The organism is Bradyrhizobium niftali, from assembly GCF_004571025.1.
Lineage (GTDB): Bacteria > Pseudomonadota > Alphaproteobacteria > Rhizobiales > Xanthobacteraceae > Bradyrhizobium > Bradyrhizobium niftali.
This window is the reverse complement of the sequence record NZ_SPQT01000028.1, coordinates 1-110506: the sequence shown is the minus strand read 5'-3', so window position 1 is coordinate 110506 and position 110506 is coordinate 1. Positions and strand designations below refer to the sequence as shown.

General features: G+C 64.1%; 120 protein-coding genes, 1 tRNA gene and 3 pseudogenes (1 of these 124 cut by a window edge). 40 read left to right on the top strand and 84 right to left on the bottom strand.

Going from position 1 to position 110506, the window contains the following annotated elements; genetic code table 11:
• From E4K65_RS35880 to E4K65_RS35870, 3 genes are all read right to left on the bottom strand, one after another.
• Positions 1 to 309 carry the 5' end (the start) of an isocitrate lyase/PEP mutase family protein gene (locus tag E4K65_RS35880; protein ID WP_135178119.1) on the bottom strand. 501 nt of this gene lie to the left of the window's left edge, so 309 of the gene's 810 nt are visible here — the first part of the coding sequence; its start codon is at positions 307 to 309; its stop codon lies off the left edge, out of view.
• A 72-nt stretch (positions 310 to 381) separates the two neighbouring features.
• A complete protein-coding gene (locus tag E4K65_RS35875) occupies positions 382 to 732 on the bottom strand; it encodes an antibiotic biosynthesis monooxygenase family protein (protein WP_092192740.1) in 351 nt (116 codons plus the stop codon).
• A gap of 28 nt (positions 733 to 760) precedes the next feature.
• Positions 761 to 1069, bottom strand: coding sequence for an NIPSNAP family protein (locus tag E4K65_RS35870; protein ID WP_167771419.1), 309 nt, complete (start codon positions 1067 to 1069; stop codon positions 761 to 763).
• 263 nt (positions 1070 to 1332) lie between these two features.
• On the opposite strand from E4K65_RS35870, the gene E4K65_RS35865 reads away from it, so the two are divergent.
• The 3 genes from E4K65_RS35865 (at position 1333) to E4K65_RS35855 (ending at position 3674) form a co-directional block, all read left to right on the top strand.
• Positions 1333 to 2031: an ArsR family transcriptional regulator gene (locus tag E4K65_RS35865; protein WP_167771418.1), complete on the top strand. Its 699-nt coding sequence runs from the start codon at positions 1333 to 1335 to the stop codon at positions 2029 to 2031.
• Positions 2032 to 2225: 194 nt separating this feature from the next.
• Positions 2226 to 3233 (top strand): alpha/beta fold hydrolase, encoded by a 1008-nt coding sequence (locus E4K65_RS35860; RefSeq protein WP_167771417.1) that lies wholly within the window; start codon positions 2226 to 2228, stop codon positions 3231 to 3233.
• Between the two features lie 198 nt (positions 3234 to 3431).
• The gene (locus E4K65_RS35855; protein WP_027549234.1) at positions 3432 to 3674 is read left to right on the top strand and encodes a GCG_CRPN prefix-to-repeats domain-containing protein; all 243 of its coding nucleotides are present in this window, start codon (positions 3432 to 3434) and stop codon (positions 3672 to 3674) included.
• A gap of 153 nt (positions 3675 to 3827) precedes the next feature.
• On the opposite strand, the gene E4K65_RS35850 is transcribed toward E4K65_RS35855, so the two are convergent.
• Positions 3828 to 4106, bottom strand: a complete 279-nt coding sequence (locus tag E4K65_RS35850; RefSeq protein ID WP_135178145.1) for a twin-arginine translocation signal domain-containing protein — start codon at positions 4104 to 4106, stop codon at positions 3828 to 3830.
• Positions 4107 to 4224: 118 nt separating this feature from the next.
• Complete coding sequence (locus E4K65_RS35845; protein ID WP_167771416.1) at positions 4225 to 4539, bottom strand: hypothetical protein; 315 nt, start codon at positions 4537 to 4539, stop codon at positions 4225 to 4227.
• A gap of 104 nt (positions 4540 to 4643) precedes the next feature.
• On the opposite strand from E4K65_RS35845, the gene E4K65_RS35840 reads away from it, so the two are divergent.
• Both E4K65_RS35840 and E4K65_RS35835 read left to right on the top strand, forming a co-directional pair.
• Complete coding sequence (locus E4K65_RS35840; RefSeq protein WP_135178115.1) at positions 4644 to 6602, top strand: alpha/beta hydrolase domain-containing protein; 1959 nt, start codon at positions 4644 to 4646, stop codon at positions 6600 to 6602.
• Between the two features lie 219 nt (positions 6603 to 6821).
• The gene (locus E4K65_RS35835; RefSeq protein ID WP_135178114.1) at positions 6822 to 7469 is read left to right on the top strand and encodes a glutathione S-transferase family protein; all 648 of its coding nucleotides are present in this window, start codon (positions 6822 to 6824) and stop codon (positions 7467 to 7469) included.
• A 134-nt stretch (positions 7470 to 7603) separates the two neighbouring features.
• Here the strand turns inward: E4K65_RS35835 and E4K65_RS35830 are convergent, their stop codons facing one another.
• The 5 genes from E4K65_RS35830 to E4K65_RS35810 form a co-directional block, all read right to left on the bottom strand.
• A complete protein-coding gene (locus E4K65_RS35830) occupies positions 7604 to 8335 on the bottom strand; it encodes a protein-L-isoaspartate(D-aspartate) O-methyltransferase (RefSeq protein ID WP_167771415.1) in 732 nt (243 codons plus the stop codon).
• Between the two features lie 107 nt (positions 8336 to 8442).
• Positions 8443 to 8658, bottom strand: a complete 216-nt coding sequence (locus E4K65_RS35825; protein WP_135178112.1) for a dodecin family protein — start codon at positions 8656 to 8658, stop codon at positions 8443 to 8445.
• Between the two features lie 188 nt (positions 8659 to 8846).
• Positions 8847 to 9173 (bottom strand): GcrA family cell cycle regulator, encoded by a 327-nt coding sequence (locus E4K65_RS35820; protein ID WP_038967071.1) that lies wholly within the window; start codon positions 9171 to 9173, stop codon positions 8847 to 8849.
• A gap of 34 nt (positions 9174 to 9207) precedes the next feature.
• On the bottom strand, positions 9208 to 9396 hold the full coding sequence (locus E4K65_RS35815; protein WP_135178111.1) for a hypothetical protein: 189 nt from the start codon (positions 9394 to 9396) through the stop codon (positions 9208 to 9210).
• A 112-nt stretch (positions 9397 to 9508) separates the two neighbouring features.
• Positions 9509 to 9994, bottom strand: coding sequence for an adenosine-specific kinase (locus E4K65_RS35810; protein WP_135178110.1), 486 nt, complete (start codon positions 9992 to 9994; stop codon positions 9509 to 9511).
• A gap of 138 nt (positions 9995 to 10132) precedes the next feature.
• Between E4K65_RS35810 and E4K65_RS35805 the strand changes: the two are divergent.
• Both E4K65_RS35805 and E4K65_RS47810 read left to right on the top strand, forming a co-directional pair.
• Positions 10133 to 10299, top strand: a pseudogene (locus tag E4K65_RS35805) (glutathione S-transferase family protein); the annotation flags it as partial.
• A gap of 93 nt (positions 10300 to 10392) precedes the next feature.
• Positions 10393 to 10545, top strand: coding sequence for a hypothetical protein (locus E4K65_RS47810; RefSeq protein ID WP_167771414.1), 153 nt, complete (start codon positions 10393 to 10395; stop codon positions 10543 to 10545).
• A 28-nt stretch (positions 10546 to 10573) separates the two neighbouring features.
• Here E4K65_RS47810 and E4K65_RS35800 read toward each other — a convergent pair whose 3' ends face one another.
• Complete coding sequence (locus E4K65_RS35800; RefSeq protein ID WP_135178109.1) at positions 10574 to 10921, bottom strand: hypothetical protein; 348 nt, start codon at positions 10919 to 10921, stop codon at positions 10574 to 10576.
• Between the two features lie 121 nt (positions 10922 to 11042).
• Positions 11043 to 12575, bottom strand: coding sequence for an acyl-CoA carboxylase subunit beta (locus E4K65_RS35795; protein ID WP_135178108.1), 1533 nt, complete (start codon positions 12573 to 12575; stop codon positions 11043 to 11045).
• 149 nt (positions 12576 to 12724) lie between these two features.
• On the opposite strand from E4K65_RS35795, the gene E4K65_RS35790 reads away from it, so the two are divergent.
• From E4K65_RS35790 to E4K65_RS35780, 3 genes and pseudogenes are all read left to right on the top strand, one after another.
• Positions 12725 to 13135: a DUF4260 domain-containing protein gene (locus tag E4K65_RS35790; protein WP_135178107.1), complete on the top strand. Its 411-nt coding sequence runs from the start codon at positions 12725 to 12727 to the stop codon at positions 13133 to 13135.
• A 254-nt stretch (positions 13136 to 13389) separates the two neighbouring features.
• Complete coding sequence (locus E4K65_RS35785; protein WP_167771413.1) at positions 13390 to 13986, top strand: hypothetical protein; 597 nt, start codon at positions 13390 to 13392, stop codon at positions 13984 to 13986.
• 71 nt (positions 13987 to 14057) lie between these two features.
• Positions 14058 to 15051 (top strand): annotated as a pseudogene (locus E4K65_RS35780) (dienelactone hydrolase family protein).
• Positions 15052 to 15309: 258 nt separating this feature from the next.
• Here the strand turns inward: E4K65_RS35780 and E4K65_RS35775 are convergent.
• From E4K65_RS35775 to E4K65_RS35755, 4 genes are all read right to left on the bottom strand, one after another.
• Positions 15310 to 16128 carry a class D beta-lactamase gene (locus tag E4K65_RS35775; protein WP_135178105.1) on the bottom strand — a complete coding sequence of 273 codons (819 nt, stop codon included), beginning with the start codon at positions 16126 to 16128 and terminating at the stop codon, positions 15310 to 15312.
• Positions 16129 to 16196: 68 nt separating this feature from the next.
• Positions 16197 to 16460: an EscU/YscU/HrcU family type III secretion system export apparatus switch protein gene (locus E4K65_RS35770; RefSeq protein WP_135178104.1), complete on the bottom strand. Its 264-nt coding sequence runs from the start codon at positions 16458 to 16460 to the stop codon at positions 16197 to 16199.
• Positions 16457 to 18094: a flagellar hook-length control protein FliK gene (fliK, locus tag E4K65_RS35765; RefSeq protein WP_167771412.1), complete on the bottom strand. Its 1638-nt coding sequence runs from the start codon at positions 18092 to 18094 to the stop codon at positions 16457 to 16459. Before fliK ends, E4K65_RS35770 begins: the two co-directional genes overlap by 4 nt.
• Positions 18095 to 18147: 53 nt before the next feature.
• Positions 18148 to 18942 carry an ATP12 family chaperone protein gene (locus E4K65_RS35755; RefSeq protein ID WP_135178103.1) on the bottom strand — a complete coding sequence of 265 codons (795 nt, stop codon included), beginning with the start codon at positions 18940 to 18942 and terminating at the stop codon, positions 18148 to 18150.
• A 75-nt stretch (positions 18943 to 19017) separates the two neighbouring features.
• Between E4K65_RS35755 and E4K65_RS35750 the strand changes: the two genes are divergently transcribed.
• Positions 19018 to 19464: a hypothetical protein gene (locus tag E4K65_RS35750; RefSeq protein ID WP_135178102.1), complete on the top strand. Its 447-nt coding sequence runs from the start codon at positions 19018 to 19020 to the stop codon at positions 19462 to 19464.
• A gap of 187 nt (positions 19465 to 19651) precedes the next feature.
• Here E4K65_RS35750 and E4K65_RS35745 read toward each other — a convergent pair whose 3' ends face one another.
• Genes E4K65_RS35745 through E4K65_RS35735 form a run of 3 tightly spaced genes read right to left on the bottom strand, consistent with a single transcriptional unit; the run spans position 19652 to position 23674 of the window.
• Complete coding sequence (locus E4K65_RS35745) at positions 19652 to 20881, bottom strand: RluA family pseudouridine synthase (protein WP_135178101.1); 1230 nt, start codon at positions 20879 to 20881, stop codon at positions 19652 to 19654.
• A gap of 52 nt (positions 20882 to 20933) precedes the next feature.
• Entirely contained in the window at positions 20934 to 22271 is a 1338-nt protein-coding gene (locus E4K65_RS35740) for a replication-associated recombination protein A (protein ID WP_135178100.1), read from the bottom strand.
• On the bottom strand, positions 22268 to 23674 hold the full coding sequence (locus E4K65_RS35735; RefSeq protein WP_167771411.1) for a DegQ family serine endoprotease: 1407 nt from the start codon (positions 23672 to 23674) through the stop codon (positions 22268 to 22270). Before E4K65_RS35735 ends, E4K65_RS35740 begins: the two co-directional genes overlap by 4 nt.
• 313 nt (positions 23675 to 23987) lie before the next feature.
• On the opposite strand from E4K65_RS35735, the gene E4K65_RS35730 reads away from it, so the two are divergent.
• On the top strand, positions 23988 to 25619 hold the full coding sequence (locus E4K65_RS35730) for an OprO/OprP family phosphate-selective porin (RefSeq protein ID WP_135178099.1): 1632 nt from the start codon (positions 23988 to 23990) through the stop codon (positions 25617 to 25619).
• Between the two features lie 165 nt (positions 25620 to 25784).
• Here the strand turns inward: E4K65_RS35730 and E4K65_RS35725 are convergent, their stop codons facing one another.
• Positions 25785 to 26168 (bottom strand): winged helix-turn-helix transcriptional regulator, encoded by a 384-nt coding sequence (locus E4K65_RS35725; protein WP_135178098.1) that lies wholly within the window; start codon positions 26166 to 26168, stop codon positions 25785 to 25787.
• Between the two features lie 125 nt (positions 26169 to 26293).
• Between E4K65_RS35725 and E4K65_RS35720 the strand changes: the two genes are divergently transcribed.
• Positions 26294 to 27307: a zinc-binding alcohol dehydrogenase family protein gene (locus tag E4K65_RS35720; RefSeq protein ID WP_135178097.1), complete on the top strand. Its 1014-nt coding sequence runs from the start codon at positions 26294 to 26296 to the stop codon at positions 27305 to 27307.
• A 123-nt stretch (positions 27308 to 27430) separates the two neighbouring features.
• On the opposite strand, the gene E4K65_RS35715 is transcribed toward E4K65_RS35720, so the two are convergent.
• Complete coding sequence (locus tag E4K65_RS35715) at positions 27431 to 27727, bottom strand: DUF1330 domain-containing protein (RefSeq protein ID WP_135178096.1); 297 nt, start codon at positions 27725 to 27727, stop codon at positions 27431 to 27433.
• Positions 27728 to 27737: 10 nt separating this feature from the next.
• The gene (locus E4K65_RS35710) at positions 27738 to 28526 is read right to left on the bottom strand and encodes an SDR family NAD(P)-dependent oxidoreductase (RefSeq protein WP_135178095.1); all 789 of its coding nucleotides are present in this window, start codon (positions 28524 to 28526) and stop codon (positions 27738 to 27740) included.
• 186 nt (positions 28527 to 28712) lie between these two features.
• On the opposite strand from E4K65_RS35710, the gene E4K65_RS35705 reads away from it, so the two are divergent.
• Positions 28713 to 29690, top strand: coding sequence for a Bug family tripartite tricarboxylate transporter substrate binding protein (locus tag E4K65_RS35705; RefSeq protein ID WP_135178094.1), 978 nt, complete (start codon positions 28713 to 28715; stop codon positions 29688 to 29690).
• Positions 29691 to 29770: 80 nt separating this feature from the next.
• Here the strand turns inward: E4K65_RS35705 and rplQ are convergent, their stop codons facing one another.
• The 33 genes from rplQ to rpsL all read right to left on the bottom strand — a co-directional run bounded on the left by rplQ (position 29771) and on the right by rpsL (position 50070).
• A complete protein-coding gene (gene rplQ, locus E4K65_RS35700; RefSeq protein WP_027549207.1) occupies positions 29771 to 30187 on the bottom strand; it encodes a 50S ribosomal protein L17 in 417 nt (138 codons plus the stop codon).
• 184 nt (positions 30188 to 30371) lie between these two features.
• Positions 30372 to 31403, bottom strand: a complete 1032-nt coding sequence (locus tag E4K65_RS35695) for a DNA-directed RNA polymerase subunit alpha (RefSeq protein ID WP_135178093.1) — start codon at positions 31401 to 31403, stop codon at positions 30372 to 30374.
• Between the two features lie 110 nt (positions 31404 to 31513).
• On the bottom strand, positions 31514 to 31903 hold the full coding sequence (gene rpsK / locus E4K65_RS35690) for a 30S ribosomal protein S11 (protein ID WP_007603045.1): 390 nt from the start codon (positions 31901 to 31903) through the stop codon (positions 31514 to 31516).
• 123 nt (positions 31904 to 32026) lie between these two features.
• Positions 32027 to 32395 (bottom strand): 30S ribosomal protein S13, encoded by a 369-nt coding sequence (gene rpsM, locus E4K65_RS35685; protein WP_008549231.1) that lies wholly within the window; start codon positions 32393 to 32395, stop codon positions 32027 to 32029.
• 185 nt (positions 32396 to 32580) lie between these two features.
• Positions 32581 to 33474, bottom strand: coding sequence for an adenylate kinase (locus E4K65_RS35680; protein ID WP_135178092.1), 894 nt, complete (start codon positions 33472 to 33474; stop codon positions 32581 to 32583).
• On the bottom strand, positions 33471 to 33944 hold the full coding sequence (locus E4K65_RS49575) for a hypothetical protein (RefSeq protein WP_283813915.1): 474 nt from the start codon (positions 33942 to 33944) through the stop codon (positions 33471 to 33473). The genes E4K65_RS35680 and E4K65_RS49575 overlap by 4 nt, the downstream gene beginning before the upstream one ends.
• Before the next feature lie 11 nt (positions 33945 to 33955).
• The gene (locus E4K65_RS49570) at positions 33956 to 34681 is read right to left on the bottom strand and encodes a preprotein translocase subunit SecY (protein ID WP_283813914.1); all 726 of its coding nucleotides are present in this window, start codon (positions 34679 to 34681) and stop codon (positions 33956 to 33958) included.
• 13 nt (positions 34682 to 34694) lie between these two features.
• Positions 34695 to 36026: a preprotein translocase subunit SecY gene (gene secY / locus E4K65_RS35670; RefSeq protein ID WP_027549203.1), complete on the bottom strand. Its 1332-nt coding sequence runs from the start codon at positions 36024 to 36026 to the stop codon at positions 34695 to 34697.
• 148 nt (positions 36027 to 36174) lie between these two features.
• Positions 36175 to 36660 (bottom strand): 50S ribosomal protein L15, encoded by a 486-nt coding sequence (gene rplO, locus E4K65_RS35665; protein WP_018322273.1) that lies wholly within the window; start codon positions 36658 to 36660, stop codon positions 36175 to 36177.
• A 73-nt stretch (positions 36661 to 36733) separates the two neighbouring features.
• Positions 36734 to 36928, bottom strand: coding sequence for a 50S ribosomal protein L30 (gene rpmD, locus E4K65_RS35660; RefSeq protein ID WP_011088137.1), 195 nt, complete (start codon positions 36926 to 36928; stop codon positions 36734 to 36736).
• A gap of 25 nt (positions 36929 to 36953) precedes the next feature.
• A complete protein-coding gene (rpsE, locus tag E4K65_RS35655) occupies positions 36954 to 37547 on the bottom strand; it encodes a 30S ribosomal protein S5 (protein ID WP_027549202.1) in 594 nt (197 codons plus the stop codon).
• A gap of 44 nt (positions 37548 to 37591) precedes the next feature.
• Entirely contained in the window at positions 37592 to 37954 is a 363-nt protein-coding gene (gene rplR, locus E4K65_RS35650; protein WP_007603036.1) for a 50S ribosomal protein L18, read from the bottom strand.
• Positions 37955 to 37965: 11 nt separating this feature from the next.
• Positions 37966 to 38499 carry a 50S ribosomal protein L6 gene (gene rplF, locus E4K65_RS35645; protein WP_027549201.1) on the bottom strand — a complete coding sequence of 178 codons (534 nt, stop codon included), beginning with the start codon at positions 38497 to 38499 and terminating at the stop codon, positions 37966 to 37968.
• 16 nt (positions 38500 to 38515) lie between these two features.
• Positions 38516 to 38914, bottom strand: a complete 399-nt coding sequence (gene rpsH / locus E4K65_RS35640) for a 30S ribosomal protein S8 (protein ID WP_011088139.1) — start codon at positions 38912 to 38914, stop codon at positions 38516 to 38518.
• Between the two features lie 14 nt (positions 38915 to 38928).
• The gene (gene rpsN, locus E4K65_RS35635; protein ID WP_011088140.1) at positions 38929 to 39234 is read right to left on the bottom strand and encodes a 30S ribosomal protein S14; all 306 of its coding nucleotides are present in this window, start codon (positions 39232 to 39234) and stop codon (positions 38929 to 38931) included.
• A 46-nt stretch (positions 39235 to 39280) separates the two neighbouring features.
• Positions 39281 to 39838 (bottom strand): 50S ribosomal protein L5, encoded by a 558-nt coding sequence (gene rplE, locus E4K65_RS35630; protein ID WP_135178091.1) that lies wholly within the window; start codon positions 39836 to 39838, stop codon positions 39281 to 39283.
• The gene (gene rplX, locus E4K65_RS35625) at positions 39831 to 40145 is read right to left on the bottom strand and encodes a 50S ribosomal protein L24 (protein WP_018647249.1); all 315 of its coding nucleotides are present in this window, start codon (positions 40143 to 40145) and stop codon (positions 39831 to 39833) included. The genes rplE and rplX overlap by 8 nt, the downstream gene beginning before the upstream one ends.
• On the bottom strand, positions 40145 to 40513 hold the full coding sequence (rplN, locus tag E4K65_RS35620; RefSeq protein ID WP_007603030.1) for a 50S ribosomal protein L14: 369 nt from the start codon (positions 40511 to 40513) through the stop codon (positions 40145 to 40147). Before rplN ends, rplX begins: the two co-directional genes overlap by 1 nt.
• A gap of 84 nt (positions 40514 to 40597) precedes the next feature.
• Complete coding sequence (gene rpsQ / locus E4K65_RS35615) at positions 40598 to 40846, bottom strand: 30S ribosomal protein S17 (protein ID WP_011088143.1); 249 nt, start codon at positions 40844 to 40846, stop codon at positions 40598 to 40600.
• A gap of 13 nt (positions 40847 to 40859) precedes the next feature.
• Positions 40860 to 41066, bottom strand: a complete 207-nt coding sequence (gene rpmC / locus E4K65_RS35610) for a 50S ribosomal protein L29 (RefSeq protein ID WP_011088144.1) — start codon at positions 41064 to 41066, stop codon at positions 40860 to 40862.
• 5 nt (positions 41067 to 41071) lie between these two features.
• Positions 41072 to 41485 carry a 50S ribosomal protein L16 gene (gene rplP / locus E4K65_RS35605; protein WP_008549252.1) on the bottom strand — a complete coding sequence of 138 codons (414 nt, stop codon included), beginning with the start codon at positions 41483 to 41485 and terminating at the stop codon, positions 41072 to 41074.
• A gap of 31 nt (positions 41486 to 41516) precedes the next feature.
• A complete protein-coding gene (rpsC, locus tag E4K65_RS35600) occupies positions 41517 to 42239 on the bottom strand; it encodes a 30S ribosomal protein S3 (RefSeq protein WP_092192679.1) in 723 nt (240 codons plus the stop codon).
• An 18-nt stretch (positions 42240 to 42257) separates the two neighbouring features.
• Complete coding sequence (gene rplV / locus E4K65_RS35595; protein ID WP_135178090.1) at positions 42258 to 42647, bottom strand: 50S ribosomal protein L22; 390 nt, start codon at positions 42645 to 42647, stop codon at positions 42258 to 42260.
• Positions 42648 to 42657: 10 nt separating this feature from the next.
• Positions 42658 to 42936, bottom strand: a complete 279-nt coding sequence (gene rpsS / locus E4K65_RS35590; protein ID WP_008136357.1) for a 30S ribosomal protein S19 — start codon at positions 42934 to 42936, stop codon at positions 42658 to 42660.
• Positions 42937 to 42948: 12 nt separating this feature from the next.
• Positions 42949 to 43782, bottom strand: a complete 834-nt coding sequence (rplB, locus tag E4K65_RS35585) for a 50S ribosomal protein L2 (RefSeq protein WP_011088148.1) — start codon at positions 43780 to 43782, stop codon at positions 42949 to 42951.
• Between the two features lie 12 nt (positions 43783 to 43794).
• Positions 43795 to 44097: a 50S ribosomal protein L23 gene (locus tag E4K65_RS35580; RefSeq protein WP_011088149.1), complete on the bottom strand. Its 303-nt coding sequence runs from the start codon at positions 44095 to 44097 to the stop codon at positions 43795 to 43797.
• A complete protein-coding gene (gene rplD / locus E4K65_RS35575; protein WP_057745497.1) occupies positions 44094 to 44714 on the bottom strand; it encodes a 50S ribosomal protein L4 in 621 nt (206 codons plus the stop codon). The genes E4K65_RS35580 and rplD overlap by 4 nt, the downstream gene beginning before the upstream one ends.
• A gap of 1 nt (position 44715) precedes the next feature.
• Complete coding sequence (gene rplC, locus E4K65_RS35570; RefSeq protein WP_011088151.1) at positions 44716 to 45432, bottom strand: 50S ribosomal protein L3; 717 nt, start codon at positions 45430 to 45432, stop codon at positions 44716 to 44718.
• Between the two features lie 52 nt (positions 45433 to 45484).
• Positions 45485 to 45793, bottom strand: coding sequence for a 30S ribosomal protein S10 (rpsJ, locus tag E4K65_RS35565; protein ID WP_002712302.1), 309 nt, complete (start codon positions 45791 to 45793; stop codon positions 45485 to 45487).
• An 82-nt stretch (positions 45794 to 45875) separates the two neighbouring features.
• A complete protein-coding gene (gene tuf, locus E4K65_RS35560; protein ID WP_011088152.1) occupies positions 45876 to 47066 on the bottom strand; it encodes an elongation factor Tu in 1191 nt (396 codons plus the stop codon).
• 40 nt (positions 47067 to 47106) lie between these two features.
• Positions 47107 to 49179, bottom strand: a complete 2073-nt coding sequence (gene fusA, locus E4K65_RS35555; protein ID WP_135178089.1) for an elongation factor G — start codon at positions 49177 to 49179, stop codon at positions 47107 to 47109.
• Between the two features lie 33 nt (positions 49180 to 49212).
• Positions 49213 to 49683, bottom strand: a complete 471-nt coding sequence (gene rpsG, locus E4K65_RS35550) for a 30S ribosomal protein S7 (RefSeq protein WP_027520967.1) — start codon at positions 49681 to 49683, stop codon at positions 49213 to 49215.
• 15 nt (positions 49684 to 49698) lie between these two features.
• On the bottom strand, positions 49699 to 50070 hold the full coding sequence (rpsL, locus tag E4K65_RS35545; RefSeq protein WP_007603006.1) for a 30S ribosomal protein S12: 372 nt from the start codon (positions 50068 to 50070) through the stop codon (positions 49699 to 49701).
• A 671-nt stretch (positions 50071 to 50741) separates the two neighbouring features.
• On the opposite strand from rpsL, the gene E4K65_RS35540 reads away from it, so the two are divergent.
• Complete coding sequence (locus E4K65_RS35540; RefSeq protein WP_135178088.1) at positions 50742 to 51986, top strand: FAD-dependent oxidoreductase; 1245 nt, start codon at positions 50742 to 50744, stop codon at positions 51984 to 51986.
• Here E4K65_RS35540 and E4K65_RS35535 read toward each other — a convergent pair.
• From E4K65_RS35535 to E4K65_RS35470, 14 genes are all read right to left on the bottom strand, one after another.
• Entirely contained in the window at positions 51908 to 53932 is a 2025-nt protein-coding gene (locus E4K65_RS35535; protein WP_135178087.1) for an ABC transporter ATP-binding protein, read from the bottom strand. The two genes, E4K65_RS35540 and E4K65_RS35535, sit on opposite strands and share 79 nt — an antisense overlap.
• A gap of 133 nt (positions 53933 to 54065) precedes the next feature.
• On the bottom strand, positions 54066 to 56126 hold the full coding sequence (locus E4K65_RS35530) for an FAD-dependent oxidoreductase (RefSeq protein WP_027549192.1): 2061 nt from the start codon (positions 56124 to 56126) through the stop codon (positions 54066 to 54068).
• A 192-nt stretch (positions 56127 to 56318) separates the two neighbouring features.
• Positions 56319 to 60515 carry a DNA-directed RNA polymerase subunit beta' gene (gene rpoC / locus E4K65_RS35525; RefSeq protein ID WP_092192670.1) on the bottom strand — a complete coding sequence of 1399 codons (4197 nt, stop codon included), beginning with the start codon at positions 60513 to 60515 and terminating at the stop codon, positions 56319 to 56321.
• A gap of 129 nt (positions 60516 to 60644) precedes the next feature.
• A complete protein-coding gene (rpoB, locus tag E4K65_RS35520; protein WP_011088159.1) occupies positions 60645 to 64763 on the bottom strand; it encodes a DNA-directed RNA polymerase subunit beta in 4119 nt (1372 codons plus the stop codon).
• Between the two features lie 485 nt (positions 64764 to 65248).
• Positions 65249 to 65626 carry a 50S ribosomal protein L7/L12 gene (rplL, locus tag E4K65_RS35515; protein WP_135178086.1) on the bottom strand — a complete coding sequence of 126 codons (378 nt, stop codon included), beginning with the start codon at positions 65624 to 65626 and terminating at the stop codon, positions 65249 to 65251.
• A gap of 54 nt (positions 65627 to 65680) precedes the next feature.
• Positions 65681 to 66199 carry a 50S ribosomal protein L10 gene (rplJ, locus tag E4K65_RS35510; RefSeq protein WP_092192758.1) on the bottom strand — a complete coding sequence of 173 codons (519 nt, stop codon included), beginning with the start codon at positions 66197 to 66199 and terminating at the stop codon, positions 65681 to 65683.
• A gap of 579 nt (positions 66200 to 66778) precedes the next feature.
• The gene (locus tag E4K65_RS35505; protein WP_135178085.1) at positions 66779 to 67732 is read right to left on the bottom strand and encodes a 2-hydroxyacid dehydrogenase; all 954 of its coding nucleotides are present in this window, start codon (positions 67730 to 67732) and stop codon (positions 66779 to 66781) included.
• A gap of 107 nt (positions 67733 to 67839) precedes the next feature.
• Positions 67840 to 68532 (bottom strand): 50S ribosomal protein L1, encoded by a 693-nt coding sequence (gene rplA, locus E4K65_RS35500; RefSeq protein WP_011088163.1) that lies wholly within the window; start codon positions 68530 to 68532, stop codon positions 67840 to 67842.
• A 6-nt stretch (positions 68533 to 68538) separates the two neighbouring features.
• Positions 68539 to 68967, bottom strand: a complete 429-nt coding sequence (rplK, locus tag E4K65_RS35495; RefSeq protein WP_011088164.1) for a 50S ribosomal protein L11 — start codon at positions 68965 to 68967, stop codon at positions 68539 to 68541.
• Between the two features lie 132 nt (positions 68968 to 69099).
• Positions 69100 to 69654, bottom strand: a complete 555-nt coding sequence (gene nusG / locus E4K65_RS35490) for a transcription termination/antitermination protein NusG (RefSeq protein WP_007602985.1) — start codon at positions 69652 to 69654, stop codon at positions 69100 to 69102.
• A complete protein-coding gene (gene secE, locus E4K65_RS35485; protein WP_007611620.1) occupies positions 69654 to 69845 on the bottom strand; it encodes a preprotein translocase subunit SecE in 192 nt (63 codons plus the stop codon). Before secE ends, nusG begins: the two co-directional genes overlap by 1 nt.
• A gap of 356 nt (positions 69846 to 70201) precedes the next feature.
• Positions 70202 to 71470: a class I SAM-dependent methyltransferase gene (locus tag E4K65_RS35480; RefSeq protein ID WP_135178084.1), complete on the bottom strand. Its 1269-nt coding sequence runs from the start codon at positions 71468 to 71470 to the stop codon at positions 70202 to 70204.
• Positions 71467 to 71814, bottom strand: a complete 348-nt coding sequence (locus E4K65_RS49000; RefSeq protein ID WP_235885871.1) for a hypothetical protein — start codon at positions 71812 to 71814, stop codon at positions 71467 to 71469. Before E4K65_RS49000 ends, E4K65_RS35480 begins: the two co-directional genes overlap by 4 nt.
• Positions 71815 to 71826: 12 nt before the next feature.
• Positions 71827 to 72414 carry an SIS domain-containing protein gene (locus E4K65_RS35470; RefSeq protein WP_235885870.1) on the bottom strand — a complete coding sequence of 196 codons (588 nt, stop codon included), beginning with the start codon at positions 72412 to 72414 and terminating at the stop codon, positions 71827 to 71829.
• A 165-nt stretch (positions 72415 to 72579) separates the two neighbouring features.
• On the opposite strand from E4K65_RS35470, the gene E4K65_RS35465 reads away from it, so the two are divergent.
• The 16 genes from E4K65_RS35465 (at position 72580) to E4K65_RS35390 (ending at position 88253) form a co-directional block, all read left to right on the top strand.
• Complete coding sequence (locus tag E4K65_RS35465) at positions 72580 to 73608, top strand: SDR family oxidoreductase (protein ID WP_135178082.1); 1029 nt, start codon at positions 72580 to 72582, stop codon at positions 73606 to 73608.
• 83 nt (positions 73609 to 73691) lie between these two features.
• Positions 73692 to 75257, top strand: a complete 1566-nt coding sequence (locus E4K65_RS35460; RefSeq protein WP_135178081.1) for a PfkB family carbohydrate kinase — start codon at positions 73692 to 73694, stop codon at positions 75255 to 75257.
• Between the two features lie 28 nt (positions 75258 to 75285).
• On the top strand, positions 75286 to 76287 hold the full coding sequence (locus E4K65_RS35455) for an NAD-dependent epimerase/dehydratase family protein (RefSeq protein ID WP_135178080.1): 1002 nt from the start codon (positions 75286 to 75288) through the stop codon (positions 76285 to 76287).
• A 5-nt stretch (positions 76288 to 76292) separates the two neighbouring features.
• The gene (locus tag E4K65_RS35450; protein ID WP_235885869.1) at positions 76293 to 76904 is read left to right on the top strand and encodes a hypothetical protein; all 612 of its coding nucleotides are present in this window, start codon (positions 76293 to 76295) and stop codon (positions 76902 to 76904) included.
• A complete protein-coding gene (locus tag E4K65_RS35445) occupies positions 76901 to 77938 on the top strand; it encodes a phosphotransferase (protein WP_135178078.1) in 1038 nt (345 codons plus the stop codon). Before E4K65_RS35450 ends, E4K65_RS35445 begins: the two co-directional genes overlap by 4 nt.
• Positions 77913 to 78761 (top strand): transketolase, encoded by an 849-nt coding sequence (locus E4K65_RS35440; RefSeq protein WP_084302989.1) that lies wholly within the window; start codon positions 77913 to 77915, stop codon positions 78759 to 78761. The genes E4K65_RS35445 and E4K65_RS35440 overlap by 26 nt, the downstream gene beginning before the upstream one ends.
• 10 nt (positions 78762 to 78771) lie before the next feature.
• Positions 78772 to 79731 carry a transketolase family protein gene (locus E4K65_RS35435; protein WP_135178077.1) on the top strand — a complete coding sequence of 320 codons (960 nt, stop codon included), beginning with the start codon at positions 78772 to 78774 and terminating at the stop codon, positions 79729 to 79731.
• Between the two features lie 8 nt (positions 79732 to 79739).
• The gene (locus tag E4K65_RS35430; RefSeq protein ID WP_135178076.1) at positions 79740 to 80846 is read left to right on the top strand and encodes a DegT/DnrJ/EryC1/StrS family aminotransferase; all 1107 of its coding nucleotides are present in this window, start codon (positions 79740 to 79742) and stop codon (positions 80844 to 80846) included.
• Positions 80836 to 81954 carry a DegT/DnrJ/EryC1/StrS family aminotransferase gene (locus E4K65_RS35425; protein WP_135178075.1) on the top strand — a complete coding sequence of 373 codons (1119 nt, stop codon included), beginning with the start codon at positions 80836 to 80838 and terminating at the stop codon, positions 81952 to 81954. Before E4K65_RS35430 ends, E4K65_RS35425 begins: the two co-directional genes overlap by 11 nt.
• The gene (locus tag E4K65_RS35420; protein WP_027549174.1) at positions 81951 to 82757 is read left to right on the top strand and encodes a sporadic carbohydrate cluster 2OG-Fe(II) oxygenase; all 807 of its coding nucleotides are present in this window, start codon (positions 81951 to 81953) and stop codon (positions 82755 to 82757) included. The genes E4K65_RS35425 and E4K65_RS35420 overlap by 4 nt, the downstream gene beginning before the upstream one ends.
• Positions 82750 to 83142, top strand: a complete 393-nt coding sequence (locus E4K65_RS35415; protein WP_135178074.1) for an LIC12192 family sporadic carbohydrate cluster protein — start codon at positions 82750 to 82752, stop codon at positions 83140 to 83142. The genes E4K65_RS35420 and E4K65_RS35415 overlap by 8 nt, the downstream gene beginning before the upstream one ends.
• 25 nt (positions 83143 to 83167) lie before the next feature.
• Entirely contained in the window at positions 83168 to 83833 is a 666-nt protein-coding gene (locus E4K65_RS35410) for a class I SAM-dependent methyltransferase (protein WP_135178073.1), read from the top strand.
• Positions 83811 to 84389 carry a WbuC family cupin fold metalloprotein gene (locus E4K65_RS35405; protein WP_135178072.1) on the top strand — a complete coding sequence of 193 codons (579 nt, stop codon included), beginning with the start codon at positions 83811 to 83813 and terminating at the stop codon, positions 84387 to 84389. The genes E4K65_RS35410 and E4K65_RS35405 overlap by 23 nt, the downstream gene beginning before the upstream one ends.
• Before the next feature lie 410 nt (positions 84390 to 84799).
• On the top strand, positions 84800 to 86017 hold the full coding sequence (locus E4K65_RS35400) for a class I SAM-dependent methyltransferase (RefSeq protein WP_135178071.1): 1218 nt from the start codon (positions 84800 to 84802) through the stop codon (positions 86015 to 86017).
• Positions 86010 to 87215: a class I SAM-dependent methyltransferase gene (locus E4K65_RS35395; RefSeq protein ID WP_135178070.1), complete on the top strand. Its 1206-nt coding sequence runs from the start codon at positions 86010 to 86012 to the stop codon at positions 87213 to 87215. Before E4K65_RS35400 ends, E4K65_RS35395 begins: the two co-directional genes overlap by 8 nt.
• A 3-nt stretch (positions 87216 to 87218) precedes the next feature.
• Entirely contained in the window at positions 87219 to 88253 is a 1035-nt protein-coding gene (locus E4K65_RS35390; protein WP_135178069.1) for a Gfo/Idh/MocA family protein, read from the top strand.
• Positions 88254 to 88476: 223 nt separating this feature from the next.
• On the opposite strand, the gene E4K65_RS35385 is transcribed toward E4K65_RS35390, so the two are convergent.
• A tRNA-Trp gene (locus E4K65_RS35385) sits at positions 88477 to 88552 on the bottom strand.
• Positions 88553 to 88701: 149 nt separating this feature from the next.
• Here E4K65_RS35385 and E4K65_RS35380 point away from each other — a divergent pair.
• Positions 88702 to 89925 carry a serine hydrolase domain-containing protein gene (locus tag E4K65_RS35380; RefSeq protein ID WP_167771410.1) on the top strand — a complete coding sequence of 408 codons (1224 nt, stop codon included), beginning with the start codon at positions 88702 to 88704 and terminating at the stop codon, positions 89923 to 89925.
• Positions 89926 to 90121: 196 nt separating this feature from the next.
• On the opposite strand, the gene E4K65_RS35375 is transcribed toward E4K65_RS35380, so the two are convergent.
• On the bottom strand, positions 90122 to 90889 hold the full coding sequence (locus E4K65_RS35375; protein WP_135178068.1) for an SDR family NAD(P)-dependent oxidoreductase: 768 nt from the start codon (positions 90887 to 90889) through the stop codon (positions 90122 to 90124).
• Between the two features lie 124 nt (positions 90890 to 91013).
• Positions 91014 to 91712, bottom strand: coding sequence for a histidine phosphatase family protein (locus tag E4K65_RS35370; RefSeq protein ID WP_167771409.1), 699 nt, complete (start codon positions 91710 to 91712; stop codon positions 91014 to 91016).
• A gap of 133 nt (positions 91713 to 91845) precedes the next feature.
• Here E4K65_RS35370 and E4K65_RS35365 point away from each other — a divergent pair, with 133 nt between their 5' ends.
• Positions 91846 to 92631 (top strand): SDR family NAD(P)-dependent oxidoreductase, encoded by a 786-nt coding sequence (locus E4K65_RS35365; RefSeq protein ID WP_027549159.1) that lies wholly within the window; start codon positions 91846 to 91848, stop codon positions 92629 to 92631.
• Positions 92632 to 93745: 1114 nt separating this feature from the next.
• Here E4K65_RS35365 and E4K65_RS35355 read toward each other — a convergent pair.
• Positions 93746 to 94237, bottom strand: coding sequence for an anthrone oxygenase family protein (locus E4K65_RS35355; RefSeq protein WP_135178066.1), 492 nt, complete (start codon positions 94235 to 94237; stop codon positions 93746 to 93748).
• Between the two features lie 94 nt (positions 94238 to 94331).
• Here E4K65_RS35355 and E4K65_RS35350 point away from each other — a divergent pair, with 94 nt between their 5' ends.
• Complete coding sequence (locus tag E4K65_RS35350; protein WP_135178065.1) at positions 94332 to 94985, top strand: TetR/AcrR family transcriptional regulator; 654 nt, start codon at positions 94332 to 94334, stop codon at positions 94983 to 94985.
• 105 nt (positions 94986 to 95090) lie between these two features.
• The gene (gene argE / locus E4K65_RS35345; protein WP_135178064.1) at positions 95091 to 96278 is read left to right on the top strand and encodes an acetylornithine deacetylase; all 1188 of its coding nucleotides are present in this window, start codon (positions 95091 to 95093) and stop codon (positions 96276 to 96278) included.
• A gap of 253 nt (positions 96279 to 96531) precedes the next feature.
• Here the strand turns inward: argE and E4K65_RS35340 are convergent, their stop codons facing one another.
• From E4K65_RS35340 to E4K65_RS35320, 4 genes are all read right to left on the bottom strand, one after another.
• Positions 96532 to 97158: a LysE family translocator gene (locus tag E4K65_RS35340; protein ID WP_135178063.1), complete on the bottom strand. Its 627-nt coding sequence runs from the start codon at positions 97156 to 97158 to the stop codon at positions 96532 to 96534.
• Positions 97159 to 97178: 20 nt separating this feature from the next.
• Positions 97179 to 97520: an NIPSNAP family protein gene (locus E4K65_RS35335; RefSeq protein ID WP_135178062.1), complete on the bottom strand. Its 342-nt coding sequence runs from the start codon at positions 97518 to 97520 to the stop codon at positions 97179 to 97181.
• A gap of 380 nt (positions 97521 to 97900) precedes the next feature.
• Positions 97901 to 98959, bottom strand: a complete 1059-nt coding sequence (locus tag E4K65_RS35325; protein WP_135178060.1) for a phosphotransferase family protein — start codon at positions 98957 to 98959, stop codon at positions 97901 to 97903.
• 140 nt (positions 98960 to 99099) lie between these two features.
• Positions 99100 to 100335 carry an acyl-CoA dehydrogenase family protein gene (locus E4K65_RS35320; protein WP_135178059.1) on the bottom strand — a complete coding sequence of 412 codons (1236 nt, stop codon included), beginning with the start codon at positions 100333 to 100335 and terminating at the stop codon, positions 99100 to 99102.
• Positions 100336 to 100659: 324 nt separating this feature from the next.
• Between E4K65_RS35320 and E4K65_RS35315 the strand changes: the two genes are divergently transcribed.
• Positions 100660 to 101349: a TetR/AcrR family transcriptional regulator gene (locus tag E4K65_RS35315; RefSeq protein ID WP_135178058.1), complete on the top strand. Its 690-nt coding sequence runs from the start codon at positions 100660 to 100662 to the stop codon at positions 101347 to 101349.
• 93 nt (positions 101350 to 101442) lie between these two features.
• Here E4K65_RS35315 and E4K65_RS35310 read toward each other — a convergent pair whose 3' ends face one another.
• A complete protein-coding gene (locus E4K65_RS35310; protein WP_135178057.1) occupies positions 101443 to 103971 on the bottom strand; it encodes an autotransporter outer membrane beta-barrel domain-containing protein in 2529 nt (842 codons plus the stop codon).
• 69 nt (positions 103972 to 104040) lie between these two features.
• Between E4K65_RS35310 and E4K65_RS35305 the strand changes: the two genes are divergently transcribed.
• The gene (locus E4K65_RS35305; protein WP_135178056.1) at positions 104041 to 105267 is read left to right on the top strand and encodes an AraC family transcriptional regulator; all 1227 of its coding nucleotides are present in this window, start codon (positions 104041 to 104043) and stop codon (positions 105265 to 105267) included.
• A gap of 32 nt (positions 105268 to 105299) precedes the next feature.
• Here E4K65_RS35305 and E4K65_RS35300 read toward each other — a convergent pair whose 3' ends face one another.
• From E4K65_RS35300 to E4K65_RS35280, 5 genes are all read right to left on the bottom strand, one after another.
• Positions 105300 to 105692, bottom strand: a complete 393-nt coding sequence (locus E4K65_RS35300) for a RidA family protein (RefSeq protein ID WP_167771408.1) — start codon at positions 105690 to 105692, stop codon at positions 105300 to 105302.
• Between the two features lie 95 nt (positions 105693 to 105787).
• Positions 105788 to 106003 (bottom strand): hypothetical protein, encoded by a 216-nt coding sequence (locus E4K65_RS35295; RefSeq protein WP_027549147.1) that lies wholly within the window; start codon positions 106001 to 106003, stop codon positions 105788 to 105790.
• 104 nt (positions 106004 to 106107) lie between these two features.
• Complete coding sequence (locus E4K65_RS35290) at positions 106108 to 106221, bottom strand: 3-keto-5-aminohexanoate cleavage protein (protein WP_235885868.1); 114 nt, start codon at positions 106219 to 106221, stop codon at positions 106108 to 106110.
• A gap of 78 nt (positions 106222 to 106299) precedes the next feature.
• The gene (locus tag E4K65_RS35285) at positions 106300 to 107529 is read right to left on the bottom strand and encodes a CaiB/BaiF CoA transferase family protein (protein WP_135178054.1); all 1230 of its coding nucleotides are present in this window, start codon (positions 107527 to 107529) and stop codon (positions 106300 to 106302) included.
• 204 nt (positions 107530 to 107733) lie between these two features.
• Positions 107734 to 108432, bottom strand: a complete 699-nt coding sequence (locus tag E4K65_RS35280; RefSeq protein ID WP_135178053.1) for an outer membrane protein — start codon at positions 108430 to 108432, stop codon at positions 107734 to 107736.
• Positions 108433 to 108601: 169 nt separating this feature from the next.
• Between E4K65_RS35280 and E4K65_RS47805 the strand changes: the two genes are divergently transcribed.
• Positions 108602 to 108775, top strand: coding sequence for a hypothetical protein (locus E4K65_RS47805; protein ID WP_167771407.1), 174 nt, complete (start codon positions 108602 to 108604; stop codon positions 108773 to 108775).
• The gene (locus E4K65_RS35275) at positions 108775 to 109155 is read left to right on the top strand and encodes a hypothetical protein (protein ID WP_135178052.1); all 381 of its coding nucleotides are present in this window, start codon (positions 108775 to 108777) and stop codon (positions 109153 to 109155) included. The genes E4K65_RS47805 and E4K65_RS35275 overlap by 1 nt, the downstream gene beginning before the upstream one ends.
• Here E4K65_RS35275 and E4K65_RS35270 read toward each other — a convergent pair.
• Positions 109139 to 110140, bottom strand: coding sequence for a PAS domain S-box protein (locus E4K65_RS35270; RefSeq protein ID WP_135178051.1), 1002 nt, complete (start codon positions 110138 to 110140; stop codon positions 109139 to 109141). The genes E4K65_RS35275 and E4K65_RS35270 overlap by 17 nt on opposite strands.
• 143 nt (positions 110141 to 110283) lie before the next feature.
• On the opposite strand from E4K65_RS35270, the pseudogene E4K65_RS35265 reads away from it, so the two are divergent.
• Positions 110284 to 110506, top strand: a pseudogene (locus tag E4K65_RS35265) (IS110 family transposase); the annotation flags it as partial.

Here is a 110506-nt window from a genome sequence, read left to right as displayed (position 1 = left end):
ACCGCGCTCGACATTGTCGGCGACCTTGTCGGGCTCGACCGCAAAGCCGCCCTCGAAATCCGCATTCACGGGAATGTCGACCGCCGAGCTCAATGCTGCCAGATGCTGACAGACGTCCTCGACGGTGACGTGGTTGTCGGCCTTGCCGATGGTCCATGCAAAGCCCGCGCTCGATGACGCTATCGCCTTGAAACCGAGATGCTGCAACGCCTTGGCGCTGCCGACATCGACCGGATTGGGCAGAATGAAGCAGCCGCTCTCATGCATCTTCCTGAAAGTTGCGCGCTTGTCCGCGGTCGTCACGTGCATGTTTCTCTCCCTTGTTGGCCGCGCAGACATAGGCACGCATTCGGGGCAGCGCCAGTGCGCGCCCGGAGCGCGCTAGTGTGCGTCGTGCACTGCGCGGCTGTCTTTCGGCGCCTCGTCGCGATCATTCATGCCGTAGTCCCTGACGACGCTGGCGATGCGCAGGCGATAGTCGGCGAAGATCTGTGCCCTGCCCCTGGCCTGGGTGCGGCGGTGCTCCATCGTGTTGCGCCAGGCCTGCACGGCCGCCTCATCCCGCCAGAATGACACCGACAGGATCTTGCCCTTCTCGGTCAGGCTCTCGAAGCGCTCGACCGAGATGAAGCCGTCGATGGTTTGCAGGATCGGCTTCAGATCGGCTGCAAGGTCGAAATAGGTCTGGCGATGCTCGGGCTTGGGCCAGACCTCGAAGATCACGGCGATCATGGGCGTCTCCTGCTGACAGTGTCGTGGCCTACAATACCACCTTGCGCAGGAAGGTGCGCTCTTCCGCGAGGATGAACCTGTGTTCCTCGGCGAAATGGAAGTTCGCCATGCCCTCTGCATCCTCGCGCAGCCGGGCCCGATAGGCCTCATAGGCGGCCAGGCTCTCGAAGGTGATCAGCGCGAAGGCGATGCTGTTGGTGCCCTCGTGCGGCATGAAATAGCCGATCAGGTCGCCGCCGCATTTCGGGATGATGGTGAGCCAGCGTTTTGAATATTCCTCGAACTGCGCGCGCTTGAACGGATCGAGCTGGTAGCGGATGAAGACGGTGACGGACATGTGAGGCTCCTGTGTTTCCATATCGTCATTGCGAGCGCAGCGAAGCAATCCAGGTTGTCAGCTCCTCATCCTGAGGAGCGCGGAACGCGCGTCTCGAAGGATGAAGGCCCCGCCGGTGGCCTCGCCCTTCGAGACGCGCGCAAGGGCGCGCTCCTCAGGGTGAGGATCGGGCTTCCGATGTTGCTTCGTCATTCGTTCGCAACGACGATGTGGCAACACGCTACGCGCTTGCCCGACCGCAATGCTTCGGCTACCATCGAAGCATGAAATCAGGACCCGACATCGCCATGGTCGCCGCGCTGGTCGGCGACCCCGCCCGCGCCAACATGCTCACGGCGCTGATGAACGGACGCGCGCTGACCGCGAGCGAGCTGGCGCAGGAGGCCGGCATCACGCCGCAGACCGCAAGCTCGCACCTGTCGAAGCTCGAGGCCGGCGGGCTGGTCGAGCCGGAGAAGCAGGGCCGCCACCGCTACTACCGCCTCACCGACGACGACGTTGCCGGCGTGCTCGAAGGCCTCGCGGGGCTCGCCGCGCGCACCGGCCACATGCGCGTGCGCACCGGGCCGAAGGATCCGGCACTGCGGCGCGCGCGCATCTGCTACGATCACCTCGCCGGCGATCTCGGCGTGCAGATGCTCGACACCATGCGCGAGAGAAACCTGGTCAAGCAGAAGAAGCAGGACATCGAGCTGACCGCCGAGGGCGAGCGCTTCCTCGCCAGACATTTGCAGATCTCGCCCGACATGCTCGCCCATCCGCGGCGGCCGGTGTGCAAGGCCTGCCTCGACTGGAGCGAGCGGCGCCACCATCTCGCCGGCACGCTGGGCGCCACCATGATGCAGCGCTTCACCGAGCTGAAATGGGCCGCGCGCGACGCCACGCCCGGCAGCCGCGTGGTGAATTTCACCCGCACCGGCGAGAAGCAGTTTGCGGCGCTGTTCGGAAATGGGAAGGACTGATCACGCCGGGCGCATGAGATCGCACGTTTGCGTGTGAATTCGTGTGCTCGTCATGGCCGGGCTTGACCCGGCCATCCATCGCTTTAAGCGCAGTGTCGTTCCGGGCGATGCGAAGCATCGAACCTGGAACCTCGAGATTCCGGGTTCGCGTCTTCGGCGCGCCCCGGAATGACGGCTCCAATTACGAGATCTTCATGAACCGCTTCCTCCCGGCCGCGCTTGCCGCCGCCCTTCTCGCCGCTCCTCTCGCCTCTCACGCCGCCGACACCACTCCGCGCGAACCCTACGGCATCGCGCTCGAAGGCTTTGCCTATCCCTATCCCGTGCACCTGCTGCCTGTTGTGAACGACGGCGAGCAGCTCGCCATGGCCTATATGGACGTCGCGCCTCAGCAGCCGAACGGCCGCACCGTGGTGCTGCTGCACGGGCGCAATTTCCCGTCGAGCTACTGGGCGCCTGTGATCAGGATGCTGAGCGAAGCCGGTTTCCGCGTCGTGGTGCCCGACCAGATCGGTTTCGGCAAATCCTCCAAGCCGGCGGGCGAACTGCATTTCGACACGCTGGCGCGCAACACCATCGCGCTGCTCGACCATCTCAAGATCGACAAGGCCGAGATCGTCGCCCATTCGCTCGGCGGCATGCTGGGCGTGCGCATCGCCCGCGCCTCTCCCGATAGAGTCGCCCATCTCGTGCTGACCGCGCCGATCGGGCTGGAAGACTATCGCCTCTACGTGCCGCCGACGCCGACCGAGAAGATTATCGAGAGCGAAGACAAGCTCACGGCCGAGGGCTATCGCAAGCAGCTCCAGACCAATTACGCGATCAAGCTGCCGCCGGATCAGATCACGCCCTTCATCGACGCCCGCTTCAACATCAAGGGCAGCCCCGACTATCCGCGCTGGCTGCGCGCCTTCGTCAGCTCCGGCCAGATGATCTATCGCGAGCCGATCGCGCACGAGGTCGCGCTCGTTTCCGAGCCGACGCTGTTCATCATGGGCGCCGACGACCACAACGCACCGGGCCGTCCGAACGCACCGGAGGCGCTGCGCGCGAAGATGGGGCAGAACGCCGAGCTCGCGAAGGAGCTCGCCGCGAAGATGCCGAATGCGCGGGCCGAAGTGATCCCCGACACCGGCCATCTCGTCTTCCTGGAAGCGCCGGAGAAGTACCGGGAGCTGGTGCTCGGCTTTCTCGGCCGCTAGCGACGCCGGCGTGTCGCCTGGAGCAGGATGCGGGCGATGTTCATGCCGCATTCAGGTCATGATTGACAGATTTGGATCGCGACGTGCCGGCACGTATCTCCCCAAATTTTAACGTGTCGAATCGTGTCTTTTGATTCATTGTGCGCCGCAAGCGCGCTGTCCCAAGAATCTCCCCCTAAGGACGAGAAGGAAGATCAGATGAAATATCTCTTCGCCGCCGTGATGCTCGCCAGCGCGGTCGTTGGTTTCAGCGAGGCGGCCAGCGCCGCGGAGGGCTGTGGTCCCGGCTGGTATCGTGGCCGCTATGGCAACTGCCGTCCGATGGGCGGGCGTCCGCCGGTCGTGGTCGTGGCGCCCCGCCCCGCGCCGGTCGTCGTCGTGCGTCCGCGCGGGTGCCCCTATGGCCTGCGCTGGTACGCCGGCCGCTGCCGTCCGTTCTGATCCCGTATTTTCGCATGGCGAAATGGCCGCGCGGCGAAAGCCTGCGCGGCCTTTTTCTTTTGAGCGCCCTCCAGCACATTGGCTGGCAGGAGCGCCGAATCAAAACGGGGACCGCGAACCGCGATCCCCGTCCGGATTTCGATTGCCGAGCACTTACCAGTGGCGGCGATGCCAGTGCCGGTGGCGCCAGCCCCAGTGCCTGTGGCGCCAACCCCAGTGATGGCCACGACCGTGCCAGTGCACCTGTTCGGGCTTGAGCTGTGCGGCTTCATCGCTGGTGGTGACGGCGGGACGAGCGTCCGGATTGCCTTGCGGCATGCGGGGATCACCGAGCGGCTGCGGCGCCAGCGGCGCGGCCTGTGCGGCGGCGGTGAACGCGGCGGCTCCCGCCGCGGCACCGAATGCGAGTTTCAGAAAATTGCGGCGTTCCATGACATCTTCCTCTCGGGCAAGCGTTGATGATGCCGAGCGAGTGTCGGGCCCGCGATATGAACTGCGGCTGAATCGCGCGTTCAGATTCGTTGCAAAGGTGACAGGAGAGCCTGTGGCCCTACTTCTCAAACTCCTGCGCCAGCACTAGCGTCTCGCGCGTGCGCATCACCTCGGGCCAGTCGCGGTTGAAATCGGCGACGAGCCTTTTCAGCGCGTCACCTTTCAGCATCGCCGCGAGCTTGGCCTCGTCGTCGAACTGATACATCGCCTGGTGCAGCGAGGGATCGTCGAGGCTCCAGAAGCGCCAGGCTTTGCTCACGCCGAACGCCTTCACCGCATCGGGCACATGCTCGGTCTCATACCATTTGTCGAAGGCGGCACGCTTGCTCGCGTCGGTGACGGTGGCACGGACAACGAAGTACGCTGCGGGCATGTGTTTCCTCCTGTTGTTTGACCGCAGCATAGACGGTTATAGTGGCGGCAACAAAAAGCCCGCGCGACGGACAATGCCGTCGCGCCGATAAGGGAGGAACGGCCATGCGCAGGATCATCACGGGGCTCGCTGCGATCGCCTGCCTGTGGCCCACGGCCTCGCCGGCCGAAATCGTCCGCTTCGACATCCTGGAACGCGTGCCCGCCTTCGCCGGCCGCAGTTTTGGTAACGTCGGTACCTATGAACGCATCACCGCGCGCGCGACCTTCGCGCTCAACCCGTCCGACGACCGCAACGCCGTCATCACCGATCTGTCGCTCGCGCCGCGCAACCCCGACGGCAAGGTCGAGGCCACCGCCGACGTCGTGATCCTGCGGCCCAGCGATGCCAGCCACGGCAACGGCACGCTGCTGCTGGAAGTCCCCAATCGCGGCCGCAAGCTGGCGCCGCAGCTGTTCGACGATTCCGCCCAGCCCGGCGCCAACATTGCCGACAAGGCCGAGGACGCCGGCATCGGCTTCCTGCATCGCCAAGGCTACACAATGGTCTGGGTGGGCTGGCAGGGCGACATTCCGTCGAAGCCGGGACAGCTCGCGATGACCGCACCGGTGCTCAAGGGCGTCACCGGTCCTGCGCGGGAAGAGGTGATCTTCGACACCACGACCAATCCCGCGCGCGCAACGCTGACCTGGCCGGCGGCTGAGGCCGCCGATCTCAACGTCACCGTACGCGCGGCCTGGGCCGACGCGCGGCAGACGCCGCTGGGCCTCTCCGCAAAACCGGTCGATCCCGTGACGGTGGAGATCGCCCGCCCCGACGGCTTTGACGCCGGCGCGCTCTATGAGATCACCTACACCGCGCGCGATCCCGTCCCGCTCGGCATGGGCTATGCGGCCGTGCGCGATGTCGTCAGCTTCCTCCGCCACGACGAGACGCAAGCGAACCCGCTGCTCAACGGCCTGCATCCATCAGTGAGCCGCGCCATCGGCTTCGGCGTCTCGCAATCCGGCCGCTTCCTGCGAGACTTCCTCTATCTCGGCTTTAACCAGGATCTCTCCGGCCGCACCGTGTTCGACGGATTGATGCCGCATGTCGCGGGCACGCGGCGGATGGCGACCAACGTCCGCTTCGGCCAGCCCGGCCGCAACCCGCGCCATCTGCAGGATCCGGCGTGGCAGGCCGACCTGTTCCCTTTCACCTATGCGAGCCTGAGCGATCCCTATTCCGGCAAGACCGACGGCCTGCTCCGCCGCTGCTCGCTCTCCGCCACCTGTCCGCGCGTGATGCAGACCGACAGCGAGCACGAATGGTGGGCCTCGCACGCTTCGCTGCTGGTCACCGATCTCGCCGGCAATCATCTCGACCTTCCCGACAACGTCCGCGCCTACATGATCGCGGGCACGCCGCATTTCGCGGAAGCCGCCGACGTGATGCGCAAGGGCTTGCCCGCAATGTCGCTGCCGCAGAATCCGATGCATGCGGGCATGCCGATGCGCGCGCTGCTCACCGACCTCAACGCCTGGATCAGCGATGGCACCAAACCGCCCGCAAGCCGCGTCCCCATGCGCGCCCACGGCACGCTGGTGGCTGCGAAAGGCGCGGTGCCGGCGGATATCCCCGGCCTGCCCTACGCCGGCATCCATACGCTGGCCGCCTTCTCGGATCAGAGCGTGTTGCCGCCCAAGGAGATCGGCCGCTATCCCGTGTTCGTGCCGAAGGCCGACGATGATGGCATGGCGATATCAGGTATCCGCCAACTCGCCCTCGTCGTCCCTCGCGCGACCTACACGGCGTGGAATCCGCGCGCGCAGGGCTTTGGGCCGACGGCGCTCTATCCGCTGCAAGGCGCGGTGGTACCGTTTGCACCGACGGAAGCCGCACGGAAGGAAGTGCACGATCCCAGGCTGTCGATTGCGGAGCGATACGCGGACGACGGGGCGTATGTGGCCGCGGTGCGCCGCGAGGCGGCAAGGCAGGTGGCGGAGCGGATATTGCTGCCGGAAGATGCGGAGCGTGCGGTTGAGGCGGCGAAGCAAGGGAAGCTGGCGAAGCTTGGGCCGTGAAGGCGATAGCATCTTCGGCTTCAATGTCGCGACGCGGTTCGGCCTTTCCACAAACTCGTCATGCGCGGCCTTGTGCCGCCACGTCCTCGGTTCCAGCGCAACGATAGGCGTGGATGGCCGGGACAAGCCCGGCCATGACAAGGTGGAAAAATCTCGCACGCCTGTCGGAACACCCGCTCCTCATCCGTCCTATGCCTGGACAGCACACGGAGACACCGCATGGCCGCCCTCACCCTCACCACCTTCGACTGGGTTCCCGAGATGCCCAGGGGTTTCGTCCGCGATCTTCGTGTGCGCTGGGCCCTCGAAGAGGCCGCGTTGCCGTACCGCGTCGCGAGCGTGCCGTTCGGCGATCGCGGCGCTGCGCATTTCGCGCACCAGCCCTTCGGCCAGGTGCCGTGGCTGACCGACGGCGACCTCTCGATCTTCGAGAGCGGCGCGATCCTGCTGCATCTGGGTGAGCGCAGCGCGAAGCTGATGCCGACCGACCCGCACGGCCGCACCAAGGCGATGGAGTGGGTGCTCGCTGCGCTCAATTCGGTGGAGATGCCGGCCCTGCCCTGGACGATGTTCAAGTTCACCGGCAGTGACGATGGCTCACCTGCCGTAAAGTTCGTCGACGACTTCCTCAAGCTCCGCCTCAAGCACATGGAGACGGTGCTGGCCGGCCGCGAATGGCTGGCGGGGCCCTTTTCCGTCGCCGACATCCTGATGTCGGACGTGCTGCGCGTCGTCGATCGCTTCGATGGGTTGGCGGCACATCCAGCCTGCCGCGCCTACGTCGCGCGCGCCACGGCCCGCCCGGCCTTCGCCAAGGCGCACGCCGACCAGATGGCGCATTTCGCAGCGGCAGATGGGGCACGCTAACGCAGACGGATTAGCAAAGCGCAATCCACCAATCTCCGCCTCAACAAAATTGGTGGGTTACGCCCAGCGAACTGCGCTTCGCGCAGTCGCAAGGCTCACCCACCCTGCGCGCTCAACCTGTTCCACCCTGGCTTCTAGTTTTGCGAACGCGTAAAGGGGACAAAACGCACGAGAACGACGCCGCGCGTCGTCGTCTTGCCGGGGGCGATTTTTTCGACGACAGTGAGCTGCTGAGTGGTGTAACCGGGTCCCAACGGCATGACGAGACGGCCCCCCACTTTGAGCTGCTCAATCAGCGGCGACGGTGGCTGCCCGAGCGCGGCAGTCACGACGATGGCGTCAAAAGGACCGCATTCGGGCCAGCCGTCGTAGCCGTCGCCAAGCCTGACGCTCACGTTGTCATACGCGAGGTCTCTTAGTCTTTTCGCGGCGGTCTCGGCCAATTGCGGGATGATCTCGATGCTGCAGACCGTTCGCGCGAGCTGCGCAAGGATGGCGGCCTGGTAGCCCGAACCGGTACCGACTTCGAGCACAACGTGATCGGGCGCGACCTCGGCCAACTGGGTCATCAAGGCCACAATGTACGGCTGCGATATGGTCTGGCCGAGGCCGATTGGTATCGGTCTATCGGCGTATGCGATAGAGCAAGATTGCTCAGGGATGAACAGGTGGCGTTTCGTTTGCGCCATGGCCTCAAGGACCCTCTCCGACAGGCCTTGCTGTCCCAAAACACCGGCAGCGGACCGGGCGTAGGCCCGGATGGCCTCGACCATGGCGGCGCGTTCGCGGACGCATTGTGCGTCCTGTGCGGTCGCTTCCCACGCGACGACACCCATGGCGAACACGAGCAGTGGCAAGACCTTCATGATCGTGCGCTCTCCAAGAGGGACACAATTCACGTCGACCGCTTGAGCGCTAACCCTGCGCGTAAGATCCGACCTCGCCCCGCAAGCGAGGCGAGGTTTGCTTAAGCTCAGGTGCCCTCGAACTTGAACGACACGTTGAGTTTAGCGCGATAGGCCTCTACTTTTCCTTTGGCGTCCAGCTGAATATCGAGCTTGACGACCTCTGCGACACGAAGGTCACGAAGAGATTTTGCAGCCTGCTCGACCGCGTTGGCGGCGGCCTTTTCCCAGGAATCGTTGCTGGTGCCGATCAGTTCTATGACCTTGTAGACGCTCTCAGGCATGTCGTCCTCCCGTTCGGTATGAAGCAGGAAGCAGGTGCTCCCTGCCACAGTCGAGCCTAGCACGATATCGGCGCTGAAAGGACGGTGCCAAGACCAGGTAACCAGCGGGTCCAATGATCCAATGCCCCTCCCAACCCGGTCGGACTCGGCTCATTGCGCCCGCGCCGCAACAACGTCGCGGTAGCCCGTTAGCCCGTATTCCTGACCGCTTCAGCTAGCATGGCGTAAAGCTGGTGCTTGCTGAATTCCTTGGGCTGCTTGTTTGTTGTCTTCCGCGACACCTTCTTGGCTGCCGGCTGGGCACAGGCAACCAACAACGCCGGCTCTCGCTTCCGGACCGACCTTATCTTGGGTTTTGCTGTTGGCGGCTTGTGGCCACGCGTCAGGCCCAAGCGAGTTAGCCTGCCGCAGACAGCGTTACGGCTACACCCGAGACGGCGCGCGATCTGCGCGGCACTCTGTCCTTGGACCCAGAGTTTCTTGAGCAGCGCTACGTCTTTCGCATCCCAACTCATGGGAGACATTGTACGCCAACTGCCATCCACTTTTCTAGTCTTCGTCCGGCTCGCGTACGACCGCCGGTTCGTCGTCGTCCCCCTCCTCTTCTTCCTCGTCTTCTCCCTCCTCGTTCTCTTCATCGTCATCAGGATCCCGGGGCGGCATCTTGCTGCCCTTGATCACAAAGCGACTCCAATCCATCAAGCCGGTGGAAAATTCTTCGGGGATGTTTTGCTTCATGGTGTTGCTCCTCGGGTCTGGAGCTTGAGGGCGCCGGTGTGCCGGGCATCTTGCGGTCGTGAGTTCGACGGTCTTGTCGATGCAGGCCCGTCGCTTCGGCTGCATCCAGCCGCTACAGCTTGTAGCCGATCTTTCGCAGCAGGTCTTTCCGCCACGCAATGTCCTCGTCGGTTTCGACACCCAGCGGTGAGGCGCCATCCACCACCCCGAGCACGCCGCAGCCCTGCTCCGTTTGCGCGACGATCACTTGTGTGGGGTTGGCCGTCGCACAGTAGATGCGGCAGACCTCCGGCACTGCGCGCACCGCAGCCAGCACGTTGACTGGAAAGAATCCGTCGCCCAGGAAGATCAGGAATGTATGGCCGGCGCCGATGGCCATTGCATTGTCGCGTGCAAGCGCGATCGCGGCTTCGTCGTTCCCCGACCAGCGCACCAGCCGCTTGCCGGAGGCCTCGCAGAAGGCCAGCCCGAAGCGGATGCCCGGAACTGCGCCCACCAGCGCCTCGTGGAGGTCTTCCACGGTCTTGATGAAATGCGACTGGCCGAAGATGAAGTTGGTTGCGTCCGGCTTGACGATCGGCACCACGGTGAGTTCCATGGCTGCGCTCCTTCAAGGTCCCAACGCTGTTCATGGTAGGCCACCAGAAGGCAATTGCAAGCGGCCAGAGACAGCCGATTTCGCGCCGGAAGCCACTGGCAGCGAAGCAAGGGACGGGCGAAGCTGGGGCAGTGAACGATGTCGGACGTGCTGCGCCTCGTCGATCACTTCGACGGGTTGACGGACCATCCGGCCTGTCGCGACTACGTCGCCCGCGCCACGGCCCGCCCGGCCTTCGCCAAGGCCCGCGCCGACCAGATGGCGCGCATTTCGCTGCGGCGGATAAGGCGCGCGCTGGAGCGTGACGAACCTCACATAATTGATCCGGTGTTCGGCCTAGGCTCACCTCCATTGGAACGAAGCAATTTGCATCAAACTATTGCCGCGGAAGGTGGCACATGGCCCGCATCGAATTTCTGAAAGAGCAGCTTGCCCGCGCAGAGAGGCTGGCAAAGGCCATCCTCGACCAGCACACCGTGGAGCGGCTTCAGGCGTTTGCAGCCGAATGCCGCGAGGAGTTGCAGACCCTGACGCGCAGGGCTGCGGCGTGATGCGAGTGAGCGCCCACCAAGGGGCGCGTCACACCAGCTTCATCGGCGCATCGGCAACCACGCGCAGGTCGATCCTGCCGATCAGCTGAGATCGAAGCGCCTCCGCATCACCGATTGCGCTCTCCGTCTGCCGCAACGTGCTGACATTCGAGCCAAGTGACACGATCCCGCCCAGCACCAGAGCGATCGATCCGAGCGCGGCGGTCTGCCCTGTCCCGAACAGGCCGAGGATCGCGAACAACAGCAGCGCGCCCCCGCCGCCGATGGCGATCTTGGACGCCAGAATGTACTTCCGGCAGCGCTCGGCGATCTCGGCGAGCCGCTCGATCCGATCTTCGATCTGTGAAATCTCGTCGGTCTGATCGTCTTCGGTCATCGGATTTTGATCGAGGATGCCAAATCAGAAGCGTAGCCAGTAGCCCGCATGAGCGAAGCGACATGCGGGACTCTTGCCTGGAAACCCGGATGTCGCTTCGCTCATCCGGGCTACTCATCCCTCACAACGGCAAATTGTCGTGCTTCTTCGCCGGCATTTCCACCTTCTTGTCCTTGAGCATCGCCAGCGCCCTTGCGATCCGCTTGCGGGTCGAGTGCGGCATGATCACGTCGTCGATGTAGCCGCGCTCCGCGGCGATGAAGGGCGACAGGAAGCGGTCTTCGTATTCCTTGGTTCGGGCAGCGATCTTGTCGGGGTCGCCGATGTCACTGCGGAAGATGATCTCGACCGCGCCCTTGGCGCCCATCACCGCGATCTGGGCGGTCGGCCAGGCGTAGTTCATGTCGGCGCCGATCTCCTTGGAGGCCATGACGTCGAAGGCGCCGCCATAGGCCTTGCGGGTGATGATGGTCACCAGCGGCACGGTGCACTGCGAATAGGCGAACAGCAGCTTGGCGCCGTGCTTGATCAGGCCGCCATATTCCTGCGCGGTGCCGGGCAGGAAGCCCGGCACGTCGACGAAGGTGACGATCGGGATGTTGAAGGCATCGCAGAAGCGGACGAAGCGCGCCGCTTTCCGCGAGGCGTCGCTGTCGAGCACGCCCGCCAGCACCATCGGCTGGTTGGCGACGAAACCGACGGTGCGGCCCGCGATGCGGCCGAAGCCGGTGACGATGTTCTTGGCAAAGGACTCCGCGATCTCGAAGAAGTCACCCTCGTCCACGACCTTCAGGATCAACTCCTTCATGTCGTAGGGCTTGTTCGGATTGTCGGGGATCAGCGTGTCCAGGGACATGTCGACGCGGCCGATGTCGTCGAAGCTCGGCCATTCCGGCACGCCGTCGGTGTTGTTGGATGGCAGGAAGTCGATCAGGCGCCGCATCTGCAGCAGCGTCTCGACATCGTTCTCGAAGGCGCCGTCGGCGATCGAGGAGCGCGTCGCGTGCACGGAAGCGCCGCCCAGTTCCTCGGCGGTGACGACCTCGTTGGTGACGGTCTTAACCACGTCGGGGCCGGTGACGAACATGTAGCTGGTGTTCTTCACCATGAAGATGAAGTCGGTCATCGCAGGCGAATAGACGTCGCCGCCGGCGCAGGGGCCCATGATGACGGAGATCTGCGGGATCACGCCGGAGGCGAGCACGTTGCGACGGAACACATAGGAATAGCCGGCGAGCGCGGCGACGCCTTCCTGGATGCGGGCGCCGCCCGCGTCATAGAGGCCGATGATGGGCGCCCTCGCCTTCATCGCCATATCCTGGAGTTTTGTAATTTTCAGCGCGTGTGTTTCCGAGAGCGACCCGCCGAACACCGTGAAATCCTTGGCAAAGACAAAAGTCTTGCGGCCGTTGACGGTACCCCAGCCGGTGACGACGCCGTCGCCCGGGATCTTGTTCTTCTCCATGCCGAATTCGGTGGAGCGGTGCTCGACGAACATGTCGAACTCCTCGAACGATCCCTTGTCGAGCAAGAGCTCGATACGCTCGCGCGCGGTCAGCTTGCCGCGGGCGTGCTGCGCCTCGATGCGCTTCTCCCCGCCGCCGAGCTTTGCGCCGGCACGACGATCTTCAAGGGCGTCCAGGATATGTTTCATTTGCTCCCGCCAGTTCTTAGCCTAAATGCGATTGCCGGGGGTTCTAACACGGCATTTTGCGGGCCGGGAAGCCGCTTTCGGGCTCGCAGGGCTGCCTTGCCGCAGCGGGAAAGCGCAAGGAATTACAAAGTTTTGCCTGGGAGACGACGATGGACCAAGAACAAGAAACGGCCGAGACCGGCTCTGTGACAGGCGGCGTCAACATCGTGCTGCGGCTGGAGGGCCTGACCCTGTTCGCAGGGATGGTGATGCTTTACTGGGCCTGGGATGGGTCCTGGCTGGTCTTCGCCCTGCTCTTCTTCGTGCCCGATCTGAGCTTCCTGGCCTACCTTTCGGACGCCAGGTTCGGCGCGCTGGTCTACAACGCCGCCCACAGCTACATGGCGCCGGTGGCGCTGCTGACGCTGGGCTTCGGCCTCGCCTCGCCGCTCACCTTGTCCATCGCCTTGATCTGGCTGGCCCATATCGGCATCGACCGGGCGCTGGGCTATGGCCTGAAATACTCGGCCGGGTTCGGCTTTACCCATCTCGGGCGGATTGGCCGGCAGAAGGACGCCTGACGTTAAGTTTGGCGGCCGCTTCGGCGACTGCGTAGCCCGGATGGAGCGGAGCGTAATCCGGGGTCGTCCCCCACGCTGCTCCGTCCCGGATTTCGCTCCGCTCCATCCGGGCTACGAGATCGTATTTGCCGCACCAGCCGGTTGACCCGGCGCGCCGATTCAGGCTTGCTTCGGGCTTACGATCAGGCGCCGAATGTTGCGTGAGCCCAGTCGGTACGGCGGCGGTCCTCACGTCTGACTGCAAGCATCACCTCATGTCCGCGACGGTCGTCCCCCTGCCGCCGAACTCGTCGTCCGAAACCGTCGACTTCCTGCGGCGCATGGCCAGCATGGTGTCTGGGCGGAACGGCGAGATGCTGCTGCGTGCCGCAAGCCTGATCGAGTCGCTGACGCAGCGGGCGATGTCAGCCGAGAGGCTCTATCATCAGCAGCATGAAGAGAACACACGCCACGTCGAGCTGCGCGAGGCCGCCGAGCTTGCCTCCGATGCCATGGTCGCCCAGATCGAGGCGCTGCGGGCGCAGCTTACCGAGGTGACGGCGGCTGCGGCGGCCGAGCGCGCGGCGTTCGATGCCGAGCGCGGCAAGCTGCTCGGCCTGATGCAGGATGCGGAAAGCCACATCGGCAAGCTCAGCACCGAGCTGGAGACGCTGCGCGCCTCCGTCGACAGCTTCAACGAGACCTTGGTCTCTGTGCCGATCGAGGTGCTGCGGCTGGCGCGGACGCAGTTCGACTATCTCTCCAGCGGCTTTGCCAGACGCGGCGACGTGATCTCGCAGGCCATGAGCGAGATCGGCGGCTTTGCCATCGACCAGGCGCTGACGACCAAGAAGACGGCCGACAAGGCCTGAGGCCGCCGCGCGCCAAATTGACAGCGCGCGGGCCTGTTGTTCTACTGCAAAAAAATATCAGGGAGAATCCGATGCCGAGGGCATTCCGCGCCGCTGCCGCGCTCATCGCGCTTTGTGTCTCAACTACGCTCGCCAGCGCGCAATCTCTTCCCAAGGAAGTCGCTACCCGCGCCGAGATCTACCCGATCCCCTCGCTCACCCTCTCCGACCAGCAATTCCTCAGCGGCGATGCGGCCGCCGGCAAGCCGGTGACGGTCGCGGGCGAATTCCGCGTCGCGCAGGGCAGTGGAAAACTCCCCGTCGTGGTGCTGATGCACGGCTCCAGCGGCGTCGGCGCCACCACGGAAGCCTGGGTGCACGCCTTCAACGCCATGGGCATCTCGACCTTCGTGATCGACGGCTTTACCGGCCGCGGACTGACGGTGGTCGGACCGAACCAGGCCCTGCTCGGCCGGCTCAATCTGATCGTCGACATCTACCGCTCGCTCGAGATTCTGGCGAAGCATCCCCGCGTCGACCCCGACCGCATCGTGCTGATGGGCTTTTCGCGCGGCGGACAGGCAACGCTGTATGCGAGCCTCGACCGCTTCAACAAGCTCTGGAACAAGTCCGGCATCCAGTTCGCTGCCTACATCCCGTTCTATCCGGATTGCTCGACGAGCTATGTCGGCGATACCGAGGTCACGGCGCGCCCGATCCGCATCTTCCACGGCACGCCTGACGACTACAACCCCGTGAAGAGCTGCAAGGCCTTCGTCGAGCGGCTCAAGACCGCCGGGCGCGACGTGGTGCTGACCGAATACCCCGGATAGCGCGCACGGCTTCGACAGCGGCCTACTCGGCGTCGCCACCGTGACTGTCTCCGCCAACGCCCAGACCGTGCGCAATTGCCAGATCAAGGAAGGCGACGGCGGCGTGCTGATGAACGCCAGCACGCAGGCGCCCTTCACCTACAGGGACGCCTGCGTCGAGCTCAATCCCCATGTCGGCGGCAATCCCGCAACCGCCGCGGAGTCGCGCAAGGCGGTCGAGGAATTCTTGCAGGCGCTTTTCAAGCTGGGCTAGGCCGGCGCCCCATACTCCGTCATTGCGAGCGCAGCGAAGCAATCCAGAATCTTTCCGCGGAGGGGCTCTGGATTGCTTCGCTGCGCTCGCAATGACGTGGAGAGATGCCTGCCCGCAACGACGAGAGGAGCGCGGGACGCGCGTCTCGAACCATGAAGGCCCCGATCTCGCCCGCAACTATCCTTCGAGACGCCCGCTACGCGGGCTCCTCAGGATGAGGACGGAGGCTGGTGAGGCAGCAGATCAGCGCAGTTGCGCTCAGACCGCGCCGATCTCGGCAAGGCAGGCTTGCGTCAGGGGCATGCGCTCGCCGACGAGGCGCGGCTCGGTGCAGTCCATGTTGAGCGCGAACACGGTGTGCGCCTCGCCCTTCTCGGCCCCGCCGACCATCCAGCCCAGCGACGGCTCGCCGCGCTCGGCGCCCAGGAGGCCGGACTTGGCGCGGATGACGCTATCGCCGACCTTGGTCACCGGCAGGATGTCGGCGACGAGATCCTGGCTGCGCTTGGAAATCGGCAGCGCGCGGCGCCGCAGCCGGTCGACGAAATCGATCTGCTCGACCGGATCGATGCGCAAGTTTCCGGTGAGCCAGAACTGGTCGATGCCGCCGCCGATGTCGCGATTGCCATAGTCGAACAGATCGACGTACTTCTGCATCCGCTCCTGCCCGATCCGGCGCGCGATCTCCTGATAGACCGGCACCGCACCGACCGCGATGGCGCTGCGCAGCGTGTGATCCTTGTTCCACGCCTCGATTCCGCGCTTCACGCCGTCCCAGGGGAACACGTCCTTGTCGGGATCTGTGACCACGCCGGTCTCCAGCGCGATCAGCGAGTTCGGGATCTTGAAGGTCGAGGCCGGCAGCTTGCCCTCGCCCGAGCGCTCCTTGTCGCTGGCGACGATCAGATAGTCCTCGACCTTGTAGCCGACAAAAGTGCCTGATGTGCCGAGATCGGCGAAGCGTTTTGCCAGGCTGTCGCGGATCTCGTTGCGCGGCGGCGCGACATGGGCGAGCGCACGCGACGGCAGGATCGCGGTTGCGGCGAGAAGGCCGAGGGTGGAACGGCGAGTGATCACGTGAATGTCCGTTGAGCGATGGAATTGGCGGCGACCATGCAGCCGCTATCATGGTGAAACGATGACAGCTACCTGGCCCGGCCCGACAGCCGCAGCACGAACACCAGCACTTCGGCGACGGCCTTGTAGAGATCGGGCGGGATCTCCTCGCCAAGCTCGACCTTGGACAGCGCGCCGGCCAGAATTTCGTTCTCCTCGATCGGGATGTCGTTGGCCCTGGCGATCTCGACGATTTTTTCGCCGATCGTGCCCTTGCCCTTGGCGACGACGATGGGCGCGCCAGAGCCCTTCTCGTAATGCAGCGCGATCGCGAGCTTGGATGGATCACTCATGTGGCGCGGTCCAGGAAGTGGCCGGCGCGGGCCGGTGCCGGCTGCGGCGGCGTGCCGTCGCGCACCACGATGTCGCCGGGCTTGAGCTCGGCCCTGGTCAGCGCCTGATTGAGATCACCGATCCCGGCGCGGAGCTGCTGCGCGGTCGCCGGCCGCTCCGCCCACATCCGCACGAAGGTCTTGTCGCCGTTCAGCGTGATCAAGGCATGCACGGGGCCGGCCGGCTCGACGTTGAGCGTGAAGCGTGCGCGCCAGGCGCGTTTGGCGAGATCGGTGGATTCGTTGCCGCCGTCGCGCGAGATCTCGAACTGCGCCATGGCGGTGCCCTGCGGTGTCGCAAAGGGAATCTCGAAATTCCACTGCGGCACGGCCGGGTCGATGCGGTGCCCCGAGGCATCGGTGCGATCGGGGAGCGAGGCGACCTGGAGCAAGGTCTGCCGCGCGATCGCGGCATTGGTGTCGTCGAGCAGACGGTGCACGGTCGCCGCCAGCGGCGTATCCGGCACGAGCGATGGCGAGGCGATGGACTGCGGCGACGGCAGCGCGCCGCGGAATGGCGGTGGCGTCGCGCGCGCGGCTGCCTCGAAGATGTGGCCGTCAGGCACGGCCTTGTTCGAGCCCGGCAAATTGCCGATCATGCGCGGCAGGTTTTGCGTGACCTCCTGCAAGAGGCTCGCCGCAAGGCCTGCGGACATGGTGCGCGAGCCCGCCGCCTGCGGCGTTGCGTTCGCCATGTCGGCCAGCACGGCGGCTGCGAGCGCAGCGCCGCGCGGCGTTTGCGGCGGCTGGGCGATCTCCGGATTGGGCGACGGCAATGCCGCCTGCGCGGCTTCGTCCGCCGCCTGAAGTGCGGACGCTGCGGTCTGCGGCGTGGTCGTGACACTTGTCGGCGGCGCGGTGCCTTGCGCCGGTGCCTGCGGCGCGCCAGTCTCGAGCGCGCCTGAGGTCGCGGCCAGCGTCTGGCGCAGCACCAGCAGCGCCGCTTTCAGGTCCGGCACGGCACCTGGCGACGGCGTCGCGCCCGCGGCAAGCGAAGCCTCGAGAAACAGCCCTGACTTCTGGAAGGCGGATTCGATGTCGCCGCCATCAAGCGCGGTGTTGAGCGGCGTCTGCTGCGCCAGCACGTCCAGCACCGCCTGCTTCAATCCCGCCGGCAGATCGCTGCCGGTCACGACGGAGGCGAGGTTAGCGAAAAGCGGCGCCTGGCTGCCCTGCTTGCTCGCGGCCTCGGCCGAAGCCATCGTGACGGCGACCTGCTCGAACGGCGTGAGGGGATTACGGGCGGCGTTCGTGGACGGTGCAAGCGACGGGCTGTCGACCAGCGAAGCCGCGGCCGGCGTCAGCGTGACCTGATCGGCGGCCGCCTCGCCTGCGCCGCCCATGACGGCGAGGCGGATGGTGCCGTCGTTCTGCGACACCGCGAGCTGGAGATTTTGCCCCGGCGACAGCGCGACTTCCGACATCACGTCGAGGGAGAGGTTTGCAATCGCGATCCGCACCAGATTGTCGGCGAGCACGCTGACCACTCTCGCGTCGACGACGCTGCCGGCCTGAAGCACGAGATCGGGCGTCGCCGCGTCAGCCACGGGGCTGGCGGCACTGACGGGAGTAATGGAACTGATCGGCGTCGCCATCTCAGGGGCCCAGGAGCACGGGCCACCCTAACGCCGGCGTCGTAAACCTCTCGTTAAGGACCTTCGGCCGCGGGCGGCTTCACCGCGTCCAGAACCGCGACGGCAGCCTCGAAATCCCGCGCGCGGGCGGCCCGGCGTGCCGCGGCCTCCTCGTCCACGCCCCATTGGTCGGTGTTCCAGTCCTCGTCGACATGGGCGGCGGCCCAGACCTGGCCGGCCTCGCGCACACCGTGGGCCAGGGCCAGCGCCAGCAGCGCCGAGCCGGTCAGGGTCGTCATCACATGGAGTGCCGCGACCGACCAGGCATCCCCGGGCACGGCTGCGCGGGCGGCCTGAATGGCCTCGTCCGGCTGCTTCACATGCATGACGCCCTCGGACAGGATGAAATGCGCGCCCAGCGTCTCCGCGGCCCAGAACAGCACGGGGTCCCAATGCGTGGCCTCGCGGGCCACGAGCGCCTCGGGATGGCCGGCGCGATAGAATAGCAGGTCAGACTCGAAATATTTTGCAAGATCGTCCCTGACGAGTTCGACGCGATCGACCACGCCCTCGACCACGCTGTTGGCGATCCGCGTCAGCGGCATGGTCACGGGATCGATCGTCTCGCCCTGGGCCGCCCATTCGGCGGCGACCGCGTCGGCCAGCGCGCGTGAGGGGATCACCACCTGGCGGCCGGACGGCGTGCGGATCGGCTTGCCGTCGAGCGTGATGGCGAAGCCGCCTTCGGTCTCGGCGACGCCGGCCTCCTGGTAGAAGCGCTTGCGCTGCGGCGTGCGCGCGGACTGGCGGGCCGCCTCGCGTGGATCGCGCGGGGATTGCCCCGCAACCTCTTCGAACAATTCGCGCATGTCAGTTTTCGGCCCTACTCGCTCAGTGCTAGGCTTGTACGACAAGACCGGCGCCCGATAAAGCGAGCGGCAGGGATGAGGGAACTTGCGGGTATTGTGGCCCTGGTCGCCGGGCTTTGGCTGGCCGCGGCGGAGGCCGGCTTTCGTAGCCCGGAATCGCTGGTCCGCAACGTCTATGCCCATTACGGCCAGGGCGCGCCGGAGCTGTCAAAAGGCCTGCCGCGGGATGGCGTCACCGCCCGGCAATTCTTCGATTTCCCGCTGCGCAAGGCCTGGAGCACGCCGAGGGCCGAGCCCTATGATTTCCTGGTGCAGAGCCCGAGCTGGAAGCTCGGCCCGGTCGCGATCGCGGTCGTGCGGAGGCAATACGACAAGACCTATGTCGCGGCGAATTTCGACAATCACGGCCGCCGGGTGACGCTGAACTTCATCCTCGTCAACGGCCCCGAAGGCTGGCTGATCACGGATGTCGAGACCCCGCACGACAGCTTGCGCATGTTTCTGGAGCAGTTTCGGAATTGAGGGTGGTGTGGGCGGCGACACAACCAACGCTGTCATGCCCCGCGAAGGCGGGGCATCCAGTACGCCGCGGCGGATGTGGTGAGAGCGAGTTCTCTAACGCCGGCCTCTGGAATACTGGATCGCCCGCCTTCGCGGGCGATGACAGCGAGAACGTGGCTAGTCCCGCGCCTTACTCGTTCGCGCGCCCCTACTCTTCCGGCGCGTTCTCGATCGGATCGAACCGGCTTGCATCGAGCCCGAGCAGATTCCACGACTGCTGCATGTGCGGCGGCAGCGGGGCGGTTGCGTCGATCACGCCGCCGCGCGGATGCGGAATGACGATGCGGCGCGCGAGCAGATGCAGCCGGTTTTGCAGCCCGCCCGGCAGCTGCCAGTTCTCGATGTTGAAATATTTGGGATCGCCGACGATGGGATGGCCGATATGCTCCATATGCGCGCGGAGCTGGTGGGTGCGGCCCGTCACCGGCTTTAACGACACCCAGGTCAGCTTGTTGCCAGCGGTCTCGACCACCGCATAATACGTCACCGCGTGGCTCGCGCCCTCGTCGCCATGCTGGGCGATGCGCATGATGGTATCGTCCTCGCTCTCTTCCTTCGCGAGGAAGGTCGAGATGCGGCCCTGCTTCGGCTTCGGCAGACCCGGCACCAGCGCCCAATAGGTTTTTCGCGCGGACCGCGAACGGAAGGCGCCGGTCAGATGCGAGGCGGCAAATCGCGTCTTGGCAATCAGCAGGCAGCCCGACGTCTCCCTGTCGATGCGGTGCACGAGGCGCGGCTTCTGGCCCTTGGAATCGCGCATCACCTCCAGCATCTGGTCGATGTGCCGCGTCATGCCCGAGCCGCCCTGCACGGCAAGTCCGGCCGGCTTGTTCAGCACGAGGACGTCGTCGTCCTCGTAGATCGTCATCTCCTTCAGCGCGGCAAGCGTCTTTTGGGCGCCTTCCGATAGCTCGCCGGCGGCCTTCGGCGTGTCGAGCTTCAGCGGCGGAATGCGGACGCTCTGGCCCTCCTCCAGCCGATCCTTGCTGTCGACACGCTTGCCGTCGACGCGGAGCTCGCCTTTGCGGACGACGCGCTGGATGTGGGAGAACGACAGGCCGGGAAAGCGCGCCTCGAGGAAGCGATCGACGCGCATGTTGTTCTCGTCGGCCGTCACCTTGACGGTCTGCACCTTGGTCGGCAGCAGCGCCTCGACGGGCTTGGCGGGTACAGGCTTTTCCAGCGCTGCCTTTTCCAGCGCTGCCTTGGGCGGGCGCCGCTCGGCACGCTCGGCCGCAAAACGCGGCGACTTCGCACCCGGCTTGGCGCCAGGCCGCGGCCCCGCTTTCTTGGCGCTGCGCGCCTTGAACGGACGTGCGTCATCGCGCTCGTCACGCGAACGGGGCTTCGGGTTCATTCTCTTGATGCGACGGCTCATGGTTGCCTGCGTACCCTAAAAGCCGGCTCCCGTCACGGCGAAATGGCCGTTTCTAGCGCGAGCCGCCCCGCTCCTTCCGCAGCTTGGCCCAATAGTCCAGCCGCTTCCTGATCTCCCGCTCGAAACCGCGCTCGGGCGGGTCGTAGAAGGTCTGGCGGCCCAGGGCTTCCGGGAAATAATCCTGGCCGGAGAAGGCGTCGGGGGCGTCGTGGTCGTATTCGTAAGCTGCGCCGTAGCCTTCCGACTTCATCAGCTTGGTCGGAGAATTGAGGATGTGCTTTGGCGGCAGCAGCGAGCCGGCCTGCTTCGCGGTCTGCATGGCGGCACCGAAGGCGGTGTAGACCGCGTTCGATTTCGGCGCAGTGGCGAGATAGACCACGGCCTGCGCGATGGCGAGCTCGCCCTCGGGATGGCCGAGGAAGTCGAAGGCGTCCTTGGCGGCATTGGCGATGACGAGCGCCTGCGGATCGGCAAGGCCAATGTCCTCGACCGCCATGCGCACGACGCGGCGGGCCAGGAACAGCGGGTCCTCGCCGGCATCAAGCATGCGCGCGAGATAATACAGCGCGGCGTCGGGATCGGAGCCGCGCACCGACTTATGCAGCGCCGAGATCAGGTTGTAATGACCGTCGGCCGACTTGTCGTAGATCGGCGCGCGGCGTTGCAGGATATCCTGCAACTGCGCGGCATTGAAAATCTCATCAGCTCGCGCCGAACGCCAAACCTCTTCGGCGAGCGTCAGCGATGCCCTTCCATCGCCGTCGGCCATGCGCACCAGCACCGCGCGTGCTTCCGCATCGAGCGGCAGCTTGCGGCCCTCCACCTCCTCGGCATGCGCAAACAGCTTTTCGATTGCGGCCGCATCGAGGGAGCGAAACACCAGCACGCGCGCACGCGACAGAAGCGCCGCGTTGAGCTCGAAGGACGGGTTTTCGGTGGTGGCGCCGACCATGACCACCGTGCCGTCTTCCATGACAGGAAGAAACGAGTCCTGCTGGGCGCGGTTGAAGCGGTGTACCTCGTCGACGAACAGAAGTGTGCCCTTGCCCATCTCGCGGCGGGCACGCGCGGCGTCGAAGGCCTTCTTCAGGTCCGCGACGCCGGAGAACACCGCGGAGATCTGCTCGAAATGCAGGTCGGTGGCATCCGCCAGCAGCCGCGCCACCGTGGTCTTGCCGGTGCCGGGCGGGCCCCAGAACACCAGCGAGCCGAGCGTGCGCGTCTCCAGCATGCGCGTCAGCGCACCGTCGGGGCCGAGGATGTGATCCTGGCCGACGACCTCCGACAACGCGCGCGGGCGCAGCCGGTCCGGCAGCGGATGCGGGGCCTCCTGATCGAGCCCCGCCGCAGCAAAGAGAGTTGGCGTCTCCTGTGGTCGCTTCGGACTCATCCGCCCAGCGTGACGTTGATCTGCTGCCCGCCGCGCACCAGGGTGATGCGCCAGACCCGCGGCCGCTCACCCGCGGCCTTCTCGAGGTCGCCGGTCTTGCTGATCTTCTGGTTGTTGACGGCCAGGATGATGTCGCCCTTCTGGAAGCCGACATTCGCCGCGGCGCTGTCGCCGCCAAGATCGGCGATCACGACGCCCTCGGTGTCGGCGTCCAGATGCAGCTCGTCGGCAACCGCCGGCGTGATGGTCGAGACCTTGGCGCCCTGGAACGGCGAACGCGCAGTGATGACGAGCTCGTTGCGGCCGGCATCGGGCGCGGTCTCCAGCGCGATCGCGAGCTTGAGCGGCTTGCCGCCGCGCTGCACGTCGATCTGCGCGGTGCCGCCGAGCGGACGCGTCGCGAAGCGGTAGTCGAACGCGTTGGGGTCATCCACGGTCTGGCCGTCGATGCCGGTGATGAGATCGGAGGATTTCAGGCCGGCCTTCGCTGCGGGGCCGTTCGAGACCACGTTCGCGACCAAGGCACCGGTCGGCGAACGCAAGCCGAGGCTTTCGGCGATCTCGGGCGTCACCGTCTGCAATTTGGCGCCGAGCCAGGGACGCTTCACCGCCTTGCCGCCGCTCTTGGCGGAGGCGACAACGACGCGCACCATGTTGGCGGGGATCGCAAAGCCGATGCCCTGCGAGCCGCCGGAGCGCGAATAGATCGCGGTGTTGATGCCGGCAAGCTTGCCGCTCATGTCGACCAGCGCACCGCCGGAATTGCCGGGATTGATCGCCGCATCGGTCTGGATGAAGAACTGGTAGTCGGTGATGCCGACCTGCGTGCGCGCGAGCGCCGAGATGATGCCGTGAGTCACGGTCTGGCCGACGCCGAAGGGATTGCCGATCGCGAGCACGACGTCACCGACCAGCAACTCGTCCGAGTTGGTGAAGTCGAGCGTCGGGAATTTCTCCTTGGTGTCCTTCAGGCGCAGCACGGCGAGATCGGTGCGGGAATCCTTCAACAGGATCTCGGCCTCGAACTCGCGCTTGTCCGACAGCGACACCTTGACCTGGTCCGCACCCTCGATGACGTGGACGTTGGTGACGACGAGCCCCGACGTATCGACGATGACGCCGGAGCCGAGCGAGCGCTGCATCTGCTCGGGCTGCTGGCCGGGCACGCCGAAGAAGCGGCGGAAGATCGGGTCGTCGAGCAGCGGATTGCGGTTCTGCACCACCTTGGCGGCATAAACGTTGACGACGGCCGGCTGCACCCGCTGCACGATCGGCGCATAGGACAGCCGCAGCTCGGCTGGCGACGACGGGACCCGACGGTCCTGCGCCGCAGCCGGATTGAAGTGGGCCGAAAAGGCTATGCACAATGCCGTGACGACGGCGGTCCAGGTCGATCGAAACATTCCTACCTCTTGGAAAAGACGCCGGAATATAGGCGCGTTCGCCCCCCAATAGAAGGGCGCGGGACGGCAATATTCATCCCCTTCCGCCGCCTGCCGCATGCACGCCCCGCGTAAGAAATGGCAATTTGCCCGGCGCTGCGGATTGGCATGATGCGCGTCATCTTGCATTGTGATGCAAGGCGGATTCGGTTGCGGCGAATTTGCATCAGTGGGAACCACGCAACCGGGGTGCGCCGTCGCGGGGCAGTCATCGATCGTTCCTAGGCTCTCCGCTTGCGACTTGGGGAAGTTCGTCAAACGATGGAGGCGTGACATGAGCAGGAGAAGAATTGCAGCCACGGCGATTGGTCTCGCCGGTGTACTCGCGGCCGCACCGGCCCAGGCCCAATCGGCAAGCAGCAGCGAGCAGGAGATCGCGCTGCTGAAGCAGCAGCTGAAGATGCTGGAGCAGAAGCTCGACAAGCTCCAGAGCCAGACCGCGGCGAACACGGCGGCCACGGCGAAAGCCAAGGCCGAGGCGAAGGCCGAGGCCAAAGCCGAAGCGCGCTCGGAGGCGAAGGCGGTCGTGGCCAATGCCAACGCTGCAATCCCGCTCAAGGGACCGGCACCCGCATCCGGCGTCGTCGTGACGATGCCGAACAACCGGCCGACCATCTGTACTGCCGATGGGGCGAACTGCGTCGGCATCACCGGCCGCGTACATTGGGATGTCGGCGGCTATGATTATCGTCCCAACACCGCGGCCACCGTGCCGCAGAAGCTCGACAGCGGCGAGAACGTCCGCCGCGCGCGCATCGGTCTTGCCGGCAAATTCTTCAACGACTGGAATTTCGCGCTGATCTACGATTTCGGCGGCTCGTCCGACGGCTTTGGCGGCACCGGCGCCGCCGGCGCGACCCCTGTCGGCTTCCTGCCCGGCGGAGGCACGTCCGGCATCGAGAACGCCTATATCAGCTACACGGGGCTGAAGCCGTTCGGCGGCAAGATGGCGATCGAAGCCGGCATTATGGACCTTGCCTGGACCATGGATGAATCCATGAGCTCCAACGATCTTCCTTTCATGGAAAGGGCTTCGGTCGGTGTCATCGCGCAAAACATCGCCGCCGGCGACTTCCGTTCTGCAGTCGGCGCGCGCTGGTACAACGACGTGTTCTGGGCCGGCGCGTACGTGACTGGCCCGACCACGGGTGCGATTCACTCAGCGTCCAGCGTCTCACCTCCCGGCACCAGCGAGCAATACGGCGCGACGGCCCGCGTTGCAGGCCAGATCGTCAGCGGCAATGACTACTCGGTGCATCTCGGAGGCGACGCACAGTGGCTGATTCAGCCGCCGCGCAATCTGGTCGCCAACACGCAAACACTCACGCTCAGCGATCGTCCCGAGCTGCGCATCGATCCCACGACGCTGATCTCGACCGGTGCGATTGCCAATGTCTCGGGCGCCCAGGTTTATGGTGTCGAAGCCGCCGCGACCTATGGATCGCTGTTCCTCCAGGGCGAATACTACTGGTTCAACATCGATCGCAACGCGAACACCAGCGTGCCGTTAATCGGAGCGCCAAACCTGAAATTCCAGGGCGGCTACGCGGAAGCGGCCTACGTCTTGACCGGGGAATCGCGCAAGTACAATCCAGCGAACGCCGCCTATGGCGGCGTCAAGCCCGATCATCCGTTCTCGCTCGATGGCGGTGGCTGGGGCGCCTGGGAGATCGCCGGTCGCTATTCCACTATGGATTTGAATAATCAGCTGGCATCCGCCGCGGGCATCGCCGGCGGACGGCAGACCGTCTACACGCTGGCGCTCAACTGGTACGTCAACGGCAACGTCCGCTTCATGCTCGACTATCTGCATGGCACGGTGTCGCGGCAGGCCTCGCCGGTCTCGACCGCCGATGTCGGCTCGAAGTTCGACGCCGTGGCGATGCGCACGCAGTTCGCGTTCTGAACTCGTCGTCCCGGGGCGCGCGAATGCGCGAACCCGGGACCCATAGCCACAGGGAGTAGTTTGGCGAAGGCTCGGAGTTGCCGGCTCGCGTCACAACGTGCCTATGTGGTTATGGGTCCCGGCCTTCGCCGGGACGACACCGAGAGCTTGGCGGCCAACCTCTCCCTACGCGGCTCGCTTCGGCTTCTTGACCGGTTCCGCCTCGGGCGCCGGCGCGCAGGACAGCCGCTGCTGGTGGCTCTCGCCCCACACCTTCAGGATATCGATCACCGGCCTGAGGCTCTCGCCGAGTTCGGAGAGGCAATACTCCACCCGCGGCGGCACTTCGGCATAGACCTTGCGGATGACGAGATTGTCCTCCTCCAGCGCGCGAAGCTGTTTTGTCAGCATGCGCTGGGTGATCCCGGGCATCCGGCGGCGTAGCTCGCCGAAGCGCTGGGTGCCGTCCTGGAGGTGGTAGAGGATCACGCCCTTCCACTTGCCGTCGATCAGGTCCAGCGTCGCCTCGACCGAGCAGCCGGGACGCCGGGTAAAATCTCGCCGTTTCATGCGTGTTTTTCCAATAGTATCCAAACAGACCCCGAATTTACAGTACTTGCCAAACCGGGACCAGCGGGACAGTTAGCAGGCCGGGCGCACATCACAAGCTGCGCGCCATCTGATGGAGACAAGCCATGAAGGCCGTCGGCTACAAGAAGTCGCTTCCAATCGAGGATCAGGACGCGTTGATCGATTTCGAGACCGCAAAACCCGAGCCAAAGGGACGCGACATCCGCGTCGCCGTGAAGGCGATCTCGGCCAATCCGGTCGATTACAAGGTGCGCAAGCGGGCCGCGCCGCCCGAGGGCGAGACGAAGATCTTGGGTTATGACGCAGCGGGCGTGGTCGACGCCGTCGGCCCCGAGGTCACGCTGTTCAAGCCGGGCGACGAGGTGTTCTACGCGGGTTCGATCCAGCGTCCGGGCACCAACTCCGAATTCCACCTGGTCGACGAGCGCATCGTCGGCAACAAGCCGAAGAGTCTGTCGTTCGCGCAAGCCGCCGCCCTCCCCCTCACCTCCATCACCGCGTGGGAGTTGCTGTTCGACCGGCTCGGCGCGGTTCCGGGCAAGAGCGTCGATCCGCGCACGCTGCTGATCACGGGCGGCGCCGGCGGCGTCGGCTCGATCCTGATCCAGCTTGCCCGCCGCCTCACCGGGCTGACGGTGCTCGCGACCGCGACACGGCCGGAGTCGCAGAAATGGTGCCTCGATCTCGGCGCGCATGCGGTGATCGACCATGGCAAGCCGATGAAGGAGCAGATCGAGAAGCTCAAGCTGCCGCCGGTGGCGCTGGTGGCGAGCCTCACCTTCACCGATCAGCACTACAAGGCGATCGCCGAGTTGATGGCGCCGCAAGGCCGGTTCGGCCTGATCGACGATCCGCCCGAGTTCACCATGAGCACGTTCAAGGGCAAGGCGATCTCGGTGCACTGGGAATCGATGTTCACGCGCTCCTCGTTCCAGACGCCCGACATGATCGCACAGCATCATCTGCTCAATGACGTCGCCGATCTCATCGACAAGGGCGTGCTGCGCACCACGCTCGACCAGACCTTCGGCACGATCAACGCGGCCAACCTCAAGCGCGCGCACGCGCTGCTCGAGAGCGGCAAGTCGCGCGGCAAGATCGTGCTGGAGGGGTGGTAGCAGAGGCCTCGTAGGGTGGGATAGCCGAAGGCGTAACCCACCACGTCCCCCCTCCGCGGCAACAGAAGAGGTGGGTTACGCCTAGCGGTTTGCGCTTCGCGCAACCCGCGGGGCTAACCCACCCTACGATTCCGCCGCGCCCTCGACGAACATCAGCCGCCGCTCCAGCGCCGTCTGCCGCAGCTTCAACGCCGCGGCATATTCCGCCGACGCGTACCATTCGCGCGCCCGTGCCATCGACGGAAACTCGACGATGATGATGGTCTTCGGCGGCGGGCCGCCCTCCACCACCTCGGCGGCCCCGCCGCGGGCGAGGTAGCGGCCGCCGTATTGCACGATCGTCTGCGCCGCAAGCGCACGATAGGCCTCCATCGCACTCCTGTCGCGCACCTCGACCTCGGAGATCACATAGGCTGGCATCTGCGTCGCCTCAGGCAATCGTGTTGACGATGCCGCCTTCCGCGCGCAACGCCGCGCCGTTGGTCGCGGACGCTTCCTTCGACGCAACATAGACCACCATGTTGGCGATCTCGTCGACGCTGGCGAAGCGCTGGATCAGCGAGCTCGGGCGATGCTGCTTGACGAAATTGGCTGCGGCTTCATCCACCGACTGACCGTTTTGTTTCGCGAGATCCTTTACGAAGGTCTCGACGCCCTCCGACATGGTCGGCCCCGGCAGCACGGAATTGACGGTGACGCCGGTGCCGCGGGTGAGCTGCGCCAGGCCGCGCCCGACCGAGAGCTGGGCGGTCTTGCTCATGCCGTAGTGAATCATCTCGACGGGAATGTTGAGGCCGGATTCCGAGGAGATGAAGACGATGCGGCCCCAGTTGCGCTTGAGCATGGCCTTCAGATACGCGCGCGACAGCCGCACGCCGCTCATGACGTTGACCTCGAAGAAGCGGCTCCAGTCCTCGTCGGGGATCTCGAAAAAGTCCTTTGGCTCGAAGATCCCGGCATTGTTGATGAGGATGTCGACCTCCGGCAGTGCGGACACGAGCGCCTTGCAGCCCGAAGCGGTCGACACGTCGGCAGCGATGCCGCGCACCTTGCCACCCGCCGCTTCCAGCTTGCGCACGGCGGCATCGACCTTGTCCTGGCCGCGCCCGTTGATCACGACGCTCGCGCCCGAGGCGGCAAGGCCCTTGGCAATCGCGTGGCCGATGCCGGCGGTCGAGCCGGTCACCAGTGCAGTTTTTCCGGAAAGGTCGATATTCATGTAGTATCTCCATCAGATCGATGATGCGAATATCGGGCGCGGCGGATCGTGCCGCAATCGGCGCTCACCAATCAGTGAGACGCCGAGCACTTTTCCTGCGACAACGTAGACACCCTGCCTGAACCGCTGCTGGAACGATTATTGCTAGCAGCACGGCGTCTCATGTGAACACGGAAGAATTATGCGATGAAGCGAACGGCTCTCACGATTTTCCTCGGACTGGTCGGCTTGATGGGCGGCAATTCGCTCGCGCCGGCTCAAGCGGTCTATCCTGAGAAATCGTTGCAATTGATCTGCCCCTTCCCGCCGGGCGGCGCTTCCGACGTGGTCGCGCGCATCATCGGCAGCGAGCTGGAGACGCGGCTCGGCAAGCCCGTGATCATCATGAACCGTCCCGGGGGCGGCACCACCATCGCGGCCAAGGAAGTCGCGCGCTCGGCGCCTGACGGATACACCCTGTTCTTCAGCTCGAACTCGAGCTTCACGCTGCCGGCAGCCGTGAAGGAAAGCGTGCCTTACGACGCGGCCAAGGATTTCGAGCCGCTCGGCCAGGTCGGCAAGATCACGCTGGCGCTGGTCACCTACAAGGACAATCCGGTCAACGACGTGGCCTCGCTGGTCGCCGAAGCGAAGGCCAATCCCGACAAGCTGTCGCTCGCATCCTTCGGCGTCGCGACCGTCTCGCATTTCGCCGGCGAGCTGTTCAAGTCGAGTGCCGGGGTCAAGATGGTCCACCTGCCCTACAAGGGCAGTGCACCGGCGATGAACGACCTCATCGGCAAGCACATTCAGTACCACGTCGACACCGTGATCGCCGTGAAGCCGCAGATCGAGGCCGGCACCGTCAAGGTGCTCGCGGTGTTCTCGGGCAAACGCACGTCCTACCTGCCCGACGTGCCGACGCTTGCCGAACTCGGCTATGGCAACATCGACTTCGCGTCCTGGGGCGCGGTGGTCGCGCCCAAGGGGCTGCCGCCGGCCGTTCGCGACAAGCTGTCGGCGACGCTGGAGGAGATCATCAACAGCCCTTCCGTCATCGAGCGCTTCACCAAGGTCGGCTTCGAACCAGGCTTCACGCGCTACAGCGATTGGGCGGGAGCCATCGGCAAGGAGACCGCCGAGATGAAGGGGATCGCGCAAAGGGCGGGGATCAAGGAAGAATAGTCTCGCCGATCTTCGCCAGCCCCAAAAACAAAAGCGGCGCCCGAGGGCGCCGCTTTCAATTCCGTACCCGCTGAAACGGCTTACGCCGCCTCGGCTTCCTTCTCCTGCACCGGACCGGAATCCTGGCCCTTGGCATCGACGTCGCGATCGACGAACTCGATCACGGCCATCGCGGCGTTGTCGCCGTAGCGGAAGCCGGCCTTGATGATGCGGGTGTAGCCGCCCTGGCGGTCCTTGTAACGGGTCGCCAGCACGTCGAACAGCTTCCTGACCTGATCCTTGTCGCGCATCTCGGAGATGGCCTGGCGGCGCATGGACAGCCCGCCCTTCTTGCCGAGGGTGACCAGCTTCTCCACGATCGGGCGCAATTCCTTCGCCTTCGGGAGCGTGGTGACGATCTGCTCGTGCTTGATCAGCGCGGCTGCCATGTTGGCGAACATCGCCCTGCGGTGCTCGGCCGTGCGGTTGAGCTTCCGATGAACCTTGCCGTGACGCATGTAACTATTCCTTACGTTAAAACTGCCGCGACGGTTCGTCGGACATGTTGCTCAGGTGGGCTGCCTGCGTTCGCCCGGTCGTCATTCCGGGGCGGCTCGCAGAGCCGAACCCGGAATCTCGAGGTTCCACAATGCGCAATTGCGCATTGGACGATGCTTGCGCATCGCCCCGGAACGACGAATCTCAGTAGTGATCCTCGAAGCGCTTGGCGAGCTCGTCGATGTTCTCCGGCGGCCAGCCCGGCACTTCCATGCCGAGATGCAGACCCATCTGGGCCAGCACTTCCTTGATCTCGTTCAGCGACTTGCGGCCGAAGTTCGGGGTGCGGAGCATTTCCGCTTCGCTCTTCTGCACGAGGTCGCCGATGTAGACGATGTTGTCGTTCTTCAAGCAGTTGGCCGAACGCACCGACAGCTCGAGCTCGTCCACCTTCTTGAGGAAGGCCGGGTTGAAGGCGAGGTCCGGGATGATCTCCTGGGCGACTTCCTTGCGCGGCTCTTCGAAGTTGACGAACACGTTGAGCTGATCCTGGAGGATGCGCGCGGCGTAAGCCACGGAATCATCCGGCGTCAGCGCGCCGTTGGTTTCGATCGTCATGGTCAGCTTGTCGTAGTCGAGGATCTGGCCCTCGCGGGTGTTCTCGACCTTGTAGGAGACCTTGCGGACCGGCGAGTACAGGCTGTCGACCGGGATCAGGCCGATCGGCGCGTCCTCGGGACGGTTGCGCTCGGCGGGCACGTAGCCCTTGCCGGTTGCGACGGTGAACTCCATGCGGATCTCGGCGCCTTCGTCGAGCGTGCAGATCTGGAGGTCCGGGTTGAGCACGACGACGTCGCCCACGGTCTGGATGTCGCCGGCGGTGACGACGCCCGGGCCCTGCTTCTTCACGACCATGCGCTTGGGGCCTTCGCCCTGCATCTTGATCGAGATGTCCTTGATGTTGAGCACGATGTCGGTGACGTCCTCACGGACGCCCGCGATCGAGGAGAACTCGTGCAGCACGCCGTCGATGTGCACCGACTGCACCGCCGCGCCCTGGAGCGAGGAGAGCAGGATGCGGCGCAGCGCGTTGCCGAGGGTCTGGCCGAAGCCGCGCTCGAGCGGCTCGGCGACGATGGTCGCGAAACGGGCCGGATCGCTGCCGGGCTGGATCTGGAGCTTGTTCGGCCGAATCAGTTCTTGCCAATTTTTCTGGATCGTCACTGTTTCACCCATACAGGCCAGTCAAACTGCTGGTGCAGACACTGGCGTTGGAGAAAGGCCGCGGATCATTCGCGCGGCTTTGCAAAAGTCATTGCGGGCGCCGATGCGCCCGCAACCTCGTATCAAACGCGCCGACGCTTGCGGGGACGGCAACCGTTATGCGGGATCGTGGTCACGTCGCGGATCGAGGTGACGGTGAAGCCTGCGGCCTGGAGCGCGCGGAGCGCCGACTCGCGGCCCGAACCGGGACCGGCGACTTCGACTTCCAGCGTGCGCATGCCGTGCTCCTGCGCCTTCTTCGACACGTCCTCGGCGGCAACCTGCGCCGCGTACGGGGTCGACTTGCGCGAGCCCTTGAAGCCCATCGTGCCGGCGGAAGACCAGGCAATCGTGTTGCCCTGCGCGTCGGTAATGGTGATGGTCGTGTTGTTGAACGACGAGTTCACGTGCGCAACGCCGGAGGCGATGTTCTTGCGTTCACGACGGCGAACGCGGGTGGCTTCCTTGCCCATTGAGTACCTTTCCTGGAGATCTCAGACGCCGCCGTAATGCCAGCGGCTACACCTGTGGAACGAAAGGCGCGTGGCGAACGGGTCATCCCCGGTTCGCCACACGCCGCGATTGGATTCGAAAACTTACTTCTTCTTGCCGGCGATGGCCTTGGCCGGGCCCTTGCGCGTGCGCGCATTGGTGTGGGTACGCTGACCGCGCACCGGCAGACCACGACGATGACGCAGGCCGCGATAGCAGCCGAGGTCCATCAGACGCTTGATGTTGATGCCGACCTCACGACGCAGGTCACCTTCGACGAGATAGTCGCGGTCGATGACTTCGCGGATCTGGAGCACTTCGGCGTCGCTGAGCTGATTGACGCGACGATCCACCGGGATCTTCACCTTCTCCAGGATCTCACCGGCGATCTTCTGACCGATGCCATGGATGTACTGGAGCGCGATCAGCACGCGCTTGTTGGTGGGAATGTTCACGCCGGCAATACGGGCCACGGCCTTCTCTCCTGTTGCCGGTCCTCGTCAGGACCAGGCTTTAAGTGCTTGTGTTCTCGGGCAGGTGTTCACAAACGCGAACACGACGCCCACCCCCGGTCTTCCTGGGGCCCGGCATCGTCTGAAACTATCCGACTTGGATGCGGGGCTTATTAAGGGATTCCGGGGGCTTTCGTCAACCGCTGCTAGCGCTTAGCTCGCTTTTTCGTGACCTTTTTTGCAGCCTTTTTGGCACCCTTTTTGACAGCCTTCTTGGCGGTCTTTTTGGCAGCCTTCTTTACCGTCTTCTTGGCGGTGGTCTTGACCGCCTTCTTGGAGCCCTTCACGGCCTTCTTGGCTGCCTTTTTAGCGGATTTGGCGGGTTTTTTGGCCGCTTTCGCTGGCTTCTTGGCTGTTTTCGCCTTGGCGGCTCCCTTCTTGGCCGGCGCTGCCTTGGCCGCGTTCTTGGCGGTTCCCTTGGCAGTTCCCTTGGCATGCGTCTTGGGCTCGACTGCCCCGAGCGCCAGGAGCTGGCGGTGGATCGCACGGGTGACCTCGTCGATGGCCATCATGCCATCGATGGTCGAGAGCTTCCGCCGCTCGGAATAGTAGTGAATCAGGGGCTCCGTCTGGCTGCGGTAGCTGGCAAGCCGCTTGGCCAGGACCTCCGGGGTGTCGTCGAGCCGAACCTCCTCACCGCGCTCCCGCATCTGGGCGACTCGGGTCTCGACGCGACTCAGCAGCGCGCTTTCGTTGACGCGGAGCTCGATCACGGCGTCGAGCTTGAGGTGCTTGTGCCTCAGCAGCTCGTCCAGCGCCTCGGCCTGCGGCACGGTGCGCGGGAAACCGTCGAGGATGAAACCGTTCCTGGCGTCCGGCTGGTCGATCCGGTCGGAGATGATTCCGACCACGACGTCGTCGGGCACGAGGCCGCCGCTGGCCATGATCTCCTTGGCCTTCAGCCCCACTGGCGTTCCCGCCGCCACGGCCGCGCGCAGCATCTCGCCGGTCGAGAGCTGGACGATACCATAGCGCCGTACCAGCAGCTGCGCCTGGGTCCCCTTGCCCGACCCCGGCGGTCCCAGAAGTATAATTCTCATCGGCGTACGCCCCCCGGATTGGTGAGCGATACGTCGCGCACCTGTGTTTTGATATCAAGAGCGGTGCCAACCACAACCAGCGCTCCACCGCCATTGACGATCATACTATAAGGCAGCCCGATCCCGTAAAGCTCGAAGACCTCTGGAATCAACTGCAATGCCGTCAGGTAGACGGCTCCGACGACCGTCGTCAATGATGCGACGCGGTCGAGATAGTCGGCAGTCGCCTCGCCCGCTGCAACACCGGGAATAGTGCCATCACGCTGCGCCAGAGATTTGGCCGTGTATTCAGGGTCGACGACATTGGCCGTGTAGACGAAGGCGAGCACGAACACCGCGATCGACACCAGGATCATGTGAGCAGGCTGCCCCAATTGGAGATGCCGGTACGCCGCGGCGACCAGAGGGTGATCGCTGCCCAGGACCAGGCCCGCAACGGCAAGCGGTAGAAAGAAGATCCACGGCGCCACGGTGACCGGAATCAGGAACCGGCACTGTTGAGCTTAACCGACAGCATCGCATCGCGCACCGGCAGTTGCCGGGTGCCGAAATTGAGCGCGCCAAACTGGACGCTTATATTTCGCCGCGCGCCTTCGACGAGCACGATCACGACGACGGTCGCGATCCAGAACAGGGCATGGCCGAGCACGAGATTGCTCGATATCGCACCCTGCCGCATGAGATCCAGGATGCCGGCGATGTCGCGCGGAAGCGCAACGACAATGCCGACGCTCAGGATCAGCGCCAGGCCATTGCCGATGCCATGGCGGGTGATCTGTTCGCTCAACCACACCAGTACGAAGACGCCGCCGACCATCGAGGCCGTGGCCGTCAGCACGAACCAGCCGTCGGGATTCCTCACAAGGCCCGGAATGGCCGTCAGCGCTGAAGCGATGCCGTAAGCCTGAAAGGCAGCAAGACCAAGTGTGAGACCAAGCGTGGCACGGGCAAGCTTGCGCCGGCCGCCCTCGCCCGACCGCTCCAGCAAATTCAGGCCGCGCCACACCACGGACAGGAGCCGAATGAGAATCGCCGCAGTCAGATAGGGAATGAGGCCGAGCGCAAAGATCGAGAGCCGGGAGATGAAGTCCAGCGTCGGCGAAAAGGTCGAAATGTTCAATCCCGCGATCGGGATCTGGGTGCCAAGCCTGAAAAGGAGCAGCGCGCCGATCGTGATAGCGATGCGGCGCGCGAGCTCGGTCTTCATCTTGCGATGGACTCTACCTGCGGCGGCCCCGCAGCTTCGACTTCCGGATCAGGCCCTCATATTGATGGGCCAGCAGATAGCCCTGCACCTGTGCCACCGTGTCCATAGTGACGCTGACCACGATCAGCAGCGAGGTGCCGCCGAAGTAGAACGGCACCGAGGCGTAGGAGATCAGGATCTCGGGGATCAAGCAGACGATCGCCAGATAGACCGCGCCGAGCACGGTGATGCGCGACAGCACGTAGTCGATATATTCCGCAGTGCGCTCGCCGGGGCGGATGCCCGGAATGAAGCCGCCGTGCTTCTTCAGATTGTCCGCGGTCTCGGTCGGGTTGAACACGATCGCGGTGTAAAAGAACGCGAAGAACACGATCAGCGCGAGATACATGATCAGGAACAGCGGACGGCCGTGGCCGAGCTGGGTGGTGATCCACTGGAACCATTCCGGCCCGCTGCCCGCATTGAAGTTCGCAACCGTCGTCGGCAGCAGCAGGAGCGAAGAGGCGAAGATCGGCGGGATCACGCCCGAGGTGTTGAGCTTGAGCGGCAGATGCGAGGACTGGCCCTCGAACATCTTGTTGCCGACCTGGCGCTTCGGATACTGGATCAGCAGCCGGCGCTGCGCCCGCTCCATGAACACGATGAAGGCGATCACGGCGACCGCCATGATGATGACGACCAGGATCAGGCCGGTCGACATCGCACCCTGACGGCCGAGCTCGAGCATGTTGGCGAGCGCCGCGGGCAGCTCGGCGACGATGCCGGAGAGAATGATCAGCGAGATGCCGTTGCCGATGCCGCGCGAGGTGATCTGCTCGCCCAGCCACATCAGGAACATGGTGCCGCCGGTCAGCGTGATCGCCGTGGACAGGCGGAAGAACATGCCGGGGTCGCTGACGACGTTGCCGGCACCTTCGAGGCCCACCGCGATGCCGTAGGACTGGAACGCGGCCAGGATCACGGTCAGATAGCGGGTGTACTGGTTCAGCGTCTTGCGGCCGGCCTCGCCTTCCTTCTTCAGCGCCTCGAGCTGCGGCGAGACGGTGGTCAGGAGCTGGATGATGATCGAGGCCGAGATGTACGGCATGATGTTCAGCGCGAAGATCGCCATGCGGTGGATGCCGCCGCCGGCGAACATGTTGAACATGCCGAGGATGCCGCCCGCCTGGGAGCGGAACACCTGCTCCCAGATGTTGGGATCGATGCCAGGCAACGGGATGTAGGTCCCGAGCCGATAAACGAGCAGTGCACCCAGGGTGAACCAGATGCGCTTCTTCAGTTCGTCAGCCTTGGCAAACGCACCGAAATTGAGGTTGGCTGCCAGTTGTTCCGCTGCTGAGGCCATCTTGGACTTTCTCCCGCCGCCTGTTGCGCCGTCATGCCCGCGGCCGGGCTACTTTAGCGGACGCCGGACATTATCTGGGGCTCGGCTTCGATAAGTCCACGTCCCGCATGCGTAAAGGCCCGCGAGGCGCGGGCCAATGACGCAGTTGTTACGCCGCCTCGCCTTCTTCCTTGGCAGGGGCGAGGATCTTCACCGAACCGCCCGCCTTCTCGACCGCGGCAATCGCGGTCTTGGTGGCGCCGTGCACTTCGATGTTGAGCTTGGACTTGAGCTCGCCGCGGCCGAGCAGCCGCAGGCCGGCCTTGGCGCGGCGCAGCACGCCGCCCTTCACCAGGGCCTCGACGTTCACGACGCTGCCGGCGTCGATCTTCTTGGCATCGACCGCTTCCTGGAGCCGGTCGAGATTGATCTCGGCGAACTCCACGCGGAAGATGTTGTTGAAGCCGCGCTTGGGCAGACGGCGATGCATCGGCATCTGGCCGCCTTCGAAACCCTTGATGCGCACGCCCGAACGCGCGGTCTGGCCCTTGCCGCCGCGGCCGGACTGCTTGCCCTTGCCCGAACCAATGCCGCGGCCGACGCGCATACGCTTTTTGCGCGAGCCGGCGTTGTCGGCGATATCGCTGAGCTTCATCGCCCTTCTCCTTGTGTCTTGCGCATGATCTTCACCGAAAACCGGCACCCAGTTTCGGGATCATGCGCCCTGCTTACTTCTCGTCGACGATACGAACGAGATGGTGAACCTTCTCGATCATGCCGCGCACGGCCGGAGTGTCCGGCAATTCGCTGGTGCGGCCGATCTTGTTGAGCTTGAGCCCGATCAGCGTCGAACGCTGCGAGTGATGACGGCGGATCGCGCTGCCGGTCTGCTCGAGCTTGATCGTCTTTGCGGCCTTGGCCATCTTGGTCTACTCCGAAAAGCTTCCGTTAGTCGGCAGCCGCCTCGGCGTCGCCGCCGATACGGCGGGACTGGAGGGTGGACACCTTGATATTGCGGCGGGCTGCGACCGAACGCGGCGAATCCTGGTGCTTCAGCGCATCGAAGGTCGCGCGCACCATGTTGTACGGGTTCGACGAGCCGATCGACTTCGCCACCACGTCCTGGACGCCGAGCGTCTCGAACACGGCGCGCATCGGGCCGCCGGCGATGATGCCGGTACCGGCCGGAGCGGCACGCAGGTAGACACGGCCCGCGCCATGACGGCCGGCGATGTCGTGATGCAGCGTGCGGCCCTCGCGCAGCGACACGCGGGTCAGGTTGCGCTTGGCGGATTCGGTTGCCTTGCGGATCGCCTCAGGCACTTCGCGCGCCTTGCCGTGACCGAAGCCGGCGCGGCCCTTCTGGTCGCCGATCACGACCAGCGCTGCGAAACCGAAGCGCTTGCCGCCCTTGACGACCTTGGCCACGCGGTTGATGTGAACGAGCTTGTCGACGAACTCGCTGTCGCGCTCCTCGCGCTCCTTGCGGTCGCGTCCGCCGCCGCGTTGATCGCGTCCACCACGTTGTTCGCGTTCTGCCATTTTTCCAATCCTTCTGAGGCTTGCGCCTCAATCCTCAAATTCTGTTAGAAGCTCAGCCCGCTCTCACGCGCCGCATCGGCAAGAGCCTTGACGCGCCCGTGATAGAGGTAGCTGCCGCGATCGAACACGACTTCCTTGACGCCCTTCTCGGCGGCGCGCTCGGCCAGCAGCTTGCCGACCGCCTTCGCCGCATCGATGTCGGCGCCGGTCTTGCCGCCGTCGCGCATCGACTTCTCGAGCGAGGAGGCAGAGGCCAGCGTCTCGCCCTTCAGGTCGTCGATGACCTGGGCATAGATGTGCTTGGACGAGCGGAACACCGACAGACGCGGACGGCCACCACCGGAGCGGCGCAGCTTCAGCCGCACACTCCGCTTGCGCCGGGCATTCGTAACCTTGGCTTTCGACATGACCGGCTCCGTTACTTCTTCTTGCCTTCCTTGCGGAAGATGAATTCGCCAACATACTTCACGCCCTTGCCCTTGTAGGGCTCCGGCGGGCGGTACGAGCGGATTTCGGCCGCGACCTGGCCGACGCGCTGGATGTCGCTGCCGGTCACCGTGATCTCGGTCGGCTTCGGCACGGTGATCGTGATCCCTTCCGGGATCGCATAGACCACGTCGTGGCTGTAGCCGAGCGCGAGCTGCAGGTTCTTGCCCTGCATCGCGGCGCGGTAACCGACGCCGGTGATCTCGAGCTTCTTCTCGAAGCCCTTGGTGACGCCTTCGACCAGATTCGCGACCTGAGCGCGAGCGGTGCCGTACAGCGCCCGCGCGCGGTTGGTCTCAACCCGCGGGTTCACCTTCACCTGGCCGTTCTCGAGCTTCACCTCGACGTCGTCATGGACGACGAACTGAAGCTGGCCCTTCGGCCCCTTCATCTTGACGGTCTGCCCGTCGACGGTCGCGGTCACACCCGACGGAACCGCAACCGGTCTTTTGCCAACACGTGACATGGATCAAAAATCCTTCTCAGAACACCGTGAAGAGGACTTCGCCGCCCACATTCGCGTCGCGCGCGCTGTGGTCGGCCATGATCCCCTTCGGCGTCGACAACACCGAAATGCCGAGCCCGTTGTTGACCCGCGGCAGGTTCTTCACCGAGGCGTAAACACGACGCCCGGGCTTGGAAACACGTTCGATCTCGCGGATGACGGGCTCGCCGTCGAAATACTTCAGCTCGATCTCGATCTCGCTGCGGCCCGAGGAGTGCTCGACCGTGGCGTAGCCGCGGATGTAGCCCTCGCTCTTGAGCACTTCGAGCACGTTCTCGCGCATCCGCGAGCCGGGCGTGGAGACCTTGGTCTTGGAGCGCATCTGCGCGTTGCGGATGCGGGTGATCAGATCGCTGATTGGATCGTGCGTAGACATCTAAACGACCCTCCTTACCAGCTCGACTTCACGAGGCCCGGGACCATGCCCTTGGAGCCAAGTTCGCGCAGCGCGATACGGGACAGCTTGTTCTTGCGGTAGTTCGAGCGCGGACGGCCCGACAGCTCGCAGCGAAGACGCACGCGGGTCGCCGACGAATTGCGCGGCATCTCGGCGAGCTTCAGGGTCGCGGCGAACCGCTCCTCCATCGGCAGCGTCTTGTCGGCGATGATCGCCTTCAACCGCTCGCGCTTCGGGGCGGCGTTCTTCACCATCCGCTTGCGCCGGTTGTTCTTCTCGATTGAACTCTTCTTTGCCATGCTTGGCTCCTGGGTATCCGCGTTTGAGAGGCTTTAGGTCAGCGTCTCACTGCCGGAACGGGAAATTGAAAGCGGTCAACAAGGCCCTCGCCTCTTCTTCGGTCTTGGCCGTGGTGCAGACGGTGATGTCCATACCGCGGGCTTCCGTGACCTTGTCGAAGTCGATCTCGGGGAAAATGATGTGCTCCTTGATGCCGAGCGAGTAGTTGCCGCGGCCGTCGAAGCTCTTCGGGTTCAGGCCGCGGAAGTCGCGGACGCGCGGCAGCGCAACCGTGACCAGGCGGTCGATGAACTCGTACATGCGGGCCTTGCGCAGCGTGACCTTGCAGCCGATCGGCTGGTTCTCACGCAGCTTGAAGGTCGCGATCGCGATACGCGAATAGGTCACGATCGCCTTCTGGCCGGCGATCTGGGTCAGCTCGGCAGCGGCGGTCTCGGCCTTCTTGCGGTCGTTGACGGAATCGCCAACGCCCATGTTCAGCACGACCTTGTCCAGGCGCGGAACCTGCATGACGTTCTCGTAACCGAACTTCTCGGTCAGCGCAGTGCGGATCTTCGCATCGTATTCCGCGCGCAGGCGCGGCGTGTAAGCGGCCTCAGCCATCGATCTCAGCTCCCGAGCTCTTGGCGATGCGGACCTTCTTGCCGTCCGCCAGAATCTTGAATCCGACGCGGGTCGGCTTTCCGTCCTTGCCGACATACGCGATGTTGGACAGTTGGATCGGCGCCTCTTTCGAGATGATGCCGCCCTCCTGGGCCTGCGTCTGCTTCTGGTGACGCTTGACCATGTTGACGCCGCGCACGAGCGCCGTGCCGGCGTCGGGGCGAACCTCGAACACTTCGCCGGTACGACCCTTGTCGCGACCGGTCAGCACGACGACCTTGTCGCCCTTGCGGATCTTCGCAGCCATCACAGCACCTCCGGCGCGAGGGAAATGATCTTCATGTGATTCTTGGCGCGCAGCTCGCGCGGCACGGGCCCGAAGATACGGGTGCCGACCGGCTCGGACTGGTTGTTGATCAGCACGGCGGCGTTGCGGTCGAAGCGGATGACCGAACCGTCGGCGCGGCGGATGTCCTTGCGGACGCGCACCACGACGGCCTTCATCACGTCGCCCTTCTTCACCTTGCCACGCGGAATCGCTTCCTTGATCGAGACGACAATGATGTCGCCGATCGTGGCGTAGCGGCGCTTGGAGCCCCCGAGCACCTTGATACACATGACACGGCGTGCGCCAGAATTGTCGGCCACGTCGAGGTTGGTCTGCATCTGAATCATTGATGCACCTCGTCCTCTTCTCTCTTGCGCCAGCCCAGCCGGCGCTCAACATTTCCCTGAAGGCAGTCGGCTAAAGCCAACAGATCAGGCGCTTTTCTTGTGTTCGCCCCGGATCACGACCCAGCGCTTCAACTTCGAAATCGGCTTCGATTCCTCGATCCAAACCATATCGCCCGGCTTGAACTCGTTGTTCTCGTCGTGCGCGTGATAGTTCTTCGAACGGCGGATCGTCTTCTTGTAGATCGGGTGCGTGAAGCGGCGATCGACGCGGACAACGACCGTCTTGGCTGTCTTGTCGCTGACGACCACGCCCTGCAAAGTACGTTTCGGCATCTTCGTAAGCCTCTTACTTCTTCTTCGCGCGCGTCTGCGCGGCGACGGTCTTGATCCGGGCGATGTCGCGGCGGGCCTCGCGCAGGCGCGAGGTGTTCTCGAGCTGCCCGGTGGCGCGCTGGAAGCGCAGGTTAAAGCGCTCCTTCTTCAGGTTCAGGATGGCGTCATCCTGCTGGTCGGGGCTCATCGCGCGGATGTCTTCGATCTTCATCTGGGCCATGGCCATTACTCCGCAATGCGCTCGACGAAGCGCGTCTTGATCGGCAGCTTGGCGGCCGCCAGGGTCAGCGCCTCACGCGCCGTCTGGGTGTTGACGCCGTCGATCTCGAACAGCACCCGGCCCGGCTTGACGCGCGCCACCCACAGTTCCGGCGAACCCTTGCCGGAACCCATGCGGACTTCGGCCGGCTTCTTCGACACCGGAAGGTCGGGGAATACGCGGATCCAGACGCGGCCGGCGCGCTTCATGTGACGGGTCAGCGCGCGGCGGGCGGCTTCGATCTGGCGCGCGGTGACGCGCTCAGGCTCGGTCGCCTTCAGGCCGTACTGGCCGAACGCCAACGTCGCGCCCGAAGACGCAACGCCGTGGATGCGGCCCTTATGCGCCTTCCGGAACTTCGTTTTCTTAGGTTGCATCATGGCTTTAAGCCCTCAAATTCCTGTGCTGGCCTTAGGCTGCAGCCGTATCGCGGCGCTGACGGCCGCGATCACCACTGCCACCAGTCTCGCCTTCGGCCATTCTCTTGTCCTGGGCCATCGGATCGTGCTCGAGGATCTCGCCCTTGAAGATCCAGACCTTGACGCCGCAGGTGCCGAAGGTCGTGAACGCGGTCGCAACGCCGTAGTCGATGTCCGCGCGCAGCGTGTGCAGCGGCACGCGACCTTCGCGGTACCACTCCATGCGCGCGATTTCCGCACCGCCGAGACGTCCCGAGCAGTTGATGCGGATGCCTTCCGCGCCGAGACGCATCGCCGACTGCACGGCGCGCTTCATGGCACGGCGGAACGCCACGCGGCGCTCCAGCTGCTGCGCGATCGACTCGGCCACCAGCGTCGCATCGAGCTCCGGCTTGCGGATCTCGACGATGTTGATGACGACGTCGGACGAGGTGATGTCCGCGACCCGCTTGCGCAGCTTGTCGATGTCGGCGCCCTTCTTGCCGATCACCACGCCCGGACGGGCCGAGTGGATGGTGACGCGGCACTTCTTGTGCGGACGCTCGATCACGATGCGGGCGACGGCCGCCTGCTTGAGCTCCTTGTGCAGGATCTCGCGGATCTTGACGTCCTCATGCAGCAGCTTGCCGTATTCCTGCTTGCCGGCGAACCAGCGGGAATCCCAGGTCCGGTTGATGCCGAGACGCAGACCGATCGGATTGATCTTTTGACCCATCGTTTTCTCCTGCGACCCTTAAGCCGCTGCTGCTTCGGCTTCGACCTGACGAACAATGATCGTCAGCTGCGAAAATGGTTTGTAGACACGGCCCGAACGGCCACGGCCGCGGGCGGCAAAGCGCTTCATCACGAGGCCGTTGCCGACGAAAGCCTGCGCCACGACGAGATCATCGACGTCGAGGTCGTGGTTGTTCTCGGCATTGGCGATAGCCGATTCCAGGCACTTCTTCACGTCAACCGCGATCCGCTTGCGCGAAAACTGCAGGTCGGCGAGCGCAGCAGCCGCCTTCCGGCCGCGAATGAGCTGGGCGACCAGGTTGAGCTTCTGCGGGCTCACCCGCAGCATCCGGGCGACCGCCTTGGCCTCGTTGTCGGCGAGGCTCCGTTCGCGCTTAGGTTTGCTCATCGTTTAATCCTCAAGCCTTCTTGGCTTTCTTGTCACCGGAGTGGCCATGGAAGGTCCGGGTCGGCGAAAACTCGCCGAACTTGTGACCGACCATTTCCTCGTTGACGGCCACCGGCACGTGCTTCTGACCGTTGTAGACGCCGAAGGTCAGACCGACGAACTGCGGCAGGATCGTCGAACGACGGCTCCAGATCTTGATGACGTCGTGACGGCCGGACGCGCGCGCGGCATCTGCCTTCTTGAGCAGAGAACCCTCGACGAACGGGCCTTTCCAGACTGAACGAACCATGTCCGGCGTTCCTTACTTCTTCCGCTTGTGGCGGCTTAGGAGAATGAATTTGTTGGTCGACTTGTTGGAGCGGGTCTTCTTGCCCTTGGTCGGCTTGCCCCACGGAGTAACCGGGTGGCGACCGCCCGAGGTACGACCTTCACCACCGCCGTGCGGATGGTCGATCGGGTTCATCGAAACACCGCGGTTGTGCGGCTTGCGACCCAGCCAACGGTTGCGGCCGGCCTTGCCGATCGAGGTGTTCATGTGATCCGGGTTCGACACCGCGCCGATCGTGCCGCGGCAACGGCCGTGCACCAGGCGCTGCTCACCCGAGTTCAGGCGGATGATCACGTAGTCCTGGTCGCGACCGACGAGCTGGGCGTAGGTGCCCGCGGAACGGGCGAGCTGGCCGCCCTTCCCGATCTTGACCTCGATGTTGTGGATGATCGTGCCGACCGGCATGTTGCCGAGCGGCATGACGTTGCCCGGCTTCACGTCGACATAGTTGCCGGCCACCACGGAATCGCCGACCGCCAGGCGCTGCGGCGCCAGGATATAGGCCTGGGTGCCGTCTTCGTACTTGACCAGTGCGATGAACGCAGTGCGGTTCGGATCGTATTCCAGCCGCTCGACGGTCGCGGGCGCATCGACCTTGTCGCGCTTGAAGTCGACGATGCGCAGGGTCTGCTTGTGACCGCCGCCGCGGAAGCGCACGGTGATGCGACCGGTGTTGTTGCGACCGCCGGAGGAATGCTTGCCTTCGGTGAGCGCCTTGACCGGCTTGCCCTTGTACAGGGCCGAACGATCGACCATGACCAGCTGGCGCTGGCCCGGCGTCGTGGGATTGAATGTCTTCAGTGCCATCGTCGTACGACCTTACAGACCGGTGGTGACGTCGATCCGGTGGCCCTCTTCGAGGGTCACGATCGCGCGCTTGGTGTTCGACTGCGAACCGAGGTTGCCGCGGAAGACCTTGGTCTTGCCCTTGCGGACCAGCGTGTTGACGCTCTTGACCTTGACGTCGAACAGCTTCTCGATCGCTTCCTTGATCTGCGGCTTGGTCGCCTTCGCGGCCACCTTGAACAGGACCTTGTTGTGCTCGGACGCCAGCGTCGCCTTTTCGGTGACGACCGGAGCAACGATCACGTCGTAGTGGCGAGGCTCGATGTTCTTCGTCATTTGAAGCGCGCCTCCAGCGCATCGATGGCGGCCTTGGTCAGAACGAGCTTCTGACGGCGCAGGATGTCATAGACGTTGATGCCCTGGATCGGCAGCACGTCCATGTTCGGGATGTTGCGGGCCGCGGCGGCAAAGCCGTTGTTGAGCTCGGCGCCGTCGATGATCAGCGCGTTGGTGAGCCCCAGGCCCGAGAAGTGACCGAGCAGCGCCTTGGTCTTGGCGGCTTCCAGCGCGGCCTTCTCGATCACCAGCAGATCACCGTCCTTGGCCTTGGCCGACAGCGCATGCTTGAGAGCCAGCGCGCGGACCTTCTTCGGCAGGTCGGTGGCGTGCGAACGCACCACCGGACCGAAGGCGCGGCCACCGCCACGGAACTGCGGCACGCGAGCCGAGCCGTGACGAGCACCGCCGGTGCCCTTCTGCTTGTACATCTTCTTGCCGGTGCGCCAGATCTCGGCGCGGCCCTTGGCCTTGTGGGTGCCGGCCTGGCGCTTGTTGAGCTGCCACTGCACGCAACGCGCAATGATGTCCTGGCGCGGCTCGAGGCCGAAAATGGCGTCGGAAAGCTGGACCGAGCCGGCTTCCTTACCTTCGAGGGTGGTGACCTTCAATTCCATCTCACGCACCCTCCTGCTGGGCCGCAGCCTCGGCTTCGCCACCCGCAACCTTGAACTTGCCGGGCTTCGGAGCTTCCTTCGGCAGCGGCTTCTTGACGGCGTCGCGCACGCGGATCCAGCCGCCCTTGGAGCCGGGAACGGCGCCTTCGACGAGGATCAGGCCGCGCTCGACATCGAGCTGAACGACTCGAAGGTTGAGCGTGGTGATGCGGTCGACACCCATGTGGCCGGGCATCTTCTTGTTCTTCCAGGTCTTGCCGGGATCCTGACGACCACCGGTCGAACCGATCGAGCGGTGCGAGATCGACACACCGTGCGTGGCGCGCAGACCGCCGAAGTTCCAGCGCTTCATGCCGCCGGCGAAGCCCTTACCGACCGAGGTGCCGGTGACGTCGACGAACTGGCCGACGACGAAATGATCGGCCTGGATCTCGGCGCCGACCGGGATCATGGCATCCGCGGTGACGCGGAATTCCTCGACCCGGCGCTTCGGCTCGACCTTGGCGACCGCGAACTGGCCGCGCTCCGCCTTGGGCATGTAAACGGTCTTGCGGCTGCCAGAACCGAGCTGGAGCGCGACGTAACCGTTCTTCTCTTCGGTGCGGTGGCCTACGACCTGGCAATTGCCGAGCTTCAGCACGGTCACGGGGATATGTTCGCCGGCCTCCGTGAAGACCCGCGTCATCCCGACCTTTTGTGCGATCACTCCGGAGCGCATCGGCTTGCTTCCTGTTCTTTCTGTCCGCTTACGCGAACGGGATCCAAAAATCTTAGAGCTTGATCTCGACGTCGACACCGGCGGCCAGATCGAGCTTCATCAAAGCATCGACGGTCTGCGGGGTCGGATCGACGATGTCGAGCAGGCGCTTGTGAGTGCGCATCTCGAACTGTTCGCGGCTCTTCTTGTCGACGTGGGGCGAACGGTTGACGGTGAACTTCTCGATGCGGGTGGGCAGCGGAATGGGTCCGCGGACCTGCGCGCCGGTGCGCTTCGCCGTGTTCACGATCTCGCGGGTCGACGTATCGAGGATACGATGGTCGAACGCCTTGAGACGGATACGAATGTTTTGGCCGTTCATTGCCGTGGTCTCTCTTCAGTGGGTGGCGAATAGCGAATAGCGAATGTCACCATTCGCTACTCGCCGGTCCCTATTCTCGTAATTACTCGATGATCGAGGCGACGACGCCGGCGCCGACGGTACGGCCGCCTTCGCGGATCGCGAAGCGGAGCTTCTCTTCCATCGCGATCGGCACGATCAGGTGCACTTCCATCGCGATGTTGTCGCCCGGCATCACCATCTCGGTGCCTTCCGGCAGATGCACGACACCGGTCACGTCGGTGGTGCGGAAGTAGAACTGCGGACGGTAGTTGGTGAAGAACGGGGTGTGGCGGCCGCCCTCTTCCTTGGTGAGGATGTAGGCCTCAGCCTTGAACTTGGTGTGCGGCTTGACCGAACCCGGCTTCGCCAGCACCTGGCCGCGCTCGACGTCCTCGCGCTTGGTGCCGCGGAGCAGCGCACCGATGTTGTCGCCGGCCTGGCCCTGATCGAGCAGCTTGCGGAACATTTCGACGCCGGTGACGGTGGTCTTCTGGGTCGCACGCAGACCGACGATCTCGATTTCCTCGCCGACCTTGACGATGCCGCGCTCGACACGGCCGGTCACGACGGTGCCGCGGCCCGAGATCGAGAACACGTCTTCAACCGGCATCAGGAACGGCTGGTCGATCGGACGCTCCGGCTGCGGGATGTACTCGTCGACGTTGCGCATCAGCTCGAGGATGGCGTCGTGGCCGAGCTTCTTGTCCGAATCTTCGAGAGCGGCGAGCGCCGAACCCTTGATGATCGGGATCTTGTCGCCCGGGAATTCGTACTTCGAGAGCAGCTCGCGGACTTCGAGCTCGACGAGCTCGAGCAGCTCCGGATCGTCGACCATGTCGCACTTGTTGAGGAACACGACGAGCGCGGGCACGCCGACCTGGCGGGCGAGCAGGATGTGCTCGCGGGTCTGCGGCATCGGGCCGTCAGCGGCCGACACGACCAGGATCGCACCGTCCATCTGGGCGGCGCCGGTGATCATGTTCTTCACGTAGTCGGCGTGGCCGGGGCAGTCGACGTGGGCGTAGTGGCGGTTCTTGGTCTCGTACTCGACGTGCGCGGTCGAGATCGTGATGCCGCGCGCCTTCTCTTCCGGCGCCTTGTCGATCTGGTCGTACGCGGTGAACGTCGCACCGCCGGTCTCGGCGAGGATCTTGGTGATCGCCGCGGTCAGCGACGTCTTGCCATGGTCGACGTGACCGATGGTGCCGATGTTGCAGTGCGGCTTGTTACGTTCAAACTTTGCTTTGGCCATTTGACTCTCCGTTCAATCGTCAGCTTGAGACCGACGACAATCAGGCAAACTTCTTTTGGACTTCTGCCGACACGTTGGCCGGCGCTTCTGCGTAGTGATCGAACTGCATGGTGAAGGTTGCGCGACCCTGGCTCATCGAGCGCAGGTTATTCACGTAACCGAACATGTTCATGAGCGGCACCATCGCGTTGATGACGTTGGCGTTGCCGCGCATGTCTTGACCCTGGATCTGACCGCGCCGGGAATTCAGGTCGCCGATGACCGAGCCGGTGTAGTCTTCCGGGGTCACCACTTCGACCTTCATGATCGGCTCGAGCAGGACGGACTTGCCCTTCTGCAGCGCTTCGCGGAATGCCGCGCGCGATGCGATTTCGAAGGCGAGCGCCGACGAGTCGACGTCGTGGTACTTGCCGTCGACGAGCTGAACCTTGACGTCGACCACGGGGAAGCCCGCGACGACACCAGAGCTCATCACGCTGTTGAGGCCCTTTTCGACGCCGGGGATGTATTCCTTCGGAACCGCACCACCGACGATCTTGGACTCGAACTCGTAACCCTTGCCGGGCTCGTTCGGCTCGACCACGATCGACACTTCCGCGAACTGACCGGTACCGCCGGTCTGCTTCTTGTGGGTGTACTTGACCTCGGCCTTCTTGGTGACGCGCTCACGGAACGCAACCTGCGGCGCGCCGATGTTGGCGTCGACCTTGTAGGTGCGCTTGAGGATGTCGACCTTGATGTCGAGATGGAGTTCGCCCATGCCCTTGAGGATGGTCTGGCCGGACTCCTGGTCGGTCGACACGCGGAAGGACGGATCCTCCGCGGCGAGCTTGGCCAGCGCCACGCCCAGCTTTTCCTGGTCGGCCTTGGACTTCGGCTCGATCGCGATCTCGATGACCGGCTCGGGGAATTCCATCTTCTCCAGGATCACCTGCTTGTCGGGATCGCACAGCGTGTCACCGGTGCGCGCTTCCTTCAGGCCGGCCAGCGCGACGATGTCGCCGGCATAGGCTTCCTTGATGTCTTCGCGGTTGTTCGCATGCATCAGCAGCATGCGCCCGATGCGCTCCTTCTTCTCGCGCGTCGAGTTCACGACACCGGTGCCGCTCTGCAGGATGCCCGAGTAGATGCGGCAGAAGGTGATGGTGCCGACGAACGGGTCGTCCATGATCTTGAACGCGAGCAGCGCGAGCGGCTCCTTGTCGTCGGCCTTGCGCACGACCTCGTTGCCGCGGTCGTCGGTGCCCTTGATCGCAGGCACGTCGATCGGCGACGGCAGATAGTCGACGACGGCGTCGAGCAGCGGCTGCACGCCCTTGTTCTTGAAGGCCGAGCCGCACAGCACGGGATAGAACGCGCCGGTCAGCACCGCCTTGCGGATCAGCCGCTTCAGCGTCGCTTCGTCCGGCTCATTACCGTCGAGGAAGGCGGCCAATGCGTCGTCGTCGAGCTCGACGGCGGCTTCCACCATCTTCTCGCGGTATTCCTTGGCCTGCTCGACGAGATCTTCCGGGATGTCGACATAGTCGAACTTCGCGCCGAGCGATTCATCGTTCCAGACGATGCCCTTCATCTTCACGAGGTCGACGAGACCCTTGAAGTTGTTCTCGGCACCGATCGGAAGCTGGATCGCGATCGGCTTGGCGCCGAGGCGGTCGACGATGTCGGACAGGCACTTGAAGAAGTCGGCGCCGGTCTTGTCCATCTTGTTGGCGAAGACGATGCGCGGAACCTTGTACTTGTCGCCCTGGCGCCAGACGGTCTCGGTCTGGGGCTCGACGCCCTGGTTCGAGTCGAGCACGCAGACGGCGCCGTCAAGCACGCGCAGCGAACGCTCGACTTCGATGGTGAAGTCGACGTGGCCGGGGGTGTCGATGATGTTCAGGCGCTTGCCGGCCCAGAAGGCGGTGGTCGCAGCCGAGGTGATCGTGATGCCACGCTCCTGCTCCTGCTCCATCCAGTCCATCGTCGCGGCACCTTCGTGCACTTCGCCGATCTTGTGGCTCTTGCCGGTGTAATAGAGGATGCGCTCGGTCGTCGTCGTCTTGCCGGCGTCGATATGCGCCATGATACCGAAGTTACGGTAGTCCTCGATGGCATGTTGGCGGGGCATGGGGTGTTCCTTGCGAGTCCGTTTGTTTCGCCGTTACCAGCGATAGTGCGAGAAGGCGCGGTTGGCTTCCGCCATCCGGTGCACGTCTTCACGCTTCTTGACGGCGTTCCCGCGGTTGTTCGATGCGTCCAGCAGCTCAGCCGAAAGCCGCTCGGTCATCGTCTTCTCGTTGCGCTCGCGCGCGGCCGAGATCAGCCAGCGGATGCCCAGCGCCTGCCGGCGGGTGGAGCGAACTTCGACCGGAACCTGGTAGGTCGCGCCGCCGACGCGGCGGGAACGAACCTCGATCGTCGGCATGACGTTCTCGAGCGCCTGCTCGAACACGCCGAGCGGGTTCTGCTTGGTCTTGGTTTCGATGATGCCAAACGCACCGTAGACGATGCCTTCGGCGACCGACTTCTTGCCGGCGTACATCACCGAGTTCATGAACTTCGTGACAATGATGTTCCCGAACTTCGGATCCGGGAGAACTTCGCGCTTTTCCGCTGAGTGGCGACGAGACATTGAGCTGGTTCCCGCTTACTTCGGACGCTTGGCGCCGTACTTCGAACGACGCTGCTTACGGTTCTTGACGCCCTGGGTATCCAGAACGCCGCGGAGGATGTGGTAGCGCACGCCAGGCAAGTCCTTGACGCGGCCGCCGCGGATCATGACCACCGAGTGCTCCTGAAGGTTATGGCCCTCACCCGGGATGTAGCCGATCACCTCGAAGCCGTTGGTCAGGCGCACCTTGGCGACCTTACGAAGCGCCGAGTTCGGCTTCTTCGGGGTCGTGGTGTAGACGCGGGTGCAAACACCACGCTTCTGTGGCGACTGCTGCAGCGCCGGCACCTTCTTGCGCGACTTCTGCACTTCACGCGGTTGAGCGATCAGCTGGTTGATCGTCGGCATCCTGGCCTTACCCTTTGTTCTGCCGCGGTCCCTTCCGGGTCCGCTGTCTTGGCGCGGCCCGTTGCCGGAACCGCAATTCTGTTCGGGCCACCCGCCCGACGAGGTCGCCCTGCACGGAACAATCCGCACAAAGCGAAATTGCGCCAACCGCTCCATCACCGAGCGGAAAGCGTTACGACGCCACAGAGGACCGCAGTTTCAGGCCAATCAGCATAAAGCTGCGGCCCGCGCACCGAGGTCATGCATCCGAATTCGATCTCAAGAGAACGAGCTCTAGAGACCTAAAATCGCACTGGCATTGCCTAGCTATGATCGACAGCGTTTGAGCGGCATTCGTCGAGGTTGGTGCCCGTCTTTCAACGACCCCTGAGGGATCAACGGGTGGCCCGTTCCGACGTTGGCGATGCTCACCGCCTGTCGTTAAGTGAGGCGCTTTCTATAAGTGGGAATCGATCAAGTCAAGGCGAAACGACAGTCACAAAGCGCTTCTCGCGCCTATGGAATTCGCCTGTTGGCCGCCCTCGCCGCGCTTCCACGATGTGGGAACGAGGTGCCCATTCCGCTAGCCCTAGATCTATTTATATCCGGGTGATATATACTTTTATAACCCCAGCTAAGGCTTTTTTTCCTGTTGATGCGTCAAACTGCCGCCTTCGGCGGAGATTGGCCCCATGCGGTACACCGACATTGCCATTATCGGCGGGGGATTGTCCGGCTCGATCGCCGCCGCAATGCTCGGCCGCGCCGGTATTTCGACGGTGCTGATCGATCCGCATGAGAGCTATCCGCCGGACTTTCGAGTCGAAAAACTCAGCGGCCATGTCCAGGTCGAGCGATTCCTGAAGACCGGAATCGCAGAATCAGTGCTGCGCCGCGCGACCTTTGCCGGCGAGAACTGGATCGCCCGCTTCGGTCGCCTGCTCGACAAGGCGCCGAGCCGGCAGTTCAACATCCTCTACGATTCGCTGGTCAACGCCGTCCGCGACGAAATCCCTGCCACCGTCGAGCGAATCTGCGCCAAGGCCTTGGCGGTCGAGACCAGTCCGGAGCGGCAGAAGATCACGCTCTCCAACGACGAGACGATATCGGCCCGCCTGGTCGTGCTGGCCAATGGCCTGAACGTCGGCCTGCGCCACCAGCTCGGCATCGCCCGCGAGGTCGTCAGCGCCTGCCATTCGATCTCGATCGGGTTCGACGTGGTGCCGGCGGGACGGAATTCGTTCGACTTCCCGGCGCTGACCTACTTCTCGGAGCGGCCGAGCGACTGCATCCCTTACATCACGCTGTTTCCGATCGGCACGCGGATGCGCGCCAATCTGTTCGTCTACCGCGGCTTCGACGATCCCTGGCTGCGCCAGCTGCGCCGTGCACCAGCTGAGACGCTGGACGCCGCCCTGCCCCGGCTCAAGCGCATCACCGGCGCCTTCGACATCCCCGGTGAGCTGAAGGTCCGCCCGGTCGATCTCTACGTGAACGACCCTCGCGGCCAGCCTGGAATCGTGCTGGTCGGAGATGCCTTCTCGACCTCCTGTCCCGTCGCCGGCACCGGCTGCGACAAGGTCTTCACCGACGTCGAGCGGCTCTGCAACGTCTACATCCCGCACTGGCTTTCCTCCGACGGGATGAATGCGGCCAAGATCGCCGGTTTCTACGCCGATCCGGTCAAGCAAGCCTGCGACGCGTGGTCGGCAGCGAAGGCGTTCGACTTCCGCTCAGTCTCGACCGCGACGAGCCCCTACTGGACCGCGCAGCGCTGGGCGCGCTTCATCGCCTGGTCGGCTCAAGGCCTGCTGCGGCCGCTTGGAGGCGCCTTCGATCTGGAGCCGAACGTCCTCGGTCACTCCTCCTCGTCGTCCTCATCATCCTCGAGGTCGTCTTCATCCTCGTCGTCACCGTCGCTGTCGTCATCGGCCTGAGCCACAGCGCCATGCGGCTGGTGGATCTGGTCGTTCCAGAGCTTGCGATAGGTGCCGTTCCTGGCGAGCAGCTCGGCATGCGACCCGCGCTCGATCGCCCTGCCCCCTGAAATCACGATGATCTCGTCCATCTCGACCACCGAGGTCAGGCGGTGGGTCGACCAGATCATGGTGCGGCCCTTGGCGACCTTGAGCAGCGTGCGGTTGATGGCTGCCTCCGTGGTCTGGTCCAGCGCCGAGGTGGCTTCGTCCAGCAACAGCACGGACGGGTTGCGGATGATCGCGCGCGCGATCGCGATGCGCTGGCGCTGGCCGCCCGACAGTGTATCGCCGCGCTCACCCACCGGCGTGTCGTAGCGCTGCGGCAGGCTCATGATGTAGCGATGGATCTCGGCCTTCTTGGCCGCCTCCTCCACCTCCGCGTCAGTCGCGCCCTCCTTGCCGAGCCGGATGTTCTCGCGGATCGACATGTTGAACAGCATGTTCTCCTGGAACACCACTGCCATGCTCCGGCGCAGCGAATCCAGCGTCACCTTGCGGACGTCGACACCGTCGATGGTGACGCGGCCCTCGTCGGGCACGTAGAGCCGCAGGATCAGGTTGAGCAGCGTGCTCTTGCCGGAGCCCGAGGGGCCGACGATAGCGATGCTTTTGCCGACATTGAGCTTGAGGCTGAGATTGTCCAGCACCGGCGTCTGGCTGCCTTCGTACTGGAAGGTCACGCGGTCGAAGGTGATGTCGTGTGTAATGCGCGGCAGATCGGGCGCGCCGGCACGATCGGCCCCGCGCGTCGGCTCGTCGAGTAGCTCCTGGATGTGTCGGATCGCGGCGGCCGAGGAGATCGACACCGGGATGAAATGCATCACATGGGCGATGTTGTAGGAGACCTCCCAGAACGCGCTCTCGAAGGTGACGAAGGTGCCGATGGTGATCTGGCCCTTGGTCGCCAGATACGCACCGATCGCGAGCACCACGAGGTGCAGGAGCAGCACCGAGATCGTGACCGTCCGCTCCACCATGGTCGACAGGAACGCGGCTGAGGCGATCCTGTTGCGGGTCTCGTCGTTGCGGAAGCTGAAGAAGCCGAACATCCGGCGTTGCAGGCTGAACGCCTTGATGACGGCCTGTGCCGCCACGTTCTCCTGCACCATGCCGAGCAGCGCGGATTCATTGAGCTTCTGCTCGTAATTGGCCTGCACCGCCTTCGGGGTGAGCATGCGCGGACCGATCAGCGTGATCGGAAACACCAGCAGCGCAACCACCGCGAGCTGCCAGTTCAGGAACACCATCAGGATGATGCCGGCGATCAACTCGAGGAACGGCAGCGCCGCGCTGTTGGCGAAGGTCTTGACCGAGCCTTCGAAGGCGGCGAGGTCAACGGAAAAACGCGACAGGATCTCGCCGCGCTTGGTGCGGCCGAAATAGGCGGCCGGCAGGTCCTGGACGTGCTCGAACAGGTGCTTGCGGACGTCGGAGATGATGCAGGCCGCGAGCCGCGCGTCCCAGCGCTCGTACCAGACCGCCACGATCGAGGTGAAGATGCCGGCGGCCGCGAGCACGCCGAGGATCTTGTACAGCGCCTGGAAATCCTCCTCGCCGAGCGCGTCGTCGATCAGGAACTTCAGGCTGAGCGGCATGATGACGTTGAACAGCGTCTCGACGACGACGCCGAACGCCACGAACGACAGCATCCGCTTGTAGTTGGTCAGATAGGGCTTGACGAAACCCACGATGGTCGCGAGCGCGCCGGCGGCCTCGCGCGCGGTAAAGACGACGAGGTCCTCGTCCTCATCGTCGTCATCGAGATCCAGCTCGTCGTCCTCCTCGCCTTCGTCGTCCTCGTCGTCTTCGAGGTCCGGCTTGGCGGTGGGGGCAAGCTTGTCGAGCTCGGCCGCCTCTTCCACGGCGAGCTTCTGTTTGTCTGGAGAGGGAGGCTTGGACGCCATGAAACCAACGAATGCTGACGGCCGGCATGACCGCAGAGAAAGCAGGAAATAGCGGAAACCGCTACTGCACTGATTCTATGCGATCAGAATGAATTCGGCAAAGCAATTGGCTAGCCCGCTCCGATCCTTGCGGCTAGTCGTCGTCCTCGTCTTCGACCTTGTCGAAGAAGGAATAGCGCAGGCTGTCGGCGTCGGCGTACCACTGGCCCGGCCCCTTGTTGGCGGCGAGCGTCGCCTCCCAGAGCGCATCGGTACAGTCCTTGCGGTGCATCGACAGGTCGAAGCCGTTGCCGAAGAACAGTTCGGACCATTCCCACCAGGTGCCGAGCTTCTTGACCCCGCGCAGGAGGTCGTAGCGGTCGATCACGGCCGAGGCCATGTCCGAGGTGATCGAGCCGAACACGACGCCGGTCTTGACCACGCGGTTGAGCTCGCGAATCGCGCGGACCACCTGCTTCGGGGAAATGTGGCAGAGGCTGGTCTCGAACACGAAGTCGAAGGCGCCGTCCTTGAACGGCATGTCGGTGATCGAGCCGAGCTTGTTGTACTTCTTCAGCGCCTTCGGCGTCTTGGCGTGGATGGCGCGGTTGTTCTCGATGCCGTAGGCATCGATGCCGCGCTCGCGCAGCGCGCCGACCAATTCGCCGCTCGCCGAGCCCGCGACCAACAGCTTGGCGCCCTTGGCCTTGCCCCAGACGATGCTGATCAGCCTGGTGAGGTAATCGGGATCGGTGAAATGGCGCCACGCCTCGCTATAGGGGCCGAGGCCGCGATAATTCTCGAAATAGTCGCGATCGATCTTGTCGGAGAGCGGCTTGTCGTCCTGGGCGCGCTCGCGGCGCAGGCGCATCATCTCGGTCAGGATGATGTCGGTCGCCGCATCCGAGGAGTCCAGCAAGCCGTTCAGCGTCGAGTCGAACAGATAGTCGCCGACCACGACGATGCCGGGATGCTCCTTCGGCTCGGGCCGGTGATTGGTCATGACGTCGCGCACGGGCAGACCGCCGGGAATCGCGTTCACCGACGACAGCCAGCGGTGAATCTTGCCTTCCATGAAATGCGCGCGCGCATCACCGAGGGAAGCCGGCAGCGACTTCAGCGCGGCGTCGATCAGCTCCTGGTCCGAGAGATTGGCGAAGGCCAGCGCGTCGGAGCCGGGAATGAGCCAGTTCAACACGCCGTGCTTGCCGACGTCGTGGCGCGCGCCCTCGTTGTAGACGCAGCAGCCGCCGAAGGCTTCCGACATGAACCAGGCGCCGGCAATCTTGTCGCCCCAGAACGGAGAGTCGAACAGGATCGAGACGCGCAGGTAATGCGCGGGACGGTCGAAATACGAGACGTGCTTGACCATCGACTTGCGGAGCTGCTCGCCTTCCCAGCCGACGGTGCCGAGCCAGGAATGCGGCAGGCAGACCAGCACGAGATCGAAGTCGCGCGTCTCCGGCCCCTTGCCGTTCATCATCTTGAGCTGGTAGCGGCCGGTCGGCGCCTTGCCGACGGCGAGCACACGGTGATTGAGCTGGATGTCGGCATTGACCTCCGACTGGAGGCACTCGATCAGCTGCTCGTTGCCGTTCTGGATCGAATAGAGGCCGATATAGCCGTCGACGTCCATCAGGTAGTTCTTGAGCGCGTTGAGGCCGTTGGTGTTGTGGCTCTCGGTCGCGATGTCGGAGCGCGCCATCACCTTGAAGAAGCGCTTTGCGGTCTCGTCCTCGACCTCCTCGTCGAGCACCTGCTCGGCGGTCTTGTAGGCCCAGGGATTCTCGTTGTCGTGCGCGCCGACACCCTCGTAATATTCGATCGGCGACATCGCCTCGGCGCAGCGCTGGCGGAACGCCTCGATTGCGGCCGCGGTCTTGGCGCCATATTTGCGGCGCATGCCCGGCACGTCGTTCAGCAGCTCGCCGCCGAACTGCACCTGCTCGGCATCCATCGGAATGGTCTGAAGCCCGAAATGCTGGATCAGCTCGCGCAGCGGATCCGGCCCCGTCATCGAGTAGTCGTAGATCTCGGCAACGCCGGCCTCGTACATCGCCGGCGCGGAATCGAATTTGCGGGTGACGATCTTGCCGCCGAGCCGGTCGGATGCCTCGTAGATGGTGACGCGGCAGAGGTCGCCGAGCTTACGCTTCAGATACCAGGCGCTCATCAGCCCGCCGGGGCCGCCGCCTACGATTGCGAGATCAAGCATATGAGTTCCGTGGTCTCCGGCCCTGCCCCCGTCACGGGACCACCGGTCTAAACTCCCCTAGCAGAAGCGCTTTTACGCCTGAAGGAAAGATGAACAAAGGTTGATCCTGCATCGCAGCAAGCAAAGAAAGCAGCAAAAAGGCCGGCTTGCGCCGGCCTTTTCATTGTCCTCGGTATTCCTACGGATGAACCATCATTCCGCGGGCGGCAGCGCCGGAAGCTCCGCTTCCGGTGCGGGCGACACGACGGCCGCCTGCTTCTCGCGCTCGTCCAGGATCAGCTTGTCGCGCTTCATCGCGACTTCGCGGATCTTGGCCATGGAGGCGCCGGTGCCCGCCGGGATCAGCCGGCCGACGATGACGTTCTCCTTGAGGCCTTCGAGCGGATCGACCTTGCCGTTGACCGCCGCTTCCGTGAGGACGCGGGTGGTCTCCTGGAACGAGGCCGCCGAGAAGAACGAGCGGGTCTGGAGGCTCGCCTTGGTGATGCCGAGCAGAACCGGCGTCCCCGTGGCGATCTTCTTGCCCTCTTCCTTGGCCTTCTCGTTGAGCGCGTCGAACTCGATCTTGTCGACCTGCTCGCCGGAGATCATGTCCGTGTCGCCCTGGTCGGTGACTTCCACCTTCTGGAGCATCTGACGGACAATCACCTCGATGTGCTTGTCGTTGATGAGCACGCCCTGGAGCCGGTAGACCTCCTGGATCTCGTTGACCAGATAGGCCGCGAGTTCCTCGATGCCCTTGACCGCCAGGATGTCGTGCGGCGCCGGGTTGCCTTCAACGATGAAGTCGCCCTTTTCGACGACGTCGCCGTCCTGAAGGTGGATGTGCTTGCCCTTCGGGATCAGGTACTCGCGCGGCTCGTCGGTCTTGTCCATCGGCTCGATCGAGATGCGACGCTTGTTCTTGTAGTCGCGCCCGAACCGGATGGTGCCCGCGATTTCGGCGATGATCGCCGCATCCTTCGGACGCCGTGCCTCGAACAGTTCCGCCACCCGCGGCAGACCGCCGGTGATGTCACGCGTCTTGGCGCTTTCGGTCGAGACACGGGCGAGGATGTCGCCCGGATTGACCTTGGCTCCGACGTCGACCGAGAGAATGGCGTCGACCGACAGCATGTAGCGGGCATCGCCGCCACGGGCGAGCTTGAGCACCTTGCCGTCCTTGCCCTTGACCACGATGGCCGGACGCAGGTCCGAGCCGCCGCGGGTCGATCGCCAGTCGATGACCACGCGCTTGGCGATACCGGTGGCTTCGTCGAGCGTTTCCGAGATCGACTGCCCCTCGACCAGATCCTCGAAGCCGATGGTACCTTCGACTTCGGTGAGGAGCGGACGGGTGTAGGGATCCCACTCGACGATGCGCTGGCCGCGCTTGACGGTGTCGCCCTCGTCGACGTGCAGGCGCGAGCCGTACTGGATACGGTGCGTCGCACGCTCGGTGCCGTCGGCATCGACGATCGCCACCACCATGTTGCGCACCATCGCGATCAGGTGGCCTTCGCTGTTGCGGGCGATGGCCTTGTTCCGGATCACGATCTTGCCGTCGAAGTTGGATTCGACGAACGACTGCTCGTTGAGCTGCGCCGCACCACCGATGTGGAAGGTGCGCATGGTGAGCTGGGTGCCCGGCTCGCCGATCGACTGCGCCGCGATGACGCCGACCGCTTCGCCGTGGTTGACCGGCGTGCCGCGGGCGAGGTCGCGGCCGTAGCACTTGCCGCAGATGCCGTTGACGAGCTCGCAGGTCAGCGCCGAGCGGATCTTCACCTCCTGGACGCCACCCTGCTGGATGGCATCGAGGTGGCTCTCTTCCATCAGCGTACCGCGCTTGATGATCACCTTGCCCGAGCTGTCACGCACGTCTTCGCAGGCCGTGCGTCCGAGGATGCGCGAGCCGAGCGAAGCGACCACGGTGCCGGCATCGACGATGGCGCGCATCTTGATGCCGAGCTTGGTGCCGCAATCGTCCTGCGTGATGATGCAGTCCTGCGCGACGTCGACGAGACGACGGGTCAGGTAGCCCGAGTTCGCGGTCTTCAACGCGGTGTCCGCGAGGCCCTTGCGGGCGCCGTGGGTCGAGTTGAAGTACTCGAGCACCGAGAGGCCTTCCTTGAAGTTCGAGATGATCGGCGTCTCGATGATCTCACCCGACGGCTTGGCCATCAGGCCGCGCATGCCGGCGAGCTGGCGCATCTGGGCCGGCGAACCGCGGGCACCGGAGTGAGCCATCATGTAGATCGAGTTGATGTCGGCATCGGCTCCGCTCGCCGTCTTCTTGGTGGCGGAGATCTCCTTCATCATCGCCTTGGCGATTTCTTCCGTGGCCTTCGACCAGGCGTCGACGACCTTGTTGTACTTCTCGCCATGGGTGATCAGGCCGTCGTTGTACTGCTGCTCGAAGTCCTTCGCCAGCGTACGGGTGGTGTCGACGATCTTCCACTTGCCGTGCGGCACGACCATGTCGTCCTTGCCGAACGAGATGCCGGCCTTGAACGCGTTGTAGAAGCCGAGCGCCATGATGCGGTCGCAGAAGATCACGGTCTCCTTCTGGCCGCAGTGACGGTAGACCTGGTCGATGACGCCCGAGATCTCGCGCTTGGTCATCAGCTTGTTGATGATCTCGTACGAAATCCGCGGGTTCTTCGGCAGCAGGTTGCCGAGCATGACGCGGCCCGCAGTAGTCTCGATCCAGCGCGTCGAGACCTTGCCGGTCTCGTCCATGCCCTGCCACCGATACTTGATCTTGGTGTGGAGGTGGATGACCTTCGCGTGCAGCGCGTGCTCGAGCTCGGCCATGTCGCCGAAGATCTTGCCCTCGCCGGGCAGGCCTTCGCGCATGATCGAGACGTAGTAGAGACCGAGCACGATGTCCTGCGACGGCACGATGATCGGCTGGCCGTTCGCCGGATGCAGGATGTTGTTGGTCGACATCATCAGGACGCGCGCTTCCAGCTGCGCTTCGAGCGACAGCGGAACGTGCACGGCCATCTGGTCGCCGTCGAAGTCGGCGTTGAACGCGGCGCAGACCAGCGGATGCAGCTGGATCGCCTTGCCCTCGATCAGCACGGGCTCGAACGCCTGGATGCCGAGACGATGCAGCGTCGGTGCGCGGTTGAGCAGCACCGGATGCTCGCGGATCACCTCGTCCAGGATATCCCAGACCTCGGGCCGCTCCTTCTCGACCAGCTTCTTGGCCTGCTTCACGGTGGTGGACAGGCCCTTGGCGTCAAGCCGCGAATAGATGAACGGCTTGAACAGCTCGAGCGCCATCTTCTTCGGCAGGCCGCACTGATGCAGGCGCAGCTCGGGACCGACCACGATCACCGAACGGCCCGAATAGTCGACGCGCTTGCCGAGCAGGTTCTGGCGGAAGCGGCCCTGCTTGCCCTTGAGCATGTCGGCGAGCGACTTCAGCGGGCGCTTGTTGGCACCCGTGATGACGCGGCCGCGGCGACCGTTGTCGAACAGGGCATCGACCGCTTCCTGAAGCATGCGCTTCTCGTTGCGGATGATGATGTCGGGCGCGCGCAGCTCCATCAGCCGCTTCAAGCGGTTGTTGCGGTTGATCACGCGGCGGTAGAGGTCGTTGAGGTCCGAGGTCGCGAAGCGGCCGCCGTCCAGCGGCACCAGCGGACGCAGGTCCGGCGGGATCACCGGGACCACGGTCATGATCATCCATTCCGGCTTGTTGCCGGAGTGGCGGAACGCTTCGACGATCTTCAGGCGCTTGGCGAGCTTCTTGTGCTTGATGTCGGAGTCGGTCTCCTGCATCTCGACGCGCAAGGAGGCCTCGAGCTTCTCGAGGTCCATGCCCTTGAGCAGCTCGCGGATCGCTTCCGCGCCGATCATGGCGGTGAAGGAATCCTGGCCGTACTCGTCCTGCGCCTTCAGATACTCGTCTTCCGACAGCAGCTGACGGTCCTTCAGCGCGGTGAGGCCCGGCTCCAGCACGACGTAGTATTCGAAGTAGAGGATCCGCTCGAGATCCTTCAGCGTCATGTCGAGCAGGAGGCCGATGCGCGAGGGCAGCGACTTCAGGAACCAGATGTGGGCGACCGGGGCTGCGAGCTCGATATGGCCCATGCGCTCGCGCCGGACGCGCGACAGCGTGACCTCGACCGAGCACTTCTCGCAGATGATGCCCTTGTACTTCATGCGCTTGTACTTGCCGCACAAGCACTCGTAGTCCTTGATCGGCCCGAAGATGCGGGCGCAGAACAGGCCGTCGCGCTCGGGCTTGAAGGTACGGTAGTTGATGGTCTCCGGCTTCTTGATCTCGCCGTAGGACCAGGACAGAATCTTCTCTGGGGACGCGATCGAGATCCGGATCTGGTCGAAGACCTGAGCCGGAGTCGTCGGATTGAAGAGATTCATAATTTCTTGGTTCATCGTCTTCTCCTCGCGCGCCGGTCGCCTCCGGCGGCAAATTCGAAAATCACTCGAGCGGGGCGCCCTGCCCTCAAGGCCTCAGGAGGGGCGCCAATGCCCGGCCGAGACGGCCGGGCATGAATGGTCGAATTACTCGGCCGCTTCCGACGTCGGCGCCGGTCCCATCTTGGAGTTGTGCAGGTCGACGTTGAGGCCGAGCGAGCGCATTTCCTTGACCAGCACGTTGAACGATTCCGGAATACCGGCCTCGAACGTGTCGTCGCCGCGCACGATCGCCTCGTACACCTTGGTGCGGCCGGCGACGTCGTCCGACTTCACCGTCAGCATCTCCTGGAGCGTGTACGCCGCGCCGTAAGCCTCGAGCGCCCACACCTCCATTTCGCCGAAGCGCTGGCCGCCGAACTGCGCCTTGCCGCCCAGCGGCTGCTGGGTGACGAGCGAGTACGGACCGATCGAACGCGCATGGATCTTGTCGTCGACGAGATGGTGCAGCTTGAGCATGTAGATGTAGCCCACCGTCACCTTGCGATCGAACGGATCGCCGGTGCGGCCGTCATAGACGGTCGACTGACCCGAAGCGTCGAGACCGGCAAGCTTCAGCATCTCCTCGATGTCGGCTTCCTTGGCGCCGTCGAACACCGGCGTCGCGATCGGCACGCCGCGGCTCAGATTGTGGCCGAGCTCGATCAGTTCGTTGTCGTTGAGCGACTTGATCGTCTCGTCCTCGCCGTAGACCTTCTTCAAGGTTTCCTTCAGCGGCTTGATGTCCTGCTTCGACAGGTAGGCATCGACGGTCTGGCCGATACGCTTGCCGAGGCCGGCGCAAGCCCAGCCGAGATGGGTCTCGAGGATCTGTCCGACGTTCATGCGCGAGGGCACGCCGAGCGGATTGAGCACGATGTCGGCATGCGTGCCGTCTTCGAGGAACGGCATGTCCTCGATCGGCACGATCTTCGACACCACGCCCTTGTTGCCGTGGCGGCCGGCCATCTTGTCGCCGGGCTGGATCTTGCGCTTCACCGCGACGAAGACCTTGACCATCTTCATCACGCCGGGCGGCAATTCGTCACCGCGCTGAAGCTTCTCGACCTTGTCGAGGAAGCGCTGCTCGAGCCCCTTCTTCGACTCGTCGTACTGCTTCCGCATGGCCTCGATCTCGGCCATCAGCTTGTCGTTCGGCGAGGCGAACAGCCACCACTGCGACTTCGGGTACTCCTCGAGCACCGCACGGGTGATCTTGGTGTCCTTCTTGAAGCCCTTCGGACCGGCAATGCCCTGCCGCCCCTCGAGGAGCTCGGCAAGACGGTTGTAGACGTTGCGGTCCAGGATCGCCTGCTCGTCGTCGCGGTCCTTGGCCAGACGCTCGATCTCTTCCCGCTCGATCGCCAGCGCACGCTCGTCCTTGTCGACGCCGTGGCGGTTGAACACGCGCACTTCCACGATCGTGCCCTGCACGCCCGGAGGGACGCGCAGCGAGGTGTCGCGAACGTCGGAGGCCTTCTCGCCGAAGATGGCGCGCAGGAGCTTTTCTTCCGGCGTCATCGGGCTTTCGCCCTTCGGCGTGATCTTGCCGACCAGGATGTCGCCGGCGCGCACTTCCGCGCCGATGTAGACGATACCGGCTTCGTCGAGGTTCTTGAGCGCTTCTTCCGAGACGTTCGGAATGTCGCGGGTGATTTCCTCAGGCCCGAGCTTGGTGTCGCGGGCCATCACCTCGAATTCCTCGATGTGGATCGAGGTGAAGACGTCTTCCTTCACGATCCGCTCGGAGAGCAGGATCGAGTCTTCGAAGTTGTAGCCGTTCCACGGCATGAACGCGACCAGCACGTTGCGGCCGAGCGCGAGCTCGCCGAGGTCGGTCGACGGACCGTCGGCGATGATGTCGCCCTTCTTGACGATGTCGCCGACTTTCACCAGCGGACGCTGGTTGATGCAGGTCGACTGGTTGGAGCGCTGGTACTTCATCAGCCGGTAGATATCGACGCCCGACTTGGTCGGATCGAGATCTTCCGTGGCGCGGATCACGACGCGGGTGGCGTCGATCTGGTCGATCACGCCCGAGCGGCGCGCCGCGATCGCGGCGCCCGAGTCACGGGCAACGACGCCTTCCATGCCGGTGCCGACGAACGGCGCCTCGGCGCGAACCAGCGGCACCGCCTGGCGCTGCATGTTCGAGCCCATCAGCGCGCGGTTGGCGTCGTCGTTCTCGAGGAACGGGATCAGCGCCGCGGCGACCGAAACGAGCTGCTTCGGCGACACGTCCATGTAGTCGACCTTGTCCGGCGTCACCGGCAAGACTTCGCCGGCGTGACGGCAGACCACGAGGTCTTCGGTGAAGCGGCCCTTCGGGTCGAGCGGCACGTTGGCCTGCGCGACCGTGTAGCGCCCCTCCTCCATCGCCGAGAGGTACACGACCTCGTCGGTGACGCGGCCGTCCTTGACCTTGCGGTACGGCGTCTCGACGAAGCCGTACTTGTTCACGCGCGCGAAGGTCGCGAGCGAGTTGATCAGGCCGATGTTCGGACCTTCCGGCGTCTCGATCGGGCAGATGCGGCCGTAATGCGTCGGATGCACGTCGCGCACCTCGAAGCCGGCGCGCTCGCGGGTCAGACCGCCCGGTCCAAGCGCCGACAGGCGGCGCTTGTGGGTGATCTCCGACAGCGGGTTGGTCTGGTCCATGAACTGCGAGAGCTGCGAGGAGCCGAAGAACTCGCGCACCGCGGCAGCCGCGGGCTTCGCGTTGATCAGGTCCTGCGGCATGACCGTGTCGATGTCGACCGAGGACATGCGCTCCTTGATCGCGCGCTCCATGCGCAGCAGGCCGATGCGGTACTGGTTCTCCATGAGCTCGCCGACCGAACGCACGCGGCGGTTGCCGAGATGGTCGATGTCGTCGATCTCGCCCTTGCCGTCGCGAAGGTCCACCAGCGTCTTGATGACGGAGAGGATGTCTTCCTTGCGCAGCGTGCGCTGGGTGTCGGGCGCATCGAGGTCGAGGCGCATGTTCATCTTGACGCGGCCGACCGCGGAGAGGTCATAGCGCTCGGCGTCGAAGAACAGCGACTGGAACATGGCCTGCGCCGAATCCAGCGTCGGCGGCTCGCCCGGACGCATCACGCGGTAGATGTCGAACAGCGCGTCCTCGCGCGTCATGTTCTTGTCGGCCGAGAGCGTGTTGCGGATGTAGGCGCCGACATTGACGTGGTCGATGTCGAGCAGCGGCAGTTCCTTGTAACCCTGCTCGTTGAGGGCCTTCATGTTCTTGTCGGTGATCTCCTCGCCGGCCTCGGCGTGGATCTCGCCGGTCTTGGGATTGACGAGGTCCTCGGCGAGGTAGTTGCCGACGAGTTCCTCATCCGACAGACGCAGCGCCTTCAGCCCCTTCTCCTGGAGCTGGCGGGCGGCACGGACGGTGAGCTTCTTGCCGGCCTCGAGCACGACCTTGCCGGTGTCGGCGTCGATCAGGTCGTTGATGGTCGAGTAGCCGCGGAAACGGTTGGCGTCGAACGGAACGCGCCAGCCTTCCTTGGTCCGCTTGTAGAGGATCTTCTTGTAGAACGTGGACAGGATCGCCTCGCCATCAAGGCCGAGCGCGAACATCAGCGACGTCACCGGAATCTTGCGGCGACGGTCGATACGCGCATAGACGATGTCCTTGGCGTCGAACTCGATGTCGAGCCAGGAGCCGCGATACGGGATCACGCGGGCGGCGAACAGCAGCTTGCCCGACGAATGGGTCTTGCCCTTGTCGTGGTCGAAGAACACGCCGGGCGAACGGTGCATCTGCGAGACGATGACGCGCTCGGTGCCGTTGACGATGAAGGTGCCGTTCATCGTCATGAGCGGGATGTCGCCCATGTAGACGTCCTGCTCCTTGATGTCCTTCACCGACTTGGCGCCGGTTTCCTCGTCGATATCGAACACGATGAGGCGCAGCGTCACCTTGAGGGGGGCCGCGAAGGTCATGCCGCGCTGGCGGCACTCGTCGACGTCATATTTCGGCTGCTCGAACTCGTAGCGGACGAATTCCAGCATCGAGGTGCCCGAGAAGTCGGAGATCGGGAACACCGAGCGGAACACCGCCTGCAGACCCTCGTCGAGACGGCCGCCCTGGGGTTCGTCGACCATCAGGAACTGATCATAGGACGCCTTCTGAACCTCGATGAGGTTCGGCATCTCGGCGACTTCCTTGATGTGTCCGAAGAACTTGCGAACGCGTTTGCGACCGGTGAATGTCTGCTGCGCCATCGTGGCCTCTCATTTCGTCGCCCGCTCTGGGCGCGCCGTCCAGGACGCAGCTGCCGCCGCTCCCCGGGTTGAATTTTTCGAACCCGTCTTGGGGACCGAAAATCCAGTTTCAGGCCGTCATGTCCTGAATCTGTTCTTCAGACCTTCAAAACGCAAAACGACGCGCGGGGCGCATAGGCACGCCCGCCCGTCTCAACGATTGTCTTCACGGACTGCAAAAGCCCGAAATAGCCTGCTCTCCCAACGGCTTACAGGGAAATCCGGAATCCCTGCCCACCGCGCTTTCGTGCTGTCGACCCGATATGGGGCGACAATAGTGCAGATTCGAGGGGTAAACCCTCCAATCCCCACACGTTTTCGTGTTCGGCCCGCGTCGGGACGTTCCGTCGCACGCCTTTTGCATCCGGCCCGCCCTCGCAAGGGTGGACCAAGATCCCGGGCCTCGCTTGACGCTCGCCCGGGATCTCGTGCCAGCAAGCTTGCGCTTACTTGAGCTCGACCTTCGCGCCAGCCTTCTCGAGCTGGGCCTTGATCTTGTCGGCTTCTTCCTTGTTCACGCCTTCCTTGACCGGCTTCGGAGCACCCTCGACGAGGTCCTTTGCTTCCTTCAGGCCGAGACCGGTGATGGCGCGGACTTCCTTGATGACCTCGATCTTCTTGTCGCCGGCGCTGGCGAGAACGACCGTGAACTCGGTCTTCTCTTCCACCGGAGCGGCGGCAGCGCCACCACCAGCCGGGCCGGCCACGGCGACAGCCGCGGCAGCCGAAACGCCCCACTTCTCTTCGAGGAGCTTCGCGAGTTCGGCAGCTTCGAGCACGGTGAGGCTCGAGAGGTCGTCAACGATCTTCTGCAAGTCAGCCATTGTTCAGTTTCCTTACGTGTAAGTCTGGTTCGGGTTTGAGTTTTGCGAAGGGCGTCAGGCCGCTTCGCCCTTTGAGGCATGAGCCTGGATGACACGCGCGAGCTTGCCCGCGGGCGCGTTGGCGAGCTGAGCGAGCTTGGTCGCCGGGGCCACAAGCAGGCCGACGATCTTGCCGCGCAGTTCATCAAGCGACGGCAGCGAGGCAAGCGCCTTCACGCCGTCGACATTCAGGACGGTCTTCCCCATCGAGCCGCCGACGATGACGAACTTTTCGTTCGCCTTGGCGAATTCGATGGCGACCTTTGGCGCCGCTACCGGATCGTTCGAAGTGGCGATCACGGTCGGTCCCTTCAGCATGGGGCCGATGGCAACGACGTCAGTGCCTTCAAGAGCAATTTTGGCGAGACGGTTCTTCGAGACCTTCACCGAGGCACCCGCCTGCTTCATCTGCTGGCGCAGCTTCTGCATCTGGGCGACGGTGAGGCCGGAATATTGAGCAACGACCGCGACGCTCGTGGTCTTGAAGACCCCATTGAGCTGTTCGACCGCTTCTTTTTTTGCCGCTCGTTCCACAGCAAGCTCTTTCCGGTTGGCGGTCATCGCGAAAGCGGGACCGCCGGGTTGCACCCATCGTCCCGCCCAAACCTGAACCTCAGGGGGCAAACCCTTCGGACACGCCGGGCAAGACGACAATTCAAAGCCTGCCCTCCGGGAGCCCGTTAGAGCCCACGGCGTGTCGAGGTCCGAACCAGACCCGTTCCGCAAGCCAGCCCTTAAAGCTGGGTGCGAAGTGAAATCCGGTCTTCACCCGTCTATGCAGGCCATGCGATTAAGCCGTTGAGAAATCGAAATTTCCCGCGGGCGCCTGCAGTCTTGGACAGGACAAGATCAGCCGGCGAACCGCCTGACCTCTGCCCGCATTCCACCAACCGACGGTTTTCCTTCCTTTTCCGGCAAATCCTCGCGGACGTCCTAAAAGGAATGATCTCCTGTCGTGTCGGGTTTTCGGAATGCGTGCACGAACGCGCCAGCCTAGGCCGGCACGTCCGGAGGCGGTTCTTTAACCGCTCCGGGCCTGCTTGCCAAGAGCAAAATTCACACCAGTTCCAATCCGTTGCCGCAGGCGCTTGACCCGGGCTGACAAGGACCGATTCAGGCCGATTTGACCCCATAAGGCAACCGCTTGCCCTCGAAGAACGCGCCGAGGTTCGCCAGCACGCAGTTCTGCATGGCGACGTGCGATTCCAGGGTGTGGCCGCCGAGATGCGGGGCGAACACCACGTTGGGCAGCGCGGTCAGGGCGTCGGGGGCGTGCGGCTCCTTCTCGAAGACGTCGAGGCCGGCGCCGGCGATGGTCTTGTCGGTCAGGGCCGCTACAAGCGCCTGCTGGTCGATCACCGAGCCGCGGGAGATGTTGACGACATAGCCGTCCGCGCCGAGGCGCCCCAGGATATCGGCATTGACGACGTGCTGGGTCTCGTCCCCTGCCCGGACCGCGATCATCAGCACGCTGCACCAGTCGGCGAGCGCCTCCAGCGTCGGGAAATATTGATAGGGCAAATCGTACTTGGTGCGACTGAAATAGCCGATTTTGCTCTCGAAGGCGGCGCAGCGCGCGGCGATCTTGCGGCCGATCTCGCCCATGCCGTAGACGCCGATCCGGCGGCCGGGCATGCCGGCCTGCGGGCGCATCATCGGCGAGGGCTTTGACGCGGCCCAATCGCCACTGCGGACATACTGGTCGGCGACCAGGATCCGCCGCGTCGTCGCCAGCATCAGGGTCATCGCGATGTCGGCAACCGAGGCCGCATTGGCGCCCGGGCTGTGGCCGACCGCGATGTTGCGCGCGGCGGCCGCTTTCAGGTCGATGCCGTCATAGCCGGTGCCGTAGCAGACGATGGCGCCGAGTTTCGGAAACAGGTCCATCGCTTCGGCCCCGAGCGGGGTGCCGCCTGCAGTGAGCATCGCGCGAATGCCGCCGAGCTCGTCCGCCGAAAACACCTCCCGCGCGGGCTTGCCACCGGTGTCGAGCAGCTCAAACCGCTCGGCGAAGCGCGCCATCATCGTCTTGGGGAAGCGCGAGTAGATCAGGACCTTGTCAGCCATTGTTATTGTTTCCGGTGAACGCCGCCACAAACGAAGAGGGGCGGAATCGGTTGCCCAATTCCGCCCCTCGCCTCATGCAATTTCCAAACCTCTAGCCGAGGCAAACCTTAGCCGAGAATGGTGCCCGGCTCGACCTTCACGCCCGGGCCCATCGTCGAGGACACCGCAACGCGCTGGATGTAGGTACCCTTGGAACCGGCCGGCTTCGCCTTCGAGACAGCGTCGGCCAGGGCCTTGATGTTCTCGACCAGTTTCTCCTCGGAGAACGAGGCCTTGCCGACGCCGGCCTGCAGGATGCCGGCCTTCTCGACGCGGAACTCGACCGAGCCGCCCTTGGCACCCTTCACGGCACCGGTGACGTCCATGGTCACGGTACCGATCTTCGGGTTCGGCATCAGGCCGCGCGGGCCCAGCACCTTACCGAGACGGCCGACCAGCGGCATCATGTCGGGGGTGGCGATGCAGCGATCGAAATCGATCGAGCCGTTCTGCACCTTCTCGACCAGGTCTTCGGCGCCGACAACGTCGGCGCCCGCAGCCTTGGCCTCGTCGGCCTTGGCGCCACGGGCGAACACGCCGACGCGGAGCGTACGGCCGGTGCCGTTCGGCAGGGTCACGACGCCACGAACCATCTGGTCGGCGTGACGGGGATCGACGCCGAGATTGATCGCGACCTCGATGGTCTCGTCGAACTTCGCTTTCGCGCGTTCCTTGACCATCTTGATGGCTTCCGCGAGCGGGTAAAGCTTTTCGCGGTCAACACCTTCGCGGGCTTTGTTCAAACGCTTTCCGATTGCCATGACCGCTTACCCCGCCACTTCCAGACCCATCGAACGGGCAGAGCCCTCGACCATCTTCATGGCCGATTCGATGGTGTCGCAATTCAGGTCCTTCATCTTCTTCTCGGCGATCTCGCGCACCTGCGCCTTGGTCACCTTGCCGGCCTTGTCACGGCCCGGCGCCTTCGAGCCGGACTGGATCTTGGCGGCCTGCTTGAGGAAGTAGGACATCGGCGGCGTCTTCATCTCGAAGGTGAAGGAACGGTCCGCATAGATGGTGATGATTACCGGGATCGGGGTGTTCTTCTCTTCCTTCTGGGTCTGGGCGTTGAACGCCTTGCAGAACTCCATGATGTTGAGACCGCGCTGACCAAGCGCGGGACCGATCGGGGGCGAAGGATTCGCCGCACCGGCCGGGACCTGAAGCTTCAGGTATCCGGTCACTTTCTTTGCCATGTATCACTCCTGTTGTGCCGGACAGGCCGGCGGTTTCAGGTTCGTGGTCTGGGTCGGATGCGGCTGGCAACCGCCCTCTCCCTCCCACGGCCTCTCTTTGCGCGAAGCTTTTCGGCTTCACGCGCGACCCGGTCAGACCTTCTCGACCTGACCGAATTCCAGCTCGACCGGCGTGGCGCGGCCGAAGATCGACACCGCGACCTTCACGCGCGAGCGCGCCTCGTCGATTTCCTCGACCACACCGGAGAACGAGGCGAACGGGCCATCGGCCACGCGCACGTTCTCGCCGATCTCGAACGACACCGACGCCTTCGGCCGTTCCACGCCCTCCTGCACCTGGTGCAGGATTCGCATGGCCTCGGCTTCCGAGATCGGCATCGGCTTGTTTTCCGCGCCGAGGAAGCCGGTCACCTTCGGCGTGTTCTTGATCAGATGGAACGCCTCGTCGGTCAGCTTCATCTTCACCAGCACGTAGCCCGGGAAGAACTTGCGCTCGGCGTCGATCTTGCGGCCGCGGCGCACTTCCGTGACCTTCTCGGTCGGAACCAGCACCAGTTCGAACAGTTCCTCGAGCCCGCGCTGCTTGGCCTGCTCGCGGATCGATTCGGCGACCTTCTTCTCGAAGTTCGAATAGGCGTGGACGATGTACCAGCGCTTGTCGGACAATTGAGCGGTTGCTGTAGCCATCAGTGAATGCCCAAGAGGAAGGTGATGAGGTAACGGATGATCTGGTCGGCGGCGAAGAAGAAGATTGAGGCCACGGCGACCATGACGAACACCATGATGGTGGTGATCGTGGTCTCGCGACGGGTCGGCCAGGTGACCTTGGCGGTCTCCGAGCGCACTTCCTGCAAGAACTTGAACGGGCTGACTGCCATCGTTTGATGTCCAACGTCCGTCGACAGACGCGATTGAATTTCAGGGATCCGAACAGCCGCCGTTGGCCCAGCCCTCTGTCTCGAAGGATGAGCCGGAAACCGGGCTCGATTGTTCGGGGATTTCAAAGCCGCGCCGGAGATCCGCGTCTAACGGGCCGGCTGCAGGTGGCGGGTATCTACTGCGAACGGGGCCAAACGTCAAGGTAGCGGCTCATCCGCCCGGCGTCCCCTCGCCCCCGCAGGCCTACGGCAGAGCCCATGCGAATCAACGGTTTACCGGGCCGGGCCGAGCAGCCTTCCGACGCCCGAACCGGCCTGACCGCCCGCCTCGCGCTGACGGCGGCCCCGGACCAGCGTCAATCGGCCCGCTCGACCATGGAAATGCCCGGCAACGGCACCACGAACTTTCCGCCGTCCGCGAAATAACCGGCATGCTTGGCCCGGATCGGGTCGACGTAGCGCCAGGCGAACACGACGACGAACGCCGGCTTGCGCTCGTAAAGGGCGGCGGGCGCCAGGATCGGGATGTCGTAGCCGGGGCCGGCCATCACGTTCCCCTTCTTGGGGTCGTCGTCCACCAGGAAGTCGATCTTGCCCTCCAGGCCGAACTGCGGCAGCAGGGTCGTGGTGCCGACGGAGACGCCATAGCCGGCGACGAGTTGACCGCGTGCGTGGGCGGCATCGGCCATCGCGACCAACTCGTCGCGAATGGCAGCGATCCGCTTCACGTAGGGCGCATAATAGGCCGGCTGATCGACGCCGAGCCGGTCTTCCTCGGCGATGAACCGCGCGACCTCCGCCGACGGCTTCTTCGCGCCGCCGGCGCGCTGCACCGTCACGCGGATCGATCCGCCCTTGGTCCAGATGTGCTGGACGTCGATCACTTCCATCCCGAGCCGCGCGAAGAAGCGCGTCAGCGGCTTGATGTTAAAATACGACAGATGCTCGTGATAGACGGTGTCGAGCAGGTTCTTCTCGGTGACGTCGACGCCGTATTGCGTTTCGAAGACGAACAACCCGTCCGGCGCAAGCACGTCGCGAACCCCGATCACCAGCGGATCGAGATTGTCGACATTGGCGATCATGTTGTTGGCGATCACGACGCTCGCCGCACCGTGGCTTTTCAGGATGCGGTGCCCGACGGCGTCAGTGAAGAAATCGCCGATGGTTTCGATGCCCGCCTCGGTCGCGCGCCGCGCGATGTCGACGGCGGGATCAACGCCCAGCACCCGCATGCCACGCTCCTTGAAGAAGCCGAGCAGCGATCCGTCGTTGCTGCCGAGCTCCACCACCAGCGACCCCGGCGCGATTCCGAAGCGGCTGACGACGTCGCTGGCATAGCCTTCGAAATGCTGCCGCAGCCCGAGCGAGAGCGAGGTGGTGTAGACGTAGTTGCGGTACTGGATCTCCGGATTGCCGACATGGAGAATCTGGAGGTGGCCGCAGTCCCTGCACAGATGCAGCGCCATCGGCACCGCGGCCCTGAAGACGGGATCGTCGACGCTGGCGTCCGGCACCTGGAAGTTCGGCGTGCCGATGGGCATGCCGGCCATCGGGACGACAAGCTCTTGCTTGTCCGAATGACAGAGGCGGCAGGTATGACGGACGTAGAACAGGTTTTTCATCGTGGAACCAGAAAACGGAGAGATGCGCGCGGATGGGGCAATCCCACCCTGTGAAGATTAGATCGACGGCAATGGTTCAAGCGGGTCAAGGGTGGCTCGATACCTCCTCGACCTTCGCCATTGCGTAATTCGGCGATTGTTCCGCAGCCTTCGCCGCCTTGTCCGCGGAATACGAGCGCCGCGCGATGAGCCGCCAACGCGAGAGCTAACAGGAACGGGTTGACGGAAACGAGACGAGTCCGCAACCGGCCCAGATCGAGACCGCGCGCGATGTAGGCCGGCACGGCGATCGACAGCAGCAGCTTCAGCGAAAACAGAGCCGTCTGTTTAGACCGCAACTGCATCCGATACCCGCCTCAGGACGCCGGGTATTCCGCGCGACCGATGACGAGGTCGATCGCGGCCATCATCCAGAACTGGTGTGTGGTCTCCACAATGTTGTAGCTGCGGCTATCCACCCAGAAATTGACGTCGCCGAGATTGCGCAGGGGATTGTCCGCATTCATGCCCGAGAGCGTAATCACATCGAGCTTCATCGTCCGCGCCTGCGCGACCGCATTGAGAATGTTCTTCGAGCGCCCCGACGAACTGATCGCGACGAGGCAGTCGCCGGCGCGGGCGTTCAGCCGCACGGCGTGCGCGATCCAGTCCTCGAAACCGTAGTCGTTGGCGAGGCACGACATCATGCTTGCATCGCTGAAGCACAGCGCAGGCACCGACGCGTTCTTTGCCAGATCGATCGCCAGATGCGAGGCGATGCCGGCCGAGCCGCCATTGCCGATGAAGACGACGCGACCGCCCTGCTCGCGCGTGCGCAACCAGGTCGCCCGGGTGGCGGAGATGCCCGCAAAAATACTGTCGTCTATCGCCGTCGCGCGATGGAGGCGTCCCACGTAATCGTCGAGGAAGGCCTTGTGATCGGGATCGACGGACTCGGCAGGCATGGGCTGGCGACTCGATGGCAGCATGCCGTCGTGATACCGACTCTTACCAGAGATTGCAAAGGCATAATCCTTGCAAAACTTGCCTGCGGCTGGTAGTCGGCTTTCGGGTGTCACTCAACATTGGCGAGCCTGTTTCGCTGGGCATTCGCGTCACGGATGTTTCCCATGAAATGCATCGTTACTGGCGGCGCCGGTTTCATTGGAAGCCACCTCGTCGATCGACTCCTCGACGACGGTCATGAGGTGATCGCGCTCGACAATTTCGTCATCGGACGTCCCGAGAATCTGTCGTCGCGCGCTGATTCGAGCCGGCTGAAGATCGTGCGAGCCGACGTCGCCGAGCTCGATTCGATCAGGCCGCACTTCGACGGCATCGACTGGGTTTTCCATCTCGCGGCGCTGGCCGACATCGTCCCCTCGATCGAGTCTCCGATCCCGTATCATCGCGCCAATGTCGACGGCACGGTCAACGTCCTCGAAGCTGCGCGGCGCGCGGGCGTCAGGCGCTTCATGTATGCGGCGTCATCGTCCTGCTACGGCATTCCCGACGTCTACCCGACACCGGAGAGCGCCGAGATCCGGCCGATGTATCCTTACGCCCTCACCAAGAATCTCGGCGAGCAGTGCGTCATGCATTGGTGCCAGGTCTACAAGCTTCCGGCCGTGGCGCTTCGCCTGTTCAACGTGTTCGGGCCGCGCCATCGCACCACGGGCACCTACGGTGCCGTGTTCGGCGTCTTCATGGCACAGAAACTTGCCGGCAAGCCCTTCACGGTGGTGGGCGATGGCGAGCAGACCCGCGACTTCACCTTCGTCAGCGATGTCGCCGACGCCTTCGTGACCGCCGCGCGCTCCGACGTCTCGCACGAAATATTCAACGTCGGCTCCGACAACACCTACAGCGTCAACCAGCTGGTCGAGCTTCTCGGCGGCGACAAGATCCATATTCCCAAGCGTCCCGGCGAACCCGACTGCACCTACGCCGACATCACCAAGATCAAGCAGGTCCTGAAATGGGCGCCAAAGGTGAGATTCGAGGACGGCGTCGCGACGATGCTGAGGTCGATGGACCAGTACAAGGACGCACCTTTGTGGACGGTGGACAAGATCGCCGACGCCACCAAGGACTGGTTCAAATATCTTGGTGACGAGGACGACGCGGCGGCCGGTACGCCGCGGAACGCAAGCCACTGAACAGGTTCGCCAGGTATCGTTGCTGCGAGTCGATCAATTCCGGGTCGGCCGGCTGAGGTCGGTCGGCGCTTTGGGTAGTTCACATGGCTAATACTTCGACAGACAAGCCGGCTGTCCATCCGGCACCGCACGCGAAGATCAAGACGATCGAGGAACTGGGCGCGATCGCGCGGGCCGCGCAAGCCGAGGGCCGCACCGTTGCGCTCTGCCACGGCGTATTCGATCTGGTGCATCTCGGCCACGTCCGGCACATCTTGGCGGCGCGCAACGAGGCCGACGTGGTCATCGTGACCGTTACGGCCGACCGTTTTGTCAACAAGGGCCCGGGACGGCCGATCTTCCCGGAGAGCATGCGCGCCGAGATGCTGGCCGCGCTCGGCACGGTCGACTGGGTCGGCATCAACCAGACCTCGAGCGCCGAGCCGGTCCTCGATACCGTGCGCCCCGACATCTACGTGAAGGGTTCTGACTACGAAAACCCCGAGGATGACGTCACCGGCAAGATCGCCATCGAGCGAGAGGCCGTCGAACGTCATGGCGGCCGCATCGTCTTCACGCGCGACGTGACCTTCAGCTCGTCGTCGCTGATGAACCGCTACTTCGACATCTACGATCCCCCTCTGCGCGACTACCTCCAGAAGGTGCGCGAAAGCGGTGGCGCCGAGCGCCTGCTGAAGCTGATCGACAAGATCCAGGACATGCACGTGGTGCTGGTCGGCGACACCATCATCGACGAGTACCAGTACGTCACGGCGCTCGGAAAGGCTTCGAAGGAAAACATCGTCGCCACCCTGTTCAAGAATGGCGAGCAATTTGCCGGCGGCGTCATTGCCGCGGCCAATCACGTGGCGAGCTTCTGCAAGTCGGTGGAGATCGTCACGACGCTGGGTGGCAAGGACTACCCGGAAGAGTTCATCCGTGCGCATGTCCGCCCGAATGTCACGCTCACGCCGATCCGCATTCAGGGCCGCCCGACGACCCGCAAATTGCGGTACGTCGAGCTGGGATATCTGCACAAGCTCTTCGAAGTCTACACCATGGACGACACCCCGCTCGACGAGGCCGAGCGCAAGGAGATCGACCGCATCACCGCCGAGCGCGTTCGCGGCGGGGATGTGGTGATCGTCACCGATTTCGGTCACGGGATGATCGCTCCAAGCACAATCGATGCCCTGATCGCCAACTCCAAGTTCCTGGCGATCAACGCCCAGAGCAACAGCGGAAACCACGGCTACAATCTGATCACGAAGTATCCGCGGGCGGACTACATCTGCATCGACGCGCCGGAAGCGCGGCTGGCCGCCACCGACAAGTTCAGCGACATCGCGTCGGTGATCGAGACCAGCCTGCACGGCAAGATCGACTGCGATAACATGATCATCACGCACGGCTCCTTCGGCTGCTACCCCTTCTCGTCGAAGACCGGCGTCGCGCGCGTGCCCGCTTTCACCAAGACCGTCGTCGACACCGTCGGCGCCGGCGATGCCTTCCTGACGATCACGGCGCCGCTGGTTGCCGCCGGCGGCAATATCGAGGACGTCGCCTTCATCGGCAACGCCGCAGGCGCGATCAAGGTCGGCATCGTCGGTCACCGCAACTCGGTCGAAAAGGCCCCGCTGGTCAAGTTTGTCACCGCGTTGCTGAAATAGCGCACAGGAAGAATTCTGGAGAACGACAGTGATTGATCAGAAATGGAACGTGATGGTCACCGGTGGCGCCGGCTATGTCGGCAGCGTGCTGGTTCCCCGGTTGCTGGCAGCGGGCCATAAGGTCACCGTGCTCGACCTGTTCATGTATGGCGAATCGGTCTTCGACGCGGTTCGCAACAATCCGAACCTTCGCCTGATCAAGGGCGACATCCGCGATGAGGCCGCGATCAACGAGGCCCTGCGCGGCAACAACGCGGTGATCCACCTCGCCTGCATCTCCAACGACCCCTCGTTCGAGCTGGACCCTGCGCTCGGCAAGTCCATCAACTACGACTGCTTCCGTCCGATGGTGCGCGCCGCGAAGAAGGCCGGCATCAAGCGCTTCATCTACGCCTCCTCCTCGAGCGTCTACGGCATCAAGGACGAAGCCGAGGTGACCGAGGAGCTGTCCTGCGAGCCGCTCACGGACTACTCGAAGTTCAAGGCGATGTGCGAGACCGACCTTGCCGACGAGGCCGCGTCCGGGTTCGTCGCCTGCACCGTTCGTCCTGCGACCGTCTGCGGCTACGCACCGCGGCAGCGGCTCGACGTCGTCGTCAACATCCTGACCAATCTTGCAGTCAACACCGGCCGCATCCGCGTGTTCGGCGGAACGCAGCGTCGGCCCAACCTGCACATCGAGGACATGTCCGCGGCCTATCTGTTCCTGCTTCAGCAGGACGACGCGAAGATCGACGGCAAGACCTACAATATCGGCTATGAGAACCACTCGCTGATGAAGATCGCCGACATCGTCAAGTCGGTGGTCGGGAGCAATGTCGACGTCGTCGTTGAGCCGACCGACGACCTGCGCTCGTATCACGTCTCTTCGGAGAAGATCCGCCGCGAACTCGGATTTGCGCCGACGCACACGATCGAGCAGGCCGTGTCGGGACTGGTGGACGCCTTCAGGGCCGGCCGCCTGCCGAACTCGCTCAACGACCCCCGGTACTTCAACATCAAGATGATGCAGAATATCAGCCTGAAGTGAGCGGCGTGCGGATCGGCATCGATTTCGACAACACGATCATCTGCTACGACAAGGTCTTTGCCGCCGTCGCGCGTCAGCGCGGGCTGGTGCCGGAGGGCTGGGAGGGACTGAAGACCGATGTGCGGGATCATCTGCGATCCCGCGCGGGCGGCGAGTTCGCCTGGCAAGGCCTGCAAGGCTTCGTCTACGGCAAGGGCATTGGCGGCGCTGAAATCTATCCGGGCGTGCGGGAATTCCTGGCGGCGTGCAGACAGGCCGGCGCGAAGGTGCACATCGTCAGCCACAAGACCCGATTCGGTCATCAGGATCCCGACCACACCGACCTGCGTGAAGCCGCACGCGGCTGGCTGCGGGAGGCAGGCCTGATCGACGCTGCGGATTCGGCGCTGGCCGTCGGCGACGTTTATTTCGAGGACACGATGGCCGCCAAAGTCGAGCGACTCGTGAACCTGGAGCTCGACATCTTCATCGACGATCTCGTCGAGGTGTTCGAGCAACCGCACTTTCCGAAGGCCACGCGATCGATCCTGTTCACGCGTTCGCAGCCCCCGCACCCCGAACACTGCAAGCCGATCGCGACATGGGCCGGCATCCGCCACGAGGTGTTTGCTGAATGAGCGAGCCCGACATCAGCGCAGCGGATGCAATGGCGATCGGCAGCCGTCTGGCAGGCGCCCCGGTCGCGGCCGCCCAACCGGCGCGATCCGGCGGCAACAACAGGGTGTTTCGGCTGGAGATGGCGGAGGGACCGGCCCTCGCCCTCAAACATTATCCGTCCGACGGGCGCGATCGACTGGGACAGGAATATGATGCGCTCTCGTTTCTGTCGCGCCACGGCATAACATCGACACCGCGCCCGATCGCGAAGGATTCGGATGCGTCCTGCGCGCTGTATCAATGGTTCGACGGCGAAGCCGCGGTGCTGCGCCCTCAGGACGGTGATGCCGATCAGCTGGCCGATTTCCTGATCGAGTTGCAGAAACTGTGCAACGCCGACGGCGCGCAAACTTTGCGGAACGCTTCGGCCAGCATCTTCTCGCCCGAGGAAGCCGTCGCCCAGTACGAGCAGCGCCTGGACGGACTGAGACGGGCCTCGGTTGATCATCCGGACCTGCGCGCGTTCATGGACGACAGCCTGATTCCCAGCACGGCCATCGCGATTCGGCAGCTCCGCCGGCGCTATGCGGAACTCGGCCGGGATCTCGCAGCGGACATTGCGCCCGCGCATCGCGTGTTGAGTCCGTCCGATTTCGGACTGCACAATGCGCTGCGCGCCGCGGACGGCCGGCTGCGCTTTATCGACTTCGAATATTTCGGCTGGGACGATCCGGTCAAGCTGGTGTCCGACACCGCGATTCACCCCGGCAGCGATCTGCCCGAAGCCAAAGCAAATCTGTTGACCGAACGCCTCACACAAGCTTTCGCGGCTAGGGATGATGCGTTTGCGATCCGCCTTGACGTACTCTATCCTGTGTTTGGGGCGATTTGGTGCCTGATTGTCCTGAATGCCTATTTGCCGGAAAGCCGCTCCCGACGCGCCTTTGCTGCGCAAGGTGGCGACCTGACGGTCCGCCTCGCCGGTCAGCTCGACAAAGCCCGCCGGCTCCACCAAACGATTTGCCAACGTGATCCAGATCTCACCCCACGCTGAAGCCGCCCTCACCTGCACGCTCGACGAGCGCAGCCTTTACTTGCGCCGCCTGGTGCTCGGATCCGTCCGTTCGGCGGGACGCGGACACGTCGGTCCGGCGCTGTCGCTGATCGAGATGGTCCGCGTGCTCTACGACGACGTGCTGCGGATCGATCCGAACAACCCGCGCGATCCGGGCCGCGACCGCGCGATTCTCAGCAAGGGACACGGTTGCCTGGCGCTCTATGCGCTGTTGGCCGACCGCGGCTTCTTCCCCCTGTCGGAGCTGGAAGGCTTCTGCGGCCCCGACAGTATTCTGGGCGGACATCCCGAATACGGAATGGTGCCGGGGGTCGAGGCCTCGACCGGCGCGCTTGGACATGGCCTGTCGATCGGTGTCGGCCTTGCGCTCGCCGCGCGCATGCGCGAGCGCACCTACCGCACCTTCGTCCTGCTCGGCGACGGCGAGATCAACGAGGGATCGGTGTGGGAGGCTGCCATGGGCGCGGCCAAGCACGGGCTCGACAACCTGGTCGCGCTGATCGACTACAACAAACTCCAGAGCTACGGGCCCACCGACTACGTCCTGCCGCTGGAGCCCCTCGCGGACAAGTGGCGCAGCTTCGGCTTTGCCGTGCAGGAGCTCAACGGCCACGACGTCGGCGCCCTGCGCACCGTCCTGAAGCAGGTCCCGCCGGTTGCGGGCAAACCCACCGCGATCATCTGCCATACCGTCAAGGGCAAGGGTCTGCCGGCCGCAGAATCCAACGCCGATTGGCATCACAAGAACAAGCTGACCGACAGCGAGCTCGACGCGATTCGCGTAGCTGTCGGCGATTTTTGATCGGCATCCCATGCGCAACACCGCCATGAACATGGTCCACAAGCTCGCCGCGCGCGACGAGCGTGTGCTTTACATCGGCTCCGATCCCGGCGCAGGCACCTTGCGCGCGATGAGCAAGGAGTTTCCGAAGCGCCATCTGATCGAAGGCATCTCGGAAGCGCATATCATCGGCATGTCGGCCGGCCTCGCGATGGAGGGCTTCGTGCCCTACGTCAACACCATCGCGACATTCCTCACCCGGCGCTGCTACGAGCAGGTGGCCGTCGACCTCTGCCTGCACAACCTGCCGGTACGGCTGATCGCCAACGGCGGCGGGCTCGTCTATGCGCCGCTCGGCCCCACCCACCAGGCGATCGAGGACATCGCCATCATGCGGGCGCTGCCCAACATGACGGTGGTCTGCCCGTGCGATGCCGACGAAGCCGCGCGGCTGATGGAGCAGACCCTCGACTGGACCGGACCGATCTACATCCGCCTGGGAAAAGGCGGCGACGCCATCGTCTCGAAGGCCGAGCATGGCTTTGAGATCGGCAAGGCCATCCTGATGCGCCCGCCGGGTGACGTCCTCATGGTGACCACCGGGATCATGCTTCAGCGAGCGCTGGCCGCAGCCGACCTGCTGGCCGCACAAGGCGTCCGCGCAGGCATCCTGCACATGCATACCGTCAAGCCGCTCGACACCGAGGCGCTGCTGCAAGCGATCCGCGGCACCAGGCTCGTGGCGACCCTCGAGGAGCATGTCCCGTCCGGCGGCCTCGGCAGCGCGGTCGCGGAGACGCTGATCGACAGGCTTGGATCAGGCCTGCCGGCGATGCTGCGGCTGTCGCTGCCGGACCGCTTCATGCACAATTACGGCTCGCAGGACTCCCTGCTCAAGAAGCACGGGCTTTCCGCCAGCGCCATTGCCACCTCGATCGAGCGCGCACTTGCCGCCTCGCACACCTCCTCCCCTCAACTCCATTCCACCTGACGGGCCACATGTACGACGTTCGATATTCCTATCTGCTCGAGCAATTCTCCGATCCAGCTCCCATCCTGGCCGAGATCGGCCGCCTGGTGGCGACCGGCGACTTCACCCTTGGCAAGCCCGTCGCCGAATTCGAGCGGCGTTTTGCGGAGCTGATCGGCGTGCGCCACGCCATCGGCGTCGGATCGGGCACCGACGCGCTCAAGTTGCCGCTCAAGGCGCTCGGCATTGGCCATGGCGATGAAGTCATCACCGCCGCCAATACGTTCATCGCGACCGTCGGCGCCATTGCGGAGACCGGCGCGAGGCCCGTGCTGGTCGACTGCGACGATTCCTTCTGCATGAACGTCGACTATGTCGAAGCCGCGATCACAGCGAAGACCAAGGCGATCATGCCGGTTCAGCTGACCGGCGAGGTCACCGACATGGGCAAGCTGATGGCGATCGCGCAGCGCCACAACATCCCCGTCGTCGAGGACGCCTGCCAGGGCATCCTCTCGGAGTTCGCCGGAAAGCGCTCCGGCACCCACGGCATCGCAGCCGGCTTTTCCCTGCATCCGCTCAAGAACCTGAACGTCTGGGGCGATGCCGGCGTCGTCGTCACCAATGACGACGGGATGAACGAGCGGCTCCGCCTCATCCGCAACCACGGCATGAAGAACCGCGACGAGATCGCGATCCTCGGCTGCAACTCGCGGCTCGATTCCCTCCAGGCGGTGGTCGGCAACTGGCTGATCGGCCAGACCAGCGAGATCACGCGGCGCCGGATCGAGAACGCGGCCTATTACGACGCGGGACTCGCCGGCCTGCCCGGCCTGCGCGTTCCGCCGCGCCGCCCCAACGTGAAGCACGTCTATCACCTCTACATGGTGTTCGCCGAGCGTCGCGACGAGCTCTATCAGTACTGCCTGGACAACGGCATCGAAGCCAAGATCCACTATCCGATCCCGCTGTATCAGCAGGAAGGCCTCAAGCATCTCGGTTACGCCGCGGGAACGTTCCCGGTCACCGACCGCCATGCCAAGGAAGTCATCAGCTTCCCGGTGGACCAGCACCTGACACGCGCGCAGCAGGACCGCGTCATCGAGACCGTCAGGAAGTTCTGCCATGGACGCTGACGCGGGCCGCCGGCGCATCGGATACGTCAATCTTCCGGCGCAATTCGAGGAAGAGCGCGCCGAGATCATGCAGGCGGTCGAGGGCGTCTTCCAGCGTGGCGATTTCATCGGCGGGGCGGCGGTCGGAAAGCTCGAAGAGGAACTGTCCGCCTATCTCGGCTCGCCGCATGTCGTGACGCTGAATTCCGGTACCGATGCGCTGATCCTCGCGATGAGGGCGCTCAACATCGGTCCCGGCGACGAGGTCATCACCCCGCCGAACTCGTTCGTGGCATCGACCGCCGCGATCATCGCAGTCGGCGCCTCGCCGGTCTTTGCGGACGTGCTGCCGGACCAGAACATCGATCCGGCCGCGGTCGAGGCCGCCGTCACGCCGCGGACCAAGGCGATCATGCCGGTGCACCTGACCGGGCGCATGGCCGACATGAACCCGCTGATGGCGATCGCCGACAAGCACGCTCTCGCCGTGATCGAGGACAGCGCCCAGGCCGTCGGCTCGACCTATGACGGGCGGATGAGCGGCACCATCGGAACGTTCGGCTGCTTCTCCGCGCATCCCCTGAAGAATCTCAATGCCGCGGGCGATGCCGGCTTCCTCGTCACCGCCGACGCCGAGCTTGCCGCACGAATTCGCCGCCTGCGCAATCACGGTCTGATCAACCGCAGCGACGTCCAGGAATGGGGCATCGTATCGCGGCTCGACACGCTTCAGGCGGACGTGCTGCGAATCCGCCTCCGCAATTTGCCGTCGGTGATCGAGCGCCGGCGGCGCAACGCCGCGCAATACCGCACCGAGCTCGCAGGCCTGCCCCTGTTCATTCCGCCCTGCCGCAACATCGAGTTCAATACGTTCCACACCTTCGTGGTGCAGACCGACCGCCGCAACGACTTCCAGAAATATCTTGCCGACAAGGGCATCGAGACCGCGATCCACTATCCGGTGCCGATCCACCTTCAGCCGGCGGCAGCGCATCTTGGTCTGGGGCGCGGCGCGTTTCCGGTGACCGAGCGGCAGGCGGATCAGATCCTCACGCTCCCGATCAATCAGTTCCTCTCGGCCGCCGATATCAGTTATATTTGCGCGACCGCCCGGGAGTATTTTGCATGACGGATACGGACTTCCTCCAGGCCGACGAGCAGGCGCTGGCGCAGCGCTTCATCGACAACGGCTTCGTCACGACGCCGGCCGACGACCGCGCCGGGCTCGACCGGATCCAGCGGCGCGCCGCTGAACTTGCCGCCGACTATCTGAAGCTGCCGCACAGCAATGATCCCTATGCGATGCTCGACGGCATCCATACGCGCGTGAGCGTCGACGATCTCAACGGCCTGCGGCTGCACGTCTTCAACGGCCTCAACGCCGAGCCCTGGTTCCGGCCGACCTATTTCCGTCTCGCCCGCTCGACGATCGAAACCATCGTCGGCAACGAGCTCTGCATGCAGCGCCGCGTCAACCTCAGCATCCAGATGCCCGGCGACGATTCCTCGCTGCTCGCCACGCACTCCGATGTCTGGTCGGGCGACTCGCCGTTCGAGGTCGTGGTGTGGGTGCCGCTGGTGGACGTCCACCGCACTAAAGCGATGTATCTGCTGCCCCCGTCCCTGAACGGCGACATGCAGGATCGGATGGCGAGCCTGCGCAGCGCCGAGGAGCTGTACAAGACGATCAAGCCGCACGCGACCTTCATCGAGATTCCCTACGGTCACGTGATGCTGTTCAACCAGACCCTGATGCACGGTAATCGCATCAACGAGGAGCCCGGCACGCGCTGGAGCATGAACTGCCGGTTCAAGAGCATCATGTCGCCCTACGCGGACAAGCGTTTCGGCGAGTTCTTCGAACCGATCCTGCTGCGCCCGGCGACACGGGTCGGCATGCAATACAAGCTGCCGGGAGGCTTCCATGGCTGAGCGAGCCGGCCATCGCGGCTACATCGGCGCCCGGCCGCTGAACGGCAGCCGCTCCCCGCAGCACGTCCAGAACATCGTGATCCGCGACTACGCGCGGCGGAAGAACCTGCAATACCTGCTCAGCGCCGTCGAACACATCATGCCCGGCAGCTACATGGTACTCGAGGACATCCTGGACGAGCTGCCCCGCTTGAACGGCCTGATCCTCTACAGCATCTTCATGCTGCCGCCCGAGGAGGCTCGACGGCGGGAGATCTACGACCGCGTGCTGCGCGAGGGCTGCGATCTTCACGCAGCCGTCGAGGAGATCACGCTTTCGTCGCGGGACGGCATTCAGGCCGTCGAGGACATCCTGCTCGTCAATAAATTCGCGACCATCCTGTGACGATGTCGCGGACCGGTCGACGATCATGACCGAGATCAACCTGCTCCAGCCGATGCACGCATCGACCAAGCGGAACTACGTTCAGCGCGTGGTCGAGCATGACAAGGCCGAATCCGCCACCGTGGCGCGGCAATGGGGGCGAGACTACTGGGACGGCGACCGCCGTTACGGCTATGGCGGCTATCGCTACGACGGAAGGTGGCGCCCGCTCGCCCAGACCCTGATCGACCGCTACGGCATCAAGCCGGGCATGAGCGTGCTCGATGTCGGTTGCGGCAAGGGCTATCTGCTCTACGAGTTCACCCAACTCGTCCCCGACCTCACGATCGCGGGCATCGACGTCTCCGAATATGGCATCGCCAACGCCAAGGAGGAGGTGCGGCCGCACCTGAAGGTCGGCAGCGCCGTCGAGCTGCCCTACCCCGATCACAGCTTCGATCTCGTGGTGTCGCTCGGCGTGCTGCACAACCTTCCGCTCGAGGACGTCTTCCGCGCAGCGTCGGAGATCGAGCGTGTCGGACGTGGCGCCTCGAAATATCTGATGGTGGAATCGTTCCGCAACGAGCGCGAGAAGGCAAATCTCCTCTACTGGCAGCTCACCTGCCTGAGCTTCCACGGTCCGGAAACTTGGGCCTGGATCTACGACCAATGCGGGTATCGAGGCGACCATGGGTTCATCTTCTTCGAATGAGACGGCCGGTCTGGGCCGGCCGACCTCGCTGCGTGCGCAGAATCCGGAAGTGTACTATTCGGACGACGCCATCGTCACGGCGGACGATGCCACGATCGCGGAGCTGAAGCGCATCGCCGCCGGCAACCCGCGCCTGCGCAGCCGGCTGTGCACGCATCCCGATCCCTCGTCGGGCCTGCACGAGATGCTGATCGTGCATCATCGCGAGGCCTATGTGCGGCCCCACAAGCATTTTGGCAAACCTGAATCGTTTCACGTGATCGAGGGTACGGCGCAGGTCGTGATCTTCGAAGATGACGGCCGCATTCGCGACGTGCTCGAGATGGCACCATACGGCCAGGGCAAGCGCTGCTATTACCGGATGCCCGAACAGGTCTTCCACTCGATCCTGATCACCTCGGAATGGCTGGTGTTTCACGAGACCACCGCCGGTCCCTTCGACCCCTCCCGTACGGCATTTCCCGACTGGGCGCCGGATGGCAGCGAAGCCGTCACGGTCCAGGACTATGTCACAAAGACTGGCGCGCTCGCCGCGGAGCATCTGATGGGACGTTAGATTTCGACTGGTACCGCTACTCGACTATTCCGCCTTGAACATTCGAGGATCACCTACCCGATGACGCTGCCTACGTTGTGCGCGACTTCAGAAAGATCGCATTGGGGACCGCCGACACGGCAGAAGCCACCTTCGATCCCTTGGCATAAAGCGCTTCTATATCCCGAAGCGGAACTGCGATTTTTGACTGAACGGATTCTCCGACTTGGCCGTACCCGCTTCCCGTCGATGGATAGCGGCACGTCTTGCATGACCTATCGACGACTGCTACCTGCATTGGTTGAGGGCGCATCGGCTGGAGGACTGCGCTCTGCACCCCTGATTGGATGTATCCGGGACCATCTCATTGCGGCCGCGCCGGTTTCATTGAAAATCGCCTCATCAGACCTGCCCAAATGCGAGAATAACCAGTGACCGACCATTGCCGCCTTTGCCATTCGACCAACCTGCGACCGGTCATCGACCTCGGACAGATGCCGATTGCGCATCGACTTCGGCACAGCCGGAACGAGCAGGAGGAACGGTATCCGTTCGAGGTGCTCGCCTGCGGCGATTGCGGTCTGCCGCAGATCGTCAAGCCGATCGATCCCGACATCCTGTATCGCCAGTTCAACTACAATTTCAGCAGCTGGAAGCCTGAGCCGCACCAGGTCGACGAGCTCGATACCATCGCGAAATTCTCGAGCCATCAATCCGTGTTCGAGATCGGCTGCAATGACGGCCTGTTCATGGACAAGCTGCGCGAGCGCGGCGCGAAGGTTTTGGTCGGCGTCGAGCCCAACCCGGTGTCGGGCAAGATCGCCCGTGAGCGCGGCATCAAGGTCTATGCCGACATGCTCAGCCCGGAGATGGCCCACGACGCGGTCGCTCAGGCCGGCAAGTTCGACCTCGTCGTATCGCGCCAGGTGCTCGAGCACATCGTCGATTTCGAGAACTTCTTCGCTTGCGTGAAGATCGCGCTGAAGGAGGACGGGCTGCTGTTCATCGACGTGCCCGATTTCGCACCCGGTTCGACGGCAGGCGATCTCTCGGTGCTCTGGGAGGAGCACGTCAGCTATTTCACCGAACCGACCCTGGTCGCGCTGCTGGCGCGCCACGGCTTCGAGACAGTGTCCGTGAAGAAATACAATTTCAGCGGCGGCAGCCTCGCGATCGCGGCCCGCCGTGCGACGCGCGACGTGACGCCGCCGCCCGCCCCCGCAGGCGTCGGCGAGAAATTCGGCCAGCGCGCGAGGGAGTACGGCGCGCGTCTCCGCCCGATCCTCGCCAAGGCCCGCGCCAACGGTGCCGAGATCGCCATCTACGGCGCGGGCTGCCGCGCCTGCACCTTCACCAACGCGCACGAACTGGCTGATCTCGTCGACCTCTCGGTCGACGACCAGAAGGAGCGCCAGGGGCTGTTCCTGCCCGGCACCGGGATTCCGATCCGTTCGCCGGAGGAACTCGCCGGCAAGTCGGATGCGCTCGTCTGCCTTCTTGCCGTGAACGAGGAGAACGAAGCCAAGGTCAGCAGCCGGCTGCGCGAAAACGTGAAGCGCCCGCTGCACATCGTCTCGATCTTCGCGCCCTCCGATATCTGGAGCGAGCTCGACCGCCTCGAGGCGGCCGCAGGGTCGCGGCATGGCTGAGGACAAGCTCTTCAACTACTACGAACGTCAGGACGTCCTGCCGACGTTCGGGAATTTCAAGTCGGCCGCCGAACTCGCGGCCTATGCGGGCCAGCGCCGCGAACTCTTTGTGGACAAGCTGGTGCTGCCTCCGCGGCTGTTCCGCGACGCCGAGGTCCTCGAATTCGGTCCTGATTCCGGTGAGAACGCGCTGGTGTTTGCCGGCTGGGGCGCGAACATGACGCTCGCCGAACCGAACCGGCATGCGCACTCGAAGATCCAGGCCTACTTCGCGCATTTCGGCCAGGCCGAACGTCTTCGCGAACTCGCATTGTCCGACGTCGAGGGGTTTCGCAGCGACCGCCGTTTCGACATCATCGACGCCGAAGGGTTCATCTACACGGTGCAACCGAGCGAAAAATGGCTCGGCATCTTCCACCGGCTGCTCAATCCGGACGGTTACGCCGTCGTTTCCTATTACGAACGTTATGGCGGCTTCTTCGAGCTCGCGCTCAAGGCGATCCATGCCGCCGGCAAGGCCCTGACGGGCCGCCCCGCGCCGGAGACGGCGAAGCTGCTGTTCGAGCCGAAGTGGAACAGCATTCCGCACACCCGCAGCTTCGAATCCTGGCTGATGGACGTGCTCGAGAATCCGTTCGTGCGGCACCGCTACTTCCTCGATGCGGAGGCCCTCTGCACGGCGGCGCACGAGCAGGGATTCTACATCCATTCGGCATGGCCCGCCTATCGCGACAGCCTGGACGTCTACTGGCACAAGAAGGTCCTGTCGGCGGACGAGAAGCTGCGTCGCGCCACACGCCATCTCGACCGCAGCCGCCTGAGCTTCCTCGGGGGACGGAAGCTCTATCTGGTCGGCCAGGCCGACGCGGTGAGCGCGATCTCGGCTTCGATCGAAGCGCTGGTGCTCGATGTGGACCGAATGATCGACGAGCCCTTCGGCGACAGCCTGCCCCGCGTGATCGCGAGCCTCGCCTCGTTACGCGAGACGATCCTGACGACGGATATTCTCGCCGACGATGCTTCCGACGTCGAAGCCATCACGGCAACGCTCGACAGTTTCCATCGCATCTTCAGCGCGATCGGACGACGGGATGCGTCCGCGGTTGCCGCCCTCACCCAGTCGGATCCGGCGTTCATCGGCACCTGGGGACAGCCGGCGCATTTCCTCGTCGTCCGGAAGCGCTTCGAGGGATCGTAGCCAGTGAGGCCAGGCATTGGCATCATCGGAACGGGCATGGTCGGCCAGATGTGCCACCTCGCCAATTTCGCCGCCAATCCCGCCTGCCGCGTCGTTGCGATCGCCGATCTCCGGCCTGACCTGGCGGCCGCCGCGGCAAAGAAATTCGGCATCCCACGGACCTACGGCACGCACCGGGAGCTGCTCGCGGACAGCGCGGTATCCGCCGTCGTCGTCGTGACCAAGCGTCGCGCCACCGGCCCGATCGTGCTGGATGCGTTGAACAGCGGCCGGCACGTGCTGTCGGAGAAGCCGATGGCCTACACGACTGTTCAGGCTGCGTCGCTGGTCGAAGCCGCGCGGCGACAGCGCCTCGTCTACAGCATCGGCTACATGAAGCGTCACGACGCCGGCGTGGCGCGCGCGCTGGCCGAACTGAGACGTCTGCGCACAGACGGCTCGCTCGGACGCGTTGTCGGAGCAAGAGGCTGGTGCTTCGGCGGCGACACCGGCCGATCGCACGACAATTTCGTCATGACCGGCGAAACCCGTCCGGACGGGCTCGAGCTCTGGCAGGATGGTCCCGACTGGATGCCGGGCACGATGCGGCCTGGCTACGACAATTTTCTGAACGTGTTCAGCCATATCATCAATCTCGCGCGCTACGTGCTCGGACCGGCGCCGGCAGTCGCCGAAAGCACCCTCGAGAACTCGGGAGCTGCGCGCATAACCCTCGACTTCGACGGCGTCGCGTGCACGCTGGATCTCGTGAATGGATCCGTAGGTGCCTGGCGCGAGGGATTGACGATCGATTTTGAGCGGGGCGCATTGAGCATCGAATTGCCGCCGCCCTTTGCCGAGCAGGAGGCAGAGGTCATCCTCGACCAGGGCGGACAACGCACGCGGCTGGTGCGCGAGGGGAGCTGGGCGTTTCGGCGTCAGGCCGACGCCTTCGTCGCCGATATCGTCGAACAAGGAACGCCCCTGGCCTCCGGCGAAGATTCTGTGGCCGACATCGCGCTCGCCGAGGCGATCTGGAAGCGGCGCGTCAGCGGCTAGGCGCGGCTACGGCCATCAGATCTGCGCGTTGATCTGCTCCAGCTTGGCCTCACCCACGTCCCGGTCCCCGTGTCGATCTCGATCAGGTTCCCGCCAACGCCGGGCCGACCCCCGCACGCTGATCCCCGGCCGAGGGCCCCGATCGCGGGCAACGAGCGCGTGCGCCTGCCGGGGCGATCTTGTCCCCATCCTGCCGATATCTAGTCTAAATGGTTGATTTCGCTGGCAGGAGTGGCAGGGCTCGAACCTGCGACCCCCGGTTTTGGAGACCGGTGCTCTACCAATTGAGCTACACTCCTACGGACCCTGCGTCGCCTTAGGATCACGGCCGCTTTCAAGCACAGGGGACAGCCGGATTGCAAGGGAGAAGCGCGCTGCCTTCGCTTGTTTGTGCCGCGCCTTCTGGCCACAGTTCGCTCCCGATAATAATCTGCCCCCGGGAGTGACCATGACCGCGACAGCCGCCCTTAGCCCCGCCACCGCGCCGAAAACACCGCCTTTGCCTGAAGCCAAGCCCGAGACGCTGGGCCTGTCGCGGCCGCGCCTCCAGGCGATGTCGGACGCCTTCAAGCGCGAGATCGACAAGGGCACCGTCCCCGGAATCACCGTGCTGGTGGCCCGCCGCGGCCAGGTCGGCTGGTTCGAGGCGCTGGGGCGCCAGAGCCCGGCCCTATCAGCGCCGATGGCGCTTGATTCGATCTTCCGGATCTTCTCGATGAGCAAGCCGATCGTCTCGGTCGCCGTCATGGCCCTGGTCGAGGACGGCCACCTCCTGCTCGGCGATCCCGTTGCCAAATTCATCCCGGAATTCGCCGACCAGAAGGTCGGCGTGGTCAGCGGCGGCAGGCTGGACCTGGTTCCACCGAGGCGCCCGATGACGGTGCAGGACCTGCTCCGCCACACCTCCGGCCTGACCTACGAGCACCAGGGCGACGGCCCGGTGCACAAGATCTACCAGGACTCGCGGGTGCGCAGCCGCAAGATCACCAATGCCGAGCACGCGGCTCTGGTGGCGAGCTTCCCGCTGGTCTGCCACCCCGGCGACGAGTTCAACTACAGCCGCTCCACCGACATCCTCGGCCGCATCATCGAGGTCGTCAGCGGCAAGCCGCTCGGCGCGTTCTTGACCGAGCGCGTCCTGGCCCCGCTCCAGATGGCCGAGACCGGCTTTGCCACCTCGGAGGCCAATGCCAACAGGCTCGCCGAGCCGTTCGCGGCCGATCCCTGGACCGGCGACAAGGTCGCGCTGTTCAACATGCTGGAACAGCCGGTGATGGAATCCGGCGGCGGCGGCCTCGTCTCCACCACGATGGACTATGCCCGCTTCGCGCTGATGCTGCGCAATGGCGGCACGCTCGACGGCAACAGGATCATCGGCCGCAAGACGCTGGAGCTGATGGCCTCCGACCACCTCGGGCCCGAGGTGAAGACCAACGGCACCCTGCTCTCGCCCGGTCACGGCTTCGGCCTCGGCTTCGCCGTGCGCCGCGAGGCCGGCATCGCGCCCTTCCCCGGCAGCGTCGGCCAGTATTTCTGGAGCGGCATTGCGGGGACGTTCTTCTGGATCGACCCGAAGGAGGATCTGTTGGCGGTGTTCATGAGCCAGGGCCCGGGCCAGCGCGATTACACGCGCACGCTGGTGCGGGACCTGGTGTACGCGGCGGTGGATTGAGGCGCGGCGCTTACACGCAACGCTGCGTCTCCACACTCACCGTCATGCCCCGCGAAGGCGGGGCATCCAGTACGCCGCGGCCATCGTTGGAGAACTCGCTCTCATCACATCCGCTGCGGCGTACTGGATCGCCCGCATTCGCGGGCGATGACACCGATGAAGGGGCGACGCAATCGCCCCTTCCCGCGCAAGCGCCTCAGCTGATCGTCGCGCCGCCGTCGATCACCATGGTCTGGCCGGTCATGAAGTCGCCGGCCTTCGAGCCCAGGAACACGGCCGCGCCGGCGATCTCGTCGGGGATGCCGATGCGGAGCAGCGGCGAACGCGAGGTCGAGGCCTTCAGGTTCTCCGGATTGTCCCACAGCGCCTTGGCGAAATCGGTCTTGATCAGGCCGGGCGCGATGCAGTTCACGCGGATGTTGTGGTTGCCGTATTCGCAGGCGAGGTTGCGCGCGAGCTGCATGTCGGCGGCCTTCGAGATCGCATAGGCGCCGAGGATGGTCGAGCCTTTGAGGCCGCCGATCGAGGAGACGATGATGATCGAGCCGTCCTTCCGCTCGATCATCTGCGGCACCACCATCGAGATCAACCAGTTGTTGGCGACGATGTTGTTGTCGAGGATCTTTCTGAACTGATCGTCGGAAATGCCGGCGAGCGGACCGTAATACGGGTTCGATGCGGCGTTGCACACCAGCACGTCGATCTTGCCGAAGGCGCGGTTGCTCTCGTCGATCAGGTTTTGCAGATTTTCCTTCGAGGAGATGTTGGCGGCGATCGCGACCGCGGTGCCCTTGCCGAACTTGTCGTTGATCCCCTTCGCGACCTGGTCGCAAACATCGGCCTTGCGCGAGGAAATCACGACCTTGGCGCCGTGCTCGGCCATGCGCTCGGCGATCGCAAGCCCGATGCCGCGCGTCGAGCCGGTGATGACGGCAACTTTCCCCTTCATGTCGAACAAGGTCATGTTTCTCTCCCAGATTGATCTTCGTATTCAGTGTCGTTACGCGGCGATGCGAAGCATCGAACTATGGTGCGCAGTTGCGCACCTGAGGTCTGGTCCTTCGGACCATCCCGGGATGACAACTCACTCAGGCGAGCTTTTTGACTTCAGGTCCCGCAAGCTGGTGCATCTCGGCGTGCGCATCATCCGCAATCCACGGCTGCTGATTGACCATCGGCAGCCGCCAGACCTTGCGCTCGGGACTCGCAAAATAGTCGAGCCGCGTCACCGAGCAATTGTCGATGTCGAACGACAGGCCCCGCTCCGGCTGGCCATCGAGCGCGAGCCCAAGCGCGGCCTTGATGGTGCCGCCATGCGCGACCGCGATGATGTCCTGCCCCGCCGCCTCAGTGTTGATCCGCTCGATGGTGCGGCGCGTGCGGTTGTAGAGATCCATGAAGCTTTCGCCGCCGGGCGCGGGCTCGTTGATGTCGGCGAACCAGCTCGTGCCGACGGGACGGCTGGCGATGAACTGGGCGCGGTTCATGCCCTGCCAGCGACCGAGATTCTGCTCGGCAAGGTCCGCTTCCCACTTCATCGATGCAGGCCTTGGAAAGCCGGCCGCCCAGATCGCTTCGGCCGTTTGATGCGTCCGCATCAGATTGCTCGAATACCAGACCGCCTTGCGTGGCAGCACCTTGGCAACAGCATTGAACACATAGGTGTCGCTGGTGTCGCAGGCGATATCGCTCTGTCCGTAGATGTTGCCGCCGTCATTGCGCACAGGCGCGTGACGGACCCACCACCACCGTGTCGTGACCACATTCGGCTTGTCTGCGCCTGCCATCGAAACCCTTCCATCCCGTGTAATGTCGCTGTACGTCAGGTGTGAACGTGTCTCAAGACACTTTACCGTTTGAAACCTTGTTTGAAATTCCGTCGCGCGGCAAGCGTCGTGCGCGAGCCAAAGGGAGAAACGCATGGGCCGCCTTCAAGACAAATCCGTCATCATCACAGGCGCAGGCAGCGGCATCGGCCGCGCCGCTGCGCTGCTGTTCACCAGGGAAGGCGCCAGGCTGATCGCGGTCGATCGCACCGAGGCGGTGAAGGAGACCGTCGAGGAGGTGAAGAAGGCCGGCGGTGTCGCGGAAGCGATGGTCGCGGATGCGGGTTCCGAGAAGGATGTGATTGCGGTCATCGACAAGGCGGTGAAGACGCACGGCCGGCTCGACGTGATCTGGGCCAATGCCGGCGTCTCCGGCGGGCTCGTCCCGCTCGGCGAGCAAACCGTCGAGCACTGGCAGGAGGTGCTGCGCGTCAATCTGATCGGACCGTTCCTCGCGGTGAAGCACGCGATGCCGCACATGGTGAAGCAGCAGTCCGGCGCGATCGTGCTGACCGCGTCCGTCGCCGGCCTCAAGGCCGGCGCCAGCGGCCATCCCTATGCGGCGAGCAAGGCCGGCGTGATTTCCCTGGTGCAGACCACCGCCTATTCGCTCACCGGCACCGGCGTGCGTATCAACGCGGTCTGCCCGGGCCTGATCGAAACCGGCATGACGAAACCGATCTTCGACCGCGCCAAGGAGCGCGGCACCCAAGACAAGATCGGCCAGCTCAATCCGCTGAAGCGCCCCGGCCAGCCGCACGAGCTCGCGGCGATGGGACTGTTCCTGGCCAGCGACGAAGCCTCGTATGTCAACGGCCAGGCGTTCCCGGTGGACGGCGGCCTGACGGCGTCGATGCCGTATACGGGCAAGCCGGTTTAACACACAGTGTCGTCCCGGCCCCTCGTGCGCAATTGCGCACTAGGCCGGGACGACGATGGGGAGATAGTTGGCGCAACTGCAACAACACCGTCATTGCGAGCGGAGCGAAGCAATCCAGAGTCCCTCCGCGGAACGATTCTGGATTGCTTCGCTGCGCTCGCAATGACGGAGTGCGGGAGACAACACGCGTCCCTCTCGTGTCCCGGACGCGCTGCAGCGTTCTTACGCTGCTGCGCAGAGCCGGGACCCAGAAGGCCACGCAAACCGCCGACGCGTGGGCCCCGGCTCTGCAGCGCACCGTCGAGCTGGACGATGCTTCGCATCGCCAGGGTAGCGCTGCGCTGCGTCCGGGGCACGAGACCGTTGTTCATCGATAGACATAGCTGTTCATCCTCGCGGCGCGTTTCGCCCGAGCTTTGCTTCGTCGCCTGCCCTCAGATGAAAGAGGGCGCAGGGAAGGCCGGGAGCCGGTTGGCTCCCATCGGCCGCCATGCCAAACGCGGATTGCGCTACGATGCACAGCGGGGAAACAGGGCAACCGGAGCATCCCGGCCTTCCCTGCGCGGATGGTTGGAACGGCTTATGTCGTGCTCTCCCCGGGGAGCGATGCACTATTGCCCCCGTCGCCTTGCGGATGGGATGCGCGCGGTCCGGTCGGGCCGCACCCATCACCGCAAGACTTGGCGCACAGACCCCGGGCGCCAGGACGACACGATTTGGCCGTACGCCGATCACACCGGTCGTGCGCGCGATGCTGTCGCTCACGGTTGCCCGCCCTGCGATGCCTTTCGCGCCGATGTGACCCACGTCCACCGCCGCCCGGCCCGCGTTCGTGACGATCGCGATACGCCCCTCTTCTTGGGCCGGAGTGCGCGCACTATCCGCCAATTCCGAATTTCGGTAAAGTGGAATCTTTTTGCGACCGCGCGTTGACCGGCATTTTGCGTGTCTTGCCCGTCGGGCAACGCAAGGGCTTGTAGATGCGTAGGGTGGATTAGCCGAAGGCGTAATCCACCTCTTCTGCTTCCGCGGAGAGAGACAGTGGTGGGTTACGCCTTCGGCTAACCCACCCTACGAGATCGAGTTGTCCCGGGTATCGCTCCGCTCACCCGGGCTACGAAGCCGACGAAGCAAGCGCGGCGACAAAGAGCGCACACCCCACCACCGACGCAACCGTCCGCACGTGGTTCCAGAACGTCCAGTCCTTCAGATAGGCCGCCCACACGGCACCAGCCTCCGGCGCGGATGGCTGCACCGCGGCGAGCGCGTTGTTGAGCGGGACGTTGAACACCATCGTCACGACGAACATGCCGATGACATAGAGGCCGCCGCCGGCGATCATGCTCACTGCCCCCGGCTCGCTGATGCGCAACGTACCCATCACCACCAGCGCCGCGCCTGCCACGGTCGTGCCGAGAAACAGCGGCATGAACAGCGAGCGTACGATGTCGACATTGATCGCGTTCATCGCCGCGATGCCGGCCGCCTGGCCGAGCCGGCCAAACGCGGTCATGATGAAGGTCGAAAAGGCGAAATAGATTCCGGCCATGAGGCCGCAGCCAATCGCCGAAAACCAGAGCAGTCCGGTCGTAAAAACCTGCCGCATGCCGCAGCCCCCTCAAATACGATAAACTCTCGCATTTGATAAATGCGATAAACTCTCTTATTTCTGACGTCAAGCGCGGGTAGCGGGAATCAGCATGCCGGAACGGAAAAGCAGGACGGACAAGAAGACGACGCACGCGGCCGCGCGACGCGCGCCGCTGGTGCCGACGCAGGAGCGAAGCCGGGAACGCTTCGACCGCATCCTGACGGCTGCGGCCGAGATCCTCACCGAGAAAGGCAGCGACGCCTTCCGGATGAGCGACATCGTCGAGCGCACCGGCATCGCCTTCGGCTCGCTCTATCAATATTTTCCGGACAAGAGCACGGTGATCGGGACGCTCGCCGAGCGCTGCAATGCCATCGGTCGCGAATGCGTCCAGCGCGACCTCGCCGAGATGAAGAAGCTATCCGACCTGCACCCTGCGCTGTGCCGCATCACCGACGGCTATAACCAGATGTTCCGCGAGCATCCTGTGATGCATCACATCTGGCAGGCGACGCAGGCCGACCGTAGCTTGCAGAAGATCGACGGGGAGGATGTGGCCTATCTCGCCGGCCTCCTGCGCGAGGCACTCAAGTGTGTCGCGCCGAAACAGCCCGCCACCGCCCTCACCTCCTTTTCGCAACTGGCGATGATCCAGATCGCAGCCGCGGTTCGTCACGCCATCGCCTTGCCGCCGGCGGAGGCGCGGCGTACGCTCGACCTGTTCAAGCGAATGCTGCCGAAAGACCTCTCCGCGCTCGGCTGAGGTTCGGCGAAAGCACCCTTCGCGATCGCGATTTGCCCGAACCGCCACTCCGTTGGTATGTTTCGTGCAAGCGGCGAAGCCGTCCTCCATCTCATGAACGAGACAATGCCCAACCCGATTTTCCCGAGTTCACGACCCGATCGCATTCGAAATCTCCTCGCCGACCTCGTCGGCTTCGACACCGTCAGCGACCGCACCAATCTGCCCTTGATCGCCCATATCGAGAGCTATCTCGCCTTCCTCGGCGTCAAGGGCGAGCGCATCACCGACGAGACCGGACAGAAGGCCTCGCTGTGGGTCACGATCGGGCCGGAGGACCGCCCGGGCCTCGTGCTGTCGGGCCATACCGACGTCGTGCCTGTCGTTGGCCAGGACTGGAGCCACGATCCGTTCAAGCTGGTCGAACGCGACGGCAGGCTCTACGGCCGCGGCACCACCGACATGAAGGGTTTTGTCGCGGTGTGTCTCGCCATGGTGCCGGAGATGCTGGAGGCCAGGCTCAAGACGCCGATTCACCTCGCGATCTCCTATGACGAGGAGATCGGCTGCGTCGGCGTGCGGCCGATGCTCGGCGAGGTCGCCAAGAAGAAGGTCAGGCCGCTCGGCGCCTTCATCGGCGAGCCGACGCAGATGCAGGTCATCATCGGCCACAAGGGCAAGCACGGCGTGCGCGCCACCTTCCGCGGTCTCGCCCGCCACTCCTCGATCGCGCCCGACGGCGTCAACGCAATCGAATATGCCGCTGAGCTGATCGTCGAGATCCGCCGCCGCGCGGTGCTGCTCGCAGGCAAGAGATCAACGGACAGCCTTTACGACGTTCCGCACTCGACGCTACTCACCAGCATCGTCCATGGCGGCGCCGCGCTGAACATCGTGCCTGATACCTGCACGGTGGATTTCGAATGCCGCGGCATCGGCATCACCGAGTCGCGCGAGGTGACGGATGCGATCGTCGCCTGGGCCAAGGCCGAGATCGAGCCGGCGATGAAGGCGCGGCATCCCGACTGCGGCATCGATTTCGAGGAAATCCTCGACTATCCCGCGCTCGACACCGCCGCCGACGCGCCAATCGTCACGCTGGCCAAGAGCCTCGCCGGCCGCAACGACCACGCCAAGGTCGCCTTCGGCACCGAGGCGAGCCTGTTCGCCAGCATGGCCGACATCCCCTCGGTGGTGATCGGCCCCGGCGCGATTACGCAGGCGCACACGCCGGACGAGTTCGTGGAGATGTCGGAGCTGTTGAAATGCGCGGGCTTCGTGGAGAAGCTGATCGCGCATTGCGCGAAGGGGTAAGGCTTCTCCTCGTCATTGCGAGGAGCTCTTGCGACGACGCAATCCAGCGGCTGCTCGATTCAAGCACTGCAGCCTCTGGAATACTGGATTGCCCGCCTTCGCGGGCAATGACGTTAGGGAGTGTGGGGACGACGCATAACCCGCATGAGCGACTTGTCCGCCGTAGCTCGAAGAGCGAAGGCGGAAGCGACATGCGGGACCACCTGCCCCGGATATCGCTGCGCTCATCCGGGCTACGGGAGCGCGTCGCGCCTCAGCGCTCCTGCAAGGCCAGCCGCACGCCGACGGCACAATAGATGGTCCCGACCACCTTGCCTTGCCACTTCACGACGGCCGGATGGCGGCGCAGGAAATTGCCGAGACGACCGGCCCCCACAGCGAACACGACGGTGCTCAACAAGCCGAGCAACACGAAGACGATGCCGAGGACCGCAAGCTGCAGCGCGGTCCCGCCGTGTTCGGGCCGGACGAACTGCGGCAGGAACGCCAGAAAGAACAGCGCCGTCTTGGGATTGAGCACCTCGGTCAGCACGGCCTCGCGGAATGCGCGACCTGCGCTGATCGTGGGCGCTCCGCCGTTCAGCGCGACCGGTGCCTTGTCAAGCATGGCGCGAATGCCAAGGTAGATAAGGAACGCGGCCCCCGCATATTTGACGATGCTGAAGAGGAGCGCCGAAGTGGCGATGATCGCCGAGAGGCCGACGATCGCCATGCTGGTGTGGATCACGTCACCCGCCGCAATCCCCGCGCCTGTCGCGATACCCACCTTCGTTCCGGAGCTTGCGGCGCGCGCCATGGTGAGCAGCGTGGCCGGGCCGGGAATGAAGACGAAGCCGAGCACGATGAGGATGTAGGTGATGAGGGTGGTGTGGTCGATCATGGGCGTGGTCCCGAGGGCTGTTAGCGTAACAGGCTGAGCGAGGGCGAATAGTCCACCGGCACGAGCGGGCGATCCTCGATCTGACCGACCATGAGCCCATGCTCGGCGTGAGTGATCCGCTTGATCTCGGCCCATTCGGCGTCCGCCATGAACGCCGCCCACGCCGAAATCCTGGCGGCCTCGTCGGGCCACTCCAGGAGATAGGCGAATTCGGTGCGGTCGCCGTGTCGCGTCTCCCACATCGCCACGATCCGGAAGCCATATCTGGTTCGCATGATGCGGGCTGCGTGATCGCGAAACCGGGCGTGGAACGCGGCCTTGTTCTTCTCGAAGATCTCGTAGATGCGCAGTTGCTGGATCATGATCAGTCTCCGTGCCCTGCGGAGATAGGAGCGGGGCGCGGGATGTCAAAGGTCGCGATGTCGTAGCCCGCATGAGCGCAGCGACAGGCGGGGACCGCTGTCCCGGGTATCGCTTCCGCCTTCGCTCTTCGAGCTACGCGGACAAGTCGCTCACCCGGGCTACGAAGCTAATCCGCCCTACGGACCTTGCGCGAACCACTCGCGAGGACTCCGAGCTCCATCCCCGTCATTGCGAGGAGCTCTTGCGACGAAGCAATCCAGACTGCCGCCGCAGAAAGACTCTGGATTGCTTCGCTTCGCTCGCAATGACGGAGGCTGCCGGAGCATCCACGAACCACACGAGCAAAAAGGCACGGCCATCAGCCGCGCCTTCATAACTCCTACACCGCCCCCGCCTTCTGCGCGTATTCCCACGATGCCTGCGACAGCGGCACGGTGCGCTTGGCGGATTCGAGCGCCTTGGCGTTGGCGGCGGTGCCGTCGCGGACGCGGCCGGCGATTCCCTGCGTGATGCCGGCGAGGCGGAACAGATTGTAGGCGAAGTACCAGTTGAGATCAGGCACCGTCATCTTGGTGACGTTGCAATAGATCTGCGCGGCCTCTTCCACGCTCGGAATGTTGAGCGCCTTGAGGTCGGCGCCCTGCAGGCCCGGCATGATCCACTGCATGAGCAGATAGGTGAAGTCGGCCATGGGATCGCCGAGCGTCGACAGTTCCCAGTCGAGCACGGCCTGCACGCGCGGTTCCGTCGCGTGGAAAATCATGTTGTCGAGCCGGTAGTCACCGTGCACGATCGAGACGCGCGCCTGTTCCGGCACCGTCTTGGGCAGCCATTCGGCGACCTTCTCGAACTCCGGAATGTGCTGGGTTTCGGAGGCCCGATACTGCTTGGTCCAGCGGTCGATCTGGCGCGCGAAATAGTTTCCGGGCTTTCCGAACTCACCGAGGCCGATCGCGACGGGATCGAACATGTGGAGTTTTGCCAGCGTCTCGATCTTGCTGGTGAAGATCTTGCGGCGATCTTCCGGCGTCTGGCTCGGCAGCGTCGGATCCCAGAACACCCGGCCGTCCTCCATCGACATGATGTAGAAGGCGGCGCCGATGATGCTGTCGTCCTGGCAAAGCGCGTAGGCGCGCGCGACCGGAAAACCCTGTTTTCCAAGGGCTGCGATGACGCGGTATTCGCGATCGACCGCGTGCGCCGAGGGCAGCAATTTGCCGAACGGTTTTCTGCGCATCACGTAGGAACGCTTCGGCGTGTTCAGCCGGTAGGTCGGGTTGGACTGGCCGCCCTTGAACTGGAGGACGACCAGCGGTCCCTCATAGCCTTCGACGTTGTCGCGCATCCACGCCTCGAGGCGCAGCTCGTCGAAACGATGCCGCTCCTCGACCGGCTTGGTGCCCGAGAACTCCTCGTCTTTCCTGACGCCGTCGGCCACGATGACGCTCCCTCTTCAGTCCTGACCATTTCAGGTCGAGCATGATCCTAATCGGTAACCGCTGACGCACTTGCGTCAAGCGGTCACCCAATCATGCCCTGTCGTTTCTTCAAATCGGGAGCGCCAACCGGCACGCCCTCTTAATGACTGGCGGAGTTTGCATACTTCCGAACTTCAAGTCTGGCAATGGCGCGGTTATGCACCTCGTCCGGACCGTCGGCGAGACGGAGCGTGCGGATGTGGGCGTAGTCCTTGGCAAGCCCGGCCTCGTCGGAGACACCGGCGCCGCCAAAGGCCTGGATCGCCTGATCGATGATCTTCAGCGCCATGTTGGGGCCAGCGACCTTGATCATGGCGATCTCGAGCTGCGCCGCCTTGTTGCCGACCTTGTCCATCATGTCGGCGGCCTTGAGGCACAGCAAACGGTTCATCTCGATGTCTGTGCGCGCCTCGCCGATGCGCTGTTCCCACACCGAATGCTCGATGATCTTCTTGCCGAACGCGGTGCGCGAAGAGAGCCGCTTCACCATCTTCTCCAGCGCCTCCTCGGCCTTGCCGATGGTGCGCATGCAATGGTGGATACGGCCGGGACCGAGGCGGCCCTGCGCGATCTCGAAGCCGCGGCCTTCGCCGAGCAGGATGTTCTCCTTCGGCACCCGCACGTTGTCGAGCAGCACCTGGGCATGGCCGTGCGGCGCGTCGTCGAAGCCGAAGACGGGGAGCATCTTCTCGACCTTGATGCCTGGTGTGTCGAGCGGAACCAGGATCTGCGACTGCTGCTGGTGCTTGGCGGCCTTCGGATCGGTCTTGCCCATCAGGATCGCGATCTTGCAGCGGGGATCGCCGACGCCGGACGACCACCATTTGCGGCCGTTGATGACGTAGTGATCGCCGTCCTTCTCGATGCGGGTCTCGATGTTGGTGGCGTCGGACGAGGCCACTGCCGGTTCCGTCATCAGGAACGCCGAGCGGATCTCGCCGTCCATCAGCGGCCGCAGCCATTTGCGCTTCTGCTCCCTGGTGGCGTAGCGGATGAACACTTCCATGTTGCCGGTGTCGGGCGCGGAACAGTTGAACACTTCGGAGGCCCAGGTGATGCGGCCCATCTCTTCCGACAGCAGCGCGTATTCGAGATTGGTCAATCCCGCTCCGCGGAATTCATCGTCCTCATGCTCGGACGGCGGCATGAACATGTTCCAGAGGCCTTCGGCCTTCGCCTTCTTCTTGAGGTCCTCCAGGATCGGGATCACCTTCCAGCGCTCGCCGGTGCGATCCTGCTCGTCATAGACCGGCACCGCCGGACGCACGTGCTTGGCCATGAAGGACCGCACGCGGTCGAGCCATTCCTTCTGCTTGGGGGACAGATCGAAATCCATGGGACGCTCCTCGTTTTCTCTCTTCGAACCGGTTTTGCGCCGGACTGTCCTCCCGCCGCGCACGGCCCGCAAGCGTGAATGCGCGCGCCCTGCGAAGCTTCAGGCCTGATCGCAGTTGCGAACGAGTCCCGATTGCGGATTGACTTTTCCCGGCCTTCAAACGATAGTTTCATACAACTGTTTGAATTGCAACTCCCTCGGCACTTCGCGCCCTCCTCGTCATTCCGGGGCGAGGCGAAGCGTCGAACCCGGAATCCGGAAGTTGCGGCGCGAGTTTCCGGGTTCGCGACGATGTCGCGCCCCGGAATGACGGGATAAAGAGCCATGGCCAGCGATCATACGAGGTCTGCCATTCTCGCCGCCGCCGAACGGCTTTACGCCGATCGCGGCTTCGGCGACGTGACGCTGCGCGACATCGTCGCGGAGGCCAATGTCAACCTCGCGGCGGTGAACTATCATTTCGGCTCGAAGGACGAATTGATCGCGGAACTGTTCGTCTCCCGCTCGATCGCCACCAACCGCGAGCGCCTGCGCGAATTGAAGGCGGCGGAAGAAGAAGGCGGCGGCCGCGCGCCGATCGAGGTGATCCTGCGCGCCCTCGTCGGCCCGACCTTGCGCGGCTGCCTCGGCCCCGAGAACCAGCGCTCGACGGCGGCGCGCTTCATGATCCGCGCCTCGATCGAATCCGTGCCGCCGATCCGCCGCATCAAGAACCGCGAGATCGATCATTTGCGCAAATTCGTCGGCGCGATGCGCAGGTCCCTGCCCGACCGCAGCGACGTCGATATCTACTGGGGCCTCAACTTCGCGCTCGCCATGGCGCACCACACCATCCGCGAGAGCGAGCGGCTGACGAAACTGTCGGAAGGCAAATGCGACCTCGACGACGTCGAGGACGTGGTTGCGCGCGTGGTCAGCGTGGCGACGATGGCGCTGACCGGTGCCGAAGCCACGAGCAAGCCGGCCGCCCGGCCGATGGCTGCGAACGGGCGGCTGACACGGCAGGATTTGTGAGAACGTGCCGACGAAGAAGGGCGTCCGGCGAGCTGGCGGCACGACGGCAAGACTCGATCGGGGGCTGGATCGACCGAGTCTTTCGCCGCGTCCTCACCAACTCGCCTTCAGCGCCCCCATCCCGGAATAGCTCTGACCGAGGTTCGAGAATTCGCCGGTGACGCGCGCCGACACCTCCCACCAGCGATTGAGCGCCAGGCGCGAGCCGAGATCGAGCCGTGCCGAGTCGGAGGCGGCACTCGCACCGGCGATCGTGAACGCCGACACCGGCACGGTGACCAACGATGCCGTGATGGTGCGCGACGGCCGAAATTCGTGCACCCAGGCGGCGTGCACGAATGGGCTCCACACCATGCCGTTGCCGAACGCGACGCGACCGTCGAACTTGGCGCCGAGGAACGTCGGCAGCGACGTGACGCTCTGCGCGGCGTAGCTCAATCCGAGTACGCCGGGTGCAGCACCGGCCGTGCTGGCTTCGGTGTAGGCGCCCTGCCACAGCCGTGCGGCCTGGATCGCGGCGAACGGCGTCACCGCAGTAATGCCGAAGTCGAAGGAGCGGCCGATCTCCAGCCTTCCGCCAAGCTGGTCGCTCCCGAATGACCCCTGCGCGGTTTCGGTGGTGCCGACGCCGGTGATGGTCCGCGTCGTGGTGTTGCTGAAATGGCTATAGGCGATCTGCGCCGAGAGATAGTTGGCGCCGAACCGCTGCATCGCATAGGCGCCGACATGGCCACCCTCGAGCCTGCCCGACGTCGCGCGATCATCGACGGAGAAAGTCGCGCAGGAGCCGCCGGCCGCCATGCCCAGCAGGAGATCGGGATTGACGAGGTAATCGACCCCCATCGCGCCGCCGGCGGCGCGGTTGCTGAGGCTCGCGCTGCCGAGGCTCGCATCGCCCGCGAGCTGCTGCCCGGCACCGAAGCCGGCGGCCCAGGCGTTCCATCGCGGCTGCGCCATCGCCGGCGCCTTCAGGGCCGCGAACGCCGACGCAGCCGGGCCGCGCGGTTGCTCCGCAGCGTAGCCAAGCGCAGCGTCGCTGGCGCCGCCGCCGCGGTTGCCGGCGCGCCAGGCTTCCATCTGGCCCTCCATGGTCTGGCCGAACAGCACGCCCGAATTGAACGCGGTGTTCTGGGTGCCGCTGGTGCCCTCGCCCGAGAGCTGGTCGAGCACGCGCAGCGAACCCGCCTGCAGCAACTGCGCGTAGAAGGTCGCGGTGGCGCCGGTCAGCGCTGTCGAATAGCCGGCCTCGAGCGCATTGCCGATCGCGCGCTGGTTCTGGGTCTCACCCGCGACGGCGCCAAAACCCTGGCGCGTCAATATCAGGTCGATCGAATTGGCGTTGTAGGTCGCGGCCGCGTTGAAGAAGGCCGACGACGAGGTGACGGTCGCAAACCGACTATTGACGGAGGCGCTGGTCGCTAGGACGTCCTTGTAGGTTGTTGTCGTCCCGTACAGCCCCGCCTGGACCACGGCACGCAAGGTGCCGTTGAGGTTAACCTGGGTGCCGCCCACCCACACACTGTCGTGAAGGCCGGTATTGTCGACCCGCAGCGCCAGGGTGCCTTGAGCTGTCTGAGTGAATGAGGTGGAGAAGCCGAAGTTACCCACAGCAAGCGCCGTCCCCGGATCCGTGATGGTGATCAACCCGGCATTGATCAGGCTGTCGCCCGACCCCATGAGTTCGATCCGCCCGTCCAGCGTACCGTTGTTGGTGACGCTGTTTCCGCTCGCTAGAAAAGCAAAGGAGCGCAGCGAGTAGCCGTCCGTACCGCCCCTGACCGTGCCGTTGTTAACCACCGTATTGTTCTGGCTATCGATAACAACCCCCAGTCCGTCGGCGCCGGTCGCAGCGATCAAGCCACTATTGGTCACCGTGTTACCGGCGCCGCTGATACTGACACCCACGCCGTTGGCGCCGGCTGCCGTGATCGTGCCGGTGTTGGTGAGAGCGTTGCTGTACAACAGGAAGACACCTGCGCCGTTGGCGCCGGTGCTGCTTCCGACCGTGATGGTCCCTGAATTCAGGATCGTGGCGCCGTCGGCTGCAATGCCGTAGGCCGTGCCGCTCAGGCTGATCGTGCCGGAATTGATCGCCGTGTTGCCGGCGCCGATCAGGAGGAGGCCGGTCGTGCTTTGCGCCGTCGAGCTGATCGTCCCGGCGTTGGTTAGAATATTGTTCTGGCCGGCCACGTCCATGGCGGTGGACGACGTGCCGAGAATCATCGTGCCGTTGTTGGTGAAGACGTTGTTGTCGATCCCCTTTATGCCCTTGCTACTGTTGCCGACAACGATGGCGCCGTTGTTGATGGCGGTGTTGCCGCTGTCGACATCGATCGCCTTCTGCGCATTGCCGACGTCGATCGACGCGCCCGATTGAACGGTGATGGCCAGGTTTTTTTCCGCCCCAGTGCCGAAGCCGGTATTGGTGGCACCGCTACAGGTGACGGTGCTGCCGGATTGGACGCACGCGGCAACCGCCGGCCCCGCCGGCATCGCAACCACCGTGGTCAGCGACAGCACGAATGGCGCGGCCAGGGTCAACGATCGTTCGGGGCGCGCCTTCGCCCTGGATACCGGCAAGTTCATAGTCGTCATCCGCGCCGCGCCATTCGTCGATGTCATCCGTCATTCCCAAGTCTTGCGGCCGAAGCAGCCGTCGCTTGCAAACTGGCCTGACGAGGCGCAACTGTCTTGGCGCAACCGGCACGGGACATCGGCCCATACGGCACAGCGGTGGTTTCTCGGCCGGTTGTGACACTCGCACCACCATCCCGTGGACCGCGATTGTCTCAGACGGAACGCCGGGAGGACCATGCGGAACAGGTTCCGCCGAACGGTCGCGCGCTGTACCGGTCGTCCAGCAGCCACGGGCGGATCGAATTGAACGCGCTGGCGAGAGCCTGCGTCTTAAGGAGGTGGTGGCCACCATTCCGCAGGGGACAGATGCAGGATACCGGATTATTTCGAGCGCAGATATCTACCCGTGACTTTCCCGAAGAGAAGCGAATCGACAGGTGGCGCGAGATCTTCGGGCGCAGCGTGACCAATGCCGATATGGAGCCGCTCGGCGACGCGCCCTTCCATGCGAACGTGACCTTCAACCTGTTGCCCAATATCAGGATCGCGGCCGGCTCACATTCGCCAGCGCATTATCGCCTCTCGAAAGAGATGGCGTCGCGCGCCGGGAACGTTGTGGTGATCGCCCTGCTGCGCAGCGGCGCTGCTTCGTTCACCCAGTTCGGCCAGGAATTGATCGGCGGTGTCGGCGGTGCCGTGGCGCTCACGATGCAGGCACCTTCAACGACCACGCTACTCACGGAGGGCAACTTCATCAGGCTAGCATTTGAGCAGCCGGCCCTGGCCGCATTGGCCCCGAACTATGCGGCCTCCTTCGGCAGCATTCCGCCCAACAGTGCAGCCCTGAATCTCCTGACCCGCTATGTCGACGTCGTCCGCAACGACGACGCCCTCGGCGAGCCGGCGCTGATGCAACCCGTGGCCAACCATATCCTCGATCTCGCGGCGCTCACACTCGGCGCGAGTGGCGACCACGCCGAGTTCGCGCGGCAGCGCAGTGCCACGGCGGCGCGGCTTGCCAGCATCAAATCGGACATTCTCCACGCGCTCAGCCGCAGCGATCTATCGACCGAGATGATCGCCGCGCGCCACGGCATCTCGCCGCGCTACGTGAGAAAGCTGTTCGAACTGAGCGGCTCGTCATTCTCCGCCTACGTGCTCGCCGAGCGGCTGGCGAAAGCACGGCGCATGCTGATCGACCGGCGCCACGCTCAACTCAACATCACCCAGATCGCGCACGAAAGCGGGTTCGGCGACGTCTCCTATTTCAACCGCGCCTTCCGCCGCCACTTCGGCGCCACGCCCTCCGACATTCGCGCGGCGGCAAGACCGGCGTGGTGAGCGGCCAACGGCTCTCGCGTCGATCGCCGACCTCACATCATCGCGATGCAGTCGATCTCGACGTCGAAGGGGCCGAACCATTCCGGCGTGCAGACGAAGATCCGCGCCGGCGGATCGATCGGGAAATAGCGCGCATAGACCGCGTTGAACGCGGCGAAGTGCTTCGTCGAGGTGCAGTAGACGTTGCACTTCATGACGTTGTCGAGGCTCGCGCCCGCGGTTTCCAGGCACAGCCTCATCTGGTCCATGATGATCTCGCTCTGCCGCTCGATCGGCATCTCCGCGAGCTCGCCCGTGGCGGGATCGAATGGCGGCAGACCGGCGACGAAGATCATGTTGCCGGCGCGCGTCACCGGCGAGGTCGGCGCCTTCCAGCGGTCGAGATAGGACGAGATCGGTTCGACGCGGAGCGCTTCGCGTTTCATGGCCGCCACCTTCGGTTCGAGCGAGATTGGCGCCTTGCTACATTACGTTGCAGCCGGCATGTTTCGCTTCTGATCGAAGTGTGGTCGTCGCGGGATCAGGCCCGCTGCGGCATCTCCTCGGCCTCTTCCTTGGCGAGCAGCAGCAGCATCTCGATACCCATTTCGCCTTCCTGCGGCGAGCGGATGAACTTTATTTCGTCGGCGCTTTGCCGCAGCGCGGCAATGATGGCTACGGCCTGATTGGCGGTTGCCGCCTCGGTCGCCAGAACTGATTTCTGGTTCTTGGACTGAAACCCGATCGTATAGGACATGCACTTCCCTCCCGGAACTCGCAGGGAGATCGAATCAGAGTCGGGCGCGAAGCGGAAGCCTGTGTGAGTACGGACCGGGTTTATCTGGGGATTGCGCGCAAGCCTCAGGCAAGGCCGAGCATCGCGCGCGCCTCATTCGCAGTCGCGACGCTCCCACCCAGGCTCTTCAGGATGCCCGCGGCATGCGCGACCAGCTCGGCATTGGTCGTTGCCAGCACGCAGAGCAGCTGCGCCCCCGCCCCCGCTTGAATTCCGGCCTCTCCCCGCACGCGGGGAGAGGCCGAGAAGGAAAAAGGTCAGATGATACCCTGCTGCTTCAGCGTCTCGATCTTCCCCGCATCATAGCCGAGCTTGCCGCCGAGCACCTCCTGGGTGTGCTCGCCGAGCAGCGGCGGGGCGCGGTAATTCTCGATCGGGGTCTCCGAGAAGGTCAGCGCGTTGCGGATCAGCGACAGCTCCGGCTCGAACTTGTGCTCGGTCTTCACCCGCATGCCACGCGACTGGACGTGGGGATCCGAAAACACCTGCTCGAAATTGTTGATCGGACCTGACGGCACGCCGGCCTCCTCCAGCTTGTCCAGCCAGTAGGCCACCGGCTGCTTCAGGAACAGGCCGGCGAAGATCGCCATGATCTCCTTGCCGTGCACGACGCGGTCGTTGTTCTTGATGAAGCGCTTGTCGCTGGCGAGCTCGGGCGCGCCGAGCACGGCGCAGGTACGCTGGAACTGGCCGTCATTGCCGACCACCAGCATCAGTTCGCCGTCGGTGCAGCGGAACACGCCGGCCGGCATGCCGCCATTGCCCCAGGTGCCACGGCGCGGCGGCGTCTTGCCGTTGACGAGGTAGATCTGGAGCCAGTGGCTGAGCGAGGCAATCACGGTGTCGAGCAGGCAGACGTCGAGATGCTGTCCGACGCCCCCATTGGCGTCGCGATGGTAGAGCGCCGAGAGAATGCCGATCGAGGAATTCATGCCGGTCATGTAGTCGACGATCGACGGGCCGACCTTCATCGGGCCCTCGCCCGGCTCGCCGTCGATATGGCCGGTGACGCTCATCAGGCCGCCCATCGCCTGCAGGATGGCGTCATAACCGGCGCGCGGCGCGTAAGGTCCGGTCTGGCCGAAGCCGGTCACGGAGCAATAGATGATGCCGGGGTTGATTGCCTTGATGGTCTCGTAGTCGAGGCCGTAGCGCTTGAGATCGCCGACCTTGTAGTTCTCCATGAAGACGTCGACGTCCTTGGCGAGCTCGCGGATGATCGCCTGCCCCTCGGGCTTGGCGATGTTGACCGTGACCGACTTCTTGTTGCGGTTGGCGCAGAGGTAAAACGAGTTGTTGTTGTTCGCCTTGCCGTCAGGGTCGGTCAGATAAGGCGGCCCGAAGGCGCGCGCGTCGTCGCCGGTGCCCGGCCGCTCGATCTTGATCACCTCCGCGCCGAGATCGCCCAGCATCTGGGCCGACAGGGGCCCAGCCAGCACGCGGGTGAGGTCAAGGATCTTGATGCCTGAGAGCGGCAGGGCCGACATGTCGATTTCCTCCGGGGAACTGGATCTTGGCGCGGCGGCCCGAGCGCTGAGGTTCGGCCGCGGCCGCGCTCCCTGCGGATACACCATTTTCGCAGCCTGAGCACTGCACTGGTGGCATGCCGCCATCCCCCGCTCCGGCGGCGCCAACCAGCCGACGGTTTGGATTTCCGCGTGGCGGATATCGCGCGGCCGAGCAATGAGGCGCTAGAACCTGACGCTCACGCCGCCACGTACCGACTGAAAGCGCGGATGCTGCTCGTAAGTTCCGAGGACAGCGGGCCAATCAAAGCGCGTGGTGCCGAAATCGCTGTAGCGATATTCCAGCCGTGCCGTGACGCGATCGGTCAGCGCCGCCTCGCCACCGGCGCCCACGGTCCATCCGGTCTTCGCAATATTGGCGTCCACGGACGGGATTGCCACGGGATCATCCGCATTCCAGTGGTACTTCAGCTCGGTGAACGCGACACCGCCCGTCACATACAGCAGCAGGCGCTCCGCCGGTGTAAAGCCGAGCCGCCCGCGAACCGAGGCTTCCCAATCCTTGCGAGCGCTGAACACCAGCCCGAAACCAGGGGATACAACGTCACTGACCCGGCCGACATCCACATCGCCCTCGATGCCGAGCACCAGCCGGTCAAACTGATGATTGTAGCCGACATGCACGCCGCCAAAGCCGCCGCTCGGCCTGAAATCCTGGCTGAAGCCGGTCGGCGGGCCGCCGAGGGCAAACTCCGTGGTGCGGTCGCGGCTCCATTCATAGCCACCCTGGGCGCCCGCATAAAAGCCGGTCCAACTGAGAGGTGGTATGACGACAGCGCTCGGCGCTTTCACGGGCAAGTCGGCAGCATGCGCAGCGGCCGCGGTGCAGATCAGCGCGGCGAGGCAGATCAACGTGCGATTCATTGCAAATTCCAGCCCACAGGAATGACGGGCCTAACTTTAGCGGGTTCCCTTCGGTTTTGCTGTTGCGGCCGTGCGACACTCGATGAAAACGAGAAGGCGGCAGGCAATGCACGGCGACTGAGGCGAGGCGAAGCAACTGGCCGCGGCCGCCAACGCCCGCGCCGAGGCGTTGGCTGCCAAGCTCTACCAGGTCGAGATCTGGGCGCGCGACGAATTTGTCCGCAAGTCGAGCTTTGAAACAGTTGTCGCGCGCGTCGAGCGCGGTTTCGTCGATCTCAAGACGGAGATCTCGAACCGGCTGGACAAGATGGCGGACAAGATCGACCACATAGGACCGCGGTGATGAAGCTCGAGCCAAGCATCCTCTACCAGCAGCACGCTTTCAGCGTTGGCCTCCTCAAGATCCTGGTGGCCGCGGCGATCGTACTGGCGCTGTTATGCCTCGTCGCGACCATCCGTGAGGTGCGGGATCGCCCGTCGAGTGCCGCGGGCTGGCTCGGCGGCGCCGCGATCGTGGCGATCGTCGCCGGCGTCATGGTCTGGCACATGGCCGCGGCAACTTCAGCTTACCAACGCAAAGCGGAAGTCTCCCGCCTTGGAACGTGTTCGGCGGCTTGTGTGAAGGGTTTCGGATGCCGGCCGCTTGAGGGACAGCGCGGCGTATTCGGGGGCCGGCGTCCGAAACCCATCACAACAGCAGACATCCTCACATCGGAACTATGATTTCGCAAGCAAGCCCGTCTTTGCGCCAGTCAAAGCGAACTTCCCCCTTCTGCTGGACAATCATCTGTTCGATGATGCGGCTACCAAGTCCTTTTCGCGTAGGTTTGTGCGCGACTGGACCACCCGTCTCCGTCCAGCGTAGTCGCAATCCACCGTCAACTGCGTGTGACCATTCCAGGCGGACTTGGCCGTCGGGTTTGGACAAAGCACCGTATTTCGCGGCATTGGTCGCTAATTCATGCAAGGTTACCGCAACAGCCTGAGCGGCGTCTGGCGCTAACAGGGTTTGTGGACCATCTATGAACGTTCGCTTCTCATCGAAATATGGAGCTAGTTCCTGTGTCGCAATCGCCGATATCTCGGCACCGATCCAACGCGTTGCCGCGAAAAGCGAGCAAACGTTTGCTAGTGCCTGGATGCGTCCCGCGATTATCTCTTTGAGACCTTCTGGCGAACTCGACTGAGAAAGATTGACCGTTGCCATCGCGTTCGCGAGTAAGTTCTTGCTGCGGTGCTCGGCCTCCCTTGCCAGAGTCACGATCAACTCCTGATTTTTCTTCTGCTCAGTAATGTCCCTCGCAATCTTTGATGCGCCGACGACCTTGCCGTTTGCATCTTTGACAGGAGAAACGGTCAGCGACACGACGATCAAGCTGCCGTTCTTGCGTTGCCGAACGGTCTCAAAATGGTCGATGCGCTCACCTCGTCGGAGGCGCGTTAAAATCTCACGTTCTTCGCTTCGCCGATCCTGAGGGATTACAAGAGTGATGGGCTGACCAATGGCCTCGCTGGCAGAATAGCCGAAGATGCGCTCAGCACTGATATTCCAGCTTGTAATGACGCCATCGAGATTCTTGCTAACAATCGCATCATCGCTGGACTCGACTATGGAAGCCAGCCAACGCAACCGCTGTTCGCTTTCGCGAAGAGCTGCTTCGAGCTCCCGAGGCGTGGCCGCAACTCCCAGATTGTTCTTCTGCGTCATTAGCACCACCAGACACGCCCCAGCGGCAATACTATAGTGCAGCCAAGCGATGGAGTTTAGAGGTCTGTTAATGGGATGGTCCGGCCGTGCTCCTGCCCCGCCAGCGATAAGCTGGCCAGGGGCGCCAAGACAGGGAGCACGCCATGTCCCAGACACCCAGTACCGCGATCGCCGTGATCGGCATCGATATCGGCAAAAACTCGTTCCACGTCGTGGGCCACGATACGCGCGGCACCATCGTGCTGCGGCAAAAGTGGTCGCGTGGCCAGGTGGAGGCGCGGCTCGCCAATATGCCGCCTTGCCTGATCGGCATGGAAGCCTGCGTCGGCGCACATCATTTGAGCCGCAGACTCGCATCGTTAGGTC

Bases quoted from the DNA above. Each gene is read 5' to 3' on its own strand.
- E4K65_RS35745 (WP_135178101.1), bottom strand. From the start codon at position 20,881: ATGAGCCGTCGCATCAAGAGAATGAACCCGAAGCCCCGTTCGCGTGAC.
- rpsH (WP_011088139.1), bottom strand. From the start codon at position 38,914: ATGTCTACGCACGATCCAATCAGCGATCTGATCACCCGCATCCGCAAC.
- E4K65_RS35370 (WP_167771409.1), bottom strand. From the start codon at position 91,712: ATGGCAGGCGCAGACAAGCCGAATGTGGTCACGACACGGTGGTGGTGG.
- E4K65_RS35350 (WP_135178065.1), top strand. From the start codon at position 94,332: ATGCCGGAACGGAAAAGCAGGACGGACAAGAAGACGACGCACGCGGCC.
- tuf (WP_011088152.1), bottom strand. From the start codon at position 47,066: ATGGCCAAAGCAAAGTTTGAACGTAACAAGCCGCACTGCAACATCGGC.
- fusA (WP_135178089.1), bottom strand. From the start codon at position 49,179: ATGCCCCGCCAACATGCCATCGAGGACTACCGTAACTTCGGTATCATG.
- E4K65_RS35725 (WP_135178098.1), bottom strand. From the start codon at position 26,168: ATGAAACGGCGAGATTTTACCCGGCGTCCCGGCTGCTCGGTCGAGGCG.
- rpoC (WP_092192670.1), bottom strand. From the start codon at position 60,515: ATGAACCAAGAAATTATGAATCTCTTCAATCCGACGACTCCGGCTCAG.
- rplO (WP_018322273.1), bottom strand. From the start codon at position 36,660: ATGAAGCTCAGCGATATCGCCGACAACGCCGGCTCGCGCAAAAAGCGT.
- E4K65_RS35480 (WP_135178084.1), bottom strand. From the start codon at position 71,470: ATGAAAAACCTGTTCTACGTCCGTCATACCTGCCGCCTCTGTCATTCG.
- E4K65_RS35715 (WP_135178096.1), bottom strand. From the start codon at position 27,727: ATGCCAGCCTATGTGATCTCCGAGGTCGAGGTGCGCGACAGGAGTGCG.
- E4K65_RS35680 (WP_135178092.1), bottom strand. From the start codon at position 33,474: ATGAGAATTATACTTCTGGGACCGCCGGGGTCGGGCAAGGGGACCCAG.
- rpmD (WP_011088137.1), bottom strand. From the start codon at position 36,928: ATGGCCAAGGCCGCAAAGACGATCAAGCTCGAGCAGACCGGCAGCGCG.
- fliK (WP_167771412.1), bottom strand. From the start codon at position 18,094: ATGGCGACGCCGATCAGTTCCATTACTCCCGTCAGTGCCGCCAGCCCC.
- E4K65_RS47810 (WP_167771414.1), top strand. From the start codon at position 10,393: ATGGCCCGCATCGAATTTCTGAAAGAGCAGCTTGCCCGCGCAGAGAGG.
- E4K65_RS35770 (WP_135178104.1), bottom strand. From the start codon at position 16,460: ATGAGTGATCCATCCAAGCTCGCGATCGCGCTGCATTACGAGAAGGGC.
- rplP (WP_008549252.1), bottom strand. From the start codon at position 41,485: ATGATGCAACCTAAGAAAACGAAGTTCCGGAAGGCGCATAAGGGCCGC.
- E4K65_RS35415 (WP_135178074.1), top strand. From the start codon at position 82,750: ATGGCTGAGCGAGCCGGCCATCGCGGCTACATCGGCGCCCGGCCGCTG.
- E4K65_RS35460 (WP_135178081.1), top strand. From the start codon at position 73,692: ATGGCTAATACTTCGACAGACAAGCCGGCTGTCCATCCGGCACCGCAC.
- E4K65_RS35365 (WP_027549159.1), top strand. From the start codon at position 91,846: ATGGGCCGCCTTCAAGACAAATCCGTCATCATCACAGGCGCAGGCAGC.
- rpoB (WP_011088159.1), bottom strand. From the start codon at position 64,763: ATGGCGCAGCAGACATTCACCGGTCGCAAACGCGTTCGCAAGTTCTTC.
- E4K65_RS35850 (WP_135178145.1), bottom strand. From the start codon at position 4,106: ATGGAACGCCGCAATTTTCTGAAACTCGCATTCGGTGCCGCGGCGGGA.
- E4K65_RS35810 (WP_135178110.1), bottom strand. From the start codon at position 9,994: ATGGAACTCACCGTGGTGCCGATCGTCAAGCCGGACGCAACCAACTTC.
- rpsJ (WP_002712302.1), bottom strand. From the start codon at position 45,793: ATGAACGGCCAAAACATTCGTATCCGTCTCAAGGCGTTCGACCATCGT.
- E4K65_RS35845 (WP_167771416.1), bottom strand. From the start codon at position 4,539: ATGCCCGCAGCGTACTTCGTTGTCCGTGCCACCGTCACCGACGCGAGC.
- E4K65_RS35270 (WP_135178051.1), bottom strand. From the start codon at position 110,140: ATGACGCAGAAGAACAATCTGGGAGTTGCGGCCACGCCTCGGGAGCTC.
- rplV (WP_135178090.1), bottom strand. From the start codon at position 42,647: ATGAGCAAACCTAAGCGCGAACGGAGCCTCGCCGACAACGAGGCCAAG.
- rpsK (WP_007603045.1), bottom strand. From the start codon at position 31,903: ATGGGCAAGGAAGCCACCCGCGTTCGCCGTCGTGAACGCAAGAACATC.
- E4K65_RS35795 (WP_135178108.1), bottom strand. From the start codon at position 12,575: ATGAAACATATCCTGGACGCCCTTGAAGATCGTCGTGCCGGCGCAAAG.
- rplB (WP_011088148.1), bottom strand. From the start codon at position 43,782: ATGGCACTGAAGACATTCAATCCCACGACGCCGGGCCAGCGCCAGCTG.
- E4K65_RS35410 (WP_135178073.1), top strand. From the start codon at position 83,168: ATGACCGAGATCAACCTGCTCCAGCCGATGCACGCATCGACCAAGCGG.
- E4K65_RS35785 (WP_167771413.1), top strand. From the start codon at position 13,390: ATGTCCGCGACGGTCGTCCCCCTGCCGCCGAACTCGTCGTCCGAAACC.
- E4K65_RS35740 (WP_135178100.1), bottom strand. From the start codon at position 22,271: ATGAGTCCGAAGCGACCACAGGAGACGCCAACTCTCTTTGCTGCGGCG.
- rplR (WP_007603036.1), bottom strand. From the start codon at position 37,954: ATGTCGAAAGCCAAGGTTACGAATGCCCGGCGCAAGCGGAGTGTGCGG.
- secE (WP_007611620.1), bottom strand. From the start codon at position 69,845: ATGGCAGTCAGCCCGTTCAAGTTCTTGCAGGAAGTGCGCTCGGAGACC.
- E4K65_RS35865 (WP_167771418.1), top strand. From the start codon at position 1,333: ATGAAATCAGGACCCGACATCGCCATGGTCGCCGCGCTGGTCGGCGAC.
- E4K65_RS35430 (WP_135178076.1), top strand. From the start codon at position 79,740: ATGTACGACGTTCGATATTCCTATCTGCTCGAGCAATTCTCCGATCCA.
- rplK (WP_011088164.1), bottom strand. From the start codon at position 68,967: ATGGCAAAGAAAGTGACCGGATACCTGAAGCTTCAGGTCCCGGCCGGT.
- E4K65_RS35815 (WP_135178111.1), bottom strand. From the start codon at position 9,396: ATGAAGCAAAACATCCCCGAAGAATTTTCCACCGGCTTGATGGATTGG.
- E4K65_RS35710 (WP_135178095.1), bottom strand. From the start codon at position 28,526: ATGAATATCGACCTTTCCGGAAAAACTGCACTGGTGACCGGCTCGACC.
- E4K65_RS35315 (WP_135178058.1), top strand. From the start codon at position 100,660: ATGGCCAGCGATCATACGAGGTCTGCCATTCTCGCCGCCGCCGAACGG.
- E4K65_RS35860 (WP_167771417.1), top strand. From the start codon at position 2,226: ATGAACCGCTTCCTCCCGGCCGCGCTTGCCGCCGCCCTTCTCGCCGCT.
- E4K65_RS35280 (WP_135178053.1), bottom strand. From the start codon at position 108,432: ATGAATCGCACGTTGATCTGCCTCGCCGCGCTGATCTGCACCGCGGCC.
- E4K65_RS49000 (WP_235885871.1), bottom strand. From the start codon at position 71,814: ATGCAGTTGCGGTCTAAACAGACGGCTCTGTTTTCGCTGAAGCTGCTG.
- rplD (WP_057745497.1), bottom strand. From the start codon at position 44,714: ATGGAATTGAAGGTCACCACCCTCGAAGGTAAGGAAGCCGGCTCGGTC.
- rplC (WP_011088151.1), bottom strand. From the start codon at position 45,432: ATGCGCTCCGGAGTGATCGCACAAAAGGTCGGGATGACGCGGGTCTTC.
- rpsQ (WP_011088143.1), bottom strand. From the start codon at position 40,846: ATGCCGAAACGTACTTTGCAGGGCGTGGTCGTCAGCGACAAGACAGCC.
- E4K65_RS35855 (WP_027549234.1), top strand. From the start codon at position 3,432: ATGAAATATCTCTTCGCCGCCGTGATGCTCGCCAGCGCGGTCGTTGGT.
- E4K65_RS35705 (WP_135178094.1), top strand. From the start codon at position 28,713: ATGAAGCGAACGGCTCTCACGATTTTCCTCGGACTGGTCGGCTTGATG.
- rplE (WP_135178091.1), bottom strand. From the start codon at position 39,838: ATGGCTGAGGCCGCTTACACGCCGCGCCTGCGCGCGGAATACGATGCG.
- rplQ (WP_027549207.1), bottom strand. From the start codon at position 30,187: ATGCGTCACGGCAAGGTTCATCGGAAGCTCAACCGCACGGCCGAGCAC.
- argE (WP_135178064.1), top strand. From the start codon at position 95,091: ATGCCCAACCCGATTTTCCCGAGTTCACGACCCGATCGCATTCGAAAT.
- E4K65_RS35750 (WP_135178102.1), top strand. From the start codon at position 19,018: ATGAGGGAACTTGCGGGTATTGTGGCCCTGGTCGCCGGGCTTTGGCTG.
- rplA (WP_011088163.1), bottom strand. From the start codon at position 68,532: ATGGCAATCGGAAAGCGTTTGAACAAAGCCCGCGAAGGTGTTGACCGC.
- E4K65_RS35355 (WP_135178066.1), bottom strand. From the start codon at position 94,237: ATGCGGCAGGTTTTTACGACCGGACTGCTCTGGTTTTCGGCGATTGGC.
- rpsL (WP_007603006.1), bottom strand. From the start codon at position 50,070: ATGCCGACGATCAACCAGCTGATCGCTCAACCGCGTGAAGTGCAGAAG.
- E4K65_RS35335 (WP_135178062.1), bottom strand. From the start codon at position 97,520: ATGATCCAGCAACTGCGCATCTACGAGATCTTCGAGAAGAACAAGGCC.
- secY (WP_027549203.1), bottom strand. From the start codon at position 36,026: ATGGCCTCAGCAGCGGAACAACTGGCAGCCAACCTCAATTTCGGTGCG.
- rpsN (WP_011088140.1), bottom strand. From the start codon at position 39,234: ATGGCAAAGAAGAGTTCAATCGAGAAGAACAACCGGCGCAAGCGGATG.
- E4K65_RS35820 (WP_038967071.1), bottom strand. From the start codon at position 9,173: ATGAGTTGGGATGCGAAAGACGTAGCGCTGCTCAAGAAACTCTGGGTC.
- nusG (WP_007602985.1), bottom strand. From the start codon at position 69,654: ATGGCTACAGCAACCGCTCAATTGTCCGACAAGCGCTGGTACATCGTC.
- rplN (WP_007603030.1), bottom strand. From the start codon at position 40,513: ATGATTCAGATGCAGACCAACCTCGACGTGGCCGACAATTCTGGCGCA.
- E4K65_RS35340 (WP_135178063.1), bottom strand. From the start codon at position 97,158: ATGATCGACCACACCACCCTCATCACCTACATCCTCATCGTGCTCGGC.
- rpsC (WP_092192679.1), bottom strand. From the start codon at position 42,239: ATGGGTCAAAAGATCAATCCGATCGGTCTGCGTCTCGGCATCAACCGG.
- E4K65_RS35310 (WP_135178057.1), bottom strand. From the start codon at position 103,971: ATGACATCGACGAATGGCGCGGCGCGGATGACGACTATGAACTTGCCG.
- E4K65_RS35275 (WP_135178052.1), top strand. From the start codon at position 108,775: ATGAAGCTCGAGCCAAGCATCCTCTACCAGCAGCACGCTTTCAGCGTT.
- E4K65_RS35420 (WP_027549174.1), top strand. From the start codon at position 81,951: ATGACGGATACGGACTTCCTCCAGGCCGACGAGCAGGCGCTGGCGCAG.
- E4K65_RS35870 (WP_167771419.1), bottom strand. From the start codon at position 1,069: ATGTCCGTCACCGTCTTCATCCGCTACCAGCTCGATCCGTTCAAGCGC.
- E4K65_RS35730 (WP_135178099.1), top strand. From the start codon at position 23,988: ATGAGCAGGAGAAGAATTGCAGCCACGGCGATTGGTCTCGCCGGTGTA.
- rpsS (WP_008136357.1), bottom strand. From the start codon at position 42,936: ATGGTTCGTTCAGTCTGGAAAGGCCCGTTCGTCGAGGGTTCTCTGCTC.
- E4K65_RS35835 (WP_135178114.1), top strand. From the start codon at position 6,822: ATGGCCGCCCTCACCCTCACCACCTTCGACTGGGTTCCCGAGATGCCC.
- E4K65_RS35720 (WP_135178097.1), top strand. From the start codon at position 26,294: ATGAAGGCCGTCGGCTACAAGAAGTCGCTTCCAATCGAGGATCAGGAC.
- E4K65_RS35395 (WP_135178070.1), top strand. From the start codon at position 86,010: ATGGCTGAGGACAAGCTCTTCAACTACTACGAACGTCAGGACGTCCTG.
- E4K65_RS35825 (WP_135178112.1), bottom strand. From the start codon at position 8,658: ATGCCTGAGAGCGTCTACAAGGTCATAGAACTGATCGGCACCAGCAAC.
- E4K65_RS35320 (WP_135178059.1), bottom strand. From the start codon at position 100,335: ATGGATTTCGATCTGTCCCCCAAGCAGAAGGAATGGCTCGACCGCGTG.
- rplL (WP_135178086.1), bottom strand. From the start codon at position 65,626: ATGGCTGACTTGCAGAAGATCGTTGACGACCTCTCGAGCCTCACCGTG.
- E4K65_RS35405 (WP_135178072.1), top strand. From the start codon at position 83,811: ATGGGTTCATCTTCTTCGAATGAGACGGCCGGTCTGGGCCGGCCGACC.
- E4K65_RS35375 (WP_135178068.1), bottom strand. From the start codon at position 90,889: ATGACCTTGTTCGACATGAAGGGGAAAGTTGCCGTCATCACCGGCTCG.
- rplF (WP_027549201.1), bottom strand. From the start codon at position 38,499: ATGTCACGTGTTGGCAAAAGACCGGTTGCGGTTCCGTCGGGTGTGACC.
- E4K65_RS35380 (WP_167771410.1), top strand. From the start codon at position 88,702: ATGACCGCGACAGCCGCCCTTAGCCCCGCCACCGCGCCGAAAACACCG.
- E4K65_RS35530 (WP_027549192.1), bottom strand. From the start codon at position 56,126: ATGCTTGATCTCGCAATCGTAGGCGGCGGCCCCGGCGGGCTGATGAGC.
- E4K65_RS35445 (WP_135178078.1), top strand. From the start codon at position 76,901: ATGAGCGAGCCCGACATCAGCGCAGCGGATGCAATGGCGATCGGCAGC.
- E4K65_RS35465 (WP_135178082.1), top strand. From the start codon at position 72,580: ATGAAATGCATCGTTACTGGCGGCGCCGGTTTCATTGGAAGCCACCTC.
- E4K65_RS35435 (WP_135178077.1), top strand. From the start codon at position 78,772: ATGCGCAACACCGCCATGAACATGGTCCACAAGCTCGCCGCGCGCGAC.
- E4K65_RS35535 (WP_135178087.1), bottom strand. From the start codon at position 53,932: ATGGCGTCCAAGCCTCCCTCTCCAGACAAACAGAAGCTCGCCGTGGAA.
- E4K65_RS35840 (WP_135178115.1), top strand. From the start codon at position 4,644: ATGCGCAGGATCATCACGGGGCTCGCTGCGATCGCCTGCCTGTGGCCC.
- E4K65_RS35695 (WP_135178093.1), bottom strand. From the start codon at position 31,403: ATGGGTGAAACAGTGACGATCCAGAAAAATTGGCAAGAACTGATTCGG.
- E4K65_RS35505 (WP_135178085.1), bottom strand. From the start codon at position 67,732: ATGGCTGACAAGGTCCTGATCTACTCGCGCTTCCCCAAGACGATGATG.
- E4K65_RS35425 (WP_135178075.1), top strand. From the start codon at position 80,836: ATGGACGCTGACGCGGGCCGCCGGCGCATCGGATACGTCAATCTTCCG.
- E4K65_RS35300 (WP_167771408.1), bottom strand. From the start codon at position 105,692: ATGAAACGCGAAGCGCTCCGCGTCGAACCGATCTCGTCCTATCTCGAC.
- rplX (WP_018647249.1), bottom strand. From the start codon at position 40,145: ATGGCTGCGAAGATCCGCAAGGGCGACAAGGTCGTCGTGCTGACCGGT.
- E4K65_RS35295 (WP_027549147.1), bottom strand. From the start codon at position 106,003: ATGTCCTATACGATCGGGTTTCAGTCCAAGAACCAGAAATCAGTTCTG.
- E4K65_RS35790 (WP_135178107.1), top strand. From the start codon at position 12,725: ATGGACCAAGAACAAGAAACGGCCGAGACCGGCTCTGTGACAGGCGGC.
- E4K65_RS35755 (WP_135178103.1), bottom strand. From the start codon at position 18,942: ATGCGCGAATTGTTCGAAGAGGTTGCGGGGCAATCCCCGCGCGATCCA.
- E4K65_RS35735 (WP_167771411.1), bottom strand. From the start codon at position 23,674: ATGTTTCGATCGACCTGGACCGCCGTCGTCACGGCATTGTGCATAGCC.
- E4K65_RS35470 (WP_235885870.1), bottom strand. From the start codon at position 72,414: ATGCCTGCCGAGTCCGTCGATCCCGATCACAAGGCCTTCCTCGACGAT.
- E4K65_RS35830 (WP_167771415.1), bottom strand. From the start codon at position 8,335: ATGAAGGTCTTGCCACTGCTCGTGTTCGCCATGGGTGTCGTCGCGTGG.
- rpmC (WP_011088144.1), bottom strand. From the start codon at position 41,066: ATGGCCCAGATGAAGATCGAAGACATCCGCGCGATGAGCCCCGACCAG.
- E4K65_RS35875 (WP_092192740.1), bottom strand. From the start codon at position 732: ATGATCGCCGTGATCTTCGAGGTCTGGCCCAAGCCCGAGCATCGCCAG.
- rpsG (WP_027520967.1), bottom strand. From the start codon at position 49,683: ATGTCTCGTCGCCACTCAGCGGAAAAGCGCGAAGTTCTCCCGGATCCG.
- E4K65_RS35580 (WP_011088149.1), bottom strand. From the start codon at position 44,097: ATGACGAAGAACATCGAGCCTCGCCACTACGACGTGATCGTTGCTCCG.
- E4K65_RS49570 (WP_283813914.1), bottom strand. From the start codon at position 34,681: ATGAAGACCGAGCTCGCGCGCCGCATCGCTATCACGATCGGCGCGCTG.
- E4K65_RS35800 (WP_135178109.1), bottom strand. From the start codon at position 10,921: ATGACCGAAGACGATCAGACCGACGAGATTTCACAGATCGAAGATCGG.
- E4K65_RS35285 (WP_135178054.1), bottom strand. From the start codon at position 107,529: ATGTCGGCCCTGCCGCTCTCAGGCATCAAGATCCTTGACCTCACCCGC.
- E4K65_RS35540 (WP_135178088.1), top strand. From the start codon at position 50,742: ATGCGGTACACCGACATTGCCATTATCGGCGGGGGATTGTCCGGCTCG.
- rpsE (WP_027549202.1), bottom strand. From the start codon at position 37,547: ATGGCAGAACGCGAACAACGTGGTGGACGCGATCAACGCGGCGGCGGA.